Origin of the sequence: Spiroplasma endosymbiont of Andrena trimmerana (genome assembly GCF_964019575.1) — a bacterium.
In the GTDB taxonomy this organism is placed as follows: domain Bacteria; phylum Bacillota_I; class Bacilli_A; order Mycoplasmatales; family VBWQ01; genus Spiroplasma_E.
Genome location: NZ_OZ026455.1, coordinates 1095758 through 1211100, shown reverse-complemented (window position 1 = coordinate 1211100; position 115343 = coordinate 1095758). Strand labels below are relative to the sequence as shown.

The window sequence follows — 115343 nt, the reverse complement described above, 5'->3', positions numbered from 1 at the left end:
ACTTAATCAATCTTTTATAAAACTACTTTTTTATTAGACTTCTTTTACTCATTGATTAGGTACTACTGAAAAACCAATAGTATTATTACCAGTATGTGTTTTTAAAATATTACATAATGGTTCAACTTTATATTTGGTAAATCCTCTATTTTTTACTTTTTTAATTGCTTCATCAATAATATCTTTTCTACATCAACCATCAATAATATATATTGTTTCTTTAGTAACGTCTTTAATTTTAGTAATAATATCTAACATTTCTTCCATAGCTTTACTTAAGGTTCTAACTCTACCAATATTATCAATTGTTTCTTTACATCTTAAAATTGGTTTAAAACGTAAAAAATTACCAATTCTTGCTTTACTCATTGGTAATCTACCACCACGAGCCAAAAATTTTAAATCATTAGGAGCAATATAAGATTCATAAGTTTTACGAAATTTATTTAAAATTCCTAAAATTTCAGGAATTTTTTTTCCATTTTTAACAAGAGTAAAAGCAATTAAAACCATAAATTTTAAAGGTATTGAAGCAGCACCTGTTTCTAAAATATGAACTTTATTTTTATATTTTTCTTCTTTTTGTAAAACTTGTGAACTTGCATATTGTCCTGAAGCATTATTAGCAATTGGTAAAAATAAAATTTGATCATATTTACTTAAAGCATTATCTCAATATTGTTCAAGTTTACCACGACTAGTTTGACTAGTTTTTAAAATACAGTGTTCATCAATCATCTTTTTACGAATTGTTTCACTATCAATATCAATGTTATTATCATCATAAGCATTTTCTTCTTCAATAATATTTAAAGGAATAATTATTATTTCAGGATATTTTTTCATATCTTCAACGGTAAAACCAGTAGCTGAATCACTTACAATTCCAATTTTCATTTTGTTTGCTCCTAACCTTTTATACTAATAAATTATAGTAAAATTATAACAAATTTATTTTACTATATATCGTTTTAATTTGAAAAAATATAAAGTGACTATAAACTTATTAGTAGTAAAAATCATTAGCTTTATTAGCAAATGTTTAAATTCTACCTTTAATACCAATAATTGCATTCTTTTTTAATAGTGTTTTTAATTCCTCTGTATTAGCTATTCAAGTTTTAATAGTGATAAAATCAATTTCAAATTGATTTTGACGATTTTTAAAAGGTCTTTCAACAGCCATTATAAACTTGGTCCATTTTGTTGGAATTTGTTCTCTGGTTGGTATTATTTCTGGTTCATTCATTAATTTACCTACTAATACAACATTATTTATCATTTTAACACCCCCTCTTATTTGATAATTATAAATTTAGTTCATAAATAAAATATCAAATTATTTTATTTATGAATAAAAGAAAAAATAAATTAATTCAACAAACTTAAATATGCTAAATTGTAAAGGTAAGTGCAACTAAATTATTTTTCTATCCAAATATTCGATTGGTGAAAGATAATTTAGTATTTTTCTCGGTTTTTGATTTAAAGACAATATAAATTTATGAACTTCATTTTTATTAGTTTTTGAAAAAATAAATTTTTTAGGAAATTTTTCTCTAATTAAACCATTAGTATTTTCATTAGTACCTCTTTGTCAAGGTGAATATGGATTGGCAAAATAAATTTTTACATCTAAATTTTTTTCAAGTTGTTGTCAATTTGAAAATTCTTTGCCACGATCAAAAGTAATAGTTTTAACAATGTTTTTAGGAAGAATTGATAAATAATAACTGACATTTTTATTAATAACTTTAGTAGTTCTGTTTTTAACTAATATTGCTAAAGTAAATCGTGATACTCTTTCAACTAAAGTTATTAAACATGATTTGCTTTTACCTCGTGATGATACTATAGTATCTCCTTCTCAATGACCAAGTGTTATACGATCATTAACATTTATATCTCGTTCTTTAATTGATTTACCATTAAACTTGCCACGATTTTCTTTAGATTTTCGTTTTTTACCTTTTCTTCTTAAATTTTTACTAGTAACTTTATCAAGCATTCCAAAATAAATTCAAGTATAAATTGTTTTAAAACTAATAACTCATTCTTTATGAAAATTTTTAATTCTGCCATAAATTTGTTCAGGTGATCAACCTAATAGTAATTTTTGTTGTACATATTTTACTAAATTCTTATTTTTAAACTTATGAAAACTAATATGTGATTGTTTTCGATTTTCAGCTTTATTTTGTGCAATTAATGAAAAATAATGATTATTATCTTTATTTCTATTAATTTCTCGAATAATAGTACTAATACTTCGATTAAGATTTTTAGCTATTTCACTAATTTTAAATTTAAATTTCAATTGATTCTCAATATAAATTCTTTCATCTATGCCAAGATGTTTATAACTCATATAAAAACTCCTTACTTTTTTCTAAACTAAATTTAGCATTATGAAATTTTTATATGAGAATTTTTTGCAATTTTATTTACTTGCACTTACAAGTATAACTCAGCATATTAAAATAAGACTAGATAAAATAATTTATTAATTAACACAAAAAGAGCATTGTCAACTGCTCTTTTTGTAAAATATAATTGTGTTAATATAGTTTTAATCTAAAACTGGTAATGATCCAATTCTTGAATCTTTTAGTGCATTTACTTTCCCAAAATCTACTTGTAATCACACTCTCTGAACATTAACAAATCCAGTAATTTTATTACCATTTTTAGCAGCATCATAAAAAAATGTATAAACTTTTGTATTTAATAAACTAATTAAAGCTTCTCATTGCTTTTGTTTATATGGTGCAAATTCTAATTTAAAATCAGAGGCTAAACTTCCTTTTTTAACTCCCATATTGTTATAAAGTTTCAAATCAGGTAAAATTTTTCGAAATTCTTGACTAACATCTAAATCCTTATTGTCAGCTGTATTAATAATATAAGATTTTAAAATTTCATTATTTTTGATAATATCAATTTGACACGTACCTGCTTCTAATTCAAAACTATCTTCGGTGTATTTTTCTTTAATTTCTCCTGGAAAAGTATTTTTAATACTAACAGTTAAACTAACAATTTCAGCATATTCTTCATCTGAATAAACGCCAATTTCATCACCAGTTTTGAAACCTAAATCTTTTAAAAAGTGTGCTGCATTAGCATTTTCTGACCTATATTTATGAGGTGGTGCACCTGTTCTTAACAATTTATTTTTAAAAAGATCATTAATTTTCATTAAGTGATCATCTGCAATAACCGAATATTTTTCACTATCAGATGTATTATCATAGTTTAATTTTTGTAAAATTAATTAACAATATTTTACATTTTTTTCTAAACCTACGATATTAAATAATAAAAAATCAAATTTTTGGTAAATCTTAATATTAAAAATTAATATTTATATTAATTTAAAGAAAGAGGTACTTATTAAAAAATGATAAATAATAAAAAGAAAATATTAGAAAAAGAAAGTCTAACTAATAATAAATATAAAACCAAAATTGAAAAATTAAATAAAAAACTACAAGAAACTCTTGATGATTTAAAAGAAATAAGTGATCTCTATGCAAAATCAGAAAGAGATGCATTAGATAAAAGAAAAATAATTACAAATCTTGCAAATAAAATTACAGAATTAGAAACACAGTTAATAGAAAATCAACAACAAGCAGAAATAAAAAATAATAATAAAAAAATTATAATTCCAAAAATAAATTTAATAATACCTGGTGAAATATGTTCTTTAGCAACTGATACAAAAGGTAATCTTTATCTTGGAACTAGAAATAGTTCTTGACATGGTGCTATTTATAAATGTTTAGCAGAAGAAACAAACTTTAAACCAATATTAGGAATATATGGTGAAATATGAACAATAGCTATTGATAAAAATGAAAATGTTTATATAGGTACTAGAGAAAGTAGTTTTAAAGGTAACGTTTATAAATATCAAAAAAATCAAAATACTTTTAAAAAAATGGATGGTATAAATAAATCTGTTTCTTCTTTAACTTTTGACAATGATGATAATATTTATGCAGGAGTTTGAACCGGTTCATATCAATCTCCTAGTAATGGTGAAGTTTACAAATGTTTAGCAGAAGAAACAAACTTTAAACCAATGTCTGGAATAAAAGGGGGAGTACTATGATTAGTTTTTAATAAAAATACAAATTTTTTATATGTTACTACATGAAACGGAGATGGAAAAACTAAAACTAATGATGGTTCACTTTATAAATGCTTACCACCAAATAATGTCTTTACTTTAGTTCAAAAAAATTTACCAGCTATATGACATCTAAAAACCAAAGATAGTGAACCATTTATTGAACTTGAATATTAACAAATATCAAAAAAAATATAATTGAAATTAATAATTATTAATTTAACATTATTGAAAAATTGATTTCAATTAAATTACATAATTAATCTCTAATGAAAAACAATTTAATTATTTTTCATTAGAGATTTTTAATATTTATATTTTCTAATTTTATTAAACTTCTAATCACTTTAAAATTAAAATTTTACTTCTTAAATTCCAAATTTAATATTGATAACTGATCAGATGAAATTTCACTAGGACTATTTGTTAATAAACAAATACCACGATTATTTTTAGGAAAAGCAATAGTATCACGAATTGATTCATTCTTAATTAAAATCATTAATAAACGATCAATGCCAAAAGCAATACCACCATGTGGAGGAACTCCGTAATTAAAAGCTGATAAGAAAAAACCAAATTTATTTTCAATTTCTGTTTTACTTAAATCTAATAATTCAAAAATCTTTTTTTGTAATTTATAATCATGAATTCTAATGCTCCCACCAGCAATTTCAAAACCATTTAAAACCAAATCATAAGCATCTGCAGTTAAAGTTCCTAAATCTTTATTTTTTATATCTAATAATTTTTCAGGATTTTTTGGACTTGTAAAAGGATGATGACAAGCTTGTCATTTATTTTCTTCCTGTTCAAACATTGGTCAATCAATAATTCAAATAAATTCAAAGTTTTCAATATTATTCATAAAATCTTTATGATTAATTCGTTTTGACAAATCATTAATATAAAAACTTCTAATAGCACCCATAACTTTATTAGCAACATCTTGTTGTTCATATACGAAAATTAAAAAATTATTATTATATTTTATTTTTGATATTTCTTCTGCTAAAACTAAATCATCAAACTTTACTTTAGAATTATTATGAATAATTTTTTTCTTAATTAAGTCATAAATTATTAATGTTTTTCCTCCATGCTGATTGCTAATTTCTGTTATTTTTTTTATAGTTGTTTCATTCATTTTATCATTAACTATAAAACCCTTATAAATAAATCCATCACTATTATTGTTAATATTAATATTTATTAACTTACATGTACAACGCAAATCAGGTTTATCACTACCATATAAATCCATTGCTTGATCATAGGTAATCGATGAAAATGTTGAGGGAATATTACCAATTTTTAAAGTATTAAAAAGACTTATTATCATATTTTCTACTATTAATTTAATTTCTTTACTAGTAGTAAATGCCATTTCTAAGTCTAATTGTTGAAATTCGGGTTGTCTATCAGCACGAAAATCTTCATCACGAAAACATTTAGCAATTTGATAATATTTGTCAATACCTGATATCATTAATAATTGCTTATAAATTTGTGGTGATTGTGGTAAAGCATAAAAATGTTTTTTTTGAATACGAGCAGGAACTAAAAAATCACGAGCACCTTCTGGTGTTGATTTTGTTAAGCAAGGAGTATCAATTTCTAAAAAATTATTTTGATTCAAAAATGTTCGTAAGCAACTAAGAACTTGGTGTTTAAATTTAATATTATAATTCATTGCTGGTCTTCTTAAATCTAAATAGCGATATTGTAAACGTAATTCTTCACTAGCAAGCGTATTATCATTTTTAATAACAAATGGTAAATTAATAGAATTGCTTAATATTTCAATATCTTTTGCTACTACTTCAATCATATCATTAGCAGTTTTTGCATCTTTATTTTTTCGTAAGACAACTGTTCCAATTACTTTTAAAACAGATTCAACTTTAACATTTTTTATTTCTTGATAATATCCGTTATCTGGTTTAACAATGACTTGTGTTGTTCCATACATATCACGTAAATCAATAAAAATACCAAATTTATTAATACGAATATCTTTAACTCAACCACTAATAATAATTTCTTTTGTAATATCACCCTGCGTTAAATTACCACATGTATGAGTTCTAAAGAGTTTTTCCATATTCTTCATTCTCCTCTAATAATAGATTTTTAACCTTACTAAACAATTGCTGTTCAGTATCAAAAATTAATTTTATCATTTCTTTTTTAACAAAAGAATAAAAACTAACCTGATTTTTTTCTTTTAAAAATAGTATATTTTTGGCTAAACTACGATCAATAATCTGTGACTTATTTTTATCTTGATATAAATTATATTCCATATCAATATGATAATTTTCTTTACGTAATTGTAATAATAAATCGGAAGCTATTATTAATCCTAATTCGCTTAAAGCAATAATTTGTAAATCAATAATTGGTGGTTTATTAATATTTTTATTTTCTACCAATAATAACATTAATCTTTCAATACCAATTGCAAAACCAATAGCAGGTATTTTTAATGGTGAGCCCAATTCATTAAATAAATTATCATATCTACCACCACCAAGTAAAGTATTTTGACTTTCACCAATTCGTGAATCAATAGTAGTTATTTCAAAAATAATACCATTATAATAATCTAAACCACGAACTAAATGCTCATCAATAATAAAATTAACTTTATTATTTTTTAAACTATTAATAATGGTTGTAAAATATGTTTTTTCTTCATTAGTTAAAAAATCATTTAAATATGGTATTTCTAAATTTAATTTAGTACAAATTTTACAATCAAGAACTCTTAGTGGCGATACTTTAACTCTAATTTGACAATTTTCACACAATTGCTTACTTTGATTTAATAATTGTTCTTTAAGTGCTATTTGGTATTTATTTTTTGTTTCATTAGATCCAAAATAATTAATATTTAAAGTTAAATTTGGTATTGAAAAACTTTTTATCATTTCTAGGGCCATCATCATTACTTCAACATCAACTAAAGGATGTTTAACACCAACAGTTTCGATACCAAATTGATTAAATTGACGTTGACGCCCTTTTTGAGGTCTTTCATATCGAAACATTGAACCATAATAAAAATACTTTAACGTTTGCTTAGATTTATATAATTTATTTTCAATTATAGCACGAACAATACCCGCTGTTCCTTCAGGACGAAGAGCTAATAATCTATCATTTTTATCATTAAATTGATAAATTTCTTTCTGAATAATATCAGTTGTATCTCCCACGGCTCGTAAAAATAGTTGAGCATTTTCAAAAATAGGAGTAATAAATTCTTGATAATTATATTTAATTGCACACTGTGTTAAAGATTTAATAATATTACGATATATAATAACCTCTTCATTATACATATCACGTGTTCCTCTTGCTTTTTGAAATTGCATACTTTTTTTACTCCTTTTAATAAAAAATAAATCTTCTAAAAAACGTTCCTTTATTTTAGGAACGTTTCTTAACGCGGTACCATCCTAATTCATTTACAAAGTAAATGCACTTAATTATAATTTATCATATTTAATTAATTAATAATACAAGCTATTTAATGTCATAAAATTAGTTAACCAATGTTTGCACCAACCACACTGTCTCTTAATGTTTACCCTAAATTTACTTTTAAATGCTGAAAATATTATACTAAAATATTACATAATTATTCTGTTTATTGCAATAATATCAGGAATTTTTTTAATTGATGAAATAATTTGATGTAAACGTTCAATATTAGAAACTTTAATTAAAATTTTTAAACTTCCATGATTTTCCTTAAGCTTATTATTAGCATCAATACTTTGAATTTGTGCCTTTAAATAGCCCAAAATATTTAAAACATCAGTCATCAATGCTGGTCGATCTAAATATTGAATTTGAATTTTTGAATTATAAAGATGATGACTGGTTGCTAATAAATTTCACTTAGTATCAATAATACGTTCTTTACGCTCTGGCAAACTAACATTAGGACAAATTAAACGATGAACTTTAATACCTTGCCCTTTAGTAATATAACCCGCAATTGGTTCATCAGGGATAGGTAAGCAACAATGAGCCAATGATGTTTTAGTATTGGGGGCATTTTCAATAATAATTTCATTATTACTACTTAAATTCATTGTTGTTTGTTGTTTAGTTTTTAATTCTTGAAATGTTACTGAATCACTATATAAAATAGTAGTAACCGCCTGTTCAATTGTATAAGTTCCATTAGCAACATCTAAGCAAAAATCTTCATACGTTTTATATTTTAATGATCTAATTCTTGACATAATAACATTACGTTTTGCAATTTTTCAACGAATGTGATTTTCAATAATATATTCTTCTATTTTTTCCTTTGTTTTTTTTATTTTCTCTTTGTTTTCTGTATCTTTAATTTTATTTTCTTGATTAAATTTTTCTTGCTGATTATTTAAATATTTTTTTATTTTATGTTGAGCAAAATTGGTCTTAACAATATTTAATCAATCACGAGAAGGGCGTGCAGTTTTAGCAGTTTTAATTTCAACAATATCACCTGATTTTAAAACAGTATTAATAGGAGAATAAATACCATTTATTCTTGCACCTACTGTTGTTTCACCAATTTCAGTATGAACTTTAAAAGCAAAATCTAAAACAGTTGAACCAAATGGTAATGTTATAACATTACCATTTGGAGTTAATACATAAATTAAATCACTAAAAATATCTTGTCGAATTTCTTTTTCTAAATTATTATCTTTGGCAATATTATCTGCTAATATGTTTTCATCAACATTTGGATTTAAGTCATTTAAATTTAATATTTCTTGAAAAATATTTAATTTTTCATCAATTTCTGCTTGACGTTTCTTAGGATTTTTATTTTCCCCTTCTTTATATCTTCAATGCGAAGCTGCACCTGCTTCAGCAAAATCTTCCATTTCTTCAGTTCTAATTTGTAATTCATAAATTTCATTATCAAAAACAACAGATGTATGTAATGATTGATACATATTATTTTTTGGTGTTGCAATATAATCTTTAAATCTACCCGGAACAGGAGTAAAACTTTGATGAATATAACCCAAAATGGCATAACAACTATCAATAGAATTAGTAACAACTCTAATTGCTAAAATATCATGTATATCATCAAAATCTTTTCCAAAATAATACATTTTACGATAAATAGAATATAAGTGTTTACTACGACCATAAATTTTAAAAATTAAATTTTTATGTTGTGATAATGTTTTAGTTAATTCTTTAATAATTTCATTAACTAATTTTTCACGTTTTTCACGATCCAAATTAATAAGATTATCAATTTTTTTATACTCTTTAGGATGTAATACTGCAAAAGAACGATCTTCTAGTTCTGATTGTAATTTACGAATACCTAGACGATGAGCAATAGAAGCATAAACTTCTAAAGTTTCTTTAGCAATAATTATTTGTTTTTCGGGATTTAAAAAATTAATAGTTCTAATATTATGTAAACGATCTGCCATTTTAATAATAATGACACGAATATCATGAGCTAAACTTAAATATAATTTACGTAAATAATTAGCTTTAATTTCATTTCTTTTTTCTTTTGCAAAATGACTAACTTTAGTTACAGCTAAAACTAAATTAGCAACTTCCAAACCAAATTCTGCTACTAACTCATCAAAAGTTGTTGGTGTATCTTCTAAAATATCATGTAAAAATCCTGCTTGTATTGAAGAGACATCTAAATGTCATAATACTAAATTATATGCTGTTGATAAAACATGATAAACATAAGGATCACCATTCTTTCGATATTGATCTTTATGTTTTAATAATGCATATTCATAAGCTACTTTAATTTTTGTAATTTGCTTAGGATCTTTGATAAATGTTTTTGCTTCCGCTAATAATTGGTTAAAATCTTTACAAGTTAAATTATTCATTATTTACTACTTATTAAAACTGAATTATTTCTAACAGCGGAATATTATCAAAATGATGTTTATTAGCAAATTCAGAAAGCGAAATTAAAGTAGCAATGCCAACTGATTGAGCATTACTTTGTTTTATTAAATTAAGACAAGCATTAATTGTTCCCGAAGTTGCAATCAAATCATCAATTATTACTACTTTATCTTTTGTTGAAAGTACATTTTGCTGCATTTCTAATATAGCAGTACCGTACTCTAAATCATAAGTTACTTTATAGGTTTTACCTGGTAATTTACCTTTTTTGCGTGCAAGAACTAATTTGATACCCAACTTATATGCTATAGCAGCACCAAAAATAAATCCTCTTGCTTCAGGTGCTAAAATTGCTGTTGCTCCACATTTTTTAATAAAATCTACAAAAATATTAACAACACTTTGAAATGCTTCTGGATTACTTAATATTGGGTTAATATCTTTAAATTGGATACCTTTAATTGGAAAATCAGGAATATTAATAATAATTTTTTTTAATGATTCTTTTGTCATTGCAACCACCTATTCATTAATACCTTTAATAACATATTCATCTGCACCAATGAAATGTTTTTTAATTTTATTAATACGTTTTTTATATCTATAAACTCTTCATTTCTCAAAATAAATTCAAATAAAAGGAGCAATAAAGTAAGATGATACTAAACTTACTATACAACCTATTAATAATGATAAACTAACTATTCAGAAACTAGGAATAATAAACATAACAATTACTGATGTTATTAATACTACACCATTAATAACTAATGTTCTTGGTAAAGCCTTTTGAACACTTTTATTTGAAATTTCAATTATTTCTTCTGTGCTAATAACTTGTGTTTGATTATTATTAATCTTAATTTCACGAATATTATCAAAAATTGACATAATACTAATTATTGTTAAAATCATTACTCCCAATAATATTCCAACAATTGAAGTAGAAATTACAATTTGGAAAATACTAATAATAGCAAGTGTCATTAGTAAACTAAAAATAATAGCTAAAATTAAAGGAATAACATAAGTTAATTGAAATCTAATAATAATATAAATTAAAATAACAATAAAAGATAAAGCAATTGAAATAATCATATTAACTAATAAATCTACACCTGACTTAGCAACAACTAGATCAATTTCTCCTCATTGTAAAATAGATTCTTGTTTTCAATTTCTAGTAATCTCCCCTAAAAAATTCTTAAACCTTTGCTGCATACTTTGAGAATTTACTGTTGTTTGAACAATAATTTTAAACTGATATGGTTTTCCTTCACCACCAGCAATTAAGGAAAAATTAATATTTTTAAAATATTTACTAAATTGACTATTATTTTGAATTTCTTTACTAATAAAATCTTTTGCTAATTCTGCTTCTTTAATAATATTGTAACTAGGATCACTTGGATCTTGAGTAATTGTACCCATTCCAACAAAATCAGTTCGTTGATCAAAACCAGAACCAAAATTTGAACCAATTACACCATAAGTAATACCTGAAGCAAGAACAATAACAGCAGAGCCTGAAAGAATTCATTTTGTTAATTTATGAAAATAATTTCAGTTACTTATTTTAAGTTTTGAAAAAACATTTTTAAAATTAATAACTAATATTTTTTTGTCTTTTGCTTTAACTATTTGAATTTTTAACGGTTTTAATGCATTAATTAATTCTTGTTTCAATTTATTAATTTCTTGTGAAAGATTTAATTTTAAATCTTTTACTTTTGACTTATAAACTGATCTTGATTTACTATGTTCTTTTTTTAATTGCTGTTTATCAACTTTAAATTTTTTAATTAATTCTTTAACTTTATTTTTAAAATTAATTTGAAGCTGACATTTTTCTGAAATTAATTGTTTTTTTATTTTTTTATCATCAGTTTTAACTTTAACTATTTGAATTTTTAACGGTTTTAATGCATTAATTAATTCTTGTTTCAATTTATTAATTTCTTGTGAAAGATTTAATTTTAAATCTTTTACTTTTGACTTATAAACTGATCTTGATTTACTATGTTCTTTTTTTAATTGCTGTTTATCAACTTTAAATTTTTTAATTAATTCTTTAACTTTATTTTTAAAATTAATTTGAAGCTGACATTTTTCTGAAATTAATTGTTTTTTTATTTTTTTATCACTACTTTTAATATTATTTGTATCTATTGAATTATTTAAAACTATAGTGCTTTTTCTACTAATATTATTAGTTCCTAAAAGTTGAGGTTTATTTTCTAACCAGTTATTTCGTAATAATGTTCATAACATTAATCTTAATAAGATAATTCCAAAAATAATTACACCAAAAGTAGCAATAGAAGTCATAATAATAAAACCTTTGATAGCACGAGTTCCAAATCAGAAAATAGTTAAATTAACAATTAAAATAATAGCGCTACAATCTAATGAAGAAGATAATGTTTTCTTATTTGCTGATTTAAAAGCACTAATCAAAGTTTTACCTTGCATATATTCATTTTTAAAACGTTCCAACAAATTAATAATCGTATCTAATAATAGTGCAAAACCAATAATTAAAGCAATTACGCTTTCAGGAGCAATTATGCCATTAATGAAAACAAAACTAACAATAGTAAATAATAAAAATAATGATATTATAATTAGAACAATAACTCCTAACATACGATAATAAAACAGAACAATAGTCATAAGAACAAAGGTAACTAATATAATAATAACAACTGCAATTTTTAAAGATGTTGCACCTAGCGTTGGACTAACATTAGCATAAGATAACATAGTAAAATTATTTTTTGACAATCCTGATGTTAAAACACTTTTCATTTGTTCAACTGTTTCAAGATTAAAAGTATCTGAATTAATTGAAATACTATTGTTAGTTACTTTAACTTCACCAACTCAATATGGAATATAACGATAATCAATAACATCTTCATGTAAAATATCTGAAACATCTGGTAAACGTAATAAATCTTTAATATAAGGCAATCATGCATTCATAGGTGAACCAACAATAGGAGAAGCAAAAGGATCAAAGCGATTAGCAGGATCATATGTATTTTTTTCATCATTAGTATCAACAGAAAGACTATGAACTGAACCTAAATTATCAGAATAAATTCAATTAATACCAAATTGACCATTTTGATTAGGATTTAATAGTCGTGCTAAAGTAGGGTCTTGTGCTTTAGCTCTAGCTAAAATATCAGTACCTTTACCAAGACCTGGTGTATTATTATCTAATAATGATGTTAATGATGCTTTAATCTTACCATCAGTATCATTTTTAAGATTATCAATTATAAAAGCAAGGGAGCGAATACCCTCCATACTACTTCGAATATAATCTAATAACTGACCAATATCTGAATAAATATAAAATGTATTTTCTTTAGCAGAAGTAAGTTCTTTTAAAACTGAATCATTTTTAACATCAAAAACAAGTTCTGGGCGATGAGTAACAGAATTATTAACAGCTTTAATAGCAGAAAAAACATCACTAGTTAATAATCTTTTATCTCTTTTTGTTCAAGTAGTAGCTTTGTCATCTTTCTTTTCGGTTGCTAATAAGTCATTACCATCTTTATCAACAATATAAGAATAACCACGTCGTGATACACTGTGAACAAAAGTAGAAATATCAACTCCCGCATCTTTACTCAACGCTAAATTATACTTATTATTATTGCTAGTAATGCTTTCAATATAAACGTTACTAGTACCTAAAGGGTCAACTCTGTCTTTTAATAAATTAATAACATCTTTTTGTTTACCTTTACCCTCATATTGAACTTGTGTTTGATAACCACCAGCAAACTCAATACTTAATTTACTATTATTTTCAACATATTTAGCACTAAACACTACTGAAATTATTATTGCAGAAACAATAATTATTAAACTAAAAATCCTTAAAAAAAATCCAAGATTTTTAGTTTTTCTTGTCCTAGAAGAAGTGTTCATATTTCTTCACTCCTAAATCATTTTATTTGTATAAACATAGATTGTATATTATTTAAGCACTATATAAGAATACCAACATTCGTTATAAATAACAATTGTTTTACAGTAATATCAAAAATAATTATTTTCTAAATAAAATTATATTATTATTAATATACTCTTTACCAATAATTGTTATTTTACGACCCTTAGTTGTCTTAGTAATTAAACCACAATGAATAAGTCAAGGTTCATAATGAATTTCAAGATTTTTTCTTTCTTCATTCAAAAGTTGACAAATAGTTTCAATACTCAAACTTTTATCTAAATTTACATTATTAAACAATGCTAAATATGCCAATTGTAAACTATTTAAACCTAAAGGATAAATTTGCAAAATATTAGTTTCATTTAAATCTACATTCATAACAACACAATAATTATACAATTGTTTAATGATGTTAATAATGAGTCGCGGAATATTACGACAATGATTAGCAATAATATTTATTATATTATTTTCTAATTTTCAATTTAAACTTAAAGAAACTTGTGAAATAATACTTTTAATATCCTGATAATTATAATCAGATAATTGTAAAATATTAGGAATACGACTTATCAACGCTTTAGTTAAGATTCCTACTTTATTAGTAGCACCAATAAATGTAAAAGAGGGTAAATTAATTTTAACAAATTTATTATTATAATCTTTACCAATCATAATATTAATAAAATTACCTTCTAATGCAGAATATAATACTTCTAATATTTCATAGTTAACAACATGAATTTCATCAATAAAAACTATATCAGATTGTTTGATATTTGCTAAAATACTAATAATATCGCTAGTTTTATTAATGCTTGTTCCTTCTAAACTATGAAAATTTACTTGCAATTCTTCTGCTATTAATCGTGCAATAGTTGTTTTTCCAATACCAGGAGGACCAATTAATAAAATATGACTTAAAGCAATATTTTGAATTTTACTACCTTTGATTAAAATTAGAATACGTTCAATAACATTATTTTGTCCAACAAAATTATTAAAACTACTAATACCCATATTTTATTTCCTTAATAGCTAATGCAATAATTTCTTCAACTTCCAAATCTCAATTAATATTTCTTAATAAAAAATTATTAATTACTATTGAACTAAAACCTAATTTTAATAATGTATCAAATACTAAATCTGATTTTTCATTTTGACTAGTTGTTAAATTACTTACTAGTTTAATATGATTACTAAAATAATTAATAATATTATTAGCAATTTTATGAGTTATACCTTTACACTGTTGCAATATCTTATAATCTTGTTTGCTTATAGCCAACTTAATACTATCAAGTGATAGTTGATTTAGTAATCTTAAAGCAGTTTTTGGTCCAATATTACTAATATTAAGTAAGTGAATAAAAAAGGTTTTTATTGGTTTTGATACAAACCCAAAAAATTGTTCATAAGTTGGTTTTTGATGAAAATAAACATAAATTTTCACTTTAATATTTAATGGTAATGTTTGTAAATTAACACCTTCAATAATATATCCATGATCATTACATTCAAAAATAATTTTATTTTCATAAAATTCTTTAATAATACCTAAAAATATTCATCCATGACTTATTCCTCCTTTTCTATTCTTACTATTAATTAGATGAAAAAGAAAAATAAACCTTTTTATTTTTTAAAATTATGTTCAATTGAAAGCACATCATCATCATTTTCAATTGTTTCTAACAATATATCAATTAATTTAATTTGTTGTTGATCAGTAATGGTAATCAATTCATGGGGAATATTAACAATTTCATTAGTAATAAAATCATTAATATTATTTTTTTCTAATAAATTAGTTACAGCATTTAACTGTTTAGGATTAACTTCAATATCAATGATATCTTCATTTTTTTCAATATTAAAAATTTCAAAATCAATTATTAACTCCAAAATTTCTTCAACTGATAATAAACTTGAAAATTGAATTACCCCCGTTGTTTGAAATAAATATTGAACAGAATTAGTAGCAGCTAAATGACCACCCAATTTATTAAAATAACTTCGAATATTACTTGCAGTTCGATTTTTATTATCAGTTAAACAATGAATAATTATGACAATATTACTTGGTCCATATCCTTCATAAGTGACTGCTTCATAATTAGTTGTTTCATTTTTATTACTAGCTTTATTAATAGCACGATTAATATTATCCTTTGGCATATTTATACGTCGTGCTTTTTCTAACATTAATTTCAATCGCGGATTATTTTCAACATTTGCACCACCTAATTTAACAGCAACATAAATTTCTCTTGATAATTTTTGAAAAATTTTACCACGTTTGTTATCTTGGGCATCTTTACGATGTTTAATATTTGCATATTGTGAATGTCCAGCCATATTCTCATTCCTTTATTTTTTTCTTGTTCATTTCGGAGCTTGCGGTACAGGTATTCTTTTGTGTGCACTATTCTGATGCATAAATTCAATTTTATTAATTACTGATGATGGTATTAATGATTTATTTCCTAGTAAATATTGATCTAATTGTTCATACTTAAATTGCATTTCCATTTCATCAGTTTGTCCATCTCATAAACCAGCAGTTGGCTTACGAATAATGATCTCTTCACTAACTTTTAATATCTTTGCTGCAGCAAAAACATCTTTTTTTAACAAATGAATAATTGGTAATAAATCAACACCACCATCACCATATTTAGTAAAATAACCAATGTGTCATTCATCACTATTATCTGTTCCTACAACTAAATAATTATGATTTTGTGCATATGCATAAAGAGTATTCATTCTTAATCTAGCTTTTAAATTGCCTAAAATTAATTTTGATTTTTCTATATTAATTTCAGTTTCTAATGTTTTTTTAAAACTTAAAAAAACATTATTTAAATTAACTACTTTGGCATTTAATTTATGAATATTAACTAAATTATTTGCATATTCTAAATCAATATCTGGTGAAAAACAAGGCATAATTAATGCTAAATGATCATTAGGAAAAGCTTTTTTAATCAATAATGCTACTACTGCTGAGTCAACACCACCACTTAAACCAACAATTAAACCTTTGGCATTTGCTTTTTTTACTTCACTTTGTAAAAATTTAATAATTTCATCTAAATATTGTTCTAAATTCATAATTATTCACTCTCTTTTATTTCTTCAGACATTTCAAAAATATTGTTATAATGTCCAGCAATTTTATTATGGGTTTTATCTAAAATTTCAATGGCTTTATTAGTTGTATCAAAACCAGCCTTAACTTTTTCTCATCTATCAACCCAACGATCAAAATCATCTTTGAATAAACGTAATTTTTTTGCCATTTTTTCTAAATTTTTATTAAAATCAATGTCTTTACGATTTTTATCAACTGTAAATAAAACAGCAGATAAAGTAGTAGGAGAGGTAATTCAAACACGTTTCTTAAAAGCATATTCAACAATATCATCAGCAAATTGTGCGTAAATAAAAGCAAATATTTCTTCAGAAGGAATAAACATTACTGCGCTAGAAATCTTATTTTTAATATTAATATATTTTCCAACTTCATCAATTCGTTTACGAATATCATTACGAAAATCTTTTAAATAATTTTCTTTAACTTTAATATCTTCACTTACTAAATACCTTTGATAGTTATCAATTGAAAACTTTGAATCAATAGCAATTCCTTCTTTTTCAGAATCTGTTTTTACATAGGCATCAACAACTTTGCCATCAATTGTTTTATATTGTCGTTCTCATAATTTTTGATTTGAACCCAACATATTAGTCAAAATTTTTTCTAAAACAAATTCACCAACATTACCACGTTTTTTAGTATTAATAAAAACTTCTTGTAAACTTTGAATATTATCATTAATTTTTCCTAAAACAGTTGATGATTCTTGTAACTTTGCTAAATCTTTAATAACATCTACTACTTGTCTTTGAATGACATCAGCATTGCGTTTATAATCATCTTCTTTTTTATCTAAATTTTTTTGAAAATTATCAATATTACTCATTAAATTAATTAATTTTTCGGTTTTATCACGATCCGAACCATTTCATGATGTTTTAAAATCATTTAATTGTTCTTTTAAAGTTTCTACTTGCATTTTTAAAAAGTCTTGTGCAATTGGGTCACTAGTAACATTCTGACTTTTTTTAATTTGCATATAAATTATTAAGCCACCAATACTAATAATTAAAATAACTACCAATAAACTAATTACTATTTCCATTTCCTATTTTCCTTTGCCCTTTTTTTTATTCTTCTTCTCAAATCATATCATAATTAAAAATCTTAACATGATCACCTTTTTTTATTCCTTGCTTTCTTAATTCATCATAAATTCCTAAATCTTGTAATTTAATTTTAAATAATAAAATATTATGATAATTATTTAAAGGATTTTTTTGATATATTACTTCAACGGTTTTACCAGAAATAGTTCATTGATTATTTGCAAATTTAGTAATAATAACTTGTGGAACTTCTTCTTTATTAGTATATTCATAAAGAATATGTTCTTCATTATTTTCATTATTATTAACTTGATGCAGTTGTTCTTTTTCAACAGCTTTAGCAATATCTTTAATTAATATATCCAAACTAATATGTTTCATAGCAGAAATTGCAATTATTGGTAATTTAATTTGTTCTTTTAATTTCTCTAAATTAGTTTGTGCATCTGGTAAATCAATTTTATTTGCAACAATTAAATGCGGTTTTTTTGTCAAATCTTTATTATAACTTTCTAATTCACTCATAATTAATTGATAATTTAAAAAATGATCTTGAGTCTTATCACTAATATCAATCATATGTACTAAAACTTGACAACGTTCAATATGACGCAAAAACTGTAAACCTAGTCCTTTTCCTAAACTAGCTCCTGCTATTAATCCAGGCAAATCCGCCATAACAAAATTATTATTTTTATCAACTCTAACAACACCTAAATGTGGATTAAGAGTAGTAAAAGGATAATCAGCAACTGTTGGAGTTGAAGCAGAAATAGCTCCTAATAATGTTGATTTACCGGCGTTAGGCAACCCAACTAATCCGGCATTGGCCAATAATTTCAACTCACAAATTATTTCAAAATGTTGTCCAGGCATTCCTTTTTCACATATTTTAGGTACTCGATTTATTGCCGAAGCAAAACGAGCATTTCCTCGTCCACCAAGACCACCGGCAGCAATTATTATTTCTTGTTTATCTTTAATAATATCACCAAGAATATTTTGAGTTTTGTTATCTCTAATAATAGTACCTAATGGAACTTTTACATAAGTATTGGTTCCTTTACGTCCATGCATATTTTTGGGTGCACCATTTTTAGCAGCTTCAGCAGTTATCTCTTTATTTTTACGTAAGTCTAATAGAGTATTCATACCTGAATCACCAATAAAGATAATATTACCGCCTCTTCCTCCATCTCCACCAGATGGACCACCTTTGGCTACATAAAGTTCACGACGAAAAGCAACAACACCATCACCGCCTTTGCCGGCAGTAACTTTTAATTTTGTTACATCTATAAAACGCATTTCTTACTCCTTTTTTATATTAAAAATAACTCTTATTATATAGTGTTAACATTTTTGTGTAAAATACTATTTTATTTTTCATATAATTTTAGTATACAGATATTATTGTTAAAAAAATAATAATTTACTATATCTAGTTAATATTTTTTGTAAACTATTTTTGCTTTATGAAAATTAAAAAAATGTTTTTTTAATGTTAAATATCATTTAAGTTATTTTCATATATGAAAAATTATATATTAAAATAAAACTTATAGGTGTTTTTATTAATTTGATTAAAATCAAATCAATAGTTTTTTTATTTAATTTTATCTTTGAAAAAATATATTGTATATTGATTTTTTCACATATAAACTTTATTTGAGATTTATTTAAAGTAATTTAAAAAAATAAAATTTATTACTGACTTATTAGTCAACTACTTTTATTTAAATTAAAACATTAATAATATTAGTTTAAATATATTTATTATTTTTTTAATTTATAAGAAAAAATAAATGAAAATTTAATTAAAAATATTTTAATAAATCTCAATTATTAAAAATAAATATTTATATTTAAAAAGGGGTACTTTAAAAATGATAAATGATAAAGATAAAAATATAGTAAAAAAATCTGATGTTGATAGTTGATGAGGTATTACCACTAGCAATAAATGTGATAAAAAAATTGAGAAATTAAATAAAAAATTACAAGAAACATGTAATAAATTAGACGAAATAAGCAATCTTTATACAAAATCAGTAAAAGAAAACAAAAATTTTGAATATAAAGTTAAAGAACTAAAAGAAGAATTAAAAAAAATTCAAGATAAAAATACAAAATTAGAAACAAACTTAAAAGAAGCAACAGAAAGTATTGAACATTTACAAGAAATAATCCAAGATTACATGGATAATAAAGAAAAACTAGAAGAAGAACTAAAAGAAATTCAAGATAATAATATAAAACTGGAAACAAAATTAAAAGAAGTAGAAAATGATAAAGAAAAACTAGAAACAGAACTTAAAGATTATGCTAAATTGTAAAGGTAAGTGCAACTAAATTATTTTTCTATCCAAATATTCGATTGGTGAAAGATAATTTAGTATTTTTCTCGGTTTTTGATTTAAAGACAATATAAATTTATGAACTTCATTTTTATTAGTTTTTGAAAAAATAAATTTTTTAGGAAATTTTTCTCTAATTAAACCATTAGTATTTTCATTAGTACCTCTTTGTCAAGGTGAATATGGATTGGCAAAATAAATTTTTACATCTAAATTTTTTTCAAGTTGTTGTCAATTTGAAAATTCTTTGCCACGATCAAAAGTAATAGTTTTAACAATGTTTTTAGGAAGAATTGATAAATAATAACTGACATTTTTATTAATAACTTTAGTAGTTCTGTTTTTAACTAATATTGCTAAAGTAAATCGTGATACTCTTTCAACTAAAGTTATTAAACATGATTTGCTTTTACCTCGTGATGATACTATAGTATCTCCTTCTCAATGACCAAGTGTTATACGATCATTAACATTTATATCTCGTTCTTTAATTGATTTACCATTAAACTTGCCACGATTTTCTTTAGATTTTCGTTTTTTACCTTTTCTTCTTAAATTTTTACTAGTAACTTTATCAAGCATTCCAAAATAAATTCAAGTATAAATTGTTTTAAAACTAATAACTCATTCTTTATGAAAATTTTTAATTCTGCCATAAATTTGTTCAGGTGATCAACCTAATAGTAATTTTTGTTGTACATATTTTACTAAATTCTTATTTTTAAACTTATGAAAACTAATATGTGATTGTTTTCGATTTTCAGCTTTATTTTGTGCAATTAATGAAAAATAATGATTATTATCTTTATTTCTATTAATTTCTCGAATAATAGTACTAATACTTCGATTAAGATTTTTAGCTATTTCACTAATTTTAAATTTAAATTTCAATTGATTCTCAATATAAATTCTTTCATCTATGCCAAGATGTTTATAACTCATATAAAAACTCCTTACTTTTTTCTAAACTAAATTTAGCATTATGAAATTTTTATATGAGAATTTTTTGCAATTTTATTTACTTGCACTTACAAGTATAACTCAGCACTCATATAAAAACTCCTTACTTTTTTCTAAACTAAATTTAGCATTATGAAATTTTTATATGAGAATTTTTTGCAATTTTATTTACTTGCACTTACAAGTATAACTCAGCATATTAATAATTTAAAATATTCTTACTTATAATATCAACTATCTGCTTAGCAACTTCCACTTTTGAACCAATTAAATTATAATTATTATTTTTAAAATAAAAATTAATTTCTGTTTCATTTTTACCCATAACACTAATATTATTAATACAAATACCATCACAATTTTTAATTTTCATTTTTTCGATACCAAGATTTTTATCATTAAATTCTTGAGCAGCAAAACCAATTAAAACTTGTTTTGTTTTCTGCTTACCTAAAAATGCCAATACATCAATATTAGCAATCAGTGATAAAGATAAATTTTCGTTTTTATTTTTAATTATTTTATTAGGAATATATTTACTTACTTTATAATCATTTAAAGCAGCAGCACATATTACAATATCAGCATTATCAAAGTTTTCTTTCATTGCTAAGAACATTTTTTCATTAGTATTTGCTTCAATAATAGTTAGGTTTTTTTGCGATTTAATTTCAAAATCACAATCACCTGCAACTAATACTACTTTAGCGTTAGTTTTAAGAAAAGCATCTACTAATGCTTTACCCATTTTTCCTGAAGAATTATTAGTAATATAACGAATTGGATCAATATAAGTTCTAGTACGACCAATATTAATTAAAATTTTTTTATTAGATAAATCAATACTTTTTTTAAAAAAATCTTTAATTATTGTTAATGCATTATCTGGACTTTTAACCCGTCCATCACCAATCATCTTACAGGCTAACATTCCTGAATCTGGAGGAATAATAGTAATATTTTCAAAATTAGATAATTCTAATAAATTTTTTTGAAAACTTTGATTGTGATACATATTATGATTCATTGCTGGAAATAATATCTTTTCTGCTTTGGAAGCTAAAAATACTGATAATGCTAAACTATCAGCAATTGCTAAATTTGCTTTACTAATAAAACTCATAGTAGCAGGATAAACAACAATTAAATTTGTTTTAATTGCTAAATTAGTGTGAGTAATTAAATCTCCTTTAACATATGATTCTTGTTCAAACATTTCAGAATAATAAGAAAATGTTTTATCTTCTAGAAAATGTAAAGAACTTTTAGTACAAATAATATCAACTAAAAATTCTTTTTTTAATTGTTTTAATAAAATTAAGGCTTTGTTTGCTGCAATACTACCAGTAATTATTAAAGTAATATGTTTCATTATTTTCTCCTATCATATCATTAAACATAAAATAAACAAACAAAACCTATCTTCAAAATATGATAGCATTGAAAATAGGTTTTTATTATTAAAAATTTATTTTTACTTTTTATCAAGTATAACTGAAACTCGTGTTTTATTTTTTTTAAAAATAGTATACTTAACAATTCCTGATTTTAAAGCAAATAAGGTATCATCACCACCACGTCCTACATTTTCACCAGGGTGAATTTTAGTTCCACGTTGACGATAAATAATTGTTCCCTCTTTTAAACTTTGTCCATCACCAATTTTAGCACCTAAACGTTTAGAATGTGAATCACGACCATTACGAGTTGAACCCACTCCTTTTTTTGAAGCAAATAATTGTAAATTTAATTTATAAAACATAATTACACCTCCTTTATGTTAATATATTTTGGATATTGTTCTTTAATAGTTTTTAATTGTCAAAGCATTGTTTTTAAAATGATTTGACTATTATTAGTGAAACTAGCAACTTTAAGTTTAACTAATCCAGCAGTATTATTAATTACTTGAACTTGATTATTATCAAGTTCATGAAGTGCATTTAATGTACCAATAACAATGGCTGAAATCCCTGCACAAACAATATCATTTCCAATTTTTGAAAAATTAGCATGACCAGTAATTATAACTTCTACAATGTTACTATTTTGGTAATTATAAGTAACTTTAACCATAATTTGATATTACCTTAAATTATTTTTTATTATTTTCATCATCTTCTTTAACAACTTTAACAGTCATATTTTTATGATCAAAAATAGTTTTTAAATTACCTTCACTAACAACAGTTTTAGTGTTATCTGGTTCTGTAATATTATCCTTAACAACTGATTTAGTTTTAACAACTTTTTCTTTTGTAAGTTCTTTTTTTACTTTACTAACTACTGATTTTGGCTCTTTAATAATAGGAGTTACTACTTCAGAAATTACTTCTTTTTTTACTTCATCTTTAATTACTGGTTTTGATTGTTCTGCCTTCTTATCAACAAGACTTTTACCAGCAAGTAAAATATCAGTAATTAATACCTTTGTATATGGCTGACGGTGTCCATACATTGTTTTTGAATTTTTCTTAGGTTTATATTTAAACACTCGAATCTTTTTTGATTTATCTTGTTTAATAATCTCACCATGAACTTCAGCACCTTTTAGGAAAGGTTTACCGAATTGTTGATCAATCATCAATATTTTGTCAAAAATAATTTTATCTTTAGCTTTGCCAACAAGTTTTTCAACAAAAATTTCTTGACCATAGGAAACATTAATTTGTTTTCCTCCTGTTTGAATAACTACAAACATTTTTCTTATTACCTCCAGTTTAGACTCGCCTTATAGGTGGAATAAATCACTTGTTAACCTAAAGTAGAGCGGTTGAAACTGCATAAACAGTCTTAAATATTATAAAGTATTTTTTATTAAAAGCAATACAAAATTTAGAATTATACACATAATTTAAATATAAAAATTACTAAAAAAAGAAAATAAAAAATATATCTTTAATATTTAATAATTAATGTAACTATAATTAATCTACACTGAATTATGTAATTAATATTTTTTTATAATTATTATTAAAATTATGATATTATTTTTCTAAACTTAATATAAGTTTTTAACTCATTACTTGTTAAAAAGTAAATGAGTTTTTTTGTTTTTAGAAAGGAAGATTAAAAGAAATGGCTAAAGATAAAAATATCGTTAATGAAACAATTGATTATTTACCAATGATTTTTGGTGGATTGGGTGCTGGATTAGGAGCAATTGATGGTCTTTCATGAACAAATCCACTACCTGTTACCGACATTGCGATTGGTGCTGTAGCCGGAGGAATAGCGGGTTATCAAATTAAAAAATCCATAAAACATAAAGATAAAAATAAAACTAAAGTTGGAACATCATTAATTTGTGGTGCTGGTGCTGGTGTATTAAATGCAATATTAAATCCAGAAGCATCATTAATGAATACATTAGAAGCAACTGCTGGTGGTATTGTAATTGCTAAAGGTGGCAAATATATTGTTGATAATAAAGGTAGTAATTATGTAAAATCTAGACCAGAATATCAAATATTGAAACAAGGATATAAAATCAAGAAAAAAGTAAATAAAATTCAAGATTTTTCTTCAATAAAAAAAGAAGCAAATTCACTAAATTCACAAAAAAAATCTTCAACAAATCAATATAAATTAAAACTAATGTAAACTGATCAATAGTAAATTAAAACATTAAAACATTATTTAGGAATGAAAATATAATTGATATTCAATTTAACTCATTCCTTTTTAAGTGTTGAAATTCAAATATAAAAGAAATATAATAACACTTTGGAGTGATGAAAGATGAAAAGAAAATTAAGTTACAAAAAAATGCTAGCAACAGTTGGTGTATTAACTGTTGTATTACCAATGTCTTTAAGTATTGCATCATGTGCAATAAAAGAAAAACAAAAAAATAATGATAAAAAAATAGTAAATGCAATTAATCAAACTAATTATTCACTTGATAATATTATAATTAATAGTACTATAGATGAATTAAAAACAAACATTAGTTCAGAATTTATTAAAAATTCATTAGATGAAATTAATCAAAAAAATTTTAATAATGATTTATTTTCATCAAGTATATAGGGGCTTTGCCCCTCGTTGCTTCGCAACTCACCCCAGTGGCGTAAACGCCACAGCCAACCAGAACCTTGGTTGGTTGGCTTCGACCAATAATATAGGTTTACTCTATTTTAACATCTTTCTTATTTTTCTTAGAATATTTATTTCTATAATAACAAGTACGGCATACAGTATTTTGAGTTTCTTTCTTTTCAGTTTGTAATATATTATCCAACTTATCTAATCCTACTGCTCTAATATCATCAACAGTAAAATCTAATGCTTGTGATTGTTCATAGTCTTTAACAGTACTTAATTCACTCTTTAAAGAATGAATATAATTTAAAGCACGACTATTATATCTTTGTAAATAAGACCTAGGAAATCATAAACTAAAAGTCATAGTTTCACCACTATAACTAGGTGGTAATCCACCACGTTTAATTATTCGCTTTGTTTGTCTTTTAGATAATACAACTTTATTATAATCATCAACATTAGTATAAATATTTAGTTTAAACTTAACTAAAAATAACAAAATACGCATTCTTTTAACTTGCACAATATATTCCACTTTTTCACGTGCTTGTTTTGGTATTCTATCGGGGTGTTGTTCAATCATATACATAATTCCATTAAAATTATGACCTATTAATTTACAAAACATTCCTAAACTTTCTTGTGTTTCTTTAAATTCGGGCGACAAATCATTACTATTAATTTTCAAACCTAACTCATCTAAAACAACCATATCACACTCTTTAAAAGCATAATTACTATTTAATTGATTAAATTTAAAAACATCATCATAAGAACAGCGATAACTATATTCATTACGAACTTTAATAGGAATAGGACTTACTACCCTACCCTTATGTTTTTGTGCTAAACAACAAGCAAGAGCAGATTTACCAGTACGTGGTGGTGCTGAAATAATATAACTACCTACACGTTGTAATATCTTTATATTTTTTCTAGTTATTAAAAATGGATAAAGTATTATTAATAATATAACTCCTAAAAGTAAATAACCATATCAAGGCATTATTTAACCACCTTACTTTTATTTTTAAACTTATTTTTAATTCAAAAACAAAAATCTACAAAATATGAACTTAAAATAAAAGGAAAAATAAAATTTTTGAACCAAAACTAGCATTTTCAAAAAATAACTTTAATTTATCTACATCAAAATCAAAAAATAACGCAGTAAACGATGATATTAAAAAACAAAAAATAACTCCACTACAAATTTCAAATAAATCTTTCTTTTTCATAATAAACTCCTAACCAACTAAAAATCCAACTGCTTTTAAAAATACTCATAAAGTTAAAACTTGTTCTAAACCACTAGTAAAATCAACATTTAAAACAGAACTAATAGTATCATCAAAAATACGCCTCAATAATCCATCAAGTTTAGTAAAAAATTCTCTTAATGGTTCAACTGGTAAAACTTTACCAACAACACCATAAAGTACTCATCTAAAAGCATTACGCAAATGACCAAAAACATCATATCAACTAACACGCTCATACTCAGGGTTAAAAGGACTATTTGGCGGAACTGGTGTTACTTTCTCACTTGAAAAAATATTAATTTGACCAAATGAAACCTCTGGTGGAATAGTTAAATTTGTAGTTCCATGAATATCAAAAAATACAGTTAAATGTCTTAAATTTGGAACACGAACCGGCATAGTAACAAAATTATACAAATCTTGCATATAAACATCATTACCAATCTTTCCTTTAAAAACATATTTTGTATCACCAACATAATCTAAAAAACTAAAAGAAAAATCACCAGTAAATGTAGAAAAAGCCTCATAATTAAAATAAAACATAAAACCTTGAATATAAAAACTTAAAGGTTTATCAATTTCAAAATTTAATTCAAAACGTAAATTTAAAGGTTTAACTCAATGATTTACATTATGAATAAGAAGTCGATTTTTTTTACCATATTGAATAAAATTATGATTGAACATAATACGGGAAATATCATCTAACTGATATCTCCTAAAAGAATAAACACCAGTTCCAGTATTAAGTGTTGTCTTTTTAACACCTACAACATCACTTTGATATTCAAAATCCAAATCATTATCTACACCACCTATAATTTCACCACTAACTAATTTTAAATCCGGTTGGTCAATGTCAAAATAAGCAGAATTTCATGGAATAGTTGCTCAATCATTAAAATCATTATACTTAACGTGTTTAATCATTTCTTTTTTAATATCATAATTAACAACATTAGGGTCATTTGAAACAATTAAAGAAGTTGGTGCTTGAACAGAAGTATTTACAACAAAAAACAATTTAGCAAATTTAAATCACATAATTATTTACCAAACAAACATTTTAAAATTCACCATGAACCATAAAACAAAACAAATCCAATAAAAAACTGTGTTCCATAAACTACTAAATTTCATAAAATAGTAGTAAAATCATCAACTGGATTACCTATAAACATAGTTCAATAATCAACTATACATTGATGTATTTTATTGTAAATTTCTAAAACACTCATACTTAACACCTACCCAAACAATGACCTAAAAACAAATTTAATAACACGATAAATAAAATTAAAAATACACCTAATACCAATCAAAAAGTCAAATTAAACAAAATATAAACTTCATCAGTAATATTAGTTTGATTTAAAAATATACCAATATCATTACTAGAAAATATAAAAATAAAATGCAATATACTAATAACAAAATTAGACATAATTAATCACCAATACCAAAGTCACGAGTTGAACTACCAGTAAACTTATTACCGCCAGCACCACCTTTAAACTTACCTTGTTGTTTATTTCTTGTTTTTACTTTTTCAACGCGTCTTTGATAACTCTTAGCAATTTGTTGACCAGTACCAACACCCAAAGAAACAGAACTTTTACCAATGAACTTAACAGCATATCCTAAACCTAATGTTGGTAACATTAATTCGGGTAAAATAACCCTAAATGCAAATCTAAGCAAAATCAAAAATATCATTAACGTACCTAAATTAAAACCTAAATCACCAAGTGGAAAACTAAAAAACTTCATAAAAATTGAAGCAAATAATTGCATAACAGTTGTAATAAAAGGTATAAACATAATTTCACATCCTAATGTCTTGTAAATCTAAATAATCCTAAAATTAAATAAAATACAAAACTAACATTTATTAAAGCAAGAATAGGCAAAGGTAAAGTGTATAAACTATCATAAAAAAACGACTTAATAAAAAGTGTCACAGTATGTAATCCAGCAAAAGAACTTAAATACTGCATATAAATAGTTTGTACCAAAGTATTAACAACTGGTAAAAGTCTACCCAATAATGGTAAAACAAAAACCAAACTAAAAAATAACTTTACCATTTGCTTACTCCTTTCTAATTACTAATGAGTTCCATGGATAATATGACCAACAAACTGCTTAATAAATACAAGAACCATAAATACAATTGAAATTAACACTGGTCAATTTGTAAGTGTTCCACCATCACCAGTAGTAAATACTCAACCAAAAATATAAGTAAAAGCATTTAATAATTGTTGTCCTACACCACCTATCATGGTTAATAATGCTGATAGTCCAGCGGGCATATTAATCACCCCCTTTCTCTAATTCTTTTTGTTGTTTTTCCATTTCTAATTTACGTTTCTTCTTTTCAAAATCTTTACGACAAAAAATACAATCAGGCTCACTATCATTCTCCTTTACATGTTTTCTATGTTTATATTTTTCTATACCTTCACGTATTCAATTTCTACAAAATCAAAGAATTAAACAAAAACCACCAATATATAACACATATTTTATAATTTCTTTCATATCCATTATTTATCACTTCCTTTTTTTCTTTTTTTTTAAAAATCAATTAAACTAAATAACTCATAAAAAATTACTAAAACAAAAAGTAAAATATTAATGCCTAAATCTAAACCAATAAAAAAATCAAAATTACCATTTATAATATTATGTATTTCAGCAACAGTTCAAACCATAGAAAAAAACCAACAATAAAACAAAAAAACATGAAATTTAGGAGTGTCATACCACTTTTTTTTAATTTCTTTATTTTCCATTATTAAACACCACCTAATGTATAAGCATAAGAATAATCCCAATTTAAACTTGCTCTATCTAAATTAATCTCCGACATATTATCATCATTTAAATCAACATCAACCATACTGTCATTTGTACTTTGATAATCACTAACACTAGCATTAATTAATTTTGCTCTTTCATCTGTAAATATTTCTTGTAATTCACTGTTATTATGTGTACTTCCCAATGGCAATAATAAAGTATTAATAATCTCACTTGCACCGGCAATAATCGTAGGAATAGCAAAATAATTATTAAAATTATTATTAATACCCATAGCAACACCACTACTAATCAAACATCCACCAGTACCCATATTTGCTATCTTTCTTATATTTTGAAATCTATTAGGGATTAACTCAGTTAAACCACTAATAACATTTGCTATACCAAAACTATTTAAAGATATATAAGTATCTCAATCTACAAAAGGAACATCAATTATCGGTTTAACAGTTGTAAATGGTGGATACGTTGTTTTAGGTGGTTCAGTAGGACATGGTGGTCAAAAACAAGGTTCATCTCTTAATAAAGAAACTAACTTATCTACATACTGAACAAACTTAGCATAATTTATTAAACCAATTGTTCCTAAACCTAAAAATATCTTTTTATAACTATTAATAACTTTATTTCTAGTAGTTAGTCTTTGATTAATATTCCATATATCAATTCCTAACTTTTTACTAAATAACAAAGAATTAATAGAACCTAATACTGGGTCTTTTAAATATTGACCATAATAAGCACTAACTCCAACCATAGCACTTAATGGACTTAATCCAATTCTTAAAATTTTAGTTAAAGTATAATTACTAGTTTGTTCTAACTCATTAGGCATAAATAAAACTCCTTACTTTATTAATAAGGAGCTTATATATGAATTATAATCTAATCCATTAGGGGCTTAAAATGAAAAATATATAATCCATATATAAGCCCCTTATTTAATTTTTATTTTATACATTATTTTCATTCAGTAATATCTACAATAGTACCGGATAAATCCAAAACTAAATTATAATAATTACCAACTTTTAAATTTAATTTATGTAAATATTTTGAAAAATCATTAACAACTGTTGGATTATACCATTTGTCTCTTACTTTACCAGTAGGTATATTTGTTTGTTTATTAATTTCCAAAAAAGTTAAAACATCAAAATTTAAAAACTTACCTTGATTATTTTTATCGGGTATCATTTTATCTTTTTCAATATTAACTAATTGAGTTTTAAACATAAAAATTGCCAATCCTTTCTATAAATTTTAATAAAAAAAATAATAGATTGAATTGGCAAACAATTAAGTAATTAAATTAAAAATATTATAAATACAAAATTAATTTAATAAATAAAAAGTTTTTAATATTAATATTTAACTATTCCTCGCATGGAACTGTTACCAATTCAAATAAGTAAAATATTATTTAAAAACTAATCTAAAACAATATAAACTTATAAATTAATAATATCAAATATTATAAAAAAATCAATAAATATAAAAATGAAAAAGTAAGTAATATTTTATTCCATGCGAGTAAAATAAACATTACTTACTATAATAAAAGTATAACAAAAACAAAATAAAATACAAATATAGTATATATATTACTTGAAAAAATTTAAAATTAATGTAGAATACGATTTTTTAAAAATATTTTTTCAATTTTAGTTTTATCAAAAACTTTATAAAGAAAATCTAAAACTTCATTTTTATTAAATTTATTTTTTAATCAATACCTAAATCTTAAACTATCTAAACTTATATAATAGTTAAAATCTTTAAAATAATCACTAGTAACAACATAATCATAACTTCCGCCAATTAATTGAGTATTACCTTGTTCATTTGGTTTAGTTTTAAATAAATAAAATTCTTTTGCTTTTTCACATGCTTGTACTAATTTTTGTAAACTTAACATTTTAGTACCACGAACTACAAGCGGATTTTTACAATTTCTACTAAAAGAATATGCTTGAATACCAACATCTTTTTGATTTAAAGATTTAATATTTTCTTGTACTTTTGTTACATATTTACTCAAATATTTAACCACAAATTCATTTGTACCTTTATGTACAACTTTTAAATCAATACCTTTATTATTACCAACATGTGGTCATCATTTAGTTATCATACTATAAGGTATTTTACGATTAAATAATATATGAAAATGTACGGCTCCTCGTTTTTGATATTCATAAACATAAAAATATCTTAATTCACCTAAATGTTTAGAACGTTTAGGGTCATTTCATCAACGTTTTAAACGTTTAAAAAATAATTGTAAATCATGTTTTGCTTTTCTAATATCAGTTTCATTTTTATGATAAGTTAAAGTTAAAAAACTTAAAATTCTTGCATTATAAAAATTATGTAATGCTTTTTGAACTAATTTACATTTAGTACGAACGTTATTATTTCTTAACTTAGTAATATTACCAATATTCTTTATACCTAATTTATTTCTTTCATTTTTTAACATATCAATAGGTAAAACAACATTTTTAACATAACAAGCATAAAAAATTTTTTTAACATAAAAATTATATGAAATATTCATTTATAAACATTCCTCGCATGAAATTTTTATAAAAATAAAATTGAATGATTTATAAATAAATATAAATCTTTATATATCTTATCATAGAAAATAAAAAAAGTATCAAACTTTACACTTGCGGTGAAAAATGATACTTAACTAAATAAAATTATAAATGAAAAAAATGAAGACATTAATAATAATGATTTTAAAAAAATAGGACTTATTAATGCAAAAATTAATTATAATTATGGAAAAATTAAAAATCAATTTGTTGATTTAAAAATCAGTGTAAAATATTCAGATAAACAAATTGTTGATGCTATTAGTGAAACTACATATACAGTTAATATAACAATGAAAGATAGCTTAGAATCTATCAATAAAAAAATTAATAAATCTGAATTTATTAAAAATGAAATAAAAAATAATGATATTAAAAATGCTTTTAAATTCGAAGATTTTAAATTTAATAAAATTATTAATAATGGAGAAGATTTAAAACAAGAAGATTTAGATAAATGAGGTATAATTAATGCTAAAATCATTTTTAATTATGGAGAAATTAAAAATAAAGAAACTTTATTAATAATTAATATTAATGCTTCTTCTGAAAAAATTGTTGATGCTATTAATGAAACAAAATATACAAAAAAAGTTAATTTTCAAAGTTCAGTAATGGAATTAAATGATTCAATTAATGAATTTATTAAAAATTCATTAATTTCTGAAATTAAAAATTCTTTTAAAAATAATTTATTTTCATTAAACAAAATTACTAATAATAAAGAAATTGATTTAAAAGATGAAGACTTCACAGTTAGTGGTTCTATTGATGCAAAAATTAATTATAATTATGATTCATTTAAAAATTTAACTACTAATCTAACAATTATCATAGGTGAAGGTCAAATTTCTAATAAATATAAATTAAATGATGGAAAAATAAATAAATTTCTTCAAATCTCAGATAGTATAATATTTGCTGCAACAGAGAACGGAAATATTTGAGAGATTGATTTTACTAATAATACAAAAATCAATAAATATCAATTAAATGAAGAACGTATAAATAGTTTAATTAAAGCATCAAATGGTAAAGTATATGTTGGTACAATAACAAATACAATTTGAGAAATTGATTTAGAAACTGAAACTGCAGAAAAGAAATTCATTGGATTTGGTGATAAGTATGATTCTAAAACTTTAATTGAAGGTTCAAAAGATAAGTTATATGTTGGTACTGGTATTGGTAATGTTTATGAATTAGATATTAATACTGGTAATACTAAAAAATATCATTTTGACGATTGAGGTGATGTAAATGCCCTAGTTAAAATTACAGAAAATAAAATATACGCTGGCACTAGTGAAGGAAAATTATGAGAAATTGATTTAGAAACTAAAACCCATAAATTAAAATATGATTTTAAAAATAAAAGTAATATTATTTTTGATATTAAAGCACTATCTGATACTGAATTAATATTAGCAACAGAAGACAAAATTTATCAGTATGATTTAATCAAAAATGAAATAACAGAAAAAATTAATTTGAAAGATGGTAAAATTTTTTCTTTATCAATAGAAGATTTAAATAACAAAATATATGCTACCACTGATAATAATAATGTTTATGAACATGATTCAAGCTTTAGTCAAGTAAAAAACAAATATGAATTAAATGCTTCAGTATATTCATCATTAATAGTTGATAAAAAACTATTTGCTGGAACAATTACAAATGTATGAGAATTAGATATTGAATAATTTTTATACAGTAAATAAAAAACATATATTTAAAAAGGTGTGTAACATATATTACGCGCCTTTTTTTCGTTTTATTTTTTTAGATTTATATCACTTATTATAACTTAATATATGATTTTTTTTGTTTTTTTTCTTAATACTAATAAAATAATACTCGTTAAAAAAATACCAATAACAGCACCAGCGATTGAAATAATAAAACGTATTAAAATTTGTTGAGGAGTTAAAAAGTATCCTGACAAATAAAATAATGATAAAACAAAAGCAAATGGAATACTATATGTAAATTGATCTAATTGATGTAATTTTAACTTATATGTAATAAAGGTTATAATAAAAGTAAATATGATTAAACTTAAACTAGAAAGTACCATTATTCAAAAAGGTAATTTAAAAGTAAAAGTAAAATCAGTACTAGTAGTAAAAAAAAGAATAATTCCTGGAATTAATACTTGTATTATTAAATAGCCAACACTTATCAAAAACTTAGTTCTTGGAAATGTATTTTCACTATTATTTTCAAAATTAACTTCTTGGTTTTTATTTTCCATACTTATCCTCTTCTATAATATAATTCTTTACAATTTTAACATGCTTTTATCAATAATTAAATAAGATTTATATTTATTAAATAACACTTATTTTAATACAAAAATTTAAAATAAAAATAGTTTTCCACAATTTAATGAAATTAAAAATTACCTATCCTATAAATTAATTGATTTTTTTGATTTAGTTTTTGTTTTATTTTGTAAATCTGTATTAGAATTTATTGCGTGTTTTTGTGCTTCTTCTAAATCTTGTTTTTGTACTTTTTTCTTTTCATCAAATTTTTTTGCTGCTACTTTTCCTTTTATAATAGCTACATGACTACCTTTAACAACTCATAAGTAACACCACCAGCAACAGCAGCTCCTGCAACAATAATGCCGGCAGGTGGAGATACAAAAAAAGTTGTAACCAAAACACCACCAGCACCAATAATAGTACCTCTAACAGCACCTTCAGGAATCCCTTCATAAGCCCCCTTAACAAGTCCTTTAGTAGACGCACAAATAATTTTTAATGTTTTTGCTGTTGTTGAATGCTTTGTTTTAAATTTTTTTCAGTATTTGTATTTTTTCTTAGTCATTTCTGGATGATAATTACTATCAACTAATATAAAATTAGTTTCATCTTTTTGTCTTTCATCTAAATCTGCAATTGCCTTTTCTACTTCTAATCAAGTCATTATTAACTTCTCCTTTTTTAAAAAAAATAAAAAAAAACTCATTTACTTTTGAATAAGTAATGAGTTTAAAACTTATATTAATTTTTAAAAAAATAATATCATATTTTCTATATTTAGTATAGAAAATTTAATTATTTTTATCAATATTACATAAATTTTTATACTATCTATATGTTTAAAATTTAGTAAACTATATCTATAATGACTAGACTTACCCCAAACTGCTTACTTTTTAATTTTCTTTCTTCTTAATATTGCTATAACTACTGGAATAGCAATAATAACTAATAAAAAAGTACTACCAATAATTATAATATTTCAATTATTAATTAAAGTTGTCGTTTTTAGTTTTATTTCTGGTAAGGCAAAAGGGTTATTTTTATTTTTTTCATCATGTTTAACATTAGCATATAAATGAGTAATTAAATCGTGCTCATAAAACAATAATCAATAACGTAATTGACCTGGATTTAGTACATCAATTGCACAATCTATATTAGTGGTTTCTTGTAAATACTGATTAAAATCAATACCAGATTGACTATTAGCAAAATTAGTAAAACCAGAAAACTTAGTTGATAAAGGATTAATATTATAAATATTTAAATATTGTCTTGAAGAACTATCAACTTTATCATTTACTATTCTTTGTAATAAATAAATAGTATGATCTTCAGATTGATATGTTTTTAATGGTTGATTTGAAATAGGTGTTACCTTTTCTTCTTGTGGAACAAGATTATCATCAACACGCTGATATATTCATTTATCTTCACTAACATTAGCAGTAATAACAGCTTCTGATTTAATTTGACTAAAAGCAATCATTTGTAAATTACTATTTTTTTCATCATTAATAAAATATTGATGAATTAATGAAGAATTAACTTCTTTTTCATTAATAACTTGAATGTCTGGCATAGAACTATTAATAGTAAGTGTTTCTTGTCTTAAAACAGTACTACCATCACTATCGTTTCATTTAACATTATATATAGTGGGCTTATTTTTACTATAATCTTGGTTTAAAATAGCATAGTCAAAAGTTTTATTACTATTAGTTTTAACATTTTTTTTCATTTCTCTGTTTTCATTATTAATAGAAATTTCTAATCCTGATTTTTTAAAAGGAGGATGCACATAAAAAACAAATATTTCATTACTAAAACTATCCTTAGTATTTGCAAATGGTCCAATTGGAAATATTTTAGCACGCGTTTCAAAATTAGATTTTTGAAAATTAGTACTTGGTTGTAAATTATATGGAACTTCCATTAAAGTATTAATGTCACTTGCTTCATATATTGTTGCAAAAAGTCCTGCATCAATACTTTCTTTAATTGTTTGATGATATTGTAAAATTAAATTATTACTTTTTTCATTAAAAGTATGACCAAAAGCACCCGCAGTAAGAAAACCTTGTGCATTTTTAAAATAACTACTATTATCATTAATAATACTTTTTAATTGACTATAACCTTGATCATTAATAATATCATTGGTTTCAATATTACTATGTGTTCAATCATTATTAATAATTTGATCATAACTATCAAAATTAACATTTAATGGTGTACTTTTAACATTATTATATAAATATTGTGAATCATTATTTCAAGATTTAATACTATTAACTAAGTTACGATTTGATGACTTAACAGTAATATGAAAGCCGCTAACTTTACTATTACTAGTTTGATGATTTTTATTATTAAAACTAATACTTAATACTGAGGTTACTAATAAACTGCTAGCACTAAGTAATAAAATTAATTTTTGTTTAAATTGTTTCATAATATTTCCTTATAAATTTAATATTTAAAAGTTATTAAATTACTATTATTTATTTTTATCTAGCAATTATGTAATTAGTATATCAATTCTTTTAAAAATATGATATATATTATTTACACGAGAAATATATATTTAAGATCTAAAATACCTACAAGATCTATCACAAATATTAATATTATATTAAGTTTCTTTAATTGAAAATACTTATCCCTAATTCAATTAAATATAAAATTAGCAGTTACTACTTGAAACTGCTAATTTTATTTGTTAGTATATTAATATGATTAGCAATCAAGTAATTATAGTGCTAAAAAGAGGAGTGACATTATGCAATTAAATGAAATCCCTAACTATAGTAATGATCCTAAAATTCTTGATAAATTTGCTCGTAATCTAATTGTACAAGCTAAAACAGGAAAAATGGATCCTATTATTGGACGTGATGAAGATATTCGTAAAGTAGAAGAAATACTCTCACGAAAAACTAAAAACAACCCCGTCTTAATCGGTTTACCTGGTATTGGTAAGACTGCTATTATTGAAGGTTTAGCCCAACGTATTGTTCGTGGTGATGTTCCTAGTAACTTAAAAGATAAAATTATTTATGAACTAGATATGGGAGCACTAATTGCTGGCGCTAAATTCCAAGGTGAGTTTGAAGAACGATTAAAAGCGGTTATTAACCAAATTAAAAATTCTAATGGAAAAATTATTTTATTTATTGATGAACTACATTTAATTGTTGGTGCTGGTAGAACACAAGGTTCAATGGATGCTTCTAATTTACTAAAACCAATGTTAGCACGTGGTGAACTACGTTGTATTGGTGCCACAACACTTGACGAATATCGTCAATACATTGAAAAAGATGCAGCCCTTGAACGAAGATTTCGTAAGATGATTATTAAAGAACCAACAACAGAAGATACAACTGCTATCTTACGTGGTTTAAAAGAACGTTTTGAAGCTTATCATGGTGTAAAAATTCATGATAGTGCATTAAGAGAAGCTGTGTATCTATCTAATAAATATATTAATGATCGTTACTTACCTGATAAAGCAATTGACTTAATTGATGAAGCTTGTGCTAGTATTAAAACTGAAATTGCTTCGGTTCCTAGTGATTTAGATGATATAAGAAGAAAAGTCTTACAATTAAAAATTGAACAAGCAGCCTTAAGCAAAGAAAAAGATGAAAACTCGCAAACAAGACTAATTGAAGTCGATAAACAATTAAAAACTAAAAAAAATACTTTACAACAATTAGAAGATAAATGAATCAAAGAAAAGTCAGCATTAGACCATATTACTAGTTTAAAAAATAAATTAGAAAATGCTAAATCAGAATTAGAATTGTATCAATTATCAGGTAATTTTACAAAAGCTGGTGAACTACAATATAGTATTATTCCCAACTTAGAAAAAGAACTTAAAGATAGTGAAAATATAAAAAAAGATAATCCTTTACTACGCGAAGATGTTACTGAAGATGTTACTAGTGAAGATATTGCAAAAGTTGTTGCAAAATGAACTGGCATTCCTGTTACTCGTTTATTAGCAACTGAAAAAGAAAAATTATTAAAATTACCCTTAACTTTAAATATGAGAATTAAAGGTCAAAGTAATGCCCTACAGTTGGTAAGCGATGCTTTAATTAGAGCTCGTGCTGGCATTAAAGATCCCAATCGCCCAATTGGTTCATTTATTTTCTTGGGTCCAACCGGTGTTGGAAAAACTGAAGTTGCTAGAACCTTAGCTGATATTTTATTTGATAGCGAAAAAAATATGGTTCGTATTGATATGTCAGAATTTATGGAAAAACACGCAGTTAGCAAATTACTAGGTTCACCTCCTGGCTATGTTGGTTATGAAAACGGTGGACAATTAACCGAAAAAGTAAGAAGAAATCCTTATAGTATCATTCTTTTTGATGAAATCGAAAAAGCCCATCCTGAAGTATTAAATATTTTATTACAAATTCTTGATGAAGGTAGAATTACAGACAGTCATGGTCTCTTAATTGACTTTAAAAACACAATAATTATTATGACTTCAAATCTTGGTTCACAAGAACTATTAAGTGGTAAAGATAACAGCAAAGAGCAAGCATTAAATATCTTAAAAAAATCATTTCGACCAGAATTTATTAATCGAATTGATGAAATTGTTATCTTCAATCCATTAAGTAAAAAAGTAATAACAGAAATTATTATTAAAGAATTAGATACTTTATTATTGCGATTAAGACAAGAAAAAAATTTACAATTATCTTATGAATCAGAAGTAGTTAATAAAATACTAAAAGATGCTTATGATGAAGAATATGGCGCACGACCGATTAAACGCTATATTCAACACTATATTGAAACTATTATCGCACAAGCTATTATTAAAGAAGAACTAATACCCCACAAACGAATGGTAATTACTATCAATAAAGACAATATGTTTATTCTCAGTAAAAAAATAAAATTCAATTAAGTCTTGATATTATTACACTCTCAGTTATAATTATATAAGTATTGGCATTCAATGTTAATGAATGCTAAAAAAGGTGGTGAACAATGTTAAGTAACAGACAATCACAAATTTTAAAAATCATTGTTGAAAAATATATTAAAACAGGATTACCAATTGGTAGCAAAACTATTTTAGAAAATAATAACAATATTAATTTTTCTAGTGCTACTATTCGTAATGAATGTGTTGAATTAGAAACATTAGGATTATTAGAAAAAGCACATAGCTCTAGTGGTCGTATTCCTTCAACAAAAGGTTATCGCTATTATGTTGATAATTTAATGAATATGGGTGAACATCAAGAACTAGAAATCTTGAAGAAAAAAATAGCAGAAGTATTTAATAACCGTAACTTAGTAATTACCGAAGTATTAAATAAAACTAGTAGTATTTTAAGTGAAATGACTAATTTGATTAGTATTGTTACTGGTCCTAATATTAATGAAGATACTTTAAAAAAAATTGAATTAATACCGATTAGTAATGATAATGCTTTAACAATTTGTATTACTAGTAATGGTCATGTTCAAAACAAAATGTTTAATATTCAAGAAACATCATTAACCGATTTATCAATTGCCATTGATATTTTTAACACCAGATTAATTGGTACTAAAATTAGTGAAATTAGTGAGAAAGTAAATTTATTAAAACCAATCCTTGAACAACAAGTACAAAAATCAGAATATATTATTCAAGGATTTGTTAACACTTTAATTAATTTCTCACGACCACTATCAACAACACACGGTGTTCAATATATGTTAGAAAATCCTGAATTTAATGATATTAATAAGGTTAAAACAATTATTAAATTCATTGAATCACAATCACCATGAATGTATTTTGATGAATTAAATAATAATCAACTACAAATTAAAATTGGTGAAGAACTGGGTAATGAAAATAACGATATGGCAATGATTACTACTACTTTTAAAGTTCATGATGGTGAACAAGGACAAATTGCAATTGTTGGACCTAAGCGTTTAGAATATGAAAAACTAACTGAAATTCTAAATTGGATTAATCAAACATTGATTAAAAACTTTAAATAGAAATGAGATGATAAAATGACAAAAGCTAAAAAAGATAACATTGATAAAGTATCAGCAACAGAAACTAAAGATACAACTATTTCAACTCCTGTTACTGAAACACCAGTAAGTGTCGAAGAAGAAAAAATATCATTAAATAAAGAAATCGAATTAGAAACAAAAATTAAAGAATTAACAACAGAACTTAATAAAATTAATTCACAACAAAAGCAATTAATGCTAGCTACTAGATTAAATACCATTAAAGAATTAGAAATTCAAAATAAAGAACACATTAAATATGCTAACCAAAAAATTATTAAAGATTTAGTTCATACTTTATTAAATTTCCAACGAGCACTAAACTTTAAAACTGATAATGCAGCTGTTCAAAATTTCCTAGTTGGTTTTAAATTTATCTATGAAGAATTAATTAAAGCACTTGGTAAAGAAGGTTTAAAAGAAATTACTGCTAAAGTTGGAGATCAATTTAATTCTCACCAACATGAGGCAGTAGAAATTATTAATGATAATACAAACAATGCTTATCAAAATGTAAAAAATAATACTATTGTTGAAGTTATAGCTAATGGTTATGAATTGCATAATCGTGTCATTAGCACTACTAAAGTTAAAGTTTTTCAAACTAAAGAAGAAAAAACAGAAACAAAGAAAAATTAAGGAGTGAAAATATTATGTCTACAAATAAAACAACAAATAAAGAAATCATTTTAGGAATCGATCTAGGAACAACTAATTCATGTGTTGCCGTAATGGAAGGTGATAAGCCAAAAGTTATTGAAAATGCCGAAGGTGGAAGAACAACACCATCAGTTGTTGCTTACAAAGATGGTCAAATTATGGTTGGTGAAGTTGCTAAACGTCAAGCTATTACTGATCCAGATAATACTGTTAGTTCAATTAAAAGAATTATGGGAACTAAAGAAACAGTTAAAGCCGCTACTAAAACACGTAAACCAGAAGAAGTATCTGCAGAAATTTTACGCACTATTAAAACTTTTGCTGAATCAAAATTAGGTAAAAAAATATCAAAAGCAGTTATTACTGTTCCTGCTTACTTTAACAATGAACAACGTGAAGCTACTAAAAATGCAGGAATTATTGCAGGATTAAAAGTAGAAAGAATTATTAACGAACCAACTGCTGCTGCCATCGCTTATGGTTTAGACAAACAAGATAAAGATCACAAAATTTTAGTATTTGACTTAGGTGGTGGAACATTTGACGTTTCAGTTCTAGAATTAGCAGGTGGAACATTTGAAGTATTATCAACTAGTGGTGATAACAAACTTGGTGGTGACGACTTTGATGCCTTAATTGTTCAACATTTAGTTAGTGAATTCAAAAAAAGTAATGGTGTTGACTTATCAAAAGATAAAATGGCAATGCAACGTTTAAAAGATGCTGCTGAAAAAGCAAAAAAAGACTTATCAGGAGTAGTACAAGCTGATATTTCATTACCATTTATTTCAATGAATGCCTCAGGTCCATTACATTTAAATGAAAAATTAACACGTGCCAAATTTAATGAACTAACAAAATCACTAGTTGAAAGAACTATTGCTCCTGTTCGTGATGCCTTAAAAGAAGCTAAATTAAGCAAAAATGAAATTGATGAAGTTATTTTAGTTGGTGGTTCAACAAGAATCCCAGCTGTGCAAGAAGTTATTAAAAACGAAATTGGTAAAGAACCACATCGTGGTGTTAACCCTGATGAAGTAGTAGCTTTAGGTGCTGCTATTCAAGGAGGAGTATTATCGGGTGATGTTACTGACGTTTTACTATTAGATGTAACTCCTTTATCATTAGGTATTGAAACTTTAGGAGGAGTAATGACGCCATTAATCTCTCGTAATACTACTGTTCCTACTAAAAAGTCACAAGTTTTTTCAACTGCTGAAGATAATCAACCCGCTGTTGATATTAGTGTTTTACAAGGAGAACGTCCACTAGCCAAAGATAATCATTCACTGGGTCGTTTCCAATTAAGTGGTATCGAACCAGCACCAAGAGGTGTTCCACAAATTGAAGTTACTTTTGATATCGATGTTAATGGTATTGTATCTGTTAGTGCTAAAGATCTAAAAACTAATAAAGAACAAAAAATTACTATTAGCAATAGTGGTACTTTAAGTAAAGACGAAATTGAAAAAATGGTACAAGATGCTGAAAAGAATCGTGAAAACGATGAAAAACATAAAGAAGAAATTGAATTATCTAATCAAGCACAAGCCTATATTTATGATATTGATAAAATGACTGCTGAAGTTACTAAATCAGCAAAAGAAGGCGAAGCAGAAAATCCACAAATTGCTGAAATGAAAAAACTACGTGATGACTTACAAAAATCACTAGATGAAAAAAAATATGATGATTTAAAAGAAAAACTAGAACAATTAAAACAAGCATTTGCTGCTGCACAACAATTTATGAACCAACAAAAACAAGAACCAACAGATCATATTAAAAAAGATGATAATAAAAGTGATGATGTTATTGATGTTGACGCAACAACTAAATAAAATAATTAGAGGTGGACAAAATGGCAAGTAAAAAACGTGATTATTATGAAATTCTAGGAGTTTCACGTAATGCTACTCCAGATGAAATTAAGAAAGCGTTTCGTACGCTTGCAAAAAAATATCATCCCGATTCACCAAGTGGTGGTGATGAAGCTCGATTTAAAGAAATAAGTGAAGCTTATCAAGTTTTATCTGATACTAATGAAAGAGCAAAATATGATCAATTTGGTCATGATATGCCCGGAGTTGGTAGTTCTTCTGGTTTCGGTGGCTTTGGTGGTTTCGGTGACTTTAGTTCGGCATTTGGTGACTTATTTGGTGACTTATTTGGTGGTAATAGAAGACAACAACAACGCTATAATGGTAAAACACCAGGTGATAATATCCTAACAAAAGTTGAAATTAGTTATCGTGATGTATTCTTTGGCAAAAAAATGACCATTAGTATTAACATTGATGTTGCTTGTAAGGATTGTAAAGAAACTGGTGCTAGAACTCCTAATGATATTAGTACATGTGATAAATGTAAAGGTAAAGGAGTTCTTGAATATGTTCAACAATCACCATTAGGTATGTTTAGACATCAAGGTGTTTGCAACCAATGTCAAGGACTTGGTAAAATTATTCGTCAAAAATGTTTAAAATGCAAAGGACATCGCTATTATATTGAAAATCAAAAATTAGAATTTGATATTCCTCGCAGTATTTTTGATGGTCAACAAATTAGAATTAAAGGTAAAGGTAAAATTGGTCATAATGGTGGTACTCAAGGCGATTTATTTGTTGGTATTAATATTAAGCGACACGCTTTCTTAGATCGTCAAGGTAGTGATATGTATATTAAATTACCAGTATCTTACTTAGATATTATTTTGGGAAATATTATTATGATTCCTACCTTTGAAGGAATAATTAAACATAAATTACCATTAGGACTACAATACGGTGACAAAATTACTTTAAAAAATCAGGGATTCTATTACCCTAATAGTAGTAAACGTGGTGACTTACATGTTATTCTTGATATACAAATGCCTAATAAAGTTACTAAAACAGAGCAAGAAAAATTATGAAATATTAATAACGAAACTAAATTTGATCCAAATGAAGATTTTGTTAATAGTGCAATAAAAAGAATTTAATAAATTAATATATAAAAAATAAGAACATATGTTCTTATTTTTTATATATTAATTTTTTCACTTTATTAATTGGAACTTTTTTACCGATATAACACATTACACAACTAGTTTCATTTAAATATTTGTAATAATCTTCATTAGAGTGAAACCTTTGTCATTGTTTTACTTCTCATATTGGTATGTCGGTAATATTAATTACTACAACATTAAAATACAACGGACTTAATAATCATAATAAATGAAATAAATAATTTATATCACTATTAATATTTTTAAATAATAAATCACAAATAAACAATGCTGTCATCATATATCAAAACCCAATTTCTGCTAAATAATTAGGGTGACGACAATCTTTTCATAAACCATAATTAATAAAAAATAAATCATGTTTTTTCTTTAAGGAAAATCTAAACTTTTGTCAATCTGCAATTGTCTCAATAACTAAAAATAAAATAGCAAGCATAATAAAAATAAGTAAGTAATTATTAAATGTACTATTAAAATAAACAATATCAAGACTTAATGCAAAAACCGTAGGAATACTAATCATAAAAACTGAAATTCCTTGTAAAATTGAAAAAATACTAAATTTTCAAAAATTAATAATAATTTTATCAAAACGATATTCAACCTTATGTTTAATAATTTTTAATAATAAAAAACTACCTAATCTTAGAGCTCAAATATTATAAAGAACAAACAACGAAATTTGGACAGGACTAAAATTTTGCTTTCACGCAACGATGATCACACTTAAACAAATAAAACTTAAACAATAAATAATATCAGTTAAAATAGCAGTTTTAAAAATAAAAGCTATCATAAAGAAAATAATAATATAGAAATATTTAAATGATATTAAAAATATTCAAAGTATAATATAAAAATACATAATAAATACCCCTCTAAATTATATTAAATATATTTCAATTATAACAACTAATGAAATAAGTTTAATAACTTAGATTTAAATTTTAATTTTGTACAAAAATATATTTAAAATATATATTTGCTGAGTTATACTTGTAAGTGCAAGTAAATAAAATTGCAAAAAATTCTCATATAAAAATTTCATAATGCTAAATTTAGTTTAGAAAAAAGTAAGGAGTTTTTATATGAGTTATAAACATCTTGGCATAGATGAAAGAATTTATATTGAGAATCAATTGAAATTTAAATTTAAAATTAGTGAAATAGCTAAAAATCTTAATCGAAGTATTAGTACTATTATTCGAGAAATTAATAGAAATAAAGATAATAATCATTATTTTTCATTAATTGCACAAAATAAAGCTGAAAATCGAAAACAATCACATATTAGTTTTCATAAGTTTAAAAATAAGAATTTAGTAAAATATGTACAACAAAAATTACTATTAGGTTGATCACCTGAACAAATTTATGGCAGAATTAAAAATTTTCATAAAGAATGAGTTATTAGTTTTAAAACAATTTATACTTGAATTTATTTTGGAATGCTTGATAAAGTTACTAGTAAAAATTTAAGAAGAAAAGGTAAAAAACGAAAATCTAAAGAAAATCGTGGCAAGTTTAATGGTAAATCAATTAAAGAACGAGATATAAATGTTAATGATCGTATAACACTTGGTCATTGAGAAGGAGATACTATAGTATCATCACGAGGTAAAAGCAAATCATGTTTAATAACTTTAGTTGAAAGAGTATCACGATTTACTTTAGCAATATTAGTTAAAAACAGAACTACTAAAGTTATTAATAAAAATGTCAGTTATTATTTATCAATTCTTCCTAAAAACATTGTTAAAACTATTACTTTTGATCGTGGCAAAGAATTTTCAAATTGACAACAACTTGAAAAAAATTTAGATGTAAAAATTTATTTTGCCAATCCATATTCACCTTGACAAAGAGGTACTAATGAAAATACTAATGGTTTAATTAGAGAAAAATTTCCTAAAAAATTTATTTTTTCAAAAACTAATAAAAATGAAGTTCATAAATTTATATTGTCTTTAAATCAAAAACCGAGAAAAATACTAAATTATCTTTCACCAATCGAATATTTGGATAGAAAAATAATTTAGTTGCACTTACCTTTACAATTTAGCATTTTAAATATATAATTCAATTATAAACTTACATAATATAAGTTTATAATTAACTTTAGTTAAGTATCATTTTTCACCGCAAGTTTAGAATTTTAAAAAAACATCTTAGTTGATGTTTTCTTTTTTATTTTTTTGATTTTCTCGTTTATCTCCATACATTAAAGTTTTTAAGAAAAAATGAATAGGAATTCAAATAATTGTGATACATAAAAGTATAGAAATAGAACTAATAATGCGTTTAAAAATTTTCATAAATACCTCTTTTTTTAATTTTTAATGATAATTAAAATTTTATCATTTTTTTATGATATGCTTATTAAAGATTTATATTTTTTTATAAATCATTTAATTTTATTAAAAATTCTTGTCCGAGATGATTATAAATGAATATTTCATATAATTTTTATGTTAAAAAAATTTTTTATGCTTGTTATGTTAAAAATGTTGTTTTACCTATTGATATTTTAAAAAATGAAAGAAATAAATTAGGTATAAAGAATATTGGTAATATTACTAAATTAAGAAATAATAATGTTCGTACTAAATGTAAATTAGTTCAAAAAGCATTACATAATTTTTATAATGCAAGAATTTTAAGTTTTTTAACTTTAACTTATCATAAAAATGAAACTGATATTAGAAAAGCAAAACATGATTTACAATTATTCTTTAAACGTTTAAAACGTTGATGAAATGACCCTAAACGTTCTAAATATTTAGGTGAATTAAGATATTTTTATGTTTATGAATATCAAAAACGAGGAGCCGTACATTTTCATATATTATTTAATCGTAAAATACCTTATAGTATGATAACTAAATGATGACCACATGTTGGTAATAATAAAGGTATTGATTTAAAAGTTGTACATAAAGGTACAAATGAATTTGTGGTTAAATATTTGAGTAAATATGTAACAAAAGTACAAGAAAATATTAAATCTTTAAATCAAAAAGATGTTGGTATTCAAGCATATTCTTTTAGTAGAAATTGTAAAAATCCGCTTGTAGTTCGTGGTACTAAAATGTTAAGTTTACAAGAATTAGTACAAGCATGTGAAAAAGCAAAAGAATTTTATTTATTTAAAACTAAATCAAATGAACAAGGTGTTACTTATTTAATTGGCGGAAGTTATGATTATATTGCTAGTTGTGATTACTTTAAAGATTTTAACTATTATATTAGTTTAGAAAGTTTACGATTTAGATATTGATTAAAAAATAAATTTAATAGAAATGATATTTTAGATTTTATTTATAAAGTTTTTGATAAAAGTAAAATTGAAAAAATATTTTTAAATAAGCGAGTTTTACATTAATTTTAAATTTTTTCAAGTAAAATAATACTATATTTGTATTTTTTTGTGATTTTGTTATACTTTAATTATGGTAAGTATTATTGTTTTTCGGACAAGAAATGATAATGCTTACTTTTTTGTTGTATATTTATTGATATTTTGTTTAATTATGATATTATTTACACATAAGTAAATATGTTTTAAATTAGTTTTTAAAATTTTATTTAACTTATTTGAATTGGTAACAATTCCTTGTCCGGGATAGTTAAATATTAATATTAAGAACTTTTTATTTATTAAATTAATTTTATAATTATGTATTTTTAATTTAATTATTTATAATTGTTTGCCAATTCAATTTATATTTTATATAGAAAGAGTTGGTAATTTTTATGTTCAAAGTTCAATTAGTTAATATTGATAAAAATAGAATGATACCTGATAAAAATAATCAAGGTCAAAATTTGAAATTTGATGTTTTAACCTTTTTAGAAATTAATAAACAAACTAATATACCTACCGGTAAAGTACGGGATAAATGATATAATCCGTTAGTAGTTAATGATTTTACACAATATTTACATAAACTTAGTTTTAAAGTTGGTAATTATTATGATTTAAAATTGGATTTATCCGGTACTATTGTAGATATTACTGAATGAAAATAATATATCAACAAATAATTAAATAAGGGGCTTATATATGGATTATATATTTTTCATTTTAAGCCCCAATGAATTAGATTATAGTTCATATATAAGCTCCTTATTAGTATATAAAGTAAGGAGTTTTATTTATGCCTAATGTATTAGAGCAAACTAGTAATTATACTTTAACTAAAATTTTAAGAACTGGATTAAGTCCATTAAGTGCTATGGTTGGAGTTAGTGCTTATTATGGTCAATATTTAAAAGACCCAGTATTAGGTTCTATTAATTCTTTGTTATTTAGTAAGAAGTTAGGAATTGATATATGAAATATTAATCAAAGACCCACTACTAGAAATAAAGTGATTAATAATTATAAAAAGATATTTTTAGGTTTAGGAACAATTGGTTTAGTTAATTATGCTAAGTTTGTGCAGTGTGTAGATAAGTCAGTTTCTTTATTAAGAGATGAACCATGTTTTTGACCACCTTGTCTACTGAACCACCAAGACCAACTTATTCACCCTTTACAACTGTTAAACCAATAATTGATATGCCTTTTGTAGATTGAGATACTTATATATCTTTAAATAGTTTTGGTATAGCAAATGTTATTAGTGGTTTAACTGAATTAATACCTAATAGGTTTCAAAATATAAGAAAGATAGCAAATATGGGTACTGGTGGTTGTTTGATTAGTAGTGGTGTTGCTATGGGTATTAATAATGATTTTAGTAATTATTTTGCTATTCCTACTATTATTGCCGGTGCAAGTGAGATTATTAATACTTTATTGTTACCTTTGGGAAGTACACATAATAATACAGAATTACAAGAAGTGTTTACTGATGAAAGAGCAAGATTAATTAATGCTAGTATTAATGATTATCAAAGTACAAATAACAGTATGATTGATGTTGATTTAAATGATGATAGTATATCGGAGATTAATTTAGATAGAGCAAGTTTAAATTGGGATTATTCTTATGCTTATACGTTAGGTGGTGTTTAAAATGAAAAAAGATAAATGAAAAAATATGCCAAGACAAAAGTTGCATAAGAAAAAGGCAAAAAGAAATTTTGAACAAAGATTAAGTGAAAATATGAGTTTTAATAATTTTTTAGGAGGTAAAAAATAATGGTTAAATGACTAGTTGCGATAATTGCTGTTCTGGGAACTTCTTGATTTTTTAAAGATTCTATTAAAAAGTTAGTTTGAAAATTTAAACATAAAAAACATGAGGTAATTGAACCTGATTGTTGATATTGTAAAGAACAAAAACGTAAAGAAAGAGCAAGAAAAGAGTTAGAGGAGGGAGGTGATTAGTATGCCAAAAGGTTTAAGTGCTTTAATAGAAATGATTGGAGGTATTGGTCAAAAATTATTAGAATCTTTTAGTTATGTTTTTAATTGAGTATTTGCTGGTGATTCAATAATGACAAATTGACCAGTCTTAATTCCAATATTTATGATGGTTTTAGTATTTATTAAAGAATTCATAGGACATATTATTCGTGGATTTAGATAGAAATTATTAGGTTTTTTAGGAGGTAATAGTTATGATTAAATTATTTTTTGCAATAATTTTTGTTTTTCCTTTATTAGGTAAACTTTTACCTTCTTTAAATAATATTGTGCAAAATATTTTACAAAGTTATATTACTGATTTTTCTGGTTTACATAATTTATCTTTGGTTATTAAAAGTTTTATTTTTGGTGATAGTTCACAACAAATAGTTTCTATGCCAGCACCATTGTTAGCAATTATTTTAGTACTTTTTACTTTTTCATTAATTTTAAAATTATTAAAAATAATATAGGAGTAGTTTATTATGGGTGTTGCTTTTATTTCAAAAATTTTAGAACTATTTGGACAAATTTTTATGAAATTTTGAAATTTACCAATGGCAGATTTAGGTTTTAATTTGGGAACTTTTGTTGTTTTTATTCTTTTAATAAAGTTTGCAATGTCAGTTTTTTTAAATATTGATATTCAGCCAGTTTCTACATCGGGGACTGTAAAACAAAGTTATAAAAATATTAAAGGTGGTTCAAAATTTGTTGGAAAGCAAATTGCTAAGCAACATGAAAGAAAACGTTTAAGAAATAAGGCTAAGGGTGTTGAAAATAAAAAAGGAAAGTTTGTAGGTACTTAATTATGAGTGATTTTGTGAATAGTATATTGCATTTAATTTTTATATTTTCTAGTAATGATATTAGTATATTTTTAAATCAAACTAATATTACTGATGAAGTTTATATTTTGTTTAATTTGACTTTTTGGTTGGTATTAGGTGTATTTTTTAATTTTATTTATCGTAGTATTAAATTTATTTTTAGGTCATTGTTTGGGTAGGTGTTAAGTATGAGTGTTTGAGATATTTACAATAAAATACATCAATGTATAGTTGATTATTGAACTATGTTTATAGGAAGTCCAGTTGACCAATTTACTACTATTTTATGAAATTTAGTAGTTTATGGAACGCAGTTTTTTATTGGATTTATTATATTTTATGGTTTATGATGAGTTTTAAGATGTTTGTTTGGTAAATAATTATGTGATTTAAATTTGCTAAATTGTTTTTTGTTGTAAATACTTCTGTTCAAGCACCAACTAGTTTAATTGTTTCAAATGACCCTAATGTCGTTAATTATGATATTACAAAAGAAATGGTTAAACATGTTAAGTATCATAATTTTGATGATTGAGCAACAATACCATGAAATTCTGCTTATTTTGATGTTGACCAACCGGATTTAAAATTAGTAAGTGGTGAATTTATAGGTAATAATGAGGGTTTATATACGTGTTATTATTATAGTGATACAGTTGGTGTTCCGTCACAAATGATAGATATGGGAACTGGCGTTTATACTTTTAATAGAAAACAATTAGATAAATTTTCACCTATTATGTTTAATCATAATTATGTTGCAAAGAATAATACTAATAATTTAAATTTTGTTAATACTGGTAAAAGTATTATAAATTTTCAAACACAGTTAAATTTTGAAATTGATAAACCTTTAAGTTTTTATATTCAAGGTTTTATGTTTTATTTTGAATATGAATATTTTAAAACTTTTACTGCTAATTTTACTTTTAGTTTTTTAGATTATGTTGGTGATACAAAATATGTTTTTAAAGGTAAAGTGGATAATGATATTTATCAACAAGATTTATATAATTTTGTTACCATGCCTATTCGTGTTCCAAATTTAAGACATTTAACAGTATTTTTTGATGTTCATGGTGAATCAACTAGACCAACTTTTTCACCACAGTTGAATTTTGGTCAAATCAATATTTTTTCAAGTGAAAATATAACGCCAGTACCACCAAATAGTACTTTTAATCCTGAGTATGAAAGACCAAGTTGATATGATGTTTTTGGACATTTACGTAATGCTTTTAGATGAGTACTTTATGGAGTTGTTGGTAAAGTTTTACCAGTTGAGCCATTAAGACAATTTCTTTTTACAACAGATAGTTTATTACGACACATTTTTTCAGATACGATTAGTACTGCTTTAAATGTTGATATTGTTAGTGGAATAGAAAATATTATACCTTTATGATTATTTGTTAGAGCAATTAGTTTAATTATAGGTTAGGAGTTTATTATGCCTTGATATGGTTATGTGTTATTAGTTATAGGTTTGATTATAATTATTTATCCAATTCTTATAACTATTCGTAATGTTAAAATTTTAAAACGAGTTGGTAGTTATATTATTTCAGCACCTCCAAGAACTGGCAAATCTGCCCTTGCTTGTTGTTTAGCACAAACTCATAAGAAACGAGTAGTTAGTCCTTTCCCTATTAAGTTAAAGACTGGTTATTCTTATTTGGTTAATTATAACGATGTTTTTACTTTTAATCAGTTAGCAAGTAATTATGCTTTTGAGGAACAAGATTTAATAATTTTAGATGAATTAGCATTAAAAATAAATTCTAATGATTTAGGAGTACAGTTTAAAAATCAACAAGAAAGTTTAGGACAATTTTGTAAGTTAATAGGTCACATGTTTAATGGTACAATGTATTTGATTGAACAACACCCTAATAGAATACCAGTACAAGCAAGAGAAAAAGTAGAGTATGTTGTGCAAGTTAAAAGAATGCGTTTTTTGGGCTTTGTTGTTATATTTAATCTTAATTTATATACTAATATTGATGATTATAATAAAGTAGTGTTTTCACGTCGTAGAACAAAGAAAATGATTAAAAGAGGTATTATGCCTCCAAGTTATAGTGGTGAAGCAATGGCTATGACTTTATTTTTTCCTAGACATTGGTTAAAAAGGTATAATTCACGTGCTTTACATTATGTGCATGAACTTAAAAGTGAATTGTCACCTAAGAAATACCTTAAAGAAGCAAGTAGTATTGATATGACTTATAGTGATATTAAGTCTGCTGGTTTAGATAAATTGGATAATATTTTAAAGAAAAAGGGAGATAAAAATTAAAAAAAATGGCCGGAACCAACAAAGAACCTTTTGTTGGGTTGGCCGCGGGGTTTAGCCCCGCTGGGGTGAGTTGCGAAGCAACAAGGGGCAAAGCCCCTATTACTTGGTTTTAAAGTAATTGAATTTTTAATTTTAAAAAAATAAAGGGGAATTAAAATTATGCCATCAATAACTGAAATAGTTAATATATATTACACACAAGATTTATTAAAAGAAAGAGAAAAAAATAAAAATATTAAAAAAGAAAAAGTAAATGACAAATTAGATGTTAATAAAATAAATGCTAATGATACACAAAATAAACAAAATTCAACAAACAAAGATAATAGTTATTGTAGTATTTCATAATTTGTTATTAATACAAATATACAAAAATAGTTAATTGCATTTATTTTTAAAAACACTAAAATGTAGTTAACTTCTTAAATTTAAGAAGTTATTGGAAAAAATAAAAAGGGGGTTTTCATAATGAAAACATTATTAACAGCAGTAAGTCTTTTAACATTTGCAACAACCACAGGAAATTTAGCAAGTTTCTTAAACTCAACTATACAAAAAAATAATATTACAACTAACTATATTCAAAATAAAACTCAACAAGACACAATTTATATTGACAAAGATGGCAAACAAATAACAACTAGTGAAAAAGACTTATCAAAGATAAATAGTAAAGAAATTATTCAAATTGGATTTTATAAAAATATATTAGGAGAAATTCAAGTTGTTAGAATGCCAAGAACAATTGAAAAAGTACCTGACAAATTACCACCAGAAATCACATCTTTAAAAAATATGTTTACAGGTGCAACCTCATTCAATCAAGACCTTTCAACATGAGATACTTCCAATATAACAAATATGAATTTTACATTTAATGGAGCCACTTCATTAAATAGTAATATTACTAATTGAAATGTTTCTAATGTAAAAAGTACTTTTGTTATGTTTGCAAATGCAACTTCATTCAATCAAGACCTTTCAACATGAAATGTATCTAATATAAACCGTTTTAGTCTTATGTTTTATGGTGCAACCTCATTCAATCAAAACATTTCAAATTGAATTACTTCTAATGCAGTATATATGAATTTTATGTTTTATGGTGCTAAAAAATTTAACCAAGACCTTTCAAAATGAAATGTAAATAAAGTAAGAGAACATAGTAACTTTGCAAATTATTCAGGAATTACTAATCCTAATAAATTACCAAAATTTAAAAATAATATTATAACAATATATTAATGCTAAATTGTAAAGGTAAGTGCAACTAAATTATTTTTCTATCCAAATATTCGATTGGTGAAAGATAATTTAGTATTTTTCTCGGTTTTTGATTTAAAGACAATATAAATTTATGAACTTCATTTTTATTAGTTTTTGAAAAAATAAATTTTTTAGGAAATTTTTCTCTAATTAAACCATTAGTATTTTCATTAGTACCTCTTTGTCAAGGTGAATATGGATTGGCAAAATAAATTTTTACATCTAAATTTTTTTCAAGTTGTTGTCAATTTGAAAATTCTTTGCCACGATCAAAAGTAATAGTTTTAACAATGTTTTTAGGAAGAATTGATAAATAATAACTGACATTTTTATTAATAACTTTAGTAGTTCTGTTTTTAACTAATATTGCTAAAGTAAATCGTGATACTCTTTCAACTAAAGTTATTAAACATGATTTGCTTTTACCTCGTGATGATACTATAGTATCTCCTTCTCAATGACCAAGTGTTATACGATCATTAACATTTATATCTCGTTCTTTAATTGATTTACCATTAAACTTGCCACGATTTTCTTTAGATTTTCGTTTTTTACCTTTTCTTCTTAAATTTTTACTAGTAACTTTATCAAGCATTCCAAAATAAATTCAAGTATAAATTGTTTTAAAACTAATAACTCATTCTTTATGAAAATTTTTAATTCTGCCATAAATTTGTTCAGGTGATCAACCTAATAGTAATTTTTGTTGTACATATTTTACTAAATTCTTATTTTTAAACTTATGAAAACTAATATGTGATTGTTTTCGATTTTCAGCTTTATTTTGTGCAATTAATGAAAAATAATGATTATTATCTTTATTTCTATTAATTTCTCGAATAATAGTACTAATACTTCGATTAAGATTTTTAGCTATTTCACTAATTTTAAATTTAAATTTCAATTGATTCTCAATATAAATTCTTTCATCTATGCCAAGATGTTTATAACTCATATAAAAACTCCTTACTTTTTTCTAAACTAAATTTAGCATTATGAAATTTTTATATGAGAATTTTTTGCAATTTTATTTACTTGCACTTACAAGTATAACTCAGCATATAAAAAAAGTAAGTAATGTTGATTTATCTAATATTACTGCTGAAAATAACGTTTGAAAATATTTAACAAAAAATAACGTAGCAACATATGCAGGCGGCGAAAACTATTATCAATATTATTTTGCTTACCATGTTATTGGATTAAATCATGATACATTACATAAAAATTAAATAATGCGATTGGTTCGGGAATAGGAGCAGTCTCTGCTGTCCTAGGTGTTGCCTTACCAGCATTAGCTCCAATAATTGGTGCAGTTGCAGCAATATTAATTGCACAATGATACATATGACAAATTTCTGACTATGATAATGGTAATGGAGTTGTTATTGATATGGTTGGTTTAACACCAACATGAATCGTTAATGTTTCATCACAATAAAAAAATAATAAATTTATTTTTAATATAACATAAAGTTTAAACGACATAATTAACATTTTTCACTGATTTATCGCTTTCAATAATTTTTTTAGCATCTGCTAATTTAATGGCTACCATTTTCGTAATTCCTTGATTTTGCATAGTTGTCCCATATAATACATCACAATTTTCCATTGTGCCTGGACGATGAGTAACAATAATAAATTGTGTATATTGTGAAAAACTACGAACATATCTAGCAAAACGCTCTAAATTTGCTGGATCCAATGGTGCTTCAACCTCATCTAATATTGTCAATGGCAACGGCTTGACTTTTAAAATAGCAAATAATACTGCTAATGCAACTAATGATTTTTCACCACCTGATAATAAGTTTAAATTACTAATTCTTTTACCAGGAGGATTAGCAAGCACTTCCACACCTGTATTTAAAATATCATCAGGTGATGTATATCGTAAACTACAAGTTCCTCCACCAAATAAAGTTTGAAATGTTTCGGGCAATACCATATTAATAGCTTTGATTGTTTCATCAAATTGCGTTACCATAACATTATCCATTTCATCAATGGCTGTTAACAACGATTGTGATGCTAATTGTAATTCATCATGTTTAGTTTTTAAACGTAAATAACGTTCATTTTCATTTTCAAATTCTTCAATAGCATTAATATTTACAAATCCTAAATCTTCAATTTCACTACGTAATTGTTGTACCAAATTACGTGCTTGTTGTTCATCTGCTAATGGTTCACTATAATGTTCTCTAGCATATTCATAAGTTAAATTATAAGTTTCAACTAAACGTCTTAAATGTTGCTCTACTTTTGACTCCATTTTTACTTGTTCAAGCTTTTGATTATTTAATTTATCACTAGTCATAAAATGTTCTTGATTTAAACTATATAATTCATTTTCTAAATTTTGCATTTGTTCTAATAATTGATGTTTCTGTTTACGAATTAATTGTAGTTGACTTTTTATTGTTGCTTGATCATATTTAGAATTTTCATATTGAATAAAAATATCATTTAATTGGTTTGTAGTATCAATATCTAATTTTTTACCAGTTAATGTTTGATATTGAGTAGTTAATAATTGTGATTGATTAGTGATTTCACTAATTTCACTAATCAGTTTATTTATTGTTAAAGTAATTGTCAACTTTTGACCTTGATAATTATTTAATTCGCTTTCAATACTTGTTCTTTGGACATTTATATTAACTAATTGTTGTTCTAATGATTTAATTTCTTCTTTTAATTCAGAAACTATTAACTTTTCTTTAAAAACATTAATACTATTTTGATGTTGATAACCTCCAACAATAGCACCACCAGCTTTAATTAATTGACCATCTAAAGTTACACATTGGTATTTAGCAGCAATTAATTGTGAAATAACTCTTGCGCTTTCTAAGTCTTCACAAATAATAGTACGACCTAAAAGAAAATTAATAATCGGCTGAATTCTATTATCAACTGCTGTAACTAAATGATGAGCAAAACTTAAATAACCTGATTTACTATTAACAATAATTTCATCTTCTTTAGTCGCTGTTCGAACTTGAATTGAATTTAAAGGTAAAAAAGTGGCAATTCCCGCTTTATTTTGTTTTAAAAATTCAACAGCCTTGGTTGCATCTTTGTTAGTCGCCGTAACAATGTTTTTTAAAGTATTGCCCAATACTTTAACAATCGCTTCACTATAAAGATCGGGCACCGAAATTAAATCACTCACTACTCCAATGATGCCATATAGTTTATCTTTATTATTTAAAATTGTTTGAACACCCAAATATTTTTGATTTTGTCGTTGTTGATAATTAATTACCGATTCTAATTGTGCTTTTTTTTCACCTAAACCACGATGAATATTATTTTGTCCTAAAATTAAATCTTGATGTTGAACATTTAGTTCTTCAAATAAATTATTAATTTTATCAAAATTTTCTTGTTCTTTTTTTTGTAAAAAAGTTTTTTGTTCAATAATAGTAAGCAAAGTTTCAATTTCATTTTTTAATTTTTCAACTTCTGTTTGATCTTTTATTTCACTTTGTTTTGTTTTCATTAACGATTTTTGTTGTTCTAAAACTTGCAATAAACTATTAACATTAGATAAATTCATTTCTAAACTATTAATGTTTTTATCTAAATCATAACTTTTATTTTTTAAAAATTTTAATTGTTGTTCATTCTTACTAATATTTAAATTAAGTTGTTGTTGTAAAATTTCATTATCATTTATACTGAATGTTGTAAGTTTTAATTGATTATGATATGTCTCCAAATCTTTAACAATAATAGTAATTTCATATTTTTTTAAATTATCACGTAATTCAACATAAGTTTTAGCTTTCTGTGCTTGTTTTGCTAATGGTTCAATTTTTCTACTTATTTCACTAATAATATCATTAACTCGAACTAAATTTTCATTAGTACGCTCTAATTTACGTAATGACTCTTCTTTCCTCTTTTTGTATTTTGAAACACCCGCAGCCTCTTCAAATAAAGTTCTTCTTTCTTCTGGCTTAGAATCAGCAAATCGTGAAACATTACCTTGACTAATAATTGCAAGTGAACCTTTAGCTAAACCTGTACCCATAATAATTTCTTGTACATCTTTTAAACGAACACGAGCTTTATTAATGTAATATTCATTTTCTGAACTATTACGAAAAGTTTTTCTAGTAATTTGTACTTCATTAAAATCAACTTTAAATATTTTATTAGTATTATCAAAAACTAAAGTAACTTGAGCACTATTTAATGGCTGTTTTCCTTTAGCACCATTAAAAATTATATCTTCACTATTTTCACCACGTAATGATTTAACTGATTGTTCACCTAAAACTCAACGAATAGCATCATTAATATTAGACTTCCCAGAACCATTAGGGCCAACAATACCTACAATATTAGTATCAAATTCTATTGTTAAAGGTTCTGCAAATGACTTAAAACCATATGCTTCGATTCTTTTTAAGAATGCCATCTTACCTCACCTATTTTAAAATATATATTTATATTTTACCATGAATCAGCTTAATATTTATTGTTAAGATTTAGCAGAAATATTACTTTATTTGCATTATTATTTGTTCTTTAATTGTTTTATAATAAAATTTATTAATTCACAAATAAAATAATGTAGTACTAATAATTAACATTATAACTAAGATACTATTAATTCATAATGGAATTCCAATAATTGAATAATTAAAGTTGAGAATATTATAAGGATAAATAAAATTTTTAACATCATTTGCTTGTAAAATACCGGCTCTAATATAAATATAAGTTAGATAAATAACTACTAATATAAATTGTTTTTTAATATTGATATTAAATTTATTTTTTCTAAACGTTAAAATTAAAAAAATAATCATCAATATTGGTGATACTAAATGATCTAAAAAGGAACAAAATAAAGATAAATTATTCAATTTTCAAAATCAATTAAGTTCTAAATCTAACTTTGAAACACTATCAATAAATATCCCCGCTCAAAAAATAAGGGCAGTAATAGTTATGTATATTGTTAAATTAATTTGACTATAAATATTAGTGAATCTATTTGTCTGCTCTTTTTGATGATAAATTAAAGAAAATAAAAATCAAATATTAACAATAAATATTGTTTGAGAAGACCAAAATGATAACATTACATCAAAGTTTTGCAATACTATAGAATTATAAAAATTATCTTTATTAGTATTACTAACATATCAAAATTCAGTAAATACAGAAAAGATGATAGTCAATATTGATAAAATAAAAATTAATATACAACTTAATAATTTATATAAAAATCTTCAATCTTTAAATTTTTGCTTATATAATAAAAACACAAATTATTCCTCTTCGAAAAACAAAATCATATTTAACAAGTATATAGGGACTACGTCCCTCGCCACTACGTGGCTCACCCAAATTATAGTCCCAGTAGGTTCACTGGGACTATAACTATTTTTATTTATCTTTATTTTTAGGTTTATCTTTTTTCTTTAAAATATTATCTAATTTATCTAAACCAGCAGACTTAATATCAGTATAAGTCATATCAATACTACTTGCTTCTTTAAGGTATTTCTTAGGTGACAATTCACTTTTAAGTTCATGCACATAATGTAAAGCACGTGAATTATACCTTTTTAACCAGTGTCTAGGAAAAAATAAAGTCATAGCCATTGCTTCACCACTATAACTTGGAGGCATAATGCCTTTTTTAATCATTTTCTTTGTTCTACGACGTGAAAACACTACTTTATTATAATCATCAATATTAGTATATAAATTAAGATTAAATATAACAACAAAGCCCAAAAAACGCATTCTTTTAACTTGCACAACATACTCTACTTTTTCTCTTGCTTGTACTGGTATTCTATTAGGATGTTGTTCAATCAAATACATAGTACCATTAAACATGTGACCTATTAACTTACAAAATTGTCCTAAACTTTCTTGTTGATTTTTAAACTGTACTCCTAAATCATTAGAATTTATCTTTAATGCTAATTCATCTAAAATTATTAAATCTTCTTCTTCAAAAGCATAATTACTTGCTAACTGATTAAAAGTAAAAACATCATTATAATTAACCAAATAAGAATAACCATTTTTTAAATAGAAATATCATGTTTTGCTTTATTAATATCTTGCATATTATCAGCATAAGTCAAAGTAACAAAACTTAAAACCTTTGAATTATAAAAATTATGATACGCTTTATGTATTAATTTTGTTTTAGTCCGAATTGCATTATTACGTAATTTTTTATCATTAATCCCTAAATTTTTAATACCAATTTCATTACGTTTATTATTTAAAATAGCACTCATAGGCAAAACTATATTTTTAACATAAGCACCATAATAAACTTTTTTAATATAAAAATTTTCTTCCATATATAAAAATCCTCGACAGCATTATTAATTTTATATATTTTTTTACTAACAAAATAATCATAACACAAAAAACAAAATAATTAATGAATTATCTTGCGGTGAATTGTGATACTTAATTTAAATATAATAATAACAATTTTTTTTGCTAATTTAACAAAAAATAAGTATTAATTAAATTTTGGCATGAATATTTTAATAAGAAGCAAGCGAAGTTGAAGATAAATTTCTACTAGAATCACTTTCTTTACTTTGTTCAAGTTCATCAAAATTGTTTTCTAAAATTGGTAAAAATTCTAAATCACATTGCTCTTTTATATCATTAAAATCCACAATTGGACTATTTTTTTTAGGTAGCACATTTTTTAATTGTGTCTCTAGTTGTGCAATTTTTTCTTCTTTTTCTTCAAGAATTTTTTTTAAATGTTGAATTTCAGTATCTTTTTTTTCAAACTCAGATTTGAAAGCAGTAGTTATTGCTTCAACTGCATCTCAATCTTCATCTTCAGTTTCTTCTCATTCTTTTTCAACTTTTGCTTTAATTTTTGGAATTAAATCTTCTATATATGTATCAATATATTTAATAATCATTTCAAATAATAAAGAATCTTCATTTTTAGTTGCTACATTTTCATTATTATCAATTGTCTTTCAACTATTAATAACTTTTAATCTTTCAATAGGAAAAATTTCTTTTAATGATTTTATAAGTGACTGATATTGTTCTTCAATTTTTTGAAATATTTCATTAAGTTTTGCTTGAAAAAATTCTTTTTGTTTATTATTTGTTAATTGAGGAGTTTCATTTTCAATAGTTTTAATATTCTCTAATACTTCTATTTTTTTAAAAATTTTGCTTACTTCCTTTTCACTTAAGAAATTATCTTCAACTAATGTAAATTTAGTGTATAAATTACAAAATTTTCTAGATAAAAAATAATATTTTTCCTCTTCAATTAATTTTTTAAGCAAAATTTTTCTGCCTTCTTTATTTAATATTTGAAAATTAGCTTCTTCACTATCGGAAATTGCTAATACCAAATAATTATCATTTTCTGTTTTTAAATAAATAAAATTTGATCATGGTAACTTATATTGTAAATTATCATTTTTATATTCAATTTTAATAATTAATCCTGGTTGTAAAATATTATTGATGGTATTGTTTAATTTATATTTTTCACGATCTCATTCATTATTTTTAAATCATAAAATAAATTCATAAAGTGAAATTGTAAAAGACTTAATAAATTCAATATTATTGGGAGCATACCGATGTTGTCAATAATATTCAAATTTGTCTTTAAATTATAAGTTTAGACGAGAATAATTTAGACTTCAATATGCAATTGTAAGTTAATCTTAACACTTCAAAAATATTAGTCAACAATAATACTTACTTTGTGTCATTATTTAGTGATAATTTCCTATTAGTTATCGAGCAAAAATTTCCCAAAAGTAAAGTTAAATATACTTGGTGATAAATATGGAAAGAAGCATGACTATGAAAGAAAAATATAAGTTTAATATTATAAATGACATTATTATTAATAAATTATCTAAACATCAAGCTAAGAATAAACTTAACCTAACTATTAGAAGAATTAACCAATTAATTCAAATTTTCAATAGAGAAGGTAAAGTTGGTTTTATTCATAAATCCCGAAATAAAATTTCTAATAAAACAACAAATTTTGAAATCAAAATTAAGATTATAAATTTATATAAAACCAAATATTATAATTTTAATTTTCAACATTTCCATGAGAAATTAAACAATGAAGAAAAAATTAAAATTTCATATAGTACACTTTATACTATATTAATTAAAGAAAAAATTACTTCACCAAAAAGACATAAAAATAAGAAAAATAACTTGCATCCTACAAGAAACCGAAGAACAAATTTTGGTGAATTAATTCAAATGGATGCAAGTAATCATCATTGATTTGGTAAGGATAAACCAAAAGCTTTTTTACATGCTGCAATTGATGATGCTACAGGCAATATTGTCGGACTATGATTTGATCATCAAGAAACATTAGATGGTTATTATAATGTTTTTTATCAAATTTTAACTAAATATGGCATACCAAAAACATTTTATACTGATAATAGAACAGTTTTTGGATATAAAAAACAAATCGATGCTGGCAAAATAAACACGGAAAATGATACTTATACTCAATTCCAAAAGTCTTGTAATGATTTAGGTGTTGAAATTATTAGAACTTCCATTCCACAAGCTAAGGGTAGAATCGAACGCTTATTTGGAACACTTCAAAGTCGCTTAATTAGTGAACTTAGACTTAATAAAATTAAAAATTTAGAAGAAGCTAATCAATTTCTTAAAATATATATAAGTATTTTTAATAAGCAATTTGCCTTACCTATTGATAATAATAAATCTGCTATGATTAAAGCTCCAAACCAAGAAGAAATAAATATTTATCTTTCAAGATTTTCTAAAAGAAAAACGGATAGTGGTTCAACTATAACATATTATGGTAAAAAGTATTTTCCTTATAAAAATAGCAAAGTTCAATACATACAACCTAGAACTGATGTAATTGTACTTAAATCGTTTATTAATGAGTTATATCTTAGTTATAATCATCAAATATATGAATTAAAAGAAATAGCACCAAAACCAATTATCAAAGAAGAGTTGATAAAAACTAAAAAGGTTTATATACCAAATAAAAACCATCCTTGAAGATATGGATACTAATAATACCAAATTAAAATTAGATAAAATTCTTTTTATAAAAGATTATTTTTGTGAATACTTAACTATATAAAATTTTAAATCGTTTGTCGAGCAGCAAATTTGATGCCTTAAAATTGATTTTAAAGATATAAAAAAATAAAATTATACACCACCAATAGCACAAGCACCAGAAGCCATTGTTGTAATACCACCAACAACATTACCAATTATGGGAATAGTATTTAAAGCACCATTAACAATAGTTAATGTGTTTTCACAATTTAAATTTGATTTATTTTCTAGATTTAGAAGTCTGTTGTCAAATTCATTAACTTGTTTTTTTAAAGTTTCAAAATCTGCTTTGATTCCTTGAATATTTTTGTTTAATTCATCTAACTTTAATTCATGTTCAATTAAAGTTGAAATATAACTTCAATCTCTTATATAACCTTTTATTATTTCTTTTTCTTGTCTTTTTCAATTATATAATGCTTGAGGATTAAATGTTTTAGAATTATTGATTGCTTGTGGTAAAGTAGAATTTCATTCATTTATATGTGCAAATCATTGTTTAACTTTTGAATCATTTGCTATAATATTTGAAATTTCATTAAATTTATCTTGTGTTACATAGGTAAAAGTTGGTTTTGTCAAACCATAAGAATAGGGACTAAAAGTACCAACAATTATTTTTTTTCAAAATAGCCAATAAAGTGTGAGTAATTAGATTTATCCAATAAATAAACTTCTGATAATTTAAAATTATGATATTTTTTCTTTATGGCACTTTTAATTTCGTTATCAACGTTATGATTAATTTTTCCTAAATTAATTTTTATATCTTTATTTCAATCTGGAAAATCATTTTCTAAATTATCAAGACGATTATTTGGATAATATTTCTCATCTTCTGTTATTATTCTTACTGATTCAAAATCAAATCAATTAAATGGTTTTTCATAAAGTACAATTTCTATACGTTCTTTTCTAGAACTATCTGTATATACTTTTTCAATTTTTGAAAAATTATCTCAAATTGTTTTACCTACTTGTTGTATTTCTTTTCATGTTCATGGAAAAATTGCAGTAATTGAAATATCATTAGAATTATATCGTTGCATCATATCCTCTTTAAATTTTTCGCCAAGTTCTCATGCAGGATTATCTTTTCAATAATGATAATCAGCTATTATTCCTTCAAAAGTTTTTGGTGTAAATGAACAAGTTACTTTACCTCAACTACCCCTTATTTCGTTTTTACCATTTAATGTTCTTTTTAATCGATTTCTGTGTTTTTCATGACGATGTTTATTCATATTTATTTTGCTATTTGTTGTTGGGTTGTTAATAATAAAATCTGTTTGATTATTACTTGCAAAATTTAATTGTTGATTTACTAAATCTAAACTAGTCGTATTTTTTCTAACTCAATTTTTAATATTTGAATTATCAATTGACTTACCATTAATACCTTGTATTTTATTATTTAAAAGTGGAGCAGTTAATACTCACAATTTAAATCAATAACTTGGACTAAAATATTTCATAATTTTGTTCTCCTTTGAAAGTAAATATAAAAATATTTACTTTCAAAACAAAGCAACTTTTATTTGTTAAATTTTACTTCTTTTTTATTTTTTTTGATAAATATTTTTGGGAAATTTTCACTCGATATTGACAGTAAAATAATACTATATTTGTATTTTTTTGTGATTTTGTTATACTTTAATTATGGTAAGTATTATTGTTTTTCGGACAAGAAATGATAATGCTTACTTTTTTGTTGTATATTTATTGATATTTTGTTTAATTATGATATTATTTACACATAAGTAAATATGTTTTAAATTAGTTTTTAAAATTTTATTTAACTTATTTGAATTGGTAACAATTCCTTGTCCGGGATAGTTAAATATTAATATTAAGAACTTTTTATTTATTAAATTAATTTTATAGTTATGTATTTTTAATTTAATTATTTATAATTGTTTGCCAATTCAATTTATATTTTATAGAAAGAGTTGGTAATTTTTATGTTCAAAGTTCAATTAGTTAATATTGATAAAAATAGAATGATACCTGATAAAAATAATCAAGGTCAAAATTTGAAATTTGATGTTTTAACCTTTTTAGAAATTAATAAACAAACTAATATACCTACCGGTAAAGTACGGGATAAATGATATAATCCGTTAGTAGTTAATGATTTTACACAATATTTACATAAACTTAGTTTTAAAGTTGGTAATTATTATGATTTAAAATTGGATTTATCCGGTACTATTGTAGATATTACTGAATGAAAATAATATATCAACAAATAATTAAATAAGGGGCTTATATATGGATTATATATTTTTCATTTTAAGCCCCAATGAATTAGATTATAGTTCATATATAAGCTCCTTATTAGTATATAAAGTAAGGAGTTTTATTTATGCCTAATGTATTAGAGCAAACTAGTAATTATACTTTAACTAAAATTTTAAGAACTGGATTAAGTCCATTAAGTGCTATGGTTGGAGTTAGTGCTTATTATGGTCAATATTTAAAAGACCCAGTATTAGGTTCTATTAATTCTTTGTTATTTAGTAAGAAGTTAGGAATTGATATATGAAATATTAATCAAAGACCCACTACTAGAAATAAAGTGATTAATAATTATAAAAAGATATTTTTAGGTTTAGGAACAATTGGTTTAGTTAATTATGCTAAGTTTGTGCAGTGTGTAGATAAGTCAGTTTCTTTATTAAGAGATGAACCATGTTTTTGACCACCTTGTCCTACTGAACCACCAAGACCAACTTATTCACCCTTTACAACTGTTAAACCAATAATTGATATGCCTTTTGTAGATTGAGATACTTATATATCTTTAAATAGTTTTGGTATAGCAAATGTTATTAGTGGTTTAACTGAATTAATACCTAATAGGTTTCAAAATATAAGAAAGATAGCAAATATGGGTACTGGTGGTTGTTTGATTAGTAGTGGTGTTGCTATGGGTATTAATAATGATTTTAGTAATTATTTTGCTATTCCTACTATTATTGCCGGAGCAAGTGAGATTATTAATACTTTATTGTTACCTTTGGGAAGTACACATAATAATACAGAATTACAAGAAGTGTTTACTGATGAAAGAGCAAGATTAATTAATGCTAGTATTAATGATTATCAAAGTACAAATAACAGTATGATTGATGTTGATTTAAATGATGATAGTATATCGGAGATTAATTTAGATAGAGCAAGTTTAAATTGGGATTATTCTTATGCTTATACGTTAGGTGGTGTTTAAAATGAAAAAAGATAAATGAAAAAATATGCCAAGACAAAAGTTGCATAAGAAAAAGGCAAAAAGAAATTTTGAACAAAGATTAAGTGAAAATATGAGTTTTAATAATTTTTTAGGAGGTAAAAAATAATGGTTAAATGACTAGTTGTGATAATTGCTGTTCTGGGAACTTCTTGATTTTTTAAAGATTCTATTAAAAAGTTAGTTTGAAAATTTAAACATAAAAAACATGAGGTAATTGAACCTGATTGTTGATATTGTAAAGAACAAAAACGTAAAGAAAGAGCAAGAAAAGAGTTAGAGGAGGGAGGTGATTAGTATGCCAAAAGGTTTAAGTGCTTTAATAGAAATGATTGGAGGTATTGGTCAAAAATTATTAGAATCTTTTAGTTATGTTTTTAATTGAGTATTTGCTGGTGATTCAATAATGACAAATTGACCAGTCTTAATTCCAATATTTATGATGGTTTTAGTATTTATTAAAGAATTCATAGGACATATTATTCGTGGATTTAGATAGAAATTATTAGGTTTTTTAGGAGGTAATAGTTATGATTAAATTATTTTTTGCAATAATTTTTGTTTTTCCTTTATTAGGTAAACTTTTACCTTCTTTAAATAATATTGTGCAAAATATTTTACAAAGTTATATTACTGATTTTTCTGGTTTACATAATTTATCTTTGGTTATTAAAAGTTTTATTTTTGGTGATAGTTCACAACAAATAGTTTCTATGCCAGCACCATTGTTAGCAATTATTTTAGTACTTTTTACTTTTTCATTAATTTTAAAATTATTAAAAATAATATAGGAGTAGTTTATTATGGGTGTTGCTTTTATTTCAAAAATTTTAGAACTATTTGGACAAATTTTTATGAAATTTTGAAATTTACCAATGGCAGATTTAGGTTTTAATTTGGGAACTTTTGTTGTTTTTATTCTTTTAATAAAGTTTGCAATGTCAGTTTTTTTAAATATTGATATTCAGCCAGTTTCTACATCGGGGACTGTAAAACAAAGTTATAAAAATATTAAAGGTGGTTCAAAATTTGTTGGAAAGCAAATTGCTAAGCAACATGAAAGAAAACGTTTAAGAAATAAGGCTAAGGGTGTTGAAAATAAAAAAGGAAAGTTTGTAGGTACTTAATTATGAGTGATTTTGTGAATAGTATATTGCATTTAATTTTTATATTTTCTAGTAATGATATTAGTATATTTTTAAATCAAACTAATATTACTGATGAAGTTTATATTTTGTTTAATTTGACTTTTTGGTTGGTATTAGGTGTATTTTTTAATTTTATTTATCGTAGTATTAAATTTATTTTTAGGTCATTGTTTGGGTAGGTGTTAAGTATGAGTGTTTGAGATATTTACAATAAAATACATCAATGTATAGTTGATTATTGAACTATGTTTATAGGAAGTCCAGTTGACCAATTTACTACTATTTTATGAAATTTAGTAGTTTATGGAACGCAGTTTTTTATTGGATTTATTATATTTTATGGTTTATGATGAGTTTTAAGATGTTTGTTTGGTAAATAATTATGTGATTTAAATTTGCTAAATTGTTTTTTGTTGTAAATACTTCTGTTCAAGCACCAACTAGTTTAATTGTTTCAAATGACCCTAATGTCGTTAATTATGATATTACAAAAGAAATGGTTAAACATGTTAAGTATCATAATTTTGATGATTGAGCAACAATACCATGAAATTCTGCTTATTTTGATGTTGACCAACCGGATTTAAAATTAGTAAGTGGTGAATTTATAGGTAATAATGAGGGTTTATATACGTGTTATTATTATAGTGATACAGTTGGTGTTCCGTCACAAATGATAGATATGGGAACTGGCGTTTATACTTTTAATAGAAAACAATTAGATAAATTTTCACGTATTATGTTTAATCATAATTATGTTGCAAAGAATAATACTAATAATTTAAATTTTGTTAATACTGGTAAAAGTATTATAAATTTTCAAACACAGTTAAATTTTGAAATTGATAAACCTTTAAGTTTTTATATTCAAGGTTTTATGTTTTATTTTGAATATGAATATTTTAAAACTTTTACTGCTAATTTTTACTTTTAGTTTTTTAGATTATGTTGGTGATACAAAATATGTTTTTAAAGGTAAAGTGGATAATGATATTTATCAACAAGATTTATATAATTTTGTTACCATGCCTATTCGTGTTCCAAATTTAAGACATTTAACAGTATTTTTTGATGTTCATGGTGAATCAACTAGACCAACTTTTTCACCACAGTTGAATTTTGGTCAAATCAATATTTTTTCAAGTGAAAATATAACGCCAGTACCACCAAATAGTCCTTTTAATCCTGAATATGAAAGACCAAGTTGATATGATGTTTTTGGACATTTACGTAATGCTTTTAGATGAGTACTTTATGGCGTTGTTGGTAAAGTTTTACCAGTTGAGCCATTAAGACAATTTCTTTTTACAACAGATAGTTTATTACGACACATTTTTTCAGATACGATTAGTACTGCTTTAAATGTTGATATTGTTAGTGGAATAGAAAATATTATACCTTTATGATTATTTGTTAGAGCAATTAGTTTAATTATAGGTTAGGAGTTTATTATGCCTTGATATGGTTATGTGTTATTAGTTATAGGTTTGATTATAATTATTTATCCAATTCTTATAACTATTCGTAATGTTAAAATTTTAAAACGAGTTGGTAGTTATATTATTTCAGCACCTCCAAGAACTGGCAAATCTGCCCTTGCTTGTTGTTTAGCACAAACTCATAAGAAACGAGTAGTTAGTCCTTTCCCTATTAAGTTAAAGACTGGTTATTCTTATTTGGTTAATTATAACGATGTTTTTACTTTTAATCAGTTAGCAAGTAATTATGCTTTTGAGGAACAAGATTTAATAATTTTAGATGAATTAGCATTAAAAATAAATTCTAATGATTTAGGAGTACAGTTTAAAAATCAACAAGAAAGTTTAGGACAATTTTGTAAGTTAATAGGTCACATGTTTAATGGTACAATGTATTTGATTGAACAACACCCTAATAGAATACCAGTACAAGCAAGAGAAAAAGTAGAGTATGTTGTTCAAGTTAAACGTATGCGTTTTTTGGGTTTTATTGTTATATTTAATCTTAATTTATATACTAATATTGAGGATTATAATAAAGTAGTATTTTCACGTCGTAGAACAAAGAAAATGATTAAAAGAGGTATTATGCCTCCAAGTTATAGTGGTGAAGCAATGGCTATGACTTTATTTTTTCCTAGACATTGGTTAAAAAGGTATAATTCACGTGCTTTACATTATGTGCATGAACTTAAAAGTGAATTGTCACCTAAGAAATACCTTAAAGAAGCAAGTAGTATTGATATGACTTATAGTGATATTAAGTCTGCTGGTTTAGATAAATTGGATAATATTTTAAAGAAAAAGGGAGATAAAAATTAAAAAAAATGGCCGGAACCAACAAAGAACCTTTTGTTGGGTTGGCCGCGGGGTTTAGCCCCGCTGGGGTGAGTTGCGAAGCAACGAGGGGCAAAGCCCCTATTACTTGATTTTAAAATAAATGGGTTTTTTATTTTTAGAAAGGAAGAAAAAATAATGGCAGCTGAAACTTATATTAGAAAATTAAAATTATCGCCAACATTTGCATTCACAACACAACAAATCCGTTCATTGACAAAAGAGCAAAGAGAAGCGATTGATAAAAAACAAACACCAGTATTTACAATGGAACAAATGAGAACATTTACACTTGAACAAATGGAACAACTTGCAATTGATCCAGATCTTATTGCTGAAGCCATGAGATTATCAGAAGAAGAAGAACAAGTGGAACTGGCAAAAAAATTATCGTTAGAAAAAGAAAAACAATCTGACATAATAGTAAAAGAATTTAAAGAAACATCAATGCCCTCATCACAAACATTTAAAGTAGAGACAGAAATAAAATTAGTTACTGAAGAGGAAATACTAAAACAAGGAGTAAGACCCAAAGGAAGTAAGATTATTCAACCTCAAATTCAACGTACAAATAATAGTCATCAAGAAAAGGTAATAATTTCCGAACCAACCATTTCACCATCTCTTTATGAAAGTAGTTTAGATTTACAAGCAACCAATGAAGATGATGAATTTGGTTTTGTAGTTGTTGATGAACCTTATAAAACATTACAATCAGAAGAAGTATCTGAGAAAGAAAGAGAAGATATTGATAGAGCGATTGCATTGTCATTGCAAGACCAATTTAATGTAGAACAAGAGCAAAAAGATATTGATAGAGCGATTACATTAGAGGCTTTATCATTAAAAAGACAGGAAAGAAATAATAAAGCAATTGGTTTATATTTAGAAGAACAAGAAGAACTTGAAAAATCAGCAAAAACACAATCAAATTTAATGCAAGTAATCAAAAAATCTGAAATAGAAGAAATTAAAGTTTTAGAACAACAAAAAATATATAAAATTTTAAATTTCTTAATTAAATTAGTAACTTTTGGAAAAATTAATAAAAATAAGAAAATTGAAATAGAAATTAGTCAAAAATGAAAAAAATATCAGAATCATGTAGTAAAAAACCAAAAACAAATCCAACATTATTTTCAAAATCATCTGGAAAAGATTTTAATAAACAACAAGTAAACAATGAATCAGCAAACCTACCATTAATAAACTTAAATAAACCAAGAACATCACAAATGTAAAATATTAAGAAAAGAGTTATCTTATTTAAGATGAAATATTATTTTTTTTATCTTGGGGTGACCTTTTCTTTTTTAATTTGTTCAAAGATTCAATTTAGTTAAAATAAAATTATATTTTTTGTCATTATTATTTATACTTTTTTAATTATTTTTAAAAAATTACCTATTTTATTAAGAATATTGTTAATATTATATTAAATAATAACTATTAAAAATTTAAGGAGAAATTATGGAAAATAAAATTAATTTAGATAAATTAACTATTAATTCAATTCGTATGTTAGGAGTACAAGCAGTTAATGCTGCTAAAAGTGGCCATCCTGGTATTGTTTTAGGTGCTTCACCAATGACTTTTTCTTTATTCAAAAATCATTTATCTTTTAATCCAAAAAATCCAAAATGATTTAATCGTGATCGATTTGTTTTATCAGCAGGTCATGGTAGTGCTTTATTATATTCAATATTACATCATGCTGGTTATAAATATACAATCAATGATATAAAACAATTCCGTCAATTAAATAGTAATACACCTGGTCATCCCGAATATCATTTAGACTATGGAGTAGAGACGGCTACTGGACCATTAGGTCAGGGTATCGCTAATGCTGTTGGAATGGCGCTTACTGAGAGTTTTCTTAGTGCTAAATATAATCAAAAAGATCTTAATATTATTGATCATTATACATATGCAATTTGTGGTGATGGTGATTTACAAGAAGGTATTGCACAAGAAGCACTTAGTTTTGCTGGACATTTTAAATTAAATAAACTAATTATTTTATATGATTCAAATGATGTTCAATTAGATTCATCTGTTAAATTAGTATATTCAGAAAATTTAAAAATGCGTCTTCAAGCATTAGAGTGAAATTATTTAAAAGTTGAAGATGGTGAAGATGATAAACTTATTTCTGAAGCTATTAAAAAGGCAAAAGTTAGTGATAAACCAACTTTAATTGAAATTAAAACTATAATTGGTTATGGGGCTAGTAAACAAGGAACACCGAGTGTTCATGGCTCTCCTTTAATGGAAGATATTAAAACAGTTGCTAAAAATTTAAACTGAGAATATCCTGAATTTACTGTTCCAAAAGAAGTAAGTACTTACTTCACACAAACAGCACTTAATCATGGTTCTAAAATAGAATTAGTTTGAAATCAAAAAGTTGAAAAATATGCAAAATTATATCCAAATTTGTATAAAGAAATTAAATCAGCATTGAAAAATGAAATTTTTAATGAAGATTATCAATTAAATAAAATTGATTGAACTTCAATTATTGGGGTAAATCCACAAGCAACAAGAGTAGACTCTGGTAATATTTTAAAACTTTTATCAGCTCATTGTCCAACATTAATTGGTGGTAGTGCTGATTTAGCTGGCTCAACTAAAGCATTAGTAACAGACAAAGACTTTCTACCTCTTGACCATTCAGGAAGACATATTCATTATGGAGTAAGAGAATTTGCAATGGGTGCTATTGTTAACGGTATGACGTCACATCAAGGCACAATTCCTTTTGGTTCTACTTTTCTTGTGTTTAGTGATTATCTAAAGCCTGCATTACGATTAGCAGCTTTAATGTCAATTCCATCTTTGTTTATTTTTAGTCATGATAGTATCGCAGTTGGCGAAGATGGTCCTACCCATGAACCAGTTGAACAACTAACAATGTTAAGAACTATTCCTAATTTTAATGTAATTCGCCCTGCTGATACAAAAGAAACAATTGGTGCATATTTAATGGCATTATCTAGTAAAACTAACCCTAGTGCTATTATTATTACTAGACAAAATTTACCACAACTTGCAAATAGTAATATTGAGGCAGTTCAAAAAGGTGCTTATATTATTAGTAAAGAGAATAGTAGTAAAGCTTTAGATTTAATTATTATTGCTACCGGTAGTGAAGTTTCATTAGCTATTGCTAGTCAAGAACAACTATGAAACGATCAAAAACTTAATGTTCGTGTAGTTTCAATGCCTTCTACTTTTATTTTTGATAAACAAGATAAAACATATCAAAATAGAATTTTACCTAATGATATTATAAAAGTTGCTATTGAAATGGGTTCTAAAGATAGTTGATATAAATATGTTGCAGGTAATGGCTTTGTTATTGGCGTAAGTACTTTTGGTATTTCTGCTCCTGATAAGGTAGTACTAGAAAAATATGGCTTTACATCAAATCAAGTGTGTGATAAAATTAATAAGTTTTTAAACAGTAAGTAAGGAGAAATTAATAATGATGGTTTGGTGAGCAGTATTAATCATTGGCATTGCTAGTGCGTTAATTGGTGGATTAGTTGGTTTTATTGTTACTAAGAAGATTTTCGAAAAACAATTACAGAAAAATCCTCCTATTAATGAAAATATGATTCGTGCAATGTATTTACAAATGGGGCGTAAACCTACTGAATCTCAAATTAAATCAGTAATGCAAGCAATGAAACGTCAACAAAGTACTACTAAAAAACGATAATTTTTATTAAATATAAATTGTAAAATAGTTACCATAATGGTAACTATTTTTATTCATTATATTTTGATAAATTTAATGTTTTATATATCCACTTGTTGATGGCTTATTTTGTGGATAATTTTCTTCTTTTAATTCTTGTTTAATTTTTTTCTGTCATTTTTTTTCTTTTTCTTGATTAATATTTAATTTATTAATGTTACATTTAAATATTTTCTTTATTTTTTGTTCAATTTTTAAAATCCTTTTCTTATCAATTTTTAATCCAATTAATATTAAATTTTCTTTTATATTTTTTACTGAATTATTTGTATTTAAATGTATTAATATATTATCTTTAATATCATGAAATAATGAGTTATTTGAAAATTCTGGTCTGTATTTAATAATTTCTACTTTTGCCTTATTTGTAATATATTCTTCATATTCTTGATAAAATATGTTTTCTAATATATTTTTTATGTTTTTATCATAAAATAAACTATTATTAATAATGATTGTCAAAGCCGTATCACCATTTTGATTTATGAAATGAATATTTGCATTATTTATTAGTAAAGTATTAACTATTTGTGCTAGTCCATTTTTAGCAGCTAAATGCAAGGCTGTATCACCATTTTGGTTTGCATGGTTGATATTAGTGCCATTTTCTATTAAAACATTAATTATACTTAAATAACCTTTTTTAGTAGATATTATTAGTGCTGTATCACCATTTTGGTTTGCATGGTTGATATTAGCGCCATTTTCTATTAAAATTTTAATGGAATCTATAAGTTGATAATAGTGACTTGCTATTATTAAAGGACTATCACCATTTTCGTTTGTATAATTTATATTAGTATTTTTTTCTATTAAATTATTGATCTTTTTTTTATTTCAGAACTAATTTTTTCTTCTTTAATTATATAATCCCAATAATTAAAATATGTAATATTTTGATATGAAGTGACAGAATTTAAAATAACTGATATTATTTTTTCACCATTAATATCTTTATCATTCATTATTTTGTTCCTCCTTTTTGAAATCAAAAACCCATTTATTTTAGTAAAAAATAAATGGGTTAGAAACATATAATAATTAATAACTATATTATAACACTTTTAGTATTAATTTTATTATTGTTTAAATCATTTGTAAATCTATTTCTATGTTTAATATTATTTAGATGTATATAAAAAAATCAGTATTAATAAGTAAATACTGATTTAATATTAGTTATCTTTTAGTGATAGTGCTGTTAATAATTTATTGTATGTAGCAACATCTTGTTTTTTAAAGTATTTTAAGAAACGTTTTCTGCTTGCTACCATTTTTAACAAACTTCGTTTTGCAGTAATATCTTTTTTTTGTACTTGTAGATGGGCTGTTAATTCTAAAATTCTTTTTGTTAAGTTAATAATTTGAACTGCAGAAGAACCAGTATCCTTGGCATTTAAGCGAAATTTTTTAATCAATTCATCTTGTTTAATTTGTTCCATATTTGACAACTCTCCTTTAAATATAATTCGGCTTAAGCAAAGCTAATATCGGAGAGAATATTAACAATGTTAAGTCAACACGGTTATAATAGTACATTAATTTTAAACATAAAACAAGTATTTTTTTAAAAAATATTTTTATTGAGTTTGTATAAAGAGATGATTTTTTATTTTTTTTCTTCATTTGCTTTTTTATTTTTTTTATCAAAAATAGTCACTTTACGTTCAGTATGATTAAGAATTCTTTTACAATTATCTCAATGACGAATAATAATTAATATTCAAATTAGAGCCATAGTTATATTAACAATATAGTATTGAGTGTCTTGTTGGGAAAGAAAAGAATGCAGTGGTATATTCGGTATTCATGATAAGATAAAAGCAAGTATCATCATTAACATTGAAGATAAAGATGACATTCTACTTAAATATAAAATAAATCATCAACTAGCAATTGTGATAACGCAATAAATAGGATTAATCATTAATAGTACTCCTAATGAAGATGCAGCTCCTTTACCACCACGAAAACCATAAAATAGTGGTCAACAGTGACCAATAATTGCAGCAAGACCAGTTGGATAAATATATGCTTGTTTAAACATTGTTTCATAATTAGGATTAGTAATATCAATAAAGGTTAAACCGTATGCAATTAAAATAGGAATAGCGGGCTTAAAACCATCAATAATTAAAATAATAGCTCCCCATTTACCACCCATAACTCGTGTTGAATTAGTAGCACCAGCATTTTTAGAGTAATAATCTCTAACATCGGTTTTAAATTTTAATTTACTAATAATAATTGAAGGTGAGATTGAGCCAATTAAATAACCAATGATAATAAAAATAAAAGTTCCTAATAGATTAATATGTGCCATTTTTTTCTCCATTCTTGTGCAAGTATTATGTTAATAAAAATTTTATTTTTTGGAAGTTAAATTGTTCTTTTTATCTTTATTATTATAATATAAATTATAAATTATTAATGTTAATAATATGATATTAATAACTGTACCAAAGGCATTTGCTGCTAGTAAGGGAATGTTTTTAATTAAACTAGCATAAATTATGAATGAAGTTAAGCCTATTTGATATATGCTATAAGAAATTAACGATAAACCTTTTGTGTTTTTAGTTTTAATTAGTTTAATAGTTTGTGGTAAAAAGGCAACTGAAATAAAAAAGGCACCTATATATCCAATAATATCAATTGCAATATTAGACATTTTTTTCCTCCTTATTTTTTTGTTTAATTAAATTGTTAACAATAATCCCAATTATTATGAAATTTAGTGTAGCAGTAATAGTTTGACAAGTAATCATGGGAATATCATTACGAAGTATGCCAAATATTAAAAAAGTAAGACCCCCCAGTTGATAGATACTATATGAAAAAATAGAAAGACCTGAAGTATTTCTTGTTTTAATTAGTTTAATAGTTTGTGGTAAGAATGCCAAAGGAATACAAATGGCTGCAAGATACCCCAATATTTCTATAAAAATGTTCATTTTTTCTCCTTTTAATTAATTTAATTTATCATAATAATTATAATAAAATATTGTGAAAATAGTTATTTATTTTGCTAAATTGTAAAGGTAAGTGCAACTAAATTATTTTTCTATCCAAATATTCGATTGGTGAAAGATAATTTAGTATTTTTCTCGGTTTTTGATTTAAAGACAATATAAATTTATGAACTTCATTTTTATTAGTTTTTGAAAAAATAAATTTTTTAGGAAATTTTTCTCTAATTAAACCATTAGTATTTTCATTAGTACCTCTTTGTCAAGGTGAATATGGATTGGCAAAATAAATTTTTACATCTAAATTTTTTTCAAGTTGTTGTCAATTTGAAAATTCTTTGCCACGATCAAAAGTAATAGTTTTAACAATGTTTTTAGGAAGAATTGATAAATAATAACTGACATTTTTATTAATAACTTTAGTAGTTCTGTTTTTAACTAATATTGCTAAAGTAAATCGTGATACTCTTTCAACTAAAGTTATTAAACATGATTTGCTTTTACCTCGTGATGATACTATAGTATCTCCTTCTCAATGACCAAGTGTTATACGATCATTAACATTTATATCTCGTTCTTTAATTGATTTACCATTAAACTTGCCACGATTTTCTTTAGATTTTCGTTTTTTACCTTTTCTTCTTAAATTTTTACTAGTAACTTTATCAAGCATTCCAAAATAAATTCAAGTATAAATTGTTTTAAAACTAATAACTCATTCTTTATGAAAATTTTTAATTCTGCCATAAATTTGTTCAGGTGATCAACCTAATAGTAATTTTTGTTGTACATATTTTACTAAATTCTTATTTTTAAACTTATGAAAACTAATATGTGATTGTTTTCGATTTTCAGCTTTATTTTGTGCAATTAATGAAAAATAATGATTATTATCTTTATTTCTATTAATTTCTCGAATAATAGTACTAATACTTCGATTAAGATTTTTAGCTATTTCACTAATTTTAAATTTAAATTTCAATTGATTCTCAATATAAATTCTTTCATCTATGCCAAGATGTTTATAACTCATATAAAAACTCCTTACTTTTTTCTAAACTAAATTTAGCATTATGAAATTTTTATATGAGAATTTTTTGCAATTTTATTTACTTGCACTTACAAGTATAACTCAGCTTTTATTTTAAATAATAAAAAATGTGTTTTGCTAAACACATCATTAATTTATTTTTCTTCTTCTTTAATGAAACATTTTTTACATAAAGATTTTCCTTCTTTTATATCAAGAATGTCAAAAGGTTCAAACATCATTCCGCAATCAAAACATTTTACAGTTTTTGTTAAAGATTCATCATCAGTTTTTTTGTTTTTTTTATTGAATCATTTCATTATATCCTTCCTTTCTAAATATATTAAATAAGTGTGTCATTAACACACTTATTTAATATATTTATTTAGCACAATCTTTACACAAACATTTACCATCTGCTGCTTTAGTACATTCAGATGAATTTTTCATTTTCCCACAACCATCACATTTTTTTTGATCTTTTGCTTCTCCAGTTTTATCCTTTTTTTTAAATGGTCACATGTATATAACTTCCTTTCCTCATATCATAATTACTCTACTCAATTATAACAAATTTTATTATTTTCTATGGTATTAACTATTTTTAAAACTTTTTTTGTTAAATTTTGATTAATTATTTTTTTCTATTTTAAGAATATTATTTTTGATTTCTTCAATTTCTTCAATATCAGTTATTCTATTAAATAAGTGAAAAAGCATATAGTTTAATTCTTTTGGTTTATGAAAGTGTTTTTTAAAAAATATTATTGTTTCATCAATAGTTGCCATTAGCGTTACTGCTTGTTTGGTATTAATGCTATTATTTTGTAATGGTATACGAACAAGTGTTGGCAATTGACTAACAAACATGTAGTCTTCTAAAGATTTTTCTTTTTGTGTATAATAGAAAATTTGAAAAGCACTAATTTTAGCAGCAATTGTTTTAATAGCATTTTTTACTGTTGTAACTTGTGAATTAAGCATATTTTTGATTAATAAGGTAATGAAGATGGTAATTGTTCCAATTGGTAAAATAATTGATAAAATTAAGTCTAAGTTAACATTAAACTTTTGAGCAAATATTGATTTTAATAAAGTATAACCATTTTGAAATAAAATAACAGATAAAAATAAAGCAAAGTTTGGTGTTTTTCATCATTTATGCATAATTAATATTTCTGTTTTAATTTTTAAAATATATCAAAAGAAATAAGAAGTTAATACCAAGATAATACCATAAATTAATACAATGATAGTTGTTAGAAAATTGAAAAAACTAAAAACAATAGCTAAATTAACTGTAAAACCTAGATACATTTTAATATCATAAATTGGATAATCATTTGCAAATTGAGTTGTTAAACCATATTTTCTTTGAAATGCTCGACGACGATAAAGTTTAATAATGATAATAATGCTGAGTTATACTTGTAAGTGCAAGTAAATAAAATTGCAAAAAATTCTCATATAAAAATTTCATAATGCTAAATTTAGTTTAGAAAAAAGTAAGGAGTTTTTATATGAGTTATAAACATCTTGGCATAGATGAAAGAATTTATATTGAGAATCAATTGAAATTTAAATTTAAAATTAGTGAAATAGCTAAAAATCTTAATCGAAGTATTAGTACTATTATTCGAGAAATTAATAGAAATAAAGATAATAATCATTATTTTTCATTAATTGCACAAAATAAAGCTGAAAATCGAAAACAATCACATATTAGTTTTCATAAGTTTAAAAATAAGAATTTAGTAAAATATGTACAACAAAAATTACTATTAGGTTGATCACCTGAACAAATTTATGGCAGAATTAAAAATTTTCATAAAGAATGAGTTATTAGTTTTAAAACAATTTATACTTGAATTTATTTTGGAATGCTTGATAAAGTTACTAGTAAAAATTTAAGAAGAAAAGGTAAAAAACGAAAATCTAAAGAAAATCGTGGCAAGTTTAATGGTAAATCAATTAAAGAACGAGATATAAATGTTAATGATCGTATAACACTTGGTCATTGAGAAGGAGATACTATAGTATCATCACGAGGTAAAAGCAAATCATGTTTAATAACTTTAGTTGAAAGAGTATCACGATTTACTTTAGCAATATTAGTTAAAAACAGAACTACTAAAGTTATTAATAAAAATGTCAGTTATTATTTATCAATTCTTCCTAAAAACATTGTTAAAACTATTACTTTTGATCGTGGCAAAGAATTTTCAAATTGACAACAACTTGAAAAAAATTTAGATGTAAAAATTTATTTTGCCAATCCATATTCACCTTGACAAAGAGGTACTAATGAAAATACTAATGGTTTAATTAGAGAAAAATTTCCTAAAAAATTTATTTTTTCAAAAACTAATAAAAATGAAGTTCATAAATTTATATTGTCTTTAAATCAAAAACCGAGAAAAATACTAAATTATCTTTCACCAATCGAATATTTGGATAGAAAAATAATTTAGTTGCACTTACCTTTACAATTTAGCTAATATAAAAAAGTAAAGCGATTAAAGCGATTAAAATTGTAATAAAGATATATGAATAAGCAGTATTAATGCTATTTAAACGTTGTGTTCATGCGCTTCCTCAGTCACTTATTGGTGAATCATCATGTTTAGTAAAAATAAATGACATTAATGAAAAATCAATTAATGGATATTTATTATCCATTAATTTTTTATAGAAAGGAGTTTTGTCACTTTCTTGTTTTGCATTAGCAATTTGTTCTAGTAGTTCTTTAACATTATTTTCTTTATCAATTCTTGTTCTTTCATTTAAAAATAAGACTAATGCAGTAATTAGTAATGTAATAAATATTATTCAAAAAAATAATAAAACAAAATATTGCCCTCCCAAAAAATTATGCGGTCGTAATTTTTTAAATTGAATTTTTTGTCCTTCCAAAATTTATTCCCCCCCAAAAAAAATATTTTTTAAAATCGCTTACTTAAATTATAGCACTAATTAAAAATTCACTTATTAATTGGTAAAATTTACTAATTGTTAGATTAAATTTAAAAGTTAATTATATAATTAATTTAAAATATTATTTATATTTAAGGAGAAAACTATGAAAATTGAAATAGTTAATAATATTGAAATGTTAGAACAAGCATTTTTGATTAGAAAAAAAGTTTTTGTTAATGAACAAAAGGTTCCTTTTGAAGAAGAAATTGATCAATTTGAAGATGTATCGATTCACTTTTTAGTTTTTGATGATAATAATAAACCAATAGCTACTAGTAGAATGCGAAAAGTTGAAGATATTGTAAAAATTGAAAGAGTGTGTATATTACAAGAATATCGTAAATTAGGTATTGGTAAAAAATTAATGGAATTTATGGAAAAAGTTGCAATTAAAAATCAATTTAAAGTTATATCTCTTCATGCCCAAATTCAAGCACTAAATTTTTATAAAAATTTGGGTTATAAAGTTTGTTCTGAAATATTTTTGGACGCTGGAATTAAACATTGTAAAATGGAGAAAAATATATAATGAAGGTAAATTTTAAAGAATAATATTTTAAATACATTGTTTTTTTAAAAACAATGAAAGGAAAAGAATATGTTTGAGTGAGTTAGAGAAATATTTGGAATAAATATAAATATTAATAACAAAGAAGCAAAAATGATAGATGCTATTAAAAATAAAAAGTTAGATTTAGTTAATAAAATATTAAAATATGATATTAATATTGATTATATTGATAGAACTGGTTATACGCCTTTAATGTGAGCAGCTGAAAAAGGTTATCTAGAAATAGTTAATGTTTTATTAGCACATAATGCTAATATTAATTACATATCTGTAAATGGTAATACTGCTTTAATCTTAGCTGCTAAAAAAAATTATACAAAAATAGTTAATCTGTTATTAGAACATAATGCTAATTTTAGTTGTGAGGAACAATTTGGTAATACTGCTTTAATTTTAAGTGCTGAAAATGGAAATTTGGAAATAGTTAAAAATTTATTAACACATAATGTTAATGTTAATCATGAAAATCGATATGGCGAAACTGCTTTGTTAGTGGCTGCTAAAAATGGACATTTGGATATAGTTAAAACTTTATTAGCACATAATGCTAATATTGATGTTGTAGACGTAAATGGCAATACTGCTTTATTATTTGCAACCAAATATAATCATTGACAGATAAAAAAGATAATCATGCAAGTAAATAGTTTAAAAAGAGAAAACTTATTAAATGTTAAAAAAATGATAAATAAAATGAATATTATTTTTATTAAAAATAAAGAAAGAATTTATTCAAAAAAAATAGAAAGAAAATGTATTAAAATATTGCAAAATTATGAAGATTATATTAATAAAAAAACCAAAAATATTGATGGACAACTAAATCTTTTTTTTAAAAAAGAATTTATTAATAGTCTAAAATTTGAAGAGGAAAATTATTCATTATTGCATATAGCAGTATTAAATGATTGACAAAAATTAGTAACTTATTTAGTAACAAAATGATCAGTTGATATTGATTATAAAGATAGTTCGGGGAATTCAGCATGAAATCATGCTTGTATGTTACTAAAAAAAGAAAATGCTTTAGCAATTAAATCAAAAGTTCAAATAAATGAAGAAGATAGAATATTTTTAGAAAAAAATATTGATTTATTATCAAGAAAAAAATCTTGTTTTATTAAACCTTTAGATAAAAAAGATAAAAATGCTAATAAAAATAGATTTAACATTATAAATTATTATTATGATGTTGATGAAGTTGCTATTGATGCTTTTGATTATTTTAAAAATAACATAAATTTAATTGAAGATGATAATAATTTTTTAACAATTAATAATAAACAAACTTTACAAATATAAAGGTAATTTTCATTTAATTATACAGATTAAATTTATACAATTAATTAAGTAAACACTCAAATCATAATAAAATAATAATTAATGTAATATAACAAAAATTGTATACAATAGGTATAGTAAAAAAGATTTAAAGATTAAGGAGAAAAATATGAATATTATAAAATCGGTATTAAGATTAATGTCAGCAGTTACTTTAACTACAGTTAGCACAAGCTCAGTTATTGCATGTGATAATCAAGATTTCGAAGAAAATTTATTAAATGCAAAAGTTTCACAAGGTTTAAAATTGACTAATGCTACTGGTGAAGGATTATTAATGCCTACTATTAATATTGATGAAAATGATAAATCACAAGTAACCTGAAAAATCAATCCAACTAATATTAAGGTAATAAATTTGATTAAAAATGATAAAAAAGCTAAAGATGAAGAAAGTTTTCAATTTTTAAAAAATGCCTTAAATATTAAAATTGATAGTGGCACAAAATTAGAAGATGCTATTTTTAATGAAACAGAATTAAATAATGTAACTACTATTATTTCAAATATTAATGTTGATTTAAATCCAGTAACAGACAAAAATGATTTTTACATTGTAAAAGGTTCATATAATATAATGTTTACAAATGGTGTTACAAAAACTGATAAATATAAAGTAGTTATAAAAACAAGTCCAAACGGAGTAGTTGGTCATGATATTTTTCCAATTAAAAAAACAGATTTTAATAGTAATTTTCAAAGTGAATTTAAAGTAGGTCAATCAGTAAGTAAATTTCAAATTAAGAGTGATTTGACTTCAATGTTAGATAATTCTAAAGATAATGTTAAAACAATCTTTGGAATCCAAAAATTATTAAATAAAGGATCACTAAAATTATTAGTAACAAAAAATGATAAATCAACAGGTAATTTTATGGCCAATGATAAAATTACAGTTAGATTTAAAATCGGTGAAGTTATGATTCTTGTAGGAGAAGAATTAATAGTTAACCCTTAATAATAACATCATATTCAATGCTAATTATGTTTAATAAAATATATCAAAAAAAATAAAAAAAAGTTTTTAAAACTATTTTTTATTTAATATAACAGGAATAATTAAAGGGTTTCTTCTTTTCTTTTTAAATATATAAGGTGCTAATGTTGATTTGATAGCATTTTTTATTGTAGCAAAAGTAGGTCTTTCGCTTTTTAATACTTCATTAATAGCTTTTGTTAGTAATGATATTGCTTCAGATACTAAAGGTGCTGCATCACGAACATAGAAAGAACCGCGAGAAATAAACGTTGGTGGTGCTAATAATTTATTATTTTGTGAATCAATAGAAACAACAATTGCAATTAAACCATCTTTAGAAAGAATTTGTCTATCACGGATTACTGCAGCAGTTGTTACTCCTGACATATCTTTACCACCATCAACATAAATAGGATCAGCAGCAATGCGTTTATCGCTTAAAGAACATTTACCATTATCCATAATAATTGGATCACCGTTAGAACAAATAAATATATTTTCTTCAGGGATTCCAATTGATACAGCTGTTTCTTTATGAACTTTTAACATTCGATAATCACCATGCATTGGCATAAAGTATGATGGTTTAATTAAATTTAACATTAATTTTTGTTCTTCTTGTGAAGCATGACCAGAAGTATGCAATCAATTTAATGGTGAATTTTCTTCAACAATCGCACTAAGTCGTGTTAGTTTATTAACTACTCTTTCAACGTCAGCACGGTTACCGGGAATTGCTGATGAAGAGAATATTATTGTATCACCGGGTATAATTTTTATTTGACGATGTTCGCGATTAGCAATTCTTGATAATGCTGCCATTGGTTCACCTTGGGAACCCGTACAAATAATAACAATTTGATTATTATCATATTTTTTAGCTTCTTCTGCTTTAATAAATGAACTATCACGAACTTTTAAATGTCCCATTTGACGAATAACATTAACTATTCTTTCTAAACTTCTTCCAACAACAATAACTTTTCTATTATGTTTTGTTGCAACTTCAATAATTTGTTGTAAACGGTGTACATTAGAAGCAAAAGTAGAAATTAAAATTCTGCCCTTCGCTTTAGCAAATATTTCACTAATTCTTTTAACAACAAGCATTTCTGTCATTGTATAACCGGGTACTTCAGCATTCGTTGAATCTGCTAAAAATAATGTTACTCCTTTTTGACCCATTTGTGCCATTTTATCAATATCTGCTTTATGACCTAAAGGTGTTCAATCGAATTTATAATCACCTGTTGTTACAACAGTTCCATTTGAATTTTCTACGCAAATTCCATATGCATCAGGAATTGAATGATTAACAGCAAAAAAACTAATAATAAATCTGTTAGTTTTAATTTTACTATTACCATCAACAATATTTATTTTTATTTTTGATTTTATTCCTTTGTCCTTAATTTTATGACGAATTAAAGCTGCTGCTAAGTTAGGAGCATAAATAGCTGGAATATCACTAATTTCTTTTAATAAGTATGGTATACCACCAATATGATCTTCATGACCATGAGTAATAAATATTCCTTTAATTTTATGTTTATTTTCTTTTAGGTAACTATAATCAGGAATTACTGCTTCAATTCCTGGCATAGAAGCATCAGCAAATTTTACTCCAGCATCAATAATAATAATTTCATTATCTTGTTCAATTACATAAGTATTTTTTCCAACTTCTTCTAGCCCACCAAGCGCAAAGATTTTCGTGACGAACTTTTTAACTGGCATAGTATTTTTTGTGGGTGTATCACTCATATTTTTTCTCCTTCATTCATTTTAAAATTATAAGGAAATAACATAAAAAAATGTAATGAATTTAATCATGTTTTTACTTATTACTTATTTGGTATATTATATTTAACTATAATAAAACAATTTAAAAACTTAAGTTTATCATTCTACTTTATATCATAATCCATTTATCATCATTAAGTCAAGGATTATCCTTATTAATGTGATGATAAAAGAGTTTTCCTTCTAAATGGTCTTGCTCATGTTGAAAAACAATTGCTTCATAACCTCTAACAGTTAAAGTTACTTTTTTCTTTTTTAAATAGTCATAACCTGTAACGTTGATTTTATAACTACGTGGAACTAAACCTTCATGAGGGTGATTAGTTACACTTAAACAACCTTCACCTTTTTTTAAATAAGCTATTTGTTCGCTTTTACCAATGATTTTTGGATTTATTAATGCATGTTCATAGTAAATAATCTTTTCATTTTTATCAGGAATTGGTAATAAAATATAATACATTTTTATATTTTCTCCAATTTGTGGTGCAGCAATACCAATAGCTTCGGTTAAAATGTTGTTAGCATTAAATTCTTTATCTTGTGATGCTTTTACTCAATCAATCATACGTTTCATAATATTTTCATCTTTAGGTGTTAAGGGTAAAATAACATCAGCACAAGGTTTTAATAAACTAGGTTTTGTATCTTCAGTAATTCAAGATGCTGATGGTACTTCGTTTTGTAATTTTTTTAACATTGCAGATCCTTTCATCAGTTTGTAATAAATAATAAATTAAACTAATTTGCTTTTATCAAATTTAATGATAAAGTTATTATAAACTAAATTTTGGAGAAAACATGAAAATTATTGCTGGAAAATTAAAAGGAAAAAAATAATTACTTTAGATGGTTTATCAACACGGCCAACATTAAATCGAATTAAAGAAAATATTTTTAATATTATGTTAAATTATTGTAGTTTTGAAGATAAAATTGTTGTTGATTTATTTGCTGGAAGTGGTAATTTAATTCTTGAAAGTTTATCACGAGGGGCAAAAGTTGCTTTTGCAAATGATATTAATAAAGCTGCTTGTAATATTATTAATCAAAATTGTTTTGCTTGTAATTTACAAGAACAAGTTAAATTAAGTAATTTGGATTATCAAATTTTTAGTAAAACACTAGTACAACAGTGTGATATTGTTTTTATTGATCCACCGTTTGCAAATATTACTTGTCAACAGTGAATTATTGATTTCTTTTATAAAAATAATTTACTTGCTAATAATGCTTTAATTGTTTTAGAAACAAATGTACCACTTGAAAATTTACAATTAAATTTCCATTTTAAAGTAGTATCTAATAAAAAATACGGTAAAATATATATTAAAATAATTCAATTTTATGAAAAGTAGAAAGTAGAATGTAAATGGCACAAAAAAAAGGAAAATTAATTATTCTTTCTGGACCAAGTGGTGTTGGTAAGGGTGCAATTATTGCTAAATTATTTGCTGATAAATCATTAAATTTAGCATATTCAGTTTCGATGACAACAAGAAAACCACGTAATAAAGAACAAGATGGCATTAATTATTTTTTTGTTGATGTATCAACTTTTTTAAATCATGTTAAAGGTAATGATTTTTTAGAATATACAAATTTTATTGGTAATTACTATGGTACTAGTAAGAGTTATGTTTTAAATTTGCAAAATCAAGGTTATAACGTTATTTTGGAAATTGAGGTTGATGGTGCTAGTCAAGTTTTAAAAAATTATGAACATCGCAATGATATTATGAGTATTTTTATTATGCCTCCTTCTTATCAAGAATTAGAACAAAGAATTCGTATGCGTGCTAGTGAGTCAGAAGCAATTATTGAGAAAAGGTTAAATAAAGCAAAAGAAGAATTTAAAGTTCAACATGAATATGATTATATTGTTATTAACGATGACTTAGATATTGCTGTTAAAGAAATAACAGATATTATTAAAAATAATATTAATTAGTTTTTGATTTGATAGTTTAGAATTAAATATTAAAAACATTTAACGATGTTAATTTGTATAAAAATATAATAGTATAGAAAACTATAATACAATAATTTTATAAACTTAATATCAAGTTTATTTTAAATCCTATTTCTTTAATTTTAAAGTAATAGATTTTTTTATTTAATTAGAAAAGGTGAATAAAATATGGACGCTAAATCAATTGCAATCTTGCTAAAAACACTAGTCGGGTTAGGAAAAGTAATATCTGGAGGAAAAGAATCAATCAAAACCAGTAAGAGAAAAAATAAAGCAAAAGATAAGATAGAAAATCAAGTAAAAACATTAGAAACAAAAGTATTAACAGCATTAAAAGTATTACAAACATTACAAACATTAAAAGAAAAAGTATGAGAAGATGAAACATTAAAAGAATTAGTAGAATCTTTAAAAAAATTAGAAGAACAATTATCAAATGCATCAGAAAAATTAGAAAAATTAAAAACAGAACCAGCAACAGTAACAATCACAGATATATCAGTAGCATCAGTATGATTACAGGAAAAACTATCAAATTCACTAAAATTAATTGAAAAATTACAAACTAAATTATCTTCAAGAGAAAATAGTAAAGATAGTGATAATGATTTTTTAATAAAAGCAGAAGTAAATAAGAATTTATCAACATTATCCGTAGTAAATAAAAATTATGTTCATAACACTGTACCAAATTTATAGTTAATAAAGATAATTAACAAATAATAATTTTATAAACTTATATAAGATAAAATCTAAAATTATCAAAAATATTAGTACTCCTTTTAAAAATAAATTTAAAAGGAGTATTTTGTAAATTATGATAAGTTGTTATACTAATAATATCAAAAATAATTTTTTTACTTTATAATTAAAGTAGTGGAATCAAAAAATAAAGGAATGGTGGTATTTAATATGAGTGTATTACCGTTAAATATTATTTCGACTGTAATTTCAGCAGATATTGGAACAGTTATTGCTGAAATAGCGGTTTTATTTGGAATAACCATTTCTTTATTAATGACAATTCTTATTTTAATAGTTATGAATACCTTTATTCGTGGTAAAAAAGTTTGATGAACAACAAGAAATAAATCTCATATGAAACTACTAGCAACTTCAGAAAAAAGAATGTTAGCAAGTGTTTTAGCAGAAGCAGTGATTAAATTAGCAGAAGAAAAAATTGGAGCACTAATTACTATTGAAAGGAATGTTTCATTAAATGAATATACTGATTTGGGAGTAAAAATTGATGGTGAAGTAACTTCACAACTATTACAATCTATTTTTATTAAAGGTTCACCATTGCATGATGGTGCAGTTATTATTCGTTTAGGTCGTATTGAATGTGCCTCTACTTATTTTCCACTAACTAATAAAAAAATATCTAGTCAATTTGGTTCACGTCATCGTGCTGCTATTGGAATATCAGAGCAAACCGATGCAGTATCAGTTATTGTTAGTGAAACTAATGGTTCTGTTTCAATAGCTCGTAGTGGTAAGTTTTTACAAGTTGAAAACTTAAATAATCTTGTTCGTACACTATATGATGAATTAGCTTCAACTAAAGAAATGGTTCAACAAGTATAATAATGAAAAGTTTGTTATTAGTAGATATTGGTAATACATTAATTAAGATTGCTATGATTATAACAACAAATGATAGTGAAATTATTGAACAATGAGCAGTAATAGAAACCAAAAGTAAAACTGCAATTGTTCAATTGAAAAAAGCATTTAAATTAAATAAAAAATTACATTTTGAAGAAGCTGTTATTAGTTGTGTTGTTCCAAATTTTTTAATAATAATAGAAAAATTAATTGTTTTTACATATAATTTAAAACCGTTAATTGTTGATTTTAATTTACTAAGTTCTTTACCTTTAAAACTTAATTTAGAAAATCGTCAATTAGGTAGTGATTTGATAGCATTATCATATGCTGCTTATACTAAGTATCACAATGCGATAGTTGTTAGTTTGGGAACTGCTACTACCTATAGTGTTGTTGTTAATGATGTTTTGGTTGGTGTTATTATTGGACCTGGATTTAGTACAAGTAAAGATGCATTGATTGATAATGCTGCTTTACTTGTTGATTTTGAAATGCAACATTATCAATCAATGTTAGGTAAAAATACTAATCATGCTTTATCAATTGGTTATGGTTATGGTTTTAGTGCAATGATTAATAGTATAGTTGCTAGAATTCAAAATGAAACAAATATTAGTTTACCTGTAATTTTAACAGGAGGTAGTGTACCAATTTTAAAATCTTATTTTGATTTTTCTTATATTTATGAACCACAAATGTTATTTTTAGGTTTAGTTGATATTATTAAATATTTTAGAAGTAATAATAAAATAAAAGATTAATATCTTTTAATATATTTAAAATATAAGGAAAGGAGAATAAAACTATGTTGATGTTAATAAAAATTTATAAATTAACTAGTGCACAAATTATTATAATAACTATTATTAGTTTATTAATTTTTACTATTATCGTTTTAACAAGTTTATTAGTAATTTTTAGTTCATATAAAAATAAACAATTTATGGTTTATAAAAATTTGCAATATATTCAAAATATTAATATTAAAGAAAGATTAAATCGTATTAATCAAATGGTACAAGCAAATGAACAATATAGTTCTATTTTAGGGATTTGAATTAGTCGTTATAATCTTTTTTTAAAAAAAGATTTAAATAAGGTTTTTAAAAAATATATTCAAATTTTAAAATTACAAAATAATAAAGAATTATGAAAAAGATATAAATTAATGTATAGAATGCATAATAAAAGTAATAATTTAAAAAATCAATTGCAGTTATTAACAATTGAAATAGATTATTTTATTAGTATTGATCAATTATTACGAGAATATCAATTATTTTTTAAACAAAATTTTAATTATTTACAAGATCAAATGATCAAGATTAATTTACAAAATGATCTTAATCGAGAACAATTAGATGAAGTTATTAAAATAATTAATGATATGTTTAAAGAATTAGAAACAAATATTAATGCTATTAATGTTAGTCAAATTATTACTATTTTAAGTGAGATTGCGATTGCTGTTGTAACATTGGCAGAAATTTTAGATAATTTACCAACACTTCGTTATATTATAACATATGAAATTAAACAAAAAATGGCGGCCTTAAAAAATAAATATCAAATGATAAAAATAAATAATACTTTACTTTTACAATACGAACAATTAGTAGCAAACGTTGATGAAAAGTTAAGTTTTATTAATAAACAAATTAATAATTTACAATACAAAAAAGCTAAGGTTAACACTCAAGAAATATTAAAATTAATTGCCACTTTTAGTAATAAAATTGATAAAGAACAAATATTTTATAATATTTTTAAACAAAATTATGAAAAATTTTTAGTTATGAGTTTTAATTTTAATGAAATATTTGAAACTATTAAAAATGAAATTGCTCTTTCAAATAAAATTAATTCTAAAATGATAGAAAATAGCAAAATAACTAACTTAGAAACTATTATTAATAAACAACTTGCTACTGTTAATGATTTTGATAATTTATTAATCATAGAACATCAAAAATCAATAAAAAATACTAGTTATGAAACATTAGTGATGTTATTAGCGGCGTTATTTGAAAATAGTATTGTTGTTTTTAATAGTTTAAAAGAGTATAATAAATTGTTGAATGAACAAAATAAAGCAAAAATTAAATTTAAAACTTATGTTGATAAAATCAATTCAATGATGTTACAAATTGATAATATTTTAAATAATATTAATTTTTATTATTTAAATGAAATTTATAAAGAAAAGTTTAGTGATTTACAATATTTAATAAATGATACTATTTTAAATTTTAAAAATGGAAATTATGATAATTCTTCTTTTAGTAAATTTAATGATTTACAAAATAAAATTTTTCATCTTTATACTGAATTAAAAATGGAAATTACTATTCATAAATTATCACATTTAACTCTTGTTTATGCTAATCGTCATTGTTCAATTAATCAGCAACTTAATAGTAAATTTAATGAAATTGAAAATAATATCACTAATAATCATAATCAAAAAGCATTAACATTATTATTGGAATTAATGGAATAAATTTTAAAAAAGAGGAAATTTAAATGGTACCAATTATTATTATTCGTTATGGTGAATTAACAACTAAAAGTAAAAATCGGATTGATTTTATTAAACAATTAAAAATAAATATTAAGTATGCTCTTAGTGATTATAAACAAATAAATATTATTCATTTTCATGATCGGATGGAACTAACTAATTTATCTCTTGACGTAATGAATGATGTTATTAATATTTTGGTGAAAATATTTGGTATTAGTTCATTATCACCTGCTTTTAGAATTGCTAAAAATATGGAAATATTATCAGAAAAAGTAATATCATTAATTTTAAGTCAAGATCTAACAAATTTTAAAACATTTAAACTTTTTGTTAGTCGTAGTGATAAGAGTTTTTCATTAAATTCAGAACAAATAGTTAAAATTATAGCTTCTATAATTTTAAAAAAAACAGATTTAAAAGTTAATGTTACTAATCCTGATTTAAAAATAAATATCAAAGTTAATAAGGATGATATTTATTTATTTGCAAATAAAATTATTGGTGCTGGTGGATTTCCAGTAGGTAGTTCAGGGAAAGTGTTATTATTATTGAGCGGTGGTATTGATTCCCCTGTAGCAGCATATAAATTAATGAAACGAGGATTACAAGTTCAATATTTACATTTTGCTACTCCACCTTTTACTTTACCAACAGCATTAAAAAAAGTAGAAACTTTAGTTCAAATTTTAGCACCTTATAATGCTGGTAGTAAAAATTTATATATTTGCAATTTTATTTACTTGCAAAATGAATTAAGTCATATTAAGAAAGAAAGTTATCGTATTACTTTAATGCGTAGAATGTTTATTAGAATTGCTAGTTTATTTGCAGAAAAATATAAAATTCAAGCATTAGCAACCGGTGAAGCGATTGGTCAGGTTGCTTCACAAACATTAGCAAGTATTAATGCTATTAATATTGTTAGCAATTTACCAATTTTGCGTAGTTTAATTGCCGAAGATAAAGTTGATATTATTAATCTTGCTAAAAAAATTGGTACTTATGAAACATCAATTTTACCATTCGCTGATTGTTGTTCATTATTTGTTCCCAAAAACCCTGTTACACAACCAAAGATTAAAGAATGTGAACTTTTAGAAAATGATTTAAAGCAAATAATTGATTGAGAACAAATTTTAATAAATAGTTTTAAAGATATTGAAAAAATATAAATAAATTTATTAATAATTTAATAGTTTTAATAAATTACAGTTTATTTACTTTAAATATAAAAAAAGAGTGAAGTTTCACTCTTTTTGTTATTTTTTAATAGTAAACTATAAAATATTACAATAAGTATTTTGATTACTTGTTGAAGTTTGATTTTGTAAATCAATTGCATTTATTTCATTTACTAATAATTTTGTTTTTTCAATTCTTTTATTGATTTCATTTATTTTTTTCTTATCAATTTCTAATTGAGCAAGTTTTAAATTTATTTGTAATTTTTGATATGGATTTGGTTCTCTAAAGTCAATATTGGTTGTAACATTAAGAATAGTAGGTAATCCAAATTTATATCGTTGCTTTATTTCTTGTTCATAAATTTCATAGGCTAATCTTTCAACTATTTTTGGGTGTTTGTTTTTAGCAGCTATTGTTAAAGCTGTATCACCATTTTCAATGGTATCTAGTAAAAGATTAGCATAGTTATAATAACCATTTGTTTTTAAATATTTGGCTATAATTATTTGTCCATTAATATTATTTAATATTCAAGGATCAGGTCTATTTTTAACTACATGATAAATATTAACACCATTATCTATTAAGATGTTAACTACATCTAAATGACCATTTTGCGCTGCTCATATTAAAGCGGTTATATCATCGCATATATAATTAACATTGCCACCATTTTTAATTATTTTTTTAATTACTTGTAGATCACCGATTTTAGCAGCTTTTATTAAATTAATATTTTGAATATCCATTTTTTTCTCCTTATTTGATTAAAAATAACAAACTCACTTACTTTAAAATGAAGTAATAAGTTGAAAACTTGTATTAAGTTTATGCAGATTTTAACATATTATTGGTTTTAATATGTAAAAAAATATATTAAAATTTTTCCCAAATTATTAATTATTAATTATTGAAAAAAATAATGTTTATTTTTTCTTTTTTAATATAAATTTTAGAAATAAAATTTATTTTTTTATTTTATTTCTAAAAAAGTTGATTTTAAGTGTTTTAAATAGTTTTGTATTAAAAACAATAACTTAAGAATAACCTAGCAAGATAAAATGATGTTAAAATTAACTTGTAATATAAGTCATTCAAGAATTGTAGGGGATAGTATGAAATATATAGTTAATTTAAATGTTCGTTCTAATTATTCATTTCTTTCATCAACTATTAAAATAAGTGATTATATTGAATTTGCTAAAAAAAATAATTTAAAAGTTCTATCTTTAGTAGATAAAAATATAATGTATGGTGCTTATGAATTTTGTAATTTATGTATAGAGAATGATATTAAACCATTAATTGGTTTAAATTGTGTTTGAGAAAGTGCTACTGATAAAGTTGAATTAACTATTATGGCAACTTCATATGCTGGTTATCAAAGATTAATAGAGCTTTCTACTATTATTAGTACTAATAATAATATTGTTACTACTAATGATGTAAAAAAATATCTTAATCAAACACGTGAAGTTTTAGTTATTATTCATGCTAATAATAAAAATATTAGATATATTAAAAATAATTATGATATTTTAAATTCAACAGGTCATGAATTAGTTTATTTTGGTTTAGTACCTAGTGATATGGATAATATTACTTTATTAAAATCGATTACATCTAATATTATTCCAATTGATTTGGTTTTATATTTAGATGAAAAACAACATCGTACTTATCAAATTTTACAAGCTATTAAAGAACAAAAAACATTAAAATCAGAAGATTTATCAAAAAGTAATGAGTTTTTATATAAAACTAAACAAGATTTAATGCAACATTATCCAAATGAAATTATTGAAAATATTGAAAAGGTTATTTGATTATGTAATTTAAAATTTCCTAAAAATAAGCCAAATAGTGCAGAATTAAGTTTACCAAAATTTACTTGCCCTAATAATCTTACTAGTAATTTATATTTGCAAGAATTATGTAAGCAGGGATTAGAAGCGCATTTTCAAAGTCGTGAAATTCCTGAAACATACGTTAAAAGAGTTTTATATGAATTACAAGTAATTAATGAAATGGGTTTTGCTGATTATTTTTTAATTGTTAATGATTATGTTAAATTTGCAAAAAGCAAGAATATAATGGTTGGACCAGGTAGAGGAAGTGTTGCTGGTAGTTTAGTGGCATATGTTTTAGGAATTACTGGTGTTGATCCTATTGCTTATAATTTAATTTTTGAAAGATTTTTAAATCCAGAACGAATATCATTACCAGACATTGATATCGATTTTGAAGATACAAGAAGAGATGAAGTTATTAATTATATTCATCAAAAATATGGCAAAGAACATGTTGCATATATTGTTACTTTTCAAACAATTGCTAGTAAAATGGCAATTCGTGATTTGGGAAGAGTTTTTCAAGTTAATATTGAAGATATTAATGAAATGACAAAATTAATACCAATTCAATATAATTTTGAAATAGATATGGCTATTAAACAATCACCAAAATTAGCATGATATGCAAATAAGTATCCTTTATTGTTTATTTTAACCAAAGAAATTCTTGGTTTTCCACGACAAACTAGTACTCATGCAGCAGGAATCGTTATTACAAGAGCACCGTTAGTTACTGCTATTCCATTACAATTAGGATTTCAAGGTATTTATCAAACGCAATTTCCAATGCAAACCCTAGAAACTCTTGGTTTGATAAAAATGGATATTTTAGGATTACGTAATTTAACTATTTTGCAAAATATTTTACAACAAGTAAGCAAACATTATTTTTTAAATTTAAAATTATCTCAAATTCCTTTAAATGATGAAAAAAGTTTTAACATTATTAAAAATGGTGATACAACCGGTATTTTTCAATTGGAATCTTCAGGAATGCGTCAAATTTTAATTAAAATGAAAGTTGATAACTTAGAAGATATTATTGCTAGTTCTTCTTTATTTCGTCCTGGACCACAAGAGTACATTCAAGATTATATTAATCGTAAATTAGGAAAACAAAAAGTTACGTATATTCATGAAGATTTAAAACCTTATTTAGCATCAACTTATGGCATTATTATTTATCAAGAACAAATATTATTAATTTTACAGAAAGTTGCTGGTTATTCATTAGGAAAAGCTGATTTAATTCGTCGTGCAATTAGTAAAAAAGATACTATAGTTATGAAAGAACAAGCAAACTCATTTATTAAAAGTGCTGTTAATAGAGGTTATTCACTAAGAGTTGTTAAGAAAATATGAGAAGATATTGAAAAATTTGCTGGTTATGGATTTAATCGATCTCATGCTGTCGCTTATTCATTAATTAGTTATTATTTAGTTTATTTAAAAGCAAATTATCCATTGGCATTTATGGTGTCGTTATTAAGTAGCGTTATTGGTAATGATCAAAAAATGTTACAATATTTGAATGAATGTCAAAAATATCAAATTAAAGTTTTACCACCATCAATTCAATTTTCTGACATTGATTTTTTAATTGATGGTGCTAAAAAAGCTATTCGTTATAGTTTACAAGCAATTAAGCAAATGAGTCAAGGTAGTTGTAGTAATCTTATTAAAGAACGTACTAGTAATGGATTTTTTCAAGATTTTTTTAACTTTTGTGCTCGAGCAATATTTATTGGTTTGAATCGTAAAAACATTGAACATTTAATTGCTGCTGGTGCTTTAGATGATATTCAACCAAATCGAACAATGTTATTATTAAACTTGGATGCTGCATTAGAATATGCCAATATGGTGCAGGTAAAAAATGAAACTAGTGGCGAATTATCATTAAATTTTAATTTAATTGCTAAACCAATTATGTTACAAAGAGAAGATGATTGAAATAATAATAGTATTAATGAACATCGTGCATTAGGACTTTATTTAAAATATAATCCTAAATTACTATGAAAAGAGCAATTAGATCCTCATAATAAAGCTATTGATTTAGCATATATTAATAATTATGTTGATCAACATGTTAGAGTATATGGAGTTATCAATAATATTAGAGTAATTAAAACTAAAACTAAAAAATTAATGGCTTTTTTTGAAATGCAAAATGATAGTAATGTTATTGAAGTAACGGTTTTTGAAAAGTTATATCAAATATACCAAGAATATTTACAAGTTAATAAAGTAATTTTAATGGAAGGAAAGGTAGAAATTTATAATGATAATATTCAGTTAATTTTATCAAGAGTAATTAAAAATTTATAGTAAGCATATAATTTTATCTATGCTTACTATATTAAATAATAAATATAATCAATAGTTTTTAAATTTCTTACTTTAATTTCTAATAATAAATAAAAAATTAATGAACATAGTAATTATTAATAATTTCACAATTTTCAATAGCATCTCAAAAGTTATTATCTACTTTTTTTATTTTTAAATAAATATTTAAAAAGATTAGTAATATAGTTATAAATAATAAAATTGGACTTAAAATTATAGCAAAAACAATTCCAATTTTTAGTTGTACTAATGATTTAAGATTATAGTTTTCAACAATATTTTGGAAGAGGTAATGTTTACAAAAATATAATTTATTATTAGTTAACATATAAATTAAACCATGTTCTTTTATTAAATTAAAACCATTTTCTTTTGTTATTATTTCTTGTTTTCGATAATGATTATAGAAAGAAGGAATATATTTTATATCATTTTTTATGTTAAAAAAATCTATTAGGGTTAAAAAAGTAAATATAACCAAAATAGTTAAAATCAATAGTGATAGTGTTATTAAATTTATTTTTTTAAGTTTCTGAATTTTCATTTCTAAAAATCTCCTTATATTTTATTTATAGGTTAATTTTATTTTGTTAGGAAAGTATTATAATATATTTTTTATTAAATAAAATTAAATTATGAAATATTTATATATAATATTTTAATAATGATTTGCTATTATTTTTTTGTTTTTTTGTTATATTATAAGTAGTAATATTTATTACCAATATACGTTGCTCTACTAAACCTAGTCTATAGTGTGATATTCTAATTTCTCTCATATAATTTTCTAATTTATAAAAAGTTGAACTTTTATTTGAATCTGTCGGTTCTTGATCTGTAACTCAAGGATCTATTTTAAATTTTGCTTCCATAGTTTTTTCAAGAAATGCAAAATATTCCTTGTATGCTTCAACATATTCCTTACCATATCTTTCTTTATCATTAGCAACTTTAATTTTTTTAATAATTTTTTCTAATCTTTCTTCTTCAGTATCAACTTTTGTAATTATAATATTTACTTTTCCTGTATATTTACTGTCAGTTTTAGCATTTAGTTCTGCTGAACCAGCAGTTGCTTCAGATGCTGCTTTGAAGTTTTTAATTTCAACATCATTGGCAGTTACATCTTTATTTTGTTTAATGATTTCATCAAGAACTGCTTTTTCAGTATTAAATTTGTTACCGTCAACTTCTTTGTTAGTAATTTTACTGTCTAAAGCGATTTTGTCTTTTGCAGTAATTGTAATATTTACTTGTCCTGTATATTTACTGTCAGCTTTAGCATGTAGTTCTGCTGAACCATTTTTAATTTCTGATGCAGTAATAAAGTTTTTAATTTCAACATGTTCAGATGTTATTTCTTCATTTAAACGAATAATTTCATTAAGAACTGTTTCTTCGGTATTAAATTTGTTACCGTCAACTTCTAACTTAGTAATGATAGAACTTAATTCTTTTTTTGCTTCTGATTTTGTGCTTTTTGTAGCGACAACAGCTATTGTTGTTGCTGCTGCAACGACAACTAATATACCAGTTGCAATTAATATTTTTTTATAATTTAGTTTTCTTTTCATATTTAACCACTCCAACGTGTTATTTTATCATTTTTGCTAACTTAATGTCAAATCACAACAATTGATTGAAGAAATATTGATGACTATTATTGATTATTTGTATTTGTATTTTTATTAAAATTTGACTTATAGAAAATAAATAAATAAATATAATTATTTTTATAAAATTTATAGAATTTTTTGACTGATACTTTAATTTTTAAAGTAAACAAGGTTTAACTCAAATAATGTGAAATATAAAAATATAATGGATAATAAAAAATAAAAAACTACTAATTATTTTTCTTTTATAGTAAGTTCTAGTAAGCATGTGATATCGTTTATCGATTTTAGTTACTAGAATTATTGATATGTAGTTAAAAGAAGAAATAATAAAAATAACTATTTTAAAAAAAGAATGAAGAGGACAATATAATGAAAAAAATATATGATAATTATCAAGATACTAACTTTAATTATAAAAATATAATATCAACAAAAAATGTAAAACAAACACAGGATGACAATGGTAATTTGTATTATACAACTTTTGATAGTTCTGATCTTCATATACCTGGACAAAAAATTTGAAAATATAATATAAGTACCAGAGATAATGAAATTTATTGAGAAAATAAAGAATTCAAAGTAGGTTCTTTTCACATGATAATTGATATTAAAGGTAATATTTATTTAACTTCTGCTGGTGGAGTAATAATTCTTAATAATAAAAATAAATTTAAAACTATGCCATTAGTTTCGGGTATGGTAACTGATATTACTTATTTAAAAAATAATATTTATGTAACAACTTTTGATGGTTTTTATAAATATAATATTAATACTGAAATTGCTGAAAAAATAAATTTACCAAACAATCTAATGGTTAATTTTATATTTATTGATAAAAACGAAAACATTTATCTTGCTATTTATAAATCTATAAATAAACCTATAAGTTATAGTGTGTTAATTATAAAAAAAGGTCAATCTGAAGCCAAACCAATAATTGGAAATGATTTTTTTAACATTAACGATACAGTATTAATAACAGAAATAAATAGTAAAATATATTTTTATAGTTTAAATTTAGCAAGTAAAAAAGCAAAATTATATTATAGTGATTTAGATAGTAATAAAGTAAATTATGTATTAGATTTATCAATTAATGTTCAAACATTATTTAATTTAAATAATGAACTTGGTTTAGTAACACATGAAAATGGAAATACAGTAATTGAAGTTTTAAATATTGATAGTATAGAAAAAAAATATGAAATAAAAAATAGTGTTTATGAGCAAATAATGCAAATACAGAAATTTAATATTTTATCTCTTTTAAATGAAAATAAAATTGATTATTTAAGTTGATAATCTTCTTGTTAACTTAAAAAACAATAAAAAACAATTTAAAAATGCATCTTTAAGATGCATTTTATTGTTATTTTAAAAATTAAAGCTTAAAGCAATTATTTAATAATTGCTTTAATTTTAGTAGCAATAATATCAATAGCTACAGTATTATGAAAATCAAAAGGAATAATAATATCAGCATAACGTTTAGTTGGTTCAACAAAAGCATCATGCATAGGTTTAACAGTTAATGCATATTGTTGTAAAACACTGTCAAGAGTACGATTTCTAAAACTAACATCTCGTTTAATTCTTCTTAGTAGTCTAGTATCACTATCAGTATCAACAAAAATTTTGATAGTAGATAATTCACGAATAATAGGATTTTCTAAAGCAAAAATACCATCCAGAATGATAACATCACCCGGACCAATAATCTCAGTGTTTTTACTGCGACTATTGATTTTAAAATCATAAATAGGCTCTTCAATAGCATTGCCAAGTAATAATTGTTCTAAATCATGAATTAATAATTTCATATCAATAGCATTAGGATGATCAAAATTAGTTTTTTTTCTTTCTTCAACTTTTAAGTTACTAAGGTCATGATAATAATTATCCATTTGTACAAAAATGACATTTTTTTTATTACAAGCTTCAGCAATTTTTTCTGCTACTGTTGTTTTTCCTGAAGCACTGCCGCCAGCGATAGCGATTAAATTAATTTTTTTATATTTCACATTTATCTCCTAAAATTTAAGATTGAGTTATTTTATCAAAGTATGATTGTAAAATAATAGCAGCAGCCAATTGATCTTTAACTTGTTTTCTTTTATTTGAAGAAACATTAGATTTAATTAATATTTGCTGCGAAGAATAGGTAGTTCTTCTTTCATCTTGTAAAACAATATTTAGTTTATCATTATTTTGTGTTAATTTAAATTTATCAATAAAATTTAAAACAATTTTTGCGCTGGGGCCGACTGTGCTATCCATGTTTAAAGGGTAACCAAAAACAAGAATATCAGCATCATATTCTTTAATAGCATTTTGGAGTTGGATAATAGCATTATTAAAATCATGCTCTGGGAAACGAATAGTTTTTCAAGAAAAAGCAATTTTTCCTTCACCACGAGCAAGCCCTAATGTTTTACTACCTAAATCAATGCCTAAATATTTCATAAATTTATTATACTTAATATTTTTTTTAATTTTAATAATATATTAATTTTATAAAAAAATATTTTTTATATTGTAACTATAATAAAAATGTATTATGTCTATAAATTTTTATCTTTTTTATATTGTTTTTTTTCTTCTGCAATTCTTTTTCTTTCTTTTTCAGCTTCTTCAATTCTTTTTTTTAATCTTTCTTCTTCAAATTGTTTTTTATTTTCTGCATCTTGTTTTCTTAACTTTTCAATTTCCTTATCTTTATCCATAATAAAAAGTTCCTCTTTTCTAATGTTAAACTTTGGATTATTTTTTTCTTTTTTTTAAAAATATCCATAAATTAGTATAAATATTTTTTAAAAAAAAATATATTTTTAAGTTATATTATGAATTAAGCAAATAAAATCATTTTTTTGTTTAATAATGGAAATTGTTCTGAATCATAATCAGTGCTATTTATTAACTTTGGATCAATTTTTTTTGTATTTGAATATATTACTTTATAAGTCTTATTTACTTCATTTATGCTGTCTTGTATTTTTATTACTTCTGATTTATTAAAAATTGGAATATTACTATTGTTTTCTAGTTCTATTAATTTTTCTTCTAGTAAACTTATGTTTGGTTTATGAAAATATCTAATTTTTTTTATTAAAGTTTCAAAATTAAAAATTTTATAAAAATTTGAAATAGAAAGAGAAATCATTTGAGAACCTGTTGCTAAGAAAAAAAATAATCATGTTTCTCATTTTTTTAATTTTAATTCAAGTAGGTCATGAGATTTTGTAACTTCATATTTAGTAAGTAGTGTTGTTGTTTTAGTAATATTAGTAAAAACAGCATTGAAAAAAAATAAAAAAATTGCCATTGAAAATTTTCCATAATTTGATTGTTTTGTAATTCAGTTTGAAATTATTTGAGGACAAATATTAGTTTTAATTTTTAATGTTTCTAATCCTCATTTAAATATGGAATTAACTGGTCGTATAGAAAAATAAGTGATTGTATTTGCTAATATAATATTTGGTTTAGTAAAATATTTAATTCAATCACTTATTTTAAAGTTTTCTTGTATAGCATTTGCTATTGCACCTGTCATTATAGAATGTGCCATTAGTCATGTTACTGATTCTAAAAATAAATCAAATAATGAATAATTTATTCTTTCTTTTCATTCTAAAGTATCTAAATTTGATTTTTTTAATTTATTTAAATTATCAATCACTTTGTTTGCCGAAGATGTTAGTTCTTTTATTATAGTATTATCAATAGGCTTCTTTAAACAATTAAAGTCACTAATTTTTTCAACTTCTTTTTTAAAATTTGGATGATATTCAAAATCTGTAGGTTTTGGAAGATTATTAAGTTTTTTTATTAAATTATTAATATGTTTTATTCGTGTCATATTATTTTTTAATTTTACTTCATTTTCTTCATATAAAAGGGTTAAAAATTCATGCTTATATTTTTTAAATGGTTCAATAGGAATTTTTTTAATTTTAAAATCATTTATTGGATTACTTTTTTGACTTTGGATTATATTTAAAATTGTATTTCTTGATCAATCAGCAATTGCTGAGGTAAAAAATGTCGTTAAAATAGTATCAATGAATGTTGTGAAATAGTTTTATTTATTTTGAAATATTCCATAAAGATAATCTTCTGATGTATATTCTTGCTCATCAAAAATATATGTAGAAATTATTCTTTGTGCATTTTTTCCAGTAAATGCAATATAAACTAGTAGTAATCCTAACAATAAATTAGGTAATGTTTTTTTAATTTTGGCACTTATTGAAATATTGCTAGATGAAGTAGGATTATCAATAAGTTTTTGCATATATGTTAAATACTGATATAACTTTAATAAATTATCATAATTAATATTAATACTTAATTCTTGATTAAATGAGGTAATATTTTTTATAAACATATCTATATTATTGCTGAGTTATACTTGTAAGTGCAAGTAAATAAAATTGCAAAAAATTCTCATATAAAAATTTCATAATGCTAAATTTAGTTTAGAAAAAAGTAAGGAGTTTTTATATGAGTTATAAACATCTTGGCATAGATGAAAGAATTTATATTGAGAATCAATTGAAATTTAAATTTAAAATTAGTGAAATAGCTAAAAATCTTAATCGAAGTATTAGTACTATTATTCGAGAAATTAATAGAAATAAAGATAATAATCATTATTTTTCATTAATTGCACAAAATAAAGCTGAAAATCGAAAACAATCACATATTAGTTTTCATAAGTTTAAAAATAAGAATTTAGTAAAATATGTACAACAAAAATTACTATTAGGTTGATCACCTGAACAAATTTATGGCAGAATTAAAAATTTTCATAAAGAATGAGTTATTAGTTTTAAAACAATTTATACTTGAATTTATTTTGGAATGCTTGATAAAGTTACTAGTAAAAATTTAAGAAGAAAAGGTAAAAAACGAAAATCTAAAGAAAATCGTGGCAAGTTTAATGGTAAATCAATTAAAGAACGAGATATAAATGTTAATGATCGTATAACACTTGGTCATTGAGAAGGAGATACTATAGTATCATCACGAGGTAAAAGCAAATCATGTTTAATAACTTTAGTTGAAAGAGTATCACGATTTACTTTAGCAATATTAGTTAAAAACAGAACTACTAAAGTTATTAATAAAAATGTCAGTTATTATTTATCAATTCTTCCTAAAAACATTGTTAAAACTATTACTTTTGATCGTGGCAAAGAATTTTCAAATTGACAACAACTTGAAAAAAATTTAGATGTAAAAATTTATTTTGCCAATCCATATTCACCTTGACAAAGAGGTACTAATGAAAATACTAATGGTTTAATTAGAGAAAAATTTCCTAAAAAATTTATTTTTTCAAAAACTAATAAAAATGAAGTTCATAAATTTATATTGTCTTTAAATCAAAAACCGAGAAAAATACTAAATTATCTTTCACCAATCGAATATTTGGATAGAAAAATAATTTAGTTGCACTTACCTTTACAATTTAGCATTAATAGAATTTATAGTAGCGTTTTCTAAATAATAATAATATTTTAGATTTGATTTTTCGCCTCCTTTAACTTTGATAGGAGAGGAATCTAAAAGTTTATTATTCTTTAGGTCATCTGATAATTTGTCAATGTTTTCATATTTTTTAACGTGTTTATATAATTTATTATTTTTAATTAAAAATATTTCAAAAATAATTTGACTATTTGGAAAGGCAGTTCTTTTAGTTGAATATTTAAAATCATTTTTGTTTTTGTCATAAATTGTCATATAGGATTCATAAATAAGTGAATCAAGTTCATTAGATTTATTTCTAATTTCAGTTTTATATTCTCATTCTCCTTTATTATTTTTTCATTTCTTTGTTTTTCCACCAAACCGATTGTTATTTTTTGTTAATTTTATTTTTTTTAAATTTCTCATTTTTACTCCTTTTTAATTATAAAAGTTTTATTTAATATATATTAATTTATTATTAATAACAGTAGTTATATATTTTAAAAAGGATCATATTACAAGATCCTCAAAAGCAGTAGTATTAATTTTTTTGAATTAGTTTTACTATAACAATTTATAAGTATTTTAAAATCATATCCAAAAAATTACTGTTTATAAGTAAAGTTTTTAGTTGTGTTATTAATTTTTTCCCAATACCTTCTTAGATATATAATAAGAAGTAACTAAATTCTAAAGTTTTTAAAATAAAATACAATAAAAATTATTTTTATGTCATTATTTAGTGATAATTTCCTATTAGTTATCGAGCAAAAATTTCCCAAAAGTAAAGTTAAATATACTTGGTGATAAATATGGAAAGAAGCATGACTATGAAAGAAAAATATAAGTTTAATATTATAAATGACATTATTATTAATAAATTATCTAAACATCAAGCTAAGAATAAACTTAACCTAACTATTAGAAGAATTAACCAATTAATTCAAATTTTCAATAGAGAAGGTAAAGTTGGTTTTATTCATAAATCCCGAAATAAAATTTCTAATAAAACAACAAATTTTGAAATCAAAATTAAGATTATAAATTTATATAAAACCAAATATTATAATTTTAATTTTCAACATTTCCATGAGAAATTAAACAATGAAGAAAAAATTAAAATTTCATATAGTACACTTTATACTATATTAATTAAAGAAAAAATTACTTCACCAAAAAGACATAAAAATAAGAAAAATAACTTGCATCCTACAAGAAACCGAAGAACAAATTTTGGTGAATTAATTCAAATGGATGCAAGTAATCATCATTGATTTGGTAAGGATAAACCAAAAGCTTTTTTACATGCTGCAATTGATGATGCTACAGGCAATATTGTCGGACTATGATTTGATCATCAAGAAACATTAGATGGTTATTATAATGTTTTTTATCAAATTTTAACTAAATATGGCATACCAAAAACATTTTATACTGATAATAGAACAGTTTTTGGATATAAAAAACAAATCGATGCTGGCAAAATAAACACGGAAAATGATACTTATACTCAATTCCAAAAGTCTTGTAATGATTTAGGTGTTGAAATTATTAGAACTTCCATTCCACAAGCTAAGGGTAGAATCGAACGCTTATTTGGAACACTTCAAAGTCGCTTAATTAGTGAACTTAGACTTAATAAAATTAAAAATTTAGAAGAAGCTAATCAATTTCTTAAAATATATATAAGTATTTTTAATAAGCAATTTGCCTTACCTATTGATAATAATAAATCTGCTATGATTAAAGCTCCAAACCAAGAAGAAATAAATATTTATCTTTCAAGATTTTCTAAAAGAAAAACGGATAGTGGTTCAACTATAACATATTATGGTAAAAAGTATTTTCCTTATAAAAATAGCAAAGTTCAATACATACAACCTAGAACTGATGTAATTGTACTTAAATCGTTTATTAATGAGTTATATCTTAGTTATAATCATCAAATATATGAATTAAAAGAAATAGCACCAAAACCAATTATCAAAGAAGAGTTGATAAAAACTAAAAAGGTTTATATACCAAATAAAAACCATCCTTGAAGATATGGATACTAATAATACCAAATTAAAATTAGATAAAATTCTTTTTATAAAAGATTATTTTTGTGAATACTTAACTATATAAAATTTTAAATCGTTTGTCGAGCAGCAAATTTGATGCCTTAAAATTGATTTTAAAGATATAAAAAATAAAATTATACACCACCAATAGCACAAGCACCAGAAGCCATTGTTGTAATACCACCAACAACATTACCAATTATGGGAATAGTATTTAAAGCACCATTAACAATAGTTAATGTGTTTTCACAATTTAAATTTGATTTATTTTCTAGATTTAGAAGTCTGTTGTCAAGTTCATTAACTTGTTTTTTTAAAGTTTCAAAATCTGCTTTGATTCCTTGAATATTTTTGTTTAATTCATCTAACTTTAATTCATGTTCAATTAAAGTTGAAATATAACTTCAATCTCTTATATAACCTTTTATTATTTCTTTTTCTTGTCTTTTTCAATTATATAATGCTTGAGGATTAAATGTTTTAGAATTATTGATTGCTTGTGGTAAAGTAGAATTTCATTCATTTATATGTGCAAATCATTGTTTAACTTTTGAATCATTTGCTATAATATTTGAAATTTCATTAAATTTATCTTGTGTTACATAGGTAAAAGTTGGTTTTGTCAAACCATAAGAATAGGGACTAAAAGTACCAACAATTATTTTTTTTCAAAATAGCCAATAAAGTGTGAGTAATTAGATTTATCCAATAAATAAACTTCTGATAATTTAAAATTATGATATTTTTTCTTTATGGCACTTTTAATTTCGTTATCAACGTTATGATTAATTTTTCCTAAATTAATTTTTATATCTTTATTTCAATCTGGAAAATCATTTTCTAAATTATCAAGACGATTATTTGGATAATATTTCTCATCTTCTGTTATTATTCTTACTGATTCAAAATCAAATCAATTAAATGGTTTTTCATAAAGTACAATTTCTATACGTTCTTTTCTAGAACTATCTGTATATACTTTTTCAATTTTTGAAAAATTATCTCAAATTGTTTTACCTACTTGTTGTATTTCTTTTCATGTTCATGGAAAAATTGCAGTAATTGAAATATCATTAGAATTATATCGTTGCATCATATCCTCTTTAAATTTTTCGCCAAGTTCTCATGCAGGATTATCTTTTCAATAATGATAATCAGCTATTATTCCTTCAAAAGTTTTTGGTGTAAATGAACAAGTTACTTTACCTCAACTACCCCTTATTTCGTTTTTACCATTTAATGTTCTTTTTAATCGATTTCTGTGTTTTTCATGACGATGTTTATTCATATTTATTTTGCTATTTGTTGTTGGGTTGTTAATAATAAAATCTGTTTGATTATTACTTGCAAAATTTAATTGTTGATTTACTAAATCTAAACTAGTCGTATTTTTTCTAACTCAATTTTTAATATTTGAATTATCAATTGACTTACCATTAATACCTTGTATTTTATTATTTAAAAGTGGAGCAGTTAATACTCACAATTTAAATCAATAACTTGGACTAAAATATTTCATAATTTTGTTCTCCTTTGAAAGTAAATATTTTTATATTTACTTTCAAAACAAAGCAACTTTTATTTGTTAAATTTTACTTCTTTTTTATTTTTTTTGATAAATATTTTTGGGAAATTTTCACTCGATATTGACATAAAAATTATTTTTAATTAACTTTATTTTTATTTTTATGAATAATAATCAAATTAATAGTGTTTATTTTATAAATAAAAATAAACACTATTAAATGTTTTAATATTTTTTTTAATTCTTTGATTATTTTTGATTTTAGTAAAATTATGATAAGATATTTTTATATTTATATTAGTTTTTTGCTTTTAAAGTTTTTTTTATTAATAAAATAAATAAAAGGGTTTTGGTCTTTAAAAAAAACTGGTGTAAATAAAAACAATTATTTAGAAAATCAATATCAAAATAATTAGAGATAAATTGTTTTTTAACTTTTTACTAGCAAATAATGAAATATTCATATTTAAAAATAAATAAATAAATGCAGTATTAGTTGGATTGTTAATCTTAAGGAATTAAAAAAATTAACGTATAATTAAACTATCAATAATTATAATATAATATTATTTAAGGTTTCTTAAATTATTTTTTGTTTTTAGGAGGAACTATGAAAATTGCTTTTGATGTAATGGGTTCAGACCATGGTAGTTTGCCCGCTATTGCTGCAGCGTTAGAAGTTATTAAAGAATTCAAAAACGTTGAAATTTGTTTAGTTGGTGATGAAAAACAAATTAATGGAAACTTGCAGATTTTATTAAAAAATAAGCCATTATCATCAAGAATAACAATACTAGCAACAACCCAAGTAATAACTATGAATGATGGTCCACTCGCTGGTATTAGAATGACTGATTCTTCTATGAATCAAGCTATTCAGTTAGTTAAAAATAAAAAAGCAGATGGGATTCTAACTTCGGGTTCAACTGCTGCCTATCTTGGTGCTTGTCATTTTTTATTAGGCGAAATCAAAGGCATTAAACGTCCGGCATTCATGCCAATTATGCCTACTTTAATAAAAGATCGACAAGTAGTATTATTGGATGTTGGAGCAAATATTGAAAACACTGTTGATGAATTAATTAATTTTGCATTAATGGGTCATATTTATTGTCAAACTATTCAAAATATTTCACGTCCTAAAATTGGTTTACTAAATATTGGTATTGAAGAAAGCAAAGGTCCAGAAGTAACTAAAGCAACATATGCTAAACTAAAACAATTAACACAAAAAAATGAAAAGTTAAGTTTTTTAAATTTTCACGGTAATATTGAACCACGAAATGTTTTAAGTGGTGATGTTGATATTATTATTTGTGATGGTTATTCAGGTAATATTGTTTTAAAATCAGTTGAAGGCATGGCATCATTATTATTTACATTAATTAAAAATGGTTATAAAAAAAATTTATGAACTAAATTTTTAGGTTTAATGTCAATTGGTATTTTTAAAAATATTAAAAAGACTTTTGATTATAAGAATACAGGTGGTGCTCAATTAATAGGTATTAATGGCATTGCTTTTAAAGCACATGGATCTAGTGATAAAAAATCTTATTATAGTACTTTAAAACTTTTAATTCGTGCTATTGAGCAAGATGTTACTAATAAAATAGCTAAACAAATTCAAGAATTATAATTTATAAATAAGTATTAAGGAGAAAAATATGATTAATATTGAACATATTTTAAAATCGAGTATTTTAGAAAAAATTAAATCTAATCGTAATTATCGTGAAGCGTTTACTCATCGTTCTTTTTCAAACGAACATAATTTAGATTATTCATATGAGCGATTAGAATTTTTGGGTGATTCGATTTTAGGGGAAAATATTTCAACTTACATTTGACACTTATTTCCAAATAAAGATGAGGGACAATTAACAAGTTTACGTAGTAAAGCAGTTAGACAAGAAACATTGGCAGCAGTGGCAATTGCTTTAGGATTACAAGATTATTTATTTTTGGGAAATGGTGAAAAAAATACAGGTGGGCAACAACGAGAAAGCATTTTATCAGATGTTTTTGAATCATTTCTTGCTGCAGTATATCTTGATTTAGGAAATAGTGCAGTGAAAAAAATCTTAGACTTAACCTTATTTGAATTGATTAAAACTAATCAGTTAGAAACAATTATTGATTATAAAACTAAATTACAAGAATTAGTACAGGCAGAAAAAAGAGATCCTATTAATTATAAAACTATGGAACAAATTAAAAAAGATAATATTACTTATTTTATTGTTCATGTGTATTTAGATAATAAAATACTAATGGGGAAAGGAGTAGGAACAAATAAAAAGAAAGCTGAGCAAGAAGCAGCAAAGTCAGCTTTAGCAAAACTGTCAAAATCTAATTTATTAATAAGTGATCATAAGAAGGGATAAACATGTTTAAATTATTACGTAATTATATTCGTGAACAAAAAAACAATTTATTACAAATGTTTGGTTTAGGTTTTTTAGTAATGATTATGATTATTGCCTTTTTATCATTAAATTTTTCTAATAATTATTTATTTGAACAATATGTTAACGATATTGCTCATAATGAATTTGATCAATATACATTTTTTTCACCAGTAGAATATGTTAATTTTGATGGAAAATATAATGAAAAAGATAAAGCTGGTTCTTATTTAAATAATATTAATTATTATCAAAAAGATAATACTATTGATAAAGAAAAGATGGCAAAAGCTACTTTTCAGTTAACAATACCAGATGCTACTAGACCTGATATATATCGTTTTACTTTTCATGGTGGGGACGCTAGTAGTAAAGAATATTTTGCTATTGGTGATAGTCTTTTTAATGATACTAGCCATAATTATATTGATTTTAAAATTAATATTCCTATTAATTATCCATCTTATGATATTCATAAAGCAACGATAGAACAATATGCTAATATGCTAAATCAATATCTATATGATCCATTACATCCAGAAAAAAATCCAGAAAATGCAACAAATTTTATGATTACTAGTGAAGCTGCTTTACAGTTTTATAATGATAATTTTAAGGGACAATTGTCATATGCTAATCGAAACTATAGTGAAATAGATATTAAAAATGAAGCTAAGTTATATGAAATAATGTCAATGGGAATGTTATATAAAGATATTGAATGACAACATGCTGTTATGGTCCGTGATTTATTAATTACTAGTAAAAATTTTGCTTTTATTGAAACAGGACCCGAATATATTGTTAATAAAGCAATTATTGTCAAAGATGGTGGCCCAAGTTTAACAGAAAAACCATTACAAGATAATGAAATTTTAATTTACAAACATTTTGCTGAACTAAATAATTTACATATTGGTCAAAATTATGTAATTGCTGGACAAACGTTTATTATTCGTGGTTATGCTACAAGCTCATTAGCAGCATTTGTTGGTCGTTATTTTGGTAATTCACTTGATTTAAAAAATAATACTGTCGCTTTTACTAATGGTAATACGATGCGCAAAGTTGAATCCGATTTAAAGGCATTTAGCAGTAATATTGATGATTTTTTTTTAGGTATTAATCCTGATTTGGCTAAAAATATTGATTCACAAATAAACAATGAATGAATTTATAATTATCTTCATGCAACTTATAAAACACCTACTGATATAGCAAGTACAAAATATTATAATAATGGTATTGATTATAATAAAATAGTTTCACCTTTAAATATCAATAATCTTAGATTTTATACTAGTATGCAAGAATGATCTTTTAGTTCCATTAATAATAGAATTAATGTTATTGAAGAGATTTCTAGTTTATTTTTAATTTTGATTTTTATTGTGACTACTATTATTATTTTTATTATTACTTTTAAAATGATTGATCGTAATAAAAAATTAATTGGAATTTTAAAAGCAACAGGATATAAAAGTTGACAGTTAAGTATATCATTAGTAATTTCAATTATTGCTCCTTTAATTATTTTTGCTATTATTGGTGTTTTAATTTCGATTCCAGTTGCGCATTATTTAATTTATATTACTAATATTAGTACTGTTGCCTTAATTAGTTATGGTTGGTACTTTAATATTGTTACCGCTATTTTATTACTTGTTATTCCAATCATTAGTTTAACTTTCATTAGTTTTTTAATGGTATTATTCTTATTAAGAAGTAAACCCTTAGATTTAATTACTAATAATATTTCAAAACAAAAATATAAAATAAATATTAGTTCAACTTTTACTTTTATTGCAAGATATGTGATTGGTAGATTTAGTTATCGTAATAAGTTGGCCGTTACTACTTCACTACGTAGTTTTGGTAAAACATTAATTATGTGTTTTACTATTATTTTTGCTGCAACATTAGTATTCTTTGCGCTTGCTGCTAGTGGTTTAGTTAATAATATGTTAGGTTCACAATTTGCGGGAACTAATTTTAATTATCAAAATGGTTATCAATTTGATGATAATATTAAAACTAACTTTATTAATAACGAAAATAAATTAATGTATCAATTTAATAGTGTTGATAATATTAAAAGCAAAATTTCATTATATCCAGAATTATTAGCGGCAATTAAACGATTTGATCCTCTTAATCCTAATAAATCAATTATGATTAATGTTCAAAATCGTTATATTATGGGTAGTGAATTATTAAAAATAAAACAGTGAATTGCTGCTAATCCATCAAAGATTCCACCAATAGTTAAGGATTTCTTAGAAAAAAATAAAATATTATTTAATTATTTAACCAATAATAACGGTAAAAACAATACTGATTTATTGGTAAGTTTTGGTTTAATTCCTTATGATGAACAGTATGAAGTACCATACACACAATTAGAACTTGATAAGGCTAATCTGTTACTTCCTAATCAGCTTGGTGCTGTTTTTGATAATGATACACAAACCTTATCAAAAGAATCTTTTAAAAATTGAAGTGCACCAAGAACTGCTTATGGTATTGATGATAGTTTAAGTGATTTTTTATCTCTAAATTTTAGTATAAGTGATTTCTCTACTTTTAGTAAATTAAATTTAGCTGATATGGAAGTTTCTAATAATTGGCAAGATAAACAATTTATTAATATTCGTAATCATTTAATTCAAAAATTAGGAATTAAAAATCCAGATAGTAGTGCTGTTCAATTTATTCCAATGGCTACTTCTGCTTTACCTTCGGTTGCCAATGTTTATAATGGTGGAGAACAACTTAATAATAGTGTTATTTATAGGTATAAAGGATTAGATAATCAAATAAAATATATAATTGGTATTGCTTATGATTATATTAATAAATTAGATCCAAAAATAATAGTAATGCCTAAACTTTGACTTAATGAGATTTTGTTTGGTAGTAAAAGTGATTTATTAGAAAATAATTTTGCTAATAGTAAATTAAGCAAATTTACTGATAATGAGTTTAAACATTACTTACCAATTATTAGTAATAAAAATGATTATAATATTGATTTAGCACAAATTTCACACTCAGGATATTTGGAAAGTAAAGGTATTAGTACTTCATTATCATCAGTGTATGATATTAGTAATTTACGTAGTATTATGAAGAATAATCAATATAGTTTACAAATAATCATTTCATTTTTTGGTATTTTTAGTGTTATATTATCATTAATGATTATTGTTATTGTTACTAATATTAGTGTTCGTGATAATTTAATATTAATTAATATTTTACGAAGTTTAGGCTATACGGCATTAGAAGTTTCTTATAATTTCTTTCTGGTAATAATACCGGCATTGGTAATGAGTAGTTTGGTTGCTGTTTTTATTGTTCCTTCTTTAGTAATGGTACTTTCTAATTTATTAGCAACTTTTGCAAAAATCGCATTTCCTATTGTTTTTCGTTGATGATATTTTGCATTGATGATTAGTATAAATATTTTAATTTATTTAGTTTCATACATTATTACTTGAAAGTTAAACGTTAATAATAAACAATTAATGACATTAACTAAATAATATATAATCTGGTTTGCTGCTATTAAATAAAAAATTACACATTAAAATGTTTTAATTTTAAAAAATATTTTTAAATTGATAAAATTAATTTGAAGTATCAACTGAGGTTAGTGGAATATGGTAAAAATATTTTTTAATTATTTGCGTGAACAAAGAAAAAATATTATTCAAGTTTTAGGGTTAGGCTTTTTAGTTATGATTATGATTATAACTTTTTTAAGCATTCAATTTTCTGATCAATATGTAGAAAATCAATATTTAAATGATATTAGTCAAAATACTAATTTTCAAGAATTAAATGAATTACCAATTGAAAAAAATAGTTTTGAAAAAGAATATAATTATTATAAAACACATTTAGGATTATGATTGGAAAATATGTCATATTATAAACAAGATGATAGTATTGATACTTTTAAATTAAATCATGCAACTTTTCAAATTGCTTTAGTTAATGCTAATACCGATACTTATCGTTTTATTTTTAATGGTAGTAGTGATTTAAGTGATTCTCATGCTAATAATTATTTACAAATTGGAAATAATATATCTACTAAATATCATCATGATTATGTTGATTTTAAACTATTAGTTCCTAATGATTATCATCAAGGTTATAACTCTTCTGAAGAATATAAAAATGCAATGCGTAATTTAATTAATAGTTATGTTTATGATGGAAAGACAAATATTAATCAAGTAAACTATTTTATTTTAAATGATAAAGCATTAAAAATTTATCAAGATGAAATTTATCATAAAATATCATACGCTAATCATGAATATAATACAATTGATATTTCTTTGCAATCACAACTATATTTTTTAATTATTAATGGCATGTTATTTCAAAATATTGAATGAAATCAATATACTTTAGTTAATGATTTATTAATGACCGGTAAATCTTTTCTCTTTACACAAACAGTTCCTAAAAATATTATTGATCCACCAATTTTAGTAGGTAATTATAAACAAAGTTTGGAAGAGTTACCATTACAAGATAATGAAATTTTAATTTATGAACAATTTGCTAATAATAATAATTTAAAAATTGGTGATAAGTACAATATTGTTAATCGTACTTTTACTGTTAGAGGATTTGTTACTAGTCGAAATAGTGCTTTTATTGCCAATAATATTAGTGGATTGATGGATCCAAAAAATAAAACCGTTGCTTTTGTTAATAGTAATACAATGGTTAACATCAATAATGATTTTAAGGGTTTTATTGATAAAAATAAACAAAAAAATAGTTTTAATCCCGTTTATCCTGAACGTAGTTTAAATCCATGATTATATAATATATTACATAATCAATTAGCATATGGTCATCATTATCAAAATCTTACTAATGGTATAAATTTTGCTAATGTTGCTAGTATTTTAACAAATGATGATTATTTATGAAGACCTTATAATGAAAATGCTATTTTTTTCTTAAATGAGCGAATTAATTTAACACAAAATGTTGGTATAATATTTTTAACATTAATTTTTACTGTTACTAGTGTTATTATTTTAATGGTAGTATGAAAGATGATTCATCATAATCATAAATTAATTGGAATTTTAAAAGCATTGGGTTATAAAAATTGACAATTAACAATTTCTTTAGTTTTAGCTATTATTTGACCTTTATTTATTTTTGCTATTATTGGTGTTTTAATATCAGTATTTATTAGTCATATTCTTATTAATAGTCATAACTTATATTTAGCGCTAATTAACTATGGATGATATATAAATGTGCATATGACAATTATTGTGGTAACTGTTCCTTTATTGTTATTAGTAATTATTAGTTTTTTTATAGTTTATTTATTTTTACAAAAAAAACCACTTGACTTAATTAGTAGTAAAAATTTTAAAAAATA

At 23.9% G+C, this 115343-nt stretch carries 132 protein-coding genes, 2 pseudogenes and 1 other annotated feature (1 of these 135 cut by a window edge); of the genes and pseudogenes, 62 read left to right on the top strand and 72 right to left on the bottom strand.

All coding sequences use genetic code 4. From position 1 onward, the window contains the following. Positions 1–33 precede the first annotated feature (33 nt). The 4 genes from AACL03_RS07165 to AACL03_RS07150 form a co-directional block, all read right to left on the bottom strand. Entirely contained in the window at positions 34–897 is an 864-nt protein-coding gene (locus tag AACL03_RS07165) for a DegV family protein (RefSeq protein WP_339039936.1), read from the bottom strand. A gap of 145 nt (positions 898–1042) precedes the next feature. Then, the gene (locus AACL03_RS07160; protein ID WP_339039935.1) at positions 1043–1282 is read right to left on the bottom strand and encodes a single-stranded DNA-binding protein; all 240 of its coding nucleotides are present in this window, start codon (positions 1280–1282) and stop codon (positions 1043–1045) included. A 135-nt stretch (positions 1283–1417) separates the two neighbouring features. Continuing rightward, on the bottom strand, positions 1418–2368 hold the full coding sequence (locus tag AACL03_RS07155) for an IS30 family transposase (RefSeq protein ID WP_339038665.1): 951 nt from the start codon (positions 2366–2368) through the stop codon (positions 1418–1420). A gap of 201 nt (positions 2369–2569) precedes the next feature. Next, complete coding sequence (locus AACL03_RS07150; protein WP_339039934.1) at positions 2570–3199, bottom strand: hypothetical protein; 630 nt, start codon at positions 3197–3199, stop codon at positions 2570–2572. Positions 3200–3400: 201 nt separating this feature from the next. On the opposite strand from AACL03_RS07150, the gene AACL03_RS07145 reads away from it, so the two are divergent. Continuing rightward, the gene (locus tag AACL03_RS07145; RefSeq protein WP_339039933.1) at positions 3401–4312 is read left to right on the top strand and encodes a hypothetical protein; all 912 of its coding nucleotides are present in this window, start codon (positions 3401–3403) and stop codon (positions 4310–4312) included. 184 nt (positions 4313–4496) lie between these two features. Here AACL03_RS07145 and aspS read toward each other — a convergent pair whose 3' ends face one another. The 11 genes from aspS to obgE all read right to left on the bottom strand — a co-directional run bounded on the left by aspS (position 4497) and on the right by obgE (position 19547). Beyond that, positions 4497–6239 carry an aspartate--tRNA ligase gene (gene aspS / locus AACL03_RS07140; protein ID WP_338957448.1) on the bottom strand — a complete coding sequence of 581 codons (1743 nt, stop codon included), beginning with the start codon at positions 6237–6239 and terminating at the stop codon, positions 4497–4499. Then, complete coding sequence (hisS, locus tag AACL03_RS07135) at positions 6223–7515, bottom strand: histidine--tRNA ligase (RefSeq protein ID WP_338957451.1); 1293 nt, start codon at positions 7513–7515, stop codon at positions 6223–6225. The genes aspS and hisS overlap by 17 nt, the downstream gene beginning before the upstream one ends. A gap of 258 nt (positions 7516–7773) precedes the next feature. After that, positions 7774–10026: a RelA/SpoT family protein gene (locus AACL03_RS07130; RefSeq protein ID WP_338957453.1), complete on the bottom strand. Its 2253-nt coding sequence runs from the start codon at positions 10024–10026 to the stop codon at positions 7774–7776. Between the two features lie 13 nt (positions 10027–10039). Continuing rightward, a complete protein-coding gene (locus tag AACL03_RS07125) occupies positions 10040–10561 on the bottom strand; it encodes an adenine phosphoribosyltransferase (RefSeq protein ID WP_252319153.1) in 522 nt (173 codons plus the stop codon). A 9-nt stretch (positions 10562–10570) separates the two neighbouring features. Continuing rightward, a complete protein-coding gene (secDF, locus tag AACL03_RS07120) occupies positions 10571–13996 on the bottom strand; it encodes a protein translocase subunit SecDF (protein ID WP_339039932.1) in 3426 nt (1141 codons plus the stop codon). Between the two features lie 121 nt (positions 13997–14117). Continuing rightward, the gene (locus AACL03_RS07115; RefSeq protein WP_339039931.1) at positions 14118–15044 is read right to left on the bottom strand and encodes an AAA family ATPase; all 927 of its coding nucleotides are present in this window, start codon (positions 15042–15044) and stop codon (positions 14118–14120) included. Beyond that, positions 15034–15579, bottom strand: a complete 546-nt coding sequence (ruvA, locus tag AACL03_RS07110) for a Holliday junction branch migration protein RuvA (RefSeq protein ID WP_339040169.1) — start codon at positions 15577–15579, stop codon at positions 15034–15036. The genes AACL03_RS07115 and ruvA overlap by 11 nt, the downstream gene beginning before the upstream one ends. Before the next feature lie 83 nt (positions 15580–15662). Next, complete coding sequence (locus AACL03_RS07105; RefSeq protein WP_339039930.1) at positions 15663–16385, bottom strand: YebC/PmpR family DNA-binding transcriptional regulator; 723 nt, start codon at positions 16383–16385, stop codon at positions 15663–15665. A 12-nt stretch (positions 16386–16397) separates the two neighbouring features. Next, a complete protein-coding gene (gene nadE / locus AACL03_RS07100; protein WP_338957464.1) occupies positions 16398–17144 on the bottom strand; it encodes an NAD(+) synthase in 747 nt (248 codons plus the stop codon). A 2-nt stretch (positions 17145–17146) separates the two neighbouring features. Further along, positions 17147–18235, bottom strand: coding sequence for a DNA recombination protein RmuC (locus AACL03_RS07095; RefSeq protein ID WP_339039929.1), 1089 nt, complete (start codon positions 18233–18235; stop codon positions 17147–17149). 25 nt (positions 18236–18260) lie between these two features. Then, positions 18261–19547: a GTPase ObgE gene (obgE, locus tag AACL03_RS07090; protein WP_339039928.1), complete on the bottom strand. Its 1287-nt coding sequence runs from the start codon at positions 19545–19547 to the stop codon at positions 18261–18263. A 578-nt stretch (positions 19548–20125) separates the two neighbouring features. Here obgE and AACL03_RS07085 point away from each other — a divergent pair. Continuing rightward, positions 20126–20575 carry a hypothetical protein gene (locus AACL03_RS07085; RefSeq protein ID WP_339039927.1) on the top strand — a complete coding sequence of 150 codons (450 nt, stop codon included), beginning with the start codon at positions 20126–20128 and terminating at the stop codon, positions 20573–20575. 12 nt (positions 20576–20587) lie between these two features. Here AACL03_RS07085 and AACL03_RS07080 read toward each other — a convergent pair whose 3' ends face one another. From AACL03_RS07080 to rplU, 5 genes and pseudogenes are all read right to left on the bottom strand, one after another. Next, on the bottom strand, positions 20588–21538 hold the full coding sequence (locus tag AACL03_RS07080) for an IS30 family transposase (RefSeq protein ID WP_339038665.1): 951 nt from the start codon (positions 21536–21538) through the stop codon (positions 20588–20590). Positions 21539–21755: 217 nt separating this feature from the next. Continuing rightward, positions 21756–22928, bottom strand: a complete 1173-nt coding sequence (gene coaBC, locus AACL03_RS07075) for a bifunctional phosphopantothenoylcysteine decarboxylase/phosphopantothenate--cysteine ligase CoaBC (RefSeq protein ID WP_338957475.1) — start codon at positions 22926–22928, stop codon at positions 21756–21758. A 102-nt stretch (positions 22929–23030) separates the two neighbouring features. After that, a complete protein-coding gene (rpmA, locus tag AACL03_RS07070; protein ID WP_174481212.1) occupies positions 23031–23318 on the bottom strand; it encodes a 50S ribosomal protein L27 in 288 nt (95 codons plus the stop codon). Positions 23319–23320: 2 nt separating this feature from the next. Then, the gene (locus AACL03_RS07065) at positions 23321–23632 is read right to left on the bottom strand and encodes a ribosomal-processing cysteine protease Prp (protein ID WP_281748879.1); all 312 of its coding nucleotides are present in this window, start codon (positions 23630–23632) and stop codon (positions 23321–23323) included. Positions 23633–23966: 334 nt separating this feature from the next. Continuing rightward, positions 23967–24257 (bottom strand): annotated as a pseudogene (gene rplU / locus AACL03_RS10030) (50S ribosomal protein L21); the annotation flags it as partial. Between the two features lie 11 nt (positions 24258–24268). Further along, positions 24269–24341: a sequence feature (ribosomal protein L21 leader region), on the bottom strand. 293 nt (positions 24342–24634) lie between these two features. Here rplU and AACL03_RS07055 point away from each other — a divergent pair. After that, positions 24635–25159 (top strand): hypothetical protein, encoded by a 525-nt coding sequence (locus AACL03_RS07055; protein WP_339039926.1) that lies wholly within the window; start codon positions 24635–24637, stop codon positions 25157–25159. A 138-nt stretch (positions 25160–25297) separates the two neighbouring features. Beyond that, positions 25298–25588 carry a hypothetical protein gene (locus AACL03_RS07050; RefSeq protein ID WP_339039925.1) on the top strand — a complete coding sequence of 97 codons (291 nt, stop codon included), beginning with the start codon at positions 25298–25300 and terminating at the stop codon, positions 25586–25588. A gap of 97 nt (positions 25589–25685) precedes the next feature. Here the strand turns inward: AACL03_RS07050 and AACL03_RS07045 are convergent, their stop codons facing one another. From AACL03_RS07045 to AACL03_RS06985, 13 genes are all read right to left on the bottom strand, one after another. Further along, positions 25686–26609 carry a hypothetical protein gene (locus AACL03_RS07045; protein ID WP_339038682.1) on the bottom strand — a complete coding sequence of 308 codons (924 nt, stop codon included), beginning with the start codon at positions 26607–26609 and terminating at the stop codon, positions 25686–25688. A gap of 70 nt (positions 26610–26679) precedes the next feature. Next, positions 26680–26841, bottom strand: a complete 162-nt coding sequence (locus AACL03_RS07040; protein ID WP_339038684.1) for a hypothetical protein — start codon at positions 26839–26841, stop codon at positions 26680–26682. Between the two features lie 9 nt (positions 26842–26850). Next, the gene (locus AACL03_RS07035) at positions 26851–27912 is read right to left on the bottom strand and encodes a hypothetical protein (protein ID WP_339038686.1); all 1062 of its coding nucleotides are present in this window, start codon (positions 27910–27912) and stop codon (positions 26851–26853) included. 2 nt (positions 27913–27914) lie between these two features. Then, positions 27915–28106, bottom strand: coding sequence for a hypothetical protein (locus AACL03_RS07030; RefSeq protein WP_174479934.1), 192 nt, complete (start codon positions 28104–28106; stop codon positions 27915–27917). 2 nt (positions 28107–28108) lie between these two features. Then, positions 28109–28312: a hypothetical protein gene (locus tag AACL03_RS07025; RefSeq protein ID WP_339038688.1), complete on the bottom strand. Its 204-nt coding sequence runs from the start codon at positions 28310–28312 to the stop codon at positions 28109–28111. Positions 28313–28314: 2 nt separating this feature from the next. Further along, entirely contained in the window at positions 28315–28689 is a 375-nt protein-coding gene (locus tag AACL03_RS07020; protein WP_338960394.1) for a hypothetical protein, read from the bottom strand. Positions 28690–28700: 11 nt separating this feature from the next. After that, the gene (locus AACL03_RS07015; protein ID WP_174480864.1) at positions 28701–28955 is read right to left on the bottom strand and encodes a hypothetical protein; all 255 of its coding nucleotides are present in this window, start codon (positions 28953–28955) and stop codon (positions 28701–28703) included. A 21-nt stretch (positions 28956–28976) separates the two neighbouring features. Continuing rightward, entirely contained in the window at positions 28977–29183 is a 207-nt protein-coding gene (locus AACL03_RS07010) for a hypothetical protein (RefSeq protein WP_174480862.1), read from the bottom strand. A gap of 1 nt (position 29184) precedes the next feature. Further along, positions 29185–29418 (bottom strand): hypothetical protein, encoded by a 234-nt coding sequence (locus AACL03_RS07005; RefSeq protein ID WP_338960396.1) that lies wholly within the window; start codon positions 29416–29418, stop codon positions 29185–29187. A 29-nt stretch (positions 29419–29447) separates the two neighbouring features. Beyond that, positions 29448–29666 carry a hypothetical protein gene (locus tag AACL03_RS07000; RefSeq protein WP_339038691.1) on the bottom strand — a complete coding sequence of 73 codons (219 nt, stop codon included), beginning with the start codon at positions 29664–29666 and terminating at the stop codon, positions 29448–29450. 2 nt (positions 29667–29668) lie between these two features. Beyond that, on the bottom strand, positions 29669–30532 hold the full coding sequence (locus tag AACL03_RS06995; protein WP_339038693.1) for a hypothetical protein: 864 nt from the start codon (positions 30530–30532) through the stop codon (positions 29669–29671). A gap of 125 nt (positions 30533–30657) precedes the next feature. Continuing rightward, positions 30658–30933 (bottom strand): hypothetical protein, encoded by a 276-nt coding sequence (locus AACL03_RS06990; RefSeq protein WP_338974505.1) that lies wholly within the window; start codon positions 30931–30933, stop codon positions 30658–30660. Between the two features lie 388 nt (positions 30934–31321). Continuing rightward, on the bottom strand, positions 31322–32257 hold the full coding sequence (locus tag AACL03_RS06985) for a rolling circle replication-associated protein (RefSeq protein WP_339038695.1): 936 nt from the start codon (positions 32255–32257) through the stop codon (positions 31322–31324). Positions 32258–32593: 336 nt separating this feature from the next. On the opposite strand from AACL03_RS06985, the gene AACL03_RS06980 reads away from it, so the two are divergent. Continuing rightward, entirely contained in the window at positions 32594–34006 is a 1413-nt protein-coding gene (locus AACL03_RS06980; RefSeq protein WP_339039924.1) for a hypothetical protein, read from the top strand. Positions 34007–34110: 104 nt separating this feature from the next. On the opposite strand, the gene AACL03_RS06975 is transcribed toward AACL03_RS06980, so the two are convergent. From AACL03_RS06975 to AACL03_RS06965, 3 genes are all read right to left on the bottom strand, one after another. Next, complete coding sequence (locus tag AACL03_RS06975; RefSeq protein ID WP_339039923.1) at positions 34111–34557, bottom strand: DxFTY motif-containing membrane protein; 447 nt, start codon at positions 34555–34557, stop codon at positions 34111–34113. 311 nt (positions 34558–34868) lie between these two features. Beyond that, positions 34869–35237, bottom strand: a complete 369-nt coding sequence (locus AACL03_RS06970; RefSeq protein WP_339039922.1) for a hypothetical protein — start codon at positions 35235–35237, stop codon at positions 34869–34871. A 225-nt stretch (positions 35238–35462) separates the two neighbouring features. Then, positions 35463–37031: a hypothetical protein gene (locus AACL03_RS06965; RefSeq protein WP_338957492.1), complete on the bottom strand. Its 1569-nt coding sequence runs from the start codon at positions 37029–37031 to the stop codon at positions 35463–35465. Between the two features lie 327 nt (positions 37032–37358). Between AACL03_RS06965 and AACL03_RS06960 the strand changes: the two genes are divergently transcribed. The 5 genes from AACL03_RS06960 to AACL03_RS06940 all read left to right on the top strand — a co-directional run bounded on the left by AACL03_RS06960 (position 37359) and on the right by AACL03_RS06940 (position 44273). Further along, complete coding sequence (locus tag AACL03_RS06960; RefSeq protein ID WP_339039921.1) at positions 37359–39512, top strand: ATP-dependent Clp protease ATP-binding subunit; 2154 nt, start codon at positions 37359–37361, stop codon at positions 39510–39512. A gap of 83 nt (positions 39513–39595) precedes the next feature. Continuing rightward, positions 39596–40609 (top strand): heat-inducible transcriptional repressor HrcA, encoded by a 1014-nt coding sequence (gene hrcA / locus AACL03_RS06955; RefSeq protein WP_252320996.1) that lies wholly within the window; start codon positions 39596–39598, stop codon positions 40607–40609. 15 nt (positions 40610–40624) lie between these two features. Beyond that, the gene (locus AACL03_RS06950; protein ID WP_338957498.1) at positions 40625–41269 is read left to right on the top strand and encodes a nucleotide exchange factor GrpE; all 645 of its coding nucleotides are present in this window, start codon (positions 40625–40627) and stop codon (positions 41267–41269) included. Between the two features lie 14 nt (positions 41270–41283). After that, positions 41284–43131 carry a molecular chaperone DnaK gene (dnaK, locus tag AACL03_RS06945; RefSeq protein WP_174481222.1) on the top strand — a complete coding sequence of 616 codons (1848 nt, stop codon included), beginning with the start codon at positions 41284–41286 and terminating at the stop codon, positions 43129–43131. A 20-nt stretch (positions 43132–43151) separates the two neighbouring features. Then, positions 43152–44273: a DnaJ C-terminal domain-containing protein gene (locus tag AACL03_RS06940; RefSeq protein ID WP_339039920.1), complete on the top strand. Its 1122-nt coding sequence runs from the start codon at positions 43152–43154 to the stop codon at positions 44271–44273. Between the two features lie 34 nt (positions 44274–44307). Here AACL03_RS06940 and AACL03_RS06935 read toward each other — a convergent pair whose 3' ends face one another. Beyond that, positions 44308–44979 (bottom strand): DUF1295 domain-containing protein, encoded by a 672-nt coding sequence (locus AACL03_RS06935; protein WP_339039919.1) that lies wholly within the window; start codon positions 44977–44979, stop codon positions 44308–44310. Between the two features lie 412 nt (positions 44980–45391). On the opposite strand from AACL03_RS06935, the gene AACL03_RS06930 reads away from it, so the two are divergent. The 16 genes from AACL03_RS06930 (at position 45392) to AACL03_RS06855 (ending at position 54033) form a co-directional block, all read left to right on the top strand. Further along, a complete protein-coding gene (locus AACL03_RS06930; RefSeq protein WP_339038665.1) occupies positions 45392–46342 on the top strand; it encodes an IS30 family transposase in 951 nt (316 codons plus the stop codon). A 407-nt stretch (positions 46343–46749) separates the two neighbouring features. Then, positions 46750–47685, top strand: coding sequence for a rolling circle replication-associated protein (locus tag AACL03_RS06925; RefSeq protein WP_339039918.1), 936 nt, complete (start codon positions 46750–46752; stop codon positions 47683–47685). Between the two features lie 371 nt (positions 47686–48056). Beyond that, entirely contained in the window at positions 48057–48332 is a 276-nt protein-coding gene (locus tag AACL03_RS06920) for a hypothetical protein (RefSeq protein WP_252321084.1), read from the top strand. A 128-nt stretch (positions 48333–48460) separates the two neighbouring features. Beyond that, positions 48461–48859, top strand: coding sequence for a hypothetical protein (locus AACL03_RS06915; RefSeq protein WP_339039917.1), 399 nt, complete (start codon positions 48461–48463; stop codon positions 48857–48859). Beyond that, positions 48787–49323 carry a hypothetical protein gene (locus AACL03_RS06910; RefSeq protein ID WP_339039916.1) on the top strand — a complete coding sequence of 179 codons (537 nt, stop codon included), beginning with the start codon at positions 48787–48789 and terminating at the stop codon, positions 49321–49323. The genes AACL03_RS06915 and AACL03_RS06910 overlap by 73 nt, the downstream gene beginning before the upstream one ends. A gap of 1 nt (position 49324) precedes the next feature. Next, entirely contained in the window at positions 49325–49450 is a 126-nt protein-coding gene (locus tag AACL03_RS06905; RefSeq protein WP_339038736.1) for a hypothetical protein, read from the top strand. Further along, the gene (locus AACL03_RS06900) at positions 49450–49638 is read left to right on the top strand and encodes a hypothetical protein (RefSeq protein WP_339039915.1); all 189 of its coding nucleotides are present in this window, start codon (positions 49450–49452) and stop codon (positions 49636–49638) included. Before AACL03_RS06905 ends, AACL03_RS06900 begins: the two co-directional genes overlap by 1 nt. A 1-nt stretch (position 49639) precedes the next feature. Next, positions 49640–49840 carry a hypothetical protein gene (locus tag AACL03_RS06895; RefSeq protein WP_338956925.1) on the top strand — a complete coding sequence of 67 codons (201 nt, stop codon included), beginning with the start codon at positions 49640–49642 and terminating at the stop codon, positions 49838–49840. Between the two features lie 31 nt (positions 49841–49871). Next, positions 49872–50132 (top strand): hypothetical protein, encoded by a 261-nt coding sequence (locus tag AACL03_RS06890; RefSeq protein ID WP_338956747.1) that lies wholly within the window; start codon positions 49872–49874, stop codon positions 50130–50132. Between the two features lie 12 nt (positions 50133–50144). Further along, positions 50145–50468 carry a hypothetical protein gene (locus AACL03_RS06885; RefSeq protein ID WP_339038743.1) on the top strand — a complete coding sequence of 108 codons (324 nt, stop codon included), beginning with the start codon at positions 50145–50147 and terminating at the stop codon, positions 50466–50468. 2 nt (positions 50469–50470) lie between these two features. Further along, positions 50471–50668 (top strand): hypothetical protein, encoded by a 198-nt coding sequence (locus tag AACL03_RS06880; protein ID WP_339038745.1) that lies wholly within the window; start codon positions 50471–50473, stop codon positions 50666–50668. Between the two features lie 9 nt (positions 50669–50677). Then, positions 50678–50869 (top strand): hypothetical protein, encoded by a 192-nt coding sequence (locus AACL03_RS06875; RefSeq protein WP_338956933.1) that lies wholly within the window; start codon positions 50678–50680, stop codon positions 50867–50869. A 2-nt stretch (positions 50870–50871) separates the two neighbouring features. After that, complete coding sequence (locus tag AACL03_RS06870; protein ID WP_339039914.1) at positions 50872–51930, top strand: hypothetical protein; 1059 nt, start codon at positions 50872–50874, stop codon at positions 51928–51930. 9 nt (positions 51931–51939) lie between these two features. Then, positions 51940–52788: a hypothetical protein gene (locus AACL03_RS06865; RefSeq protein ID WP_339039913.1), complete on the top strand. Its 849-nt coding sequence runs from the start codon at positions 51940–51942 to the stop codon at positions 52786–52788. Between the two features lie 159 nt (positions 52789–52947). Further along, complete coding sequence (locus AACL03_RS06860; RefSeq protein ID WP_338957506.1) at positions 52948–53136, top strand: hypothetical protein; 189 nt, start codon at positions 52948–52950, stop codon at positions 53134–53136. Between the two features lie 120 nt (positions 53137–53256). Next, positions 53257–54033 (top strand): BspA family leucine-rich repeat surface protein, encoded by a 777-nt coding sequence (locus AACL03_RS06855; RefSeq protein ID WP_339039912.1) that lies wholly within the window; start codon positions 53257–53259, stop codon positions 54031–54033. Positions 54034–54058: 25 nt separating this feature from the next. On the opposite strand, the gene AACL03_RS06850 is transcribed toward AACL03_RS06855, so the two are convergent. Continuing rightward, positions 54059–55009, bottom strand: coding sequence for an IS30 family transposase (locus AACL03_RS06850; RefSeq protein ID WP_339038665.1), 951 nt, complete (start codon positions 55007–55009; stop codon positions 54059–54061). A gap of 40 nt (positions 55010–55049) precedes the next feature. On the opposite strand from AACL03_RS06850, the gene AACL03_RS06845 reads away from it, so the two are divergent. Further along, a complete protein-coding gene (locus AACL03_RS06845; protein ID WP_339039911.1) occupies positions 55050–55286 on the top strand; it encodes a hypothetical protein in 237 nt (78 codons plus the stop codon). Here the strand turns inward: AACL03_RS06845 and AACL03_RS06840 are convergent. From AACL03_RS06840 to AACL03_RS06810, 7 genes are all read right to left on the bottom strand, one after another. Then, positions 55249–55401: a hypothetical protein gene (locus tag AACL03_RS06840; protein WP_338957514.1), complete on the bottom strand. Its 153-nt coding sequence runs from the start codon at positions 55399–55401 to the stop codon at positions 55249–55251. The genes AACL03_RS06845 and AACL03_RS06840 overlap by 38 nt on opposite strands. A 15-nt stretch (positions 55402–55416) precedes the next feature. Beyond that, on the bottom strand, positions 55417–55542 hold the full coding sequence (locus AACL03_RS06835; protein WP_338957517.1) for a hypothetical protein: 126 nt from the start codon (positions 55540–55542) through the stop codon (positions 55417–55419). After that, on the bottom strand, positions 55532–58489 hold the full coding sequence (locus AACL03_RS06830; protein WP_339039910.1) for an AAA family ATPase: 2958 nt from the start codon (positions 58487–58489) through the stop codon (positions 55532–55534). Before AACL03_RS06830 ends, AACL03_RS06835 begins: the two co-directional genes overlap by 11 nt. Positions 58490–58571: 82 nt before the next feature. After that, a complete protein-coding gene (locus tag AACL03_RS06825; protein ID WP_339039909.1) occupies positions 58572–59345 on the bottom strand; it encodes a hypothetical protein in 774 nt (257 codons plus the stop codon). 121 nt (positions 59346–59466) lie between these two features. Continuing rightward, positions 59467–60102, bottom strand: coding sequence for a zonular occludens toxin domain-containing protein (locus AACL03_RS06820; RefSeq protein ID WP_339039908.1), 636 nt, complete (start codon positions 60100–60102; stop codon positions 59467–59469). Between the two features lie 17 nt (positions 60103–60119). Continuing rightward, positions 60120–60404, bottom strand: coding sequence for a hypothetical protein (locus AACL03_RS06815; protein WP_339039907.1), 285 nt, complete (start codon positions 60402–60404; stop codon positions 60120–60122). 192 nt (positions 60405–60596) lie between these two features. Beyond that, on the bottom strand, positions 60597–61442 hold the full coding sequence (locus AACL03_RS06810) for a hypothetical protein (protein ID WP_339039906.1): 846 nt from the start codon (positions 61440–61442) through the stop codon (positions 60597–60599). A 445-nt stretch (positions 61443–61887) separates the two neighbouring features. Between AACL03_RS06810 and AACL03_RS06805 the strand changes: the two genes are divergently transcribed. Then, positions 61888–63132: an ISNCY family transposase gene (locus AACL03_RS06805; protein ID WP_339038837.1), complete on the top strand. Its 1245-nt coding sequence runs from the start codon at positions 61888–61890 to the stop codon at positions 63130–63132. A gap of 141 nt (positions 63133–63273) precedes the next feature. On the opposite strand, the gene AACL03_RS06800 is transcribed toward AACL03_RS06805, so the two are convergent. Together AACL03_RS06800 and AACL03_RS06795 are read right to left on the bottom strand one after the other, a co-directional pair. After that, positions 63274–63765 (bottom strand): hypothetical protein, encoded by a 492-nt coding sequence (locus tag AACL03_RS06800; RefSeq protein WP_339039905.1) that lies wholly within the window; start codon positions 63763–63765, stop codon positions 63274–63276. A gap of 32 nt (positions 63766–63797) precedes the next feature. Further along, complete coding sequence (locus AACL03_RS06795; protein ID WP_339038780.1) at positions 63798–64658, bottom strand: hypothetical protein; 861 nt, start codon at positions 64656–64658, stop codon at positions 63798–63800. 486 nt (positions 64659–65144) lie between these two features. Between AACL03_RS06795 and AACL03_RS06790 the strand changes: the two genes are divergently transcribed. The 15 genes from AACL03_RS06790 (at position 65145) to AACL03_RS06720 (ending at position 73620) form a co-directional block, all read left to right on the top strand. Next, on the top strand, positions 65145–65420 hold the full coding sequence (locus AACL03_RS06790; RefSeq protein ID WP_252321084.1) for a hypothetical protein: 276 nt from the start codon (positions 65145–65147) through the stop codon (positions 65418–65420). A gap of 128 nt (positions 65421–65548) precedes the next feature. Then, positions 65549–66412, top strand: coding sequence for a hypothetical protein (locus tag AACL03_RS06785; protein WP_339038734.1), 864 nt, complete (start codon positions 65549–65551; stop codon positions 66410–66412). A gap of 1 nt (position 66413) precedes the next feature. Next, entirely contained in the window at positions 66414–66539 is a 126-nt protein-coding gene (locus AACL03_RS06780; RefSeq protein ID WP_339038736.1) for a hypothetical protein, read from the top strand. Beyond that, the gene (locus AACL03_RS06775) at positions 66539–66727 is read left to right on the top strand and encodes a hypothetical protein (protein WP_339039001.1); all 189 of its coding nucleotides are present in this window, start codon (positions 66539–66541) and stop codon (positions 66725–66727) included. Before AACL03_RS06780 ends, AACL03_RS06775 begins: the two co-directional genes overlap by 1 nt. Position 66728: 1 nt before the next feature. After that, positions 66729–66929, top strand: coding sequence for a hypothetical protein (locus AACL03_RS06770; RefSeq protein ID WP_338956925.1), 201 nt, complete (start codon positions 66729–66731; stop codon positions 66927–66929). Positions 66930–66960: 31 nt separating this feature from the next. Next, complete coding sequence (locus AACL03_RS06765; protein WP_338956747.1) at positions 66961–67221, top strand: hypothetical protein; 261 nt, start codon at positions 66961–66963, stop codon at positions 67219–67221. Positions 67222–67233: 12 nt separating this feature from the next. Beyond that, positions 67234–67557 carry a hypothetical protein gene (locus AACL03_RS06760; protein WP_339038743.1) on the top strand — a complete coding sequence of 108 codons (324 nt, stop codon included), beginning with the start codon at positions 67234–67236 and terminating at the stop codon, positions 67555–67557. Between the two features lie 2 nt (positions 67558–67559). Then, positions 67560–67757, top strand: coding sequence for a hypothetical protein (locus AACL03_RS06755; RefSeq protein WP_339038745.1), 198 nt, complete (start codon positions 67560–67562; stop codon positions 67755–67757). A 9-nt stretch (positions 67758–67766) separates the two neighbouring features. Further along, a complete protein-coding gene (locus AACL03_RS06750) occupies positions 67767–67958 on the top strand; it encodes a hypothetical protein (protein ID WP_338956933.1) in 192 nt (63 codons plus the stop codon). Positions 67959–67960: 2 nt separating this feature from the next. Further along, the gene (locus AACL03_RS06745) at positions 67961–68512 is read left to right on the top strand and encodes a hypothetical protein (RefSeq protein WP_339039904.1); all 552 of its coding nucleotides are present in this window, start codon (positions 67961–67963) and stop codon (positions 68510–68512) included. After that, on the top strand, positions 68466–69020 hold the full coding sequence (locus AACL03_RS06740; protein WP_339039903.1) for a hypothetical protein: 555 nt from the start codon (positions 68466–68468) through the stop codon (positions 69018–69020). The genes AACL03_RS06745 and AACL03_RS06740 overlap by 47 nt, the downstream gene beginning before the upstream one ends. Before the next feature lie 9 nt (positions 69021–69029). After that, positions 69030–69878: a hypothetical protein gene (locus AACL03_RS06735; RefSeq protein WP_339038750.1), complete on the top strand. Its 849-nt coding sequence runs from the start codon at positions 69030–69032 to the stop codon at positions 69876–69878. A 33-nt stretch (positions 69879–69911) separates the two neighbouring features. Continuing rightward, positions 69912–71072, top strand: a complete 1161-nt coding sequence (locus AACL03_RS06730) for a hypothetical protein (RefSeq protein ID WP_339039902.1) — start codon at positions 69912–69914, stop codon at positions 71070–71072. A gap of 291 nt (positions 71073–71363) precedes the next feature. Continuing rightward, positions 71364–73370, top strand: coding sequence for a transketolase (gene tkt / locus AACL03_RS06725; protein ID WP_338957682.1), 2007 nt, complete (start codon positions 71364–71366; stop codon positions 73368–73370). 13 nt (positions 73371–73383) lie between these two features. Further along, positions 73384–73620 carry a YneF family protein gene (locus AACL03_RS06720; RefSeq protein WP_252319938.1) on the top strand — a complete coding sequence of 79 codons (237 nt, stop codon included), beginning with the start codon at positions 73384–73386 and terminating at the stop codon, positions 73618–73620. A gap of 72 nt (positions 73621–73692) precedes the next feature. Here AACL03_RS06720 and AACL03_RS06715 read toward each other — a convergent pair whose 3' ends face one another. The 11 genes and pseudogenes from AACL03_RS06715 to AACL03_RS06665 all read right to left on the bottom strand — a co-directional run bounded on the left by AACL03_RS06715 (position 73693) and on the right by AACL03_RS06665 (position 78825). Next, a complete protein-coding gene (locus tag AACL03_RS06715) occupies positions 73693–74121 on the bottom strand; it encodes a hypothetical protein (protein ID WP_338957679.1) in 429 nt (142 codons plus the stop codon). A 39-nt stretch (positions 74122–74160) separates the two neighbouring features. Continuing rightward, positions 74161–74454 (bottom strand): annotated as a pseudogene (locus AACL03_RS10025) (ankyrin repeat domain-containing protein); the annotation flags it as partial. A gap of 17 nt (positions 74455–74471) precedes the next feature. Further along, positions 74472–74624: a hypothetical protein gene (locus AACL03_RS06705; protein ID WP_339039900.1), complete on the bottom strand. Its 153-nt coding sequence runs from the start codon at positions 74622–74624 to the stop codon at positions 74472–74474. Positions 74625–74834: 210 nt separating this feature from the next. Beyond that, a complete protein-coding gene (gene rpsO, locus AACL03_RS06700) occupies positions 74835–75101 on the bottom strand; it encodes a 30S ribosomal protein S15 (RefSeq protein WP_252319942.1) in 267 nt (88 codons plus the stop codon). Positions 75102–75268: 167 nt separating this feature from the next. After that, a complete protein-coding gene (plsY, locus tag AACL03_RS06695; protein WP_252319945.1) occupies positions 75269–75982 on the bottom strand; it encodes a glycerol-3-phosphate 1-O-acyltransferase PlsY in 714 nt (237 codons plus the stop codon). Between the two features lie 42 nt (positions 75983–76024). Continuing rightward, complete coding sequence (locus tag AACL03_RS06690; RefSeq protein ID WP_281748102.1) at positions 76025–76330, bottom strand: SemiSWEET family sugar transporter; 306 nt, start codon at positions 76328–76330, stop codon at positions 76025–76027. Next, entirely contained in the window at positions 76323–76613 is a 291-nt protein-coding gene (locus AACL03_RS06685) for a SemiSWEET family sugar transporter (RefSeq protein ID WP_174481052.1), read from the bottom strand. The genes AACL03_RS06690 and AACL03_RS06685 overlap by 8 nt, the downstream gene beginning before the upstream one ends. Before the next feature lie 97 nt (positions 76614–76710). Beyond that, entirely contained in the window at positions 76711–77661 is a 951-nt protein-coding gene (locus tag AACL03_RS06680; RefSeq protein ID WP_339038665.1) for an IS30 family transposase, read from the bottom strand. A 152-nt stretch (positions 77662–77813) separates the two neighbouring features. Then, positions 77814–77978 carry a hypothetical protein gene (locus tag AACL03_RS06675; protein WP_338957675.1) on the bottom strand — a complete coding sequence of 55 codons (165 nt, stop codon included), beginning with the start codon at positions 77976–77978 and terminating at the stop codon, positions 77814–77816. Positions 77979–78039: 61 nt separating this feature from the next. Then, a complete protein-coding gene (locus AACL03_RS06670; RefSeq protein ID WP_339039899.1) occupies positions 78040–78207 on the bottom strand; it encodes a hypothetical protein in 168 nt (55 codons plus the stop codon). Between the two features lie 81 nt (positions 78208–78288). Further along, positions 78289–78825, bottom strand: a complete 537-nt coding sequence (locus AACL03_RS06665; protein ID WP_339039898.1) for a hypothetical protein — start codon at positions 78823–78825, stop codon at positions 78289–78291. Positions 78826–79178: 353 nt separating this feature from the next. On the opposite strand from AACL03_RS06665, the gene AACL03_RS06660 reads away from it, so the two are divergent. After that, complete coding sequence (locus AACL03_RS06660) at positions 79179–80129, top strand: IS30 family transposase (RefSeq protein WP_339038665.1); 951 nt, start codon at positions 79179–79181, stop codon at positions 80127–80129. 19 nt (positions 80130–80148) lie between these two features. Here AACL03_RS06660 and AACL03_RS06655 read toward each other — a convergent pair whose 3' ends face one another. After that, positions 80149–80571 carry a hypothetical protein gene (locus tag AACL03_RS06655; protein ID WP_339039897.1) on the bottom strand — a complete coding sequence of 141 codons (423 nt, stop codon included), beginning with the start codon at positions 80569–80571 and terminating at the stop codon, positions 80149–80151. Positions 80572–80737: 166 nt separating this feature from the next. On the opposite strand from AACL03_RS06655, the gene AACL03_RS06650 reads away from it, so the two are divergent. From AACL03_RS06650 to AACL03_RS06640, 3 genes are all read left to right on the top strand, one after another. After that, complete coding sequence (locus tag AACL03_RS06650; protein WP_338957672.1) at positions 80738–81163, top strand: GNAT family N-acetyltransferase; 426 nt, start codon at positions 80738–80740, stop codon at positions 81161–81163. A 69-nt stretch (positions 81164–81232) separates the two neighbouring features. Then, positions 81233–82507, top strand: coding sequence for an ankyrin repeat domain-containing protein (locus AACL03_RS06645; protein WP_339039896.1), 1275 nt, complete (start codon positions 81233–81235; stop codon positions 82505–82507). 148 nt (positions 82508–82655) lie between these two features. Next, complete coding sequence (locus tag AACL03_RS06640; protein WP_339039895.1) at positions 82656–83504, top strand: hypothetical protein; 849 nt, start codon at positions 82656–82658, stop codon at positions 83502–83504. 72 nt (positions 83505–83576) lie between these two features. Here AACL03_RS06640 and AACL03_RS06635 read toward each other — a convergent pair whose 3' ends face one another. Both AACL03_RS06635 and def read right to left on the bottom strand, forming a co-directional pair. After that, complete coding sequence (locus tag AACL03_RS06635; RefSeq protein WP_339039894.1) at positions 83577–85289, bottom strand: ribonuclease J; 1713 nt, start codon at positions 85287–85289, stop codon at positions 83577–83579. A 148-nt stretch (positions 85290–85437) separates the two neighbouring features. Then, positions 85438–86043: a peptide deformylase gene (def, locus tag AACL03_RS06630; protein ID WP_339039893.1), complete on the bottom strand. Its 606-nt coding sequence runs from the start codon at positions 86041–86043 to the stop codon at positions 85438–85440. 106 nt (positions 86044–86149) lie between these two features. Here def and AACL03_RS06625 point away from each other — a divergent pair, with 106 nt between their 5' ends. The 7 genes from AACL03_RS06625 (at position 86150) to thiI (ending at position 92607) form a co-directional block, all read left to right on the top strand. Further along, complete coding sequence (locus AACL03_RS06625; protein ID WP_339040168.1) at positions 86150–86686, top strand: RsmD family RNA methyltransferase; 537 nt, start codon at positions 86150–86152, stop codon at positions 86684–86686. A gap of 14 nt (positions 86687–86700) precedes the next feature. After that, positions 86701–87279 (top strand): guanylate kinase, encoded by a 579-nt coding sequence (gmk, locus tag AACL03_RS06620; protein WP_338957663.1) that lies wholly within the window; start codon positions 86701–86703, stop codon positions 87277–87279. 189 nt (positions 87280–87468) lie between these two features. Further along, on the top strand, positions 87469–87999 hold the full coding sequence (locus AACL03_RS06615; RefSeq protein WP_339039892.1) for a hypothetical protein: 531 nt from the start codon (positions 87469–87471) through the stop codon (positions 87997–87999). Between the two features lie 213 nt (positions 88000–88212). Continuing rightward, positions 88213–88887 carry a diadenylate cyclase gene (locus AACL03_RS06610; protein WP_252320291.1) on the top strand — a complete coding sequence of 225 codons (675 nt, stop codon included), beginning with the start codon at positions 88213–88215 and terminating at the stop codon, positions 88885–88887. Positions 88888–88889: 2 nt separating this feature from the next. Next, positions 88890–89672, top strand: coding sequence for a type III pantothenate kinase (locus tag AACL03_RS06605; RefSeq protein ID WP_339039891.1), 783 nt, complete (start codon positions 88890–88892; stop codon positions 89670–89672). Between the two features lie 44 nt (positions 89673–89716). Further along, complete coding sequence (locus tag AACL03_RS06600; RefSeq protein WP_339039890.1) at positions 89717–91411, top strand: hypothetical protein; 1695 nt, start codon at positions 89717–89719, stop codon at positions 91409–91411. A gap of 23 nt (positions 91412–91434) precedes the next feature. After that, positions 91435–92607 carry a tRNA uracil 4-sulfurtransferase ThiI gene (gene thiI / locus AACL03_RS06595; protein ID WP_339039889.1) on the top strand — a complete coding sequence of 391 codons (1173 nt, stop codon included), beginning with the start codon at positions 91435–91437 and terminating at the stop codon, positions 92605–92607. Positions 92608–92712: 105 nt separating this feature from the next. Here thiI and AACL03_RS06590 read toward each other — a convergent pair whose 3' ends face one another. After that, positions 92713–93369, bottom strand: a complete 657-nt coding sequence (locus AACL03_RS06590) for an ankyrin repeat domain-containing protein (protein WP_339039888.1) — start codon at positions 93367–93369, stop codon at positions 92713–92715. A 366-nt stretch (positions 93370–93735) separates the two neighbouring features. Between AACL03_RS06590 and AACL03_RS06585 the strand changes: the two genes are divergently transcribed. Continuing rightward, a complete protein-coding gene (locus AACL03_RS06585) occupies positions 93736–96804 on the top strand; it encodes a DNA polymerase III subunit alpha (RefSeq protein WP_339039887.1) in 3069 nt (1022 codons plus the stop codon). A gap of 97 nt (positions 96805–96901) precedes the next feature. Here AACL03_RS06585 and AACL03_RS06580 read toward each other — a convergent pair whose 3' ends face one another. Both AACL03_RS06580 and AACL03_RS06575 read right to left on the bottom strand, forming a co-directional pair. Next, positions 96902–97369: a hypothetical protein gene (locus AACL03_RS06580; RefSeq protein WP_339039886.1), complete on the bottom strand. Its 468-nt coding sequence runs from the start codon at positions 97367–97369 to the stop codon at positions 96902–96904. Between the two features lie 100 nt (positions 97370–97469). Next, positions 97470–98399, bottom strand: coding sequence for a hypothetical protein (locus AACL03_RS06575; RefSeq protein WP_339039885.1), 930 nt, complete (start codon positions 98397–98399; stop codon positions 97470–97472). 414 nt (positions 98400–98813) lie between these two features. Here AACL03_RS06575 and AACL03_RS06570 point away from each other — a divergent pair, with 414 nt between their 5' ends. Beyond that, positions 98814–99752, top strand: coding sequence for a hypothetical protein (locus tag AACL03_RS06570; protein WP_339039884.1), 939 nt, complete (start codon positions 98814–98816; stop codon positions 99750–99752). A gap of 95 nt (positions 99753–99847) precedes the next feature. On the opposite strand, the gene udk is transcribed toward AACL03_RS06570, so the two are convergent. The 5 genes from udk to AACL03_RS06545 all read right to left on the bottom strand — a co-directional run bounded on the left by udk (position 99848) and on the right by AACL03_RS06545 (position 102837). After that, positions 99848–100471 (bottom strand): uridine kinase, encoded by a 624-nt coding sequence (gene udk / locus AACL03_RS06565; protein ID WP_174481256.1) that lies wholly within the window; start codon positions 100469–100471, stop codon positions 99848–99850. A 16-nt stretch (positions 100472–100487) separates the two neighbouring features. Continuing rightward, on the bottom strand, positions 100488–100913 hold the full coding sequence (gene ruvX, locus AACL03_RS06560; protein ID WP_174481257.1) for a Holliday junction resolvase RuvX: 426 nt from the start codon (positions 100911–100913) through the stop codon (positions 100488–100490). A 98-nt stretch (positions 100914–101011) separates the two neighbouring features. After that, on the bottom strand, positions 101012–101173 hold the full coding sequence (locus AACL03_RS06555) for a hypothetical protein (protein ID WP_338957646.1): 162 nt from the start codon (positions 101171–101173) through the stop codon (positions 101012–101014). A 122-nt stretch (positions 101174–101295) separates the two neighbouring features. Then, complete coding sequence (locus AACL03_RS06550) at positions 101296–102309, bottom strand: hypothetical protein (protein ID WP_339039883.1); 1014 nt, start codon at positions 102307–102309, stop codon at positions 101296–101298. Between the two features lie 222 nt (positions 102310–102531). Next, positions 102532–102837: a hypothetical protein gene (locus tag AACL03_RS06545; RefSeq protein ID WP_339039882.1), complete on the bottom strand. Its 306-nt coding sequence runs from the start codon at positions 102835–102837 to the stop codon at positions 102532–102534. A gap of 116 nt (positions 102838–102953) precedes the next feature. Here AACL03_RS06545 and AACL03_RS06540 point away from each other — a divergent pair, with 116 nt between their 5' ends. Then, entirely contained in the window at positions 102954–103904 is a 951-nt protein-coding gene (locus tag AACL03_RS06540) for an IS30 family transposase (protein WP_339038665.1), read from the top strand. Between the two features lie 12 nt (positions 103905–103916). On the opposite strand, the gene AACL03_RS06535 is transcribed toward AACL03_RS06540, so the two are convergent. After that, the gene (locus tag AACL03_RS06535; RefSeq protein WP_339039881.1) at positions 103917–104351 is read right to left on the bottom strand and encodes a hypothetical protein; all 435 of its coding nucleotides are present in this window, start codon (positions 104349–104351) and stop codon (positions 103917–103919) included. A gap of 386 nt (positions 104352–104737) precedes the next feature. On the opposite strand from AACL03_RS06535, the gene AACL03_RS06530 reads away from it, so the two are divergent. Next, complete coding sequence (locus tag AACL03_RS06530; RefSeq protein ID WP_339038837.1) at positions 104738–105982, top strand: ISNCY family transposase; 1245 nt, start codon at positions 104738–104740, stop codon at positions 105980–105982. A 140-nt stretch (positions 105983–106122) separates the two neighbouring features. Here AACL03_RS06530 and AACL03_RS06525 read toward each other — a convergent pair whose 3' ends face one another. Together AACL03_RS06525 and AACL03_RS06520 are read right to left on the bottom strand one after the other, a co-directional pair. Then, complete coding sequence (locus AACL03_RS06525) at positions 106123–106614, bottom strand: hypothetical protein (protein WP_338980346.1); 492 nt, start codon at positions 106612–106614, stop codon at positions 106123–106125. 32 nt (positions 106615–106646) lie between these two features. After that, entirely contained in the window at positions 106647–107507 is an 861-nt protein-coding gene (locus AACL03_RS06520) for a hypothetical protein (RefSeq protein ID WP_339038780.1), read from the bottom strand. Between the two features lie 616 nt (positions 107508–108123). Between AACL03_RS06520 and plsX the strand changes: the two genes are divergently transcribed. The 4 genes from plsX to AACL03_RS06500 all read left to right on the top strand — a co-directional run. Then, complete coding sequence (plsX, locus tag AACL03_RS06515; protein ID WP_174481261.1) at positions 108124–109152, top strand: phosphate acyltransferase PlsX; 1029 nt, start codon at positions 108124–108126, stop codon at positions 109150–109152. Between the two features lie 28 nt (positions 109153–109180). Then, positions 109181–109900, top strand: coding sequence for a ribonuclease III (gene rnc, locus AACL03_RS06510; protein WP_174481262.1), 720 nt, complete (start codon positions 109181–109183; stop codon positions 109898–109900). A gap of 2 nt (positions 109901–109902) precedes the next feature. Next, on the top strand, positions 109903–113466 hold the full coding sequence (locus AACL03_RS06505; RefSeq protein ID WP_339039880.1) for an ABC transporter permease: 3564 nt from the start codon (positions 109903–109905) through the stop codon (positions 113464–113466). A 117-nt stretch (positions 113467–113583) separates the two neighbouring features. Next, positions 113584–115343: the 5' portion of an ABC transporter permease gene (locus tag AACL03_RS06500; protein WP_339039879.1), read on the top strand. Its footprint extends 1639 nt past the window's final position; 1760 of the gene's 3399 nt are visible here — the first part of the coding sequence; the start codon lies at positions 113584–113586; its stop codon lies beyond the right edge, outside the window.